The organism is Microbacterium paraoxydans (assembly GCF_018224615.1).
Classification (GTDB): domain Bacteria; phylum Actinomycetota; class Actinomycetes; order Actinomycetales; family Microbacteriaceae; genus Microbacterium; species Microbacterium paraoxydans_B.
On the sequence record NZ_JAGTUK010000005.1, the window covers coordinates 57672 to 164162 of the forward strand.

The window sequence follows — 106491 nt, forward strand, 5'->3', positions numbered from 1 at the left end:
CTTCGGGGAGAACTCGCCGGAGTACTCGATCGTCGGCGCCCCGGAGGGTTCGGAGCCGGCGGAGATCGACTACCCGCGCGGCAAGGACGGTTCGAGCGAGACCAAGACCACGTTCGACGGTGACGGCGGTCCGAAGATCGGCGACACGTTCACCAAGCTGCTGTACGCGCTGAAGTTCCAGTCGGAGCAGATCCTGTTCTCGAACCTGGTGAACGAGGAGTCGCAGATCCTCTACGACCGCGACCCGAAGACCCGCGTGCAGAAGGTCGCGCCGTACCTCGAGCTCGACAGCGACCCGTACCCGAGCGTCGTGGACGGCCGCATCGTCTGGATCGTCGACGGCTACACCACCAGCTCGACGTACCCGTACTCGACGAGCGTGAGCCTGTCCGACGCGATCGCCGACTCGAACGTCCCGTCGCCCTCGCTCGCGATCGACGACATCAACTACATCCGCAACTCGGTCAAGGCCACGGTCGACGCCTACGACGGCTCGGTCACGCTGTACGCGTGGGACGAGGAGGACCCCGTGCTGAAGACGTGGCAGAAGGTGTACCCGTCGACGCTCAAGCCGATCAGCGAGATGTCGGGCGAGCTGATGAGCCACGTGCGCTATCCGACCGACCTGTTCAAGGTGCAGCGCGACATCCTCGGCATCTACCACGTCGACAAGGCGGGATCGTTTGCGCAGCAGGACAACCGCTGGCAGACGCCGAACGACCCGCGCAGCGATGCGATGCTCCAGCCGCCGTACTACCTGACGATGCAGATGCCGGGTCAGGACCAGCCGCGGTTCTCGATGTTCTCGACGTTCATCCCGGCGTCTCAGGGGGCTGGCGGAAGTCGCGACGTGCTGATGGGCTACCTGGCGGTCGACTCCGACGCCGGTTCGGAGAAGGGCGTGAAGGCGGAGGGCTACGGTCAGCTGCGCATGCTGGAGATCGATACCGACACCACGGTGCCCGGCCCCGGTCAGGTGCAGAACACCTACAACTCGGACACGGCCGTGGTGCCGCAGCTGAACCTCCTCCAGCAGGGGGAGTCCGAGGTGATCTACGGCAACCTGCTCACGCTGCCCGTGGGTGGCGGTCTGCTGTACGTGCAGCCGGTGTATGTGCAGTCCTCGGAGGGGACGCAGCTGCCGCGTCTGCAGAAGGTGCTGGTGGCCTTCGGTGACCGTGTCGCCTTCGAGAACACGCTGACGGAGGCGCTGGACACCCTGTTCGGCGGTGACTCCGGCGCGACCGGTGGCGATGACGAGGTCGAGCCGACGGATCCCGGTACCGACGAGGGTACGACCGACCCGGACACGGGGGAGACCCCGACCGAGCCGACGGCGCCGACGGACGCACAGGCCTCCGCCCTGGCTGCAGCGCAGCAGGCTCTGCTGGATCGGCAGGCAGCGCTCGCGGAGGGCGACCTGGAGAAGTTCGGCGAGGCCGACAAGCGCCTCACGGCGGCGGTCGAGAAGCTGCTGGAGCTGGAGGCCTCCGCGGGGAACTGATCCCGCAGAGCAGAGGCTGAGTCGGATGGGCGTCCCCGAGGGGGCGCCCATCCGCGTATCCGGGTCGCGGTACGCGTGCGCGAGGCGTACCGGTGCTCGTCGGCGGCGACGCACGAGCGGCCCCGCTCGGTACGCAGTGAGGGAGGAAAGCGCCGCCACTCACGGCACCCTCGTGATGGAAAGCCGAAGGCCCCTGATCGGATTTCTCCTGATCAGGGGCCTTCTCTTGTTGCGGGGACAGGATTTGAACCTGCGACCTCCGGGTTATGAGCCCGGCGAGCTACCGAACTGCTCCACCCCGCGGCACAAGGAATAACCTATCACGGATTCTGGAGGCCGTCGAATCGAGCCCGGGACCGGCAAGGTGCGAGAGGATGAGGCCATGTCCGAGACCGCCGTCGCCGTCGCCGTGTGCCAGTTCGCCCCGACCGCTTCCCGCGAGGAGAACCGCGATGCTGTCGCGTCACTCACGGCGGACGCCGCGTCGCGCGGGGCGAAGCTCGTCGTCTTCCCGGAGTACGCGAGCTACTTCGTCGACCCGCTCGACGACACTCTGGCCGCGCAGGCGGAGGCGCTCGACGGCGACTTCGTGGCCACCCTCACCGCGCTCGCGGGGGAGTTCGCCGTGGTGATCGTGGCGGGACTGGTGGAACGCGCGTCGAGCGAGGGACGCGTGCGCAATGCGGTCGTGGCCGTCGACGCGGGCGGCGTGCTGGCGGTGTACCGCAAGCAGCACCTGTACGACGCGTTCGGGCAGACCGAGTCCGACTGGATCGAGCCGGGGGAGCTGGGCGAGCCCGCGCTGTTCGAGGTCGCGGGAGTGCGATTCGGATTGATGACGTGTTACGACCTGCGGTTCCCCGAGGTCGCCCGACTGCTGGCGGTCGCGGGCGTGGACGCCCTGGTCGTCCCCGCGGAGTGGGTGCGGGGGCCTCTCAAGGAGCACCACTGGACGACGCTGCTGGCGGCCAGGGCGATCGAGAACACGGTGTATGCGGTCGCTGCGGACCACCCCACCCCGATCGGCGTCGGTCACTCGCAGATCGTCGACCCGCAGGGGGTCGTCGTGGCCGGGGTGGGAACGGCACCCGGCATGGCCGTCGGAGTGGTGGAGCGTTCGGCGGTCGAGCGCGTCAGGGAGGTCAACCCCGCGTTGCGCCTCCGCCGCTACGACGTGATCCCGCGCTGAGAGGGCATCAGGCAGTCGCGAGGCGGCGGGCAGCCTCCTCGAGCACTTCGGTGCGCTTGCAGGCGGCGAAGCGCACGAGTCCGGCGTAGTCGCTCCGATGCTCGGCCGAGACGAAGGCGGTCAGCGGAATCGCCACGACTCCGGCGCGCTCCGGCAGGGCGCGGCAGAACGCCGCAGCGTCCTCACCACCGAGGGCACGGGCGTCGGCGACCGTGAAGTAGCCGCCCTGGGGTGCATGCACGACGAATCCCGCGGCGCGCAGACCCTCCGCGAGGATCGCGTGCTTCCTGGCCAACGTCGCGGCGGCGTTCCGGAAGAAGTCGTCGTCGAGGCGGAGGCCCAGGGCCACTGCGGGCTGGAAAGGGGAGCCGTTCACGTATGTGAGGTACTGCTTCACCGTCAGGACGGCCGTGATCAGGTCCGCCGGCCCGTGCACCCACCCGATCTTCCACCCGGTGGCGGAGAAGGTCTTGCCGGCAGACGAGATGGTGAGGGTGCGCTCGGCTGCGCCGGGCAGGGTGGCGATCGGGGTGTGGGGTCGGTCGAAGGTCAGGTGCTCGTACACCTCGTCGGTGACGATGACGGCGTCGTGGAGGTTCGCCAGCCGGACGATCTCGGTCAGAACGCCGCGGCCGAAGACGGCACCGGTCGGGTTGTGCGGATCGTTCACGAGGATGATGCGGGTGCGGTCGGTGACGGCTTCCGCGAGTCGAGCGAGATCGGGTTGGAAATCGGGTGCCCGCAGCGGGACGGTTCGCAGTCGCGCCCCGGCCAGAGCCACGGCGGCCGCGTAGGAGTCGTAGTACGGCTCGAACACGACCACCTCGTCGTCCGGTCCGTCGATCAGAGCCAGGAGTGTGGCGGTGAGCGCCTCCGTCGCGCCGGCGGTGACGATCACCTCGGTCCCCGGGTCGACGTCGAGGCCGTAGAACCGACGCTGGTGCTCCGAGATCGCGGCGAGCAGGTCGGGGGCCCCGCGGCCGGGCGGGTACTGGTTGGCGCCCGCAGCGATCGCCGCCCGTGCCGCTTCCAGTACCTCAGACGGCCCGTCTTCGTCGGGAAAGCCCTGACCCAGGTTGATCGCCCCTGTACGGGCCGCCGCTGCCGACATCTCTGCGAAGATGGTGGGCGCGACGGTCCCGTCTGCCGACAGCAGGCCCGCACCGGCCGCTGTGCGCCGCCACGCGCCGGGTATGACACTCATGAAGAACAGGCTAAGGCCATAGCCGAAACTCAAGCTCGACATACGAAACGCACAGGCACACACGCCATCCTGAAGGGGCGTCGAAGGAGCAGACACCATGAACGAAGACAACCCCCAGGACCACCAGGCATCCGCGTCGAACGACGCCGTGCCCACGCCGCCCGTGCCGCCGATCCCGGCCGCGCACGGCGAACCGTCGAGCAGCACCCCGGCCGACTCGGGCGTCGCTGCCCCCGCCGCCACCACGCAGGGGCATGAGGTGCCGTCGACGTTCGCGTCTCAGGCTCCCGCCGCGCCGGTGGTCGCCCCGGTTCCGCACGGCCTCGCCGCGCCCGGCCCGGCCACGAACGCTCCGGGAGCCGCTTTCGGTGTCTCGGCCGCCGCGCCGTATGCCGCACCGGCGGACGGATCAGCCCCGGAGGCGACGACGAAGGAGAAGTCCCGCGGAGGGACGCGCATCGCCGCGTTCATCGTCGCTGCAGCCCTGGTGGGCGGCGTCGCCGGCTTCGGTGGCGGCGCTCTGCTCACGGGCCTGCAGGATCGTCCGTCGTCCGGTACCGCGCAGGGACCGCAGACCGTCACGGTGAACAACCCCGGCTCCGTCAACGAGACCACGGCCGTCGCGACCGCGGCGCTCCCCTCGGTCGTCACGATCGAGGTCGCCGGTTCTCAGGAAGCCGGGAGCGGCTCGGGTGTGATCGTCAGCAAGGACGGCTACGTGCTCACCAACACGCACGTCGTGACGCTCGGTGGGGCCGTGGCCGATCCGACCATCCGGGTGACGACCTCGGACGGCCGCATCTACGACGCCACCGTCGTGGGTACGGACCCGATCTACGACCTCGCCGTCATCAAGCTCAAGGACGCGAAGGACCTCACGCCGATCGAGTTCGCCGACTCGTCGAAGCTCAACGTCGGCGACACGGCGGTGGCCCTGGGCGCCCCGCTCGGCCTGGCCAACTCCGTCACGACGGGCATCGTGAGCGCACTGAACCGCAGCATCCAGATCGCTTCGTCGGCCCTGCCCGACTCGTCGACGGAGGACGCACCGGAGCAGCAGGCACCGCAGGACGGCCAGGGCGGGCCGTTCCAGTTCGACATCCCGGGCAGCGGCGGACAGCAGACCACGGACTCGATCTCCGTCGCCGTGATCCAGACCGACGCCGCGATCAACCACGGCAACTCGGGTGGAGCGCTCGTCAACAGCAAGGGCGAGCTGATCGGCATCAATGTCGCGATCGCCAGCTCGGGCAACTCCGAGGACTCCGGCTCGATCGGCATCGGATTCGCGATCCCGTCGAACATCGCCAAGCGCGTGTCCGACGAGATCATCGCCGACGGTGCCGCCACGCACGGCCTGCTCGGCGCCTCCGTCCGCGACGCCTCGGGTGTCGAGGGAGCGACGGTCGCCGGTGCGTACATCGCCGACGTCACCTCCGGCGGTGCGGCCGCCGACGCCGGCCTGAAGGCGGGCGACGTGGTCACCGAGTTCAACGGGGTCCCGATCACAGGTGCCACCGACCTCACCGCGCAGGTGCGCGCGGCAGCCGCAGGCAGCAAGGCCACGCTCACGTACGTGCGCGGCGGCAAGGAGTACGACGTCGACCTGACGCTCGGCACGCTCGCCGGCTGAGGTCCTGCTCCGGACGGACGGACGCCACCCTCGCGATAGGCTCGCGGGGTGGCGTCCTTCTCTTTCGGCACCGGCAATGCGGCCAAACTGCTCCGCATCCCGCTGTATGCCCTCGGACGCATCGGCACCCTGCTGGTTCCGCGGGGGCGCCGCTGGGTGTTCGGCTGTGGTGCGGGCGTCGGGGATGGAGCCCTCGCGCTTCAGCGTCACGCCGCCGCCCTCGGCCACGACACGCTCTGGCTCACGGCGAACGACCGGGAGGCCGCAGATGCCGCCGCTCTGGGTATCCATGCCGTGCCCCGCGCGGGGCTGCGCGGATGGTGGGCGACCGCGAGGGCGGGCGTGCTCGTGGTCACCCACGGTCTGGGTGATGTGAACCGCTACGCGAACGGCGGTGCGTTCGTGGTGCAGCTGTGGCACGGCATCCCGCTCAAGCGCATCGGGCTCGATTCGCCCGCCACCACTCAGGTTCCTGCCGTACCCGGCGCCGCGCTGCTGCGGCGTCTCGTCGGCGTGCTGTACCGCGCCGCCGCGCAGCGCATCCGTGTGCTGCCCGCCGCGTCCGATCGGGCCCGTGGCCGCCTGGAGTCCGCGTTCGGGCTCGGGGACGAGCGGGTCGTGGTGACAGGTGAGCCGCGGGTCGACGTGCTGTCGCGCGGAACCGCGGACGAGCGCCGGGCAGCTGCCCGTACGGTGCTGATCGGCGCTGCGGGGGAGCTGCCCCAGGGCGCGCGCGTGCTGCTCTACGCGCCGACGTGGCGCGACGGCGCCCCCGACCCGTCCGTGCCGACCGCCCGGGAGTGGATCGAGGTCGTGAGGCTCCTGGAGCGCCACAACGCTGTGCTCTTCGTGCGGTCGCACCCGCTGGGCGCCGGCTCCTACACGCCGCCACTGCCCACGACCAGGGTGCGGCTTCTGTCGAGCGCAGTGCTGTCCGACGTGACGCCCGCGCTCGCCGCGGTCGACCTCCTGATCACGGACTACTCGTCGCTCGCGTACGACGTGGGGCTGCTGCGGATGCCGGTCGCGTTCCTCGCGCCCGACGCGGAGGAGTACGCCCGTACACGCGGGTTCTACGGGCGCTACGCGGAGGTCGCCTCCGCCGGGGTGGCCGGGGGGTGGGACGCGCTGCGTGCCGAGCTCGACGCGCTGCTGGGGGACCCTGCCGCTTTCGGCGCCGCCGCGACGCGGTCCGCTACGCTCAGCGCGGAGATGCACGCGTTCCGCGACGGCGAGAACACCCGTCGTGTGTACGAGACGATCCGCGCGCGGGGTGTGCCCGCACCGAAGGGAGCAGCATGACGACGGCCCGCATCGATGACGAGGCGGAGGCCCTGGTCATCGCCGGGGCCGGTCAGCGACCCGGCACGGCCGAGCTCTCGGGTCCCCGGGCGCGGGTGTCTGCGCGCGTGACCGGTGGAGGCAAGACCTGGAAGGCCACGTTCCCGCTTCGCGCGTCGCGCTGGGGAGGACCGGAGCTTCCGTTGCCCTCCGGTTCCTACACCCTGTCCATCGACGGCGCCGATCTGGACGCACTCCGCATCGCTCCCGTCGTGCTGCGCGGCGTCCGCATCGCGGTCGAGGGGTCCACCGTGCGCATCGCGGCACCGGTCGACCCCGTCTACGACACGCCGGAGGGGCGATCGACACTCGAGGAGCGCTACGTCTCGCAAGCGGGCGGGACGGAGAACGCCGTGTTCTTCGAGAGCTTCTACGGCCGCAGCGTCGGCTGCAACCCGCGCGCGATCGATCGAGAACTCGCGCAGCGTGCGCCGGAGGTGCGGCGCTACTGGAGCGTGGCGGACCTCTCGGTCGAGGTGCCGGAGGGAGCGATCGCGGTCGTTGAGGGCAGCCCCGAGTGGTGGCGCGCTCGCGCCGCCGCGCGTCTGCTGATCGTGAACGACTGGTTGCGTCGGCGGTTCGCGCGCAAGCCCGGGCAGAAGGTGCTGCAGACGTGGCACGGCACCCCGCTCAAGCGGCTCGCGCTGCACCGTCCCGGCTTCGACCCGCGGCGCATGGCGGCGGTGGTCAAGGAGTCACGGCGGTGGGATGTGCTGCTGGCGCAGAACACCTATGCCGAGCGCATCCTGCGCAAGGCCTACGCGTTCTTCGGTCGCCCGATCTGGGTCGACGGGTACCCGCGCAACGACGCGCTCCTGACCGGCGACTCCTCGGCGATCCGTGCCGCGCTGGGCATCGGTGACCACGAGCGCGTGCTGCTGTATGCGCCGACCTGGCGCGACGACCGCGCGGAGATGGTCGACTTCGTCGATCCGGAGCTGCTGGCCCGCCAGGCGAATGCGGTCGTGCTGGTGCGCGGACACTCGCGCACGCTCCAGGAGGGGAGCGACAGGTCGGGAGCCCGCGTGATCGACGTGACCGGGTACCCCGAGACGGCGCAGCTCCTGCTCGCCGCCGACGCCCTCATCACCGACTACTCGTCCGTGATGTTCGACTACAGCGTGACCGGCAAACCGATGTTCTTCCTCGTGCCCGACCTCGACCACTATCGCGGGCAGTTGCGCGGCTTCTACTTCGACCTCGCCGACCGGGCGCCCGGCCCGCTCGTGCGCAGCCAGGACGAGCTGGTCGCGGCGCTCGCCGACTCCGGGCACGAGCAGCGCTACGCCGAGCGCTATGCGGCGTGGCGCCGGCAGTTCAACACGCGCGACGACGGTCACGCGGCTCGACGTGTCGTCGACCGCATCCTGGATCTGGGGTTCGTGACCCGCTGATCCTGCCGCGGGTCAGGGCAGCGGCGTGTTGCGGGTTCCCAGTCGTGACGCGTCGACGGTGTCGCGCGCACCCCGGAGGACTCCGGTCAGGAAGCCCAGCCCCCAGGACAGGTGCATGGTGGGCAGCACCGCGAGGGTCCACAGTCGCTGACGCAGACTGCCTCCCCCGCGCCCGAACGCGACGGCCACCACGAGCAGCACGTACAGGAGAAGTGGCCCGTAGACCAGTACGGAGGCGACGATCGACGCCACTCCCGCGAGCAGCCCGGTGAGCTGCAGCACGCCGACCACGAGGGCCAGCACCACGAGCAGCACCAGGGCCGGCGGTGCGAAGTAGCGCAGTCCGTTGCTCCGGCCGAAGCGTCGGACCAGTTCGCCTCGCCAGGCCCCGGTGGCGCGGAACTGCCTGGCCAGACGCAACCAGCTCTCCCGTGGCCAGTAGGTCACCGACAGCTCGGGGTCGAACCACACCGCGTGACCCGCCTGACGGATGCGGAGGTTGAGCTCCCAGTCCTCGCCGCGGCGGATCGTCTCGTCGAACAGCCCGACCTCGTCGAGCACGGCGCGCCGCATCACCCCGAGGTACGCGGACTCGGCTTCCCCCTCGGTGCGGCCGCCGTGATAAGCGCCTCCGCCGAGGCCGACGGGCGAGTTGTACAGTCGAGCGACCGCTTTCTGGAACGGGGTGCGGCCCTCCGCGTGCATGACGCCGCCAACGTTCGCGGCTCCCGTGCGCTCGAGCGTGCGCAGCGCGTGGGCGGCGTAGCCGGGGGCCAGCTCCGAGTGCGCGTCGACCCGCACGATGGTCGGGTAGCGGCTGGCGCGGATGGCGGCGTTGAGTCCGACGGGGATGTGGGCCGCCGGGTTCTCGACCAGGCGGAGACGGTCGTCCGCGGCAGCGAGACGCTGTGCGAGCTCGGTGGTGCCGTCGGAGGACGGCCCGAGGGCGAGCACGAGCTCGGTGGGCCCGGCGATCTCCTGCGCGAGCACGGAATCGACCGCGTGCTGCAGATACGCCCGTTCGTTGAGCACCGGCATCACGAACGACACTCCGGTCGCGGGGTCGGCGGTTCTCTCGGGGGGCACACGACGATCATGTCACGGCGCATCGCCCGTTGGCTGAGGGCTGTCCACCGGTTCGGTCGCGGGGCGGGGGGGCCGGAGGCGACGAACTATCCTGGAGGGATGGGTGCACTGTCTGACGCGAAGAAGGCCTACCGTCTGCTGAGACGGGCACTCGAATCCCGCTCCGCCGTGCAGCGGGTGCGTCGCCGGCTCGCGGAGCGGGAGCCCTATCCGCCCGAGCATTTCCAGATCGCCGTGTACTTCGCCGACGGTGCGGTGAACATGTACCAGATGCGTCAGTGGTACCGGCCGCTCGCCGAGCTGTCGAAGCGGTGGCCCGTCGTGGTGTTGTCGCGGCACGCGACCGGGGCGGAGAAGCTGCTCGACGAGGACGCGCCTCCGGTCGCGTTCGTTCCGAAGGTGCGCGATCTGGAGCGGTTCATCACCACGCAGGACATCCGCATCGTCCTGTACGTCAACCAGAACACCCGCAACTTCCAGATGTTCCGCTACGGCCGTCGGTGGCATGTGTTCATCAACCACGGCGAGTCCGACAAGATGTACATGACCACGAACCAGTACAAGGCGTACGACTGGGCGTTTGTGGCTGGCCAGGCCGCCCGCGATCGGCTCTCCCGCACGCTGTGGGACTACGACGTCGACCGGCGCACGATCGAGATCGGCCGTCCTCAGGCCGACCACTACTCGGGCACGCTGCCCTATACCCCGGACGACCGCCTCGCGGTGCTGTATGCGCCGACGTGGGAGGGCGACCGCCCGAGCGCGCACTACGGGTCGATCGCATCGCACGGTGAGGCCCTCGTCTCCGCGCTGCTCGCGAGCGGCCGGCACCGTGTGATCTACCGACCGCATCCGCGCAGCGGTGTGGTGGACGAGGCGTACGGGGCCGCGCACCGACGGATCCTCGCGGCGATCGCCGCCGCCAACGCCGCCGACTCCGCGGCTCAGCACGTGTACGACGACGGCCCCGAGCTGGGGTGGCAGCTCGCGGCCGCCGACGTGGCGGTGGTCGACATCTCCGCGATGGTCTACGACCGACTCGCGGCGGGCAAGCCCCTCCTGATCACCCGCCCCGCCGATCCGGAGGCGGCGGTCGACACGACCGGCTACCTCTCCGATTGCGAATGGCTGACGGTCGAAGGCGCGGCGGACATCGTGTCCGAGGTCGACCGGGTGCGCGCCGATGAGGCTGCGGTCGCCCGGCTGCGCATGTGGGTGCAGCACTACTTCGGCGACACCACTCCGGGGGTCGCGACGGGCAAGTTCCACGCCGCGATCGAGCAGCTGATGCAGGAATGGGATCGCTGGCGGGCGCACGAAGTGGGAAGGGTGCGCGCGGATCAGGACGACGACGACGAGGAAGCCGAGGACGAGGACGCGTGAGCGCCGGCTTCCCGCGGTCATCCGCGATCGCTTCCCGTCTCGAGGTCGTCGAGGCGACCGGCTCGACGAACGCCGATCTGGTGGCCCACGGCTCCGACGCGCGGGCGTGGCCCCACCTGTCTGTGCTGGTGACGCGCGATCAGACCGCCGGGCGCGGACGCCTCGATCGCACGTGGGTCGCACCGGCCGGCTCGGCGTTGGCGGTCTCGGTGCTCCTCCGCCAACTGCCGCAGGACCCGGCCGCCCGCGGGTGGATTCCGCTCGTGGCGGGGCTGGCCATGACGGAGGCGGTGGCTGCGCAACTGCCGGAGGCGGATGTGGCGGTCAAATGGCCCAACGATGTCCTGGTCGACGGTGCGAAGATCTGCGGGATCCTGGCGGAGGCCACGGCGGACGCGGTCGTCGTGGGGTCCGGCGTCAACACCCGCATGACGCAGGAACAGCTTCCGGTGCCGACCGCGACCTCCTTCGCCGCGCACGAGACGACTGCTGACGAGGACCTCCTGATCTTCACGTATCTCTCGGCGCTGGGGGAGTGGATCGCGGCGCTCGCCGCAGGGCAGGACGCGGTGACCAGCGGCCTGCACGGTGCGGTCACGGCGCGTTGCGCGACCATCGGCAAGCCGGTACGGGTGTCGTTGCCCGACGGCAACGTCCTCGAGGGCATCGCCACGGCCCTGGATGAGGACGGGCGGCTGCTCGTGGTCGCCGACGGTGTCACGCACGCGGTCTCCGCGGGCGACGTGGTCCACGCGCGGCTGGCGTGACGCGGGGACACGCCGCCCGGCGACCGGTGTTGTCGGTGTCCCAGGGCACAATGGTGGGGTGACCCAGCCCGTGACGCTCGGCGGGCGGCCGCTCATGCCGCCGCCCGGGGCCCCCGCCGAAGAGCTGCTGATCGCGCGCTTCCGCAGCCATGCCCGCCGTCTGTTCTGGTCGGCTCTCGTGCTCATCGCGACCTTCGGTCTCACGGCGTATCTCTACGACAACCTGCCCGCCGGCTTCGAGAACTGGATGCTTCTCGCCGCGGCCGCAGCCGTGGTCGTACTGGCTGTCGTGGTTCCGTTCGTCGTCTGGTACTCGCGCAGCACCACCATCACGACGCGGCGGGTCATCGCGCACCAGGGGATCGGGTCACGTCAGCGCAGAGAGATGTCGCACGCGCGCGGGTACACGATCGGGGTGCGCCGTGGGCCGCTGCAGCGCCTGTGGGGGTGTGGCACCGTCACGCTGTCCAACGGCGTCGATGCGCCGCTGCGACTGCCGAACGTTCCGAATGTGACGCTGGTGCACGAGACCCTGGCCGATCAGATCGAGGTGGGACAGATCCTCGCGCACCGCGATGCGCAGGCCACCTCCGACGACACCGACGCGCTCTGAGTCACGCGTCCCTCGTCCGCCCGTGAGTGCGGAAGAATGGGTGCGGACGAATGGAGGCGGCACATGGCGTTGCGCGTTGGCGTGATCGGTGGAGGACAGCTGGCACGGATGATGATCGCTCCGGCGGTCGAGATCGGGATCGACCTGCGAGTGCTCGCGGAAGCCGAGGGCATGGCAGCCCAGCTCGCCGCCACAGCCGTCGGCGATTATCGCGATCTCGACACGGTCCGTGCGTTCGCGGAGGATGTCGACGTCATCACGTTCGATCATGAGCACGTGCCGCAGGACGTGTTGCGCGCGCTGGTGGCCGACGGCGTCGCCGTGCACCCCGGGCCCGATGCGCTCCAGTTCGCTCAGGACAAGCTCGCGATGCGTGCCCGTCTCGCCGAGCTCGGCGTACCGCAGCCGGAGTGGGCCGCGGTACACGACACGGCAGAGCTGCAGCGCTTCCTCGATGCGCAGGGCGGGGCGGCCGTGGTGAAGACCCCCCGCGGCGGCTACGACGGCAAGGGTGTCCGCGTGGTTCGCGCCGCGGGAGAGGCACAGGACTGGTTCGACGCCCTGGGCGACGGTGAGGCGCTGCTCGCCGAGGAGCTCGTGCCTTTCGTCCGCGAACTCGCGCAGCAGGTGGCGCGCCGCAGGGGAGGCGAGATGCTCGCCTACCCGGTGGTCGAGACGGTGCAGCGAGACGGCGTGTGCGCCGAGGTCATCGCTCCTGCCCCTGCGGCCGCAGAGCGGCTGGTCGAGGTGGCGGAGGGGATCGGCCGCACGATCGCCGAGGGGCTCGGCGTGACCGGGATGCTCGCGGTCGAGCTGTTCGAGACGGACGACGAGCGCATCCTGGTCAACGAGCTGGCGATGCGTCCGCACAACAGTGGGCACTGGAGCCAGGACGGCGCCGTGACGGGCCAGTTCGAACAGCACCTGCGGGCGGTCGCCGACCTGCCGCTGGGTGCCACTGCTCCTCGGGCGTCATGGTCGGTGATGGTGAACATCCTGGGTGGCCCGGTCGGCGGAACGCTCGACGAGCGGTTCGCGTCGGCGATGGCGGAACACCCCGACGCCAAGATCCACACCTACGGCAAGGAGCCGCGCCCCGGTCGCAAGGTCGGGCACGTCAACGTCGTCGGCGAGGATCTGGACGACGCGGTGTACGTCGCGCGCGCAGCCGCCGCGCACTTCGCGTGATCTGCCGCGGAGAGGACCTGTGCCAAGCCGCGTGCCGCTGGGGTGTTCTCCCAGCGCGAGCCCGTAGCCTGTTCTGGTGACAGAGCCACTTCACTCCTCCGCCGAGCCCCTGGTCGGCGTCGTCATGGGGTCAGACTCCGACTGGCGGGTCATGAGTGACGCCTCGCAGGCGCTCACGGACTTCGGTATCCCGCACGAGGTCGAGGTGGTCTCGGCGCATCGCACTCCGGACAAGCTCATGTCGTATGCGCGCGAGGCGCGCGGTCGCGGACTGCGCGTGATCATCGCGGGTGCCGGGGGAGCGGCGCATCTGCCCGGAATGCTCGCTTCGATGACGCCGCTGCCCGTGGTCGGGGTTCCGGTACCGCTGGCATACCTCGACGGCATGGACTCGCTGCTCTCGATCGTCCAGATGCCCGCCGGCATCCCCGTGGCGACGGTCTCGATCGGCGGGGCTCGCAACGCCGGGTTGCTCGCCGCCCGCATCCTCGGGGCAGCCGACGCGGAGCTGGCCGACCGGGTCGAGGCCTATGCCGCCGAACTCGAGGCGCAGGTCGCCACGAAGAACGAACGGCTGAAGGACTCGCTGTGACGCTTGCGCCTCCGCGCGCACCACAGCGCCCGATCATCGAGACCCGGCCGCTGCGGCACCCGGACTCCGCCGACGCCGGAATGATGGCGAAGCGGGGCTGGTGGCTGATCGTGCTGAACCTGCTCGTCCCGGGCTCGGCTCAGGTGCTGGCGGGCAACCGCCGCCTCGGTCGCTTCGGTCTCGGCGCCACGCTCGCCGCCTGGCTGATGGTCATCGTCGGCGCCGGTCTGGCGATGTTCGCGCGTCCCGTGCTGCTCTGGCTGACAGTGGGTGGCGGGTTCTTCTCGGCGGTCGTGCTGACGCTCGTGCAGGTGCTGCTGGTGGCCTACGTCGTGCTGTGGATCGTGCTGACACTCGACACGCTGCGCCTCGTGCGCCTGGTGAAGGTTCCCGGCGTCTCGCGCCTCGCGATCCCGGTGGTGGCGCTCGTGCTCCTGGGCCTGGTGGGCAGCGCGGCAGGGTATGCCGCGACCTCGGTGGGTTCGGTGCGGGGGACTGTCGGCGCGATCTTCGGGCAGAGCGGGCCGAGTCTTCCTCCGAGCGACGGCTACTACAACATCCTGTTGCTCGGCGCCGACAGCGGCGACGGCCGCGACTCGATGCGCTTCGACAGCATCTCGGTCGTGTCCGTGAACGCCGAGACCGGTGCGGTCACGATCACGGGCATTCCTCGGGAGCTCCCGAACGCGCCGTTCAGCGACGGCAGTCCCATGCAGGCGGAGTACCCGAACGGGTTCGAGGGGCACAGCTCGTCCACGTGCGGCTGGAACGGGTGGATGAATCACGTCCGCTACGCCGCAGAGGTCTGCCGCGACGACGAGGGCAAGGGCTTGTACCCGAAGGCGGTGGAACAGGGTTCCGAGCCCGGTATCGAAGCCACGAAGGAAGCGGCCGAGGGCGTTCTGGGTATCGAGATCCCCTACTACGTCTTCATCGACATGCACGGCTTCGCGGATCTGGTCGATGCGCTCGGCGGCGTCGACATCACCGTGACCGAGCGCCTCCCCAAGGGTGGCCCGCCCGAGGGGTGGACCGGGAACGACGTGAACGAGTGGGCCATCGGCTGGATCGAGCCGGGTCAACAGCACATGGACGGCGACACGGCCCAGTGGTATGCGCGCTCGCGCTACACGACGAGCGACTGGGACCGCATGAAGCGCCAGCGCCAGCTGCAGGAGGCGATTCTCGCTCAGTTCACGCCGCAGACCGTGCTGACTCGCTTCAACGAGGTGGCCGCGGCGGGCACTGCGCTGATCAGTACCGATCTGCCGCAGGACAAGCTGCCGGAGTTCTTCGACCTCATGCTCAAGGCGAAGGAACAGCCCGTGACGAGCATCGAGCTCACCCCGGATTCGGGAGTGGACGAGCACAATCCGGACTACGGCTACATCCACGAGATGATTCAGCAGGCACTGCACCCGCCGACCTCGACCCCCACTCCCGCCCCCTGACCCGCGGGCTGCGCGGTCGCGCGCGGAAGGCAGGCAGCCCACGGGCGGCGCTCCCGAGAGACGTCGCCCGTGGGCGTCCGGTGCAGCACCGGATTCGCCAGACGACGGTGATCGGAGGGGGAGGGATCACCGTCGTCCAGCCGACCACCGCACGAAGCGGCAGCCAGGCTCAGGCGCGCTTGCGGCGAACGATACCGGTGGTGACGAGTGCCCCTCCGGCGACCAGCGCGGCGGCACCTCCACCGAGGATCCAGGGCGATACGGAACCGCCCGTGAGCGCAAGCTCCATGCCACCGCTAGTCAGCGGCAGCTCGGTCCCCGCAGGTGCGACGGCCGGGTCGTGATCGCAGCTGGAGGCGGCGTCGTGCCCGTGAGAGACGGTGATGGTGGCCGTGTACGGACGCGAGCCGGCGAAGGCGACCGCGTAGGATCCGTCACCGTCCGTCGGCGGGCGGAACGTCAGCGTCATGCTGCCGTCGGCCGCGGCGGTGTTGCCCGAGACCGCGGCTTTGCCCGCGTTCTTGCCGGACACGGACACCCCGACGTTCTCGGACGGCAGGAAGTACCCCGGGCCGAAGACGATGGTGGAGACCTCGCACACGTCGATGATCGGGTCGCCCACCTTCGCGCCGGGAGGCGAGGGGTAGGAGTCGTACGAGGCGTCGGGAATCGTCGGCGCAGCGGTTGCGATGGTCGGCGCGACGAGTACCAGCGCGCCAGCGGTCAGGCTGATGGCAGCCAGTTTCTTCAGCATGATCTCTCCCCAGAAATGTCACGCGGAATCGCCCTCGGACACACCCCTGCGTCCGACTGCGTGAGGTCTCCTGCCCCCACGGCAGGTTCACAGACCCCAGTTATTCCCCAGTGAGACGACAGTACCCCATTCGAGGGAGATTGTCACGAACTGCAGTCGAGAGTGTCCTCCGTCAGCTCCGGCCCCGTGATCAGCGGCGTGTGCAGCACGTCGGTGAGCCGTTGGCCGGCCCCCGTTCCCTGGAAGGCGACGGTGATCGTGGTGGACTCTCCTGGCGCCAGCAGCACCTCGTGCTGCACCACGGAGCGATCTCCGAGCATGGCCGTCTGCACGGCGTCGTCCTTTCCGTCCCTGTCTACGCGGGAGGGCGTCGCGCCTTCCGGTCCGTACACCGCGATGAGCGTGCGCACGGTGCCGGGGGGCACGCCGTAGAACCCGTCGCCCGTCACATAGGGAGGCAGCGATGTCGCGGCATCCGCGGGTGCGGTGTTCGTCCAGGTGACGGTGACCTGCGTGGTCGGTTCCCCGTCGCACCGGCCGATGGCGGTCCCGATCGACGCGCGTGTGTAGTAGTCCATCTTCGCGCCGGTGCCGTCGTTGAACAGCACCCCCACGTGGCTGGTGTCGGCCGTGTCCTCAGGGATCGTGCCGCCCAACGCGGTTGCAGCCAGGAGCGTCTCCTCGTCCTCATGGGAGCTCCAGATGCGGATCCGTCCTTCGCCGGCGGCATCCGCCAGTGCGCCGATCAGTCCCTGCGGATCGCCGCCCGAGAGCGCTGCACTGAACAGGCCACCGGCAGCGAGGGCGAAGATGTCGTCTTGCGCGACCGGGTCGGGCACGGCGGCGTAGATCTCCGAGAGCAGGATGCTCGTGATCGTCTCGGGTGTGGCGGTGAACGGTCCGAAGGTGAGGTCGCCGGTGACCTCCATCAAGTGCTCGGCGACCAGGGCGTCGACCGCGATCACGCCGTCGACCTGGCCGCCGAATCGCCCCACCCAGCGGGCGGCGATCGTCTCACCGGCCTCCCGGAAGTCGGGGATGCTGGTGATGTTCTGCAGGAATCGGCCAGGCCGATCCTCGAAGAGCGCGGTGGTGGACTCGCTCACCGGCAGGGGAACATCGAGAGCGGGGAAATCGCGCGTTGATGCCTGGTTCTGCAGGGTCACACGGCCGTTCTCGGCATGCAGCAGGGCGATGCTGCCGATGATGCCCCCGGACGAGCGTAGCTCAGCGTTGTTCTGCATCGCGAGCACATACGTGCGCGGTCCCTCGCCGCCGAGCATCGTGGGCAGCAGGACCGAGGCGCCGTGCAGGGATCCCACCACCGTGGTGGCCTGCGTGACGGAGCCGCGCATCTGCCGGATGGCGTCGGCGAGGGGTGGCAGGGTCGCGTCGGCGTCGATGCGCTTCGCCCGGTCGTCGGCAGCGGTCAGAGAAGCGGAGGCGACAGCCAGGGGCGCTTCGACCTGAGCGAACGGCGCCAGGTTGATCGCGCCGTCCGTGAAACCGAGGCTGGAAAGGTCGAGCTCGTCGGCCACCTGCAGCAGTGGCCGGAGTGCCTCGGTCGAGACGTCGTCGGCGATCTCGGCGATCTCGCTGACGGCATGGAAGTTCGGTCCGATCCAGGGAAGGACGCCGAACGCGTGCCACACCGGGTCGGAGGTGAGTTCCCGTGCGGATGCCGCGTTGCGTGCGATGCTGCTCGCGATCGGCTCTGCGCCGTCGAGATCACCGTCCGCGATCGCCTGCTTCAGCTGCGTCGCGCCCCGCGCGACCTGCCGGAGGTCGTCCACGGCGCCGATGCCGCGTACCGTGACCCAGCCGAGGGCGACCACGAGGAGCGTCAGAAGGATCCCGATGGTCCATCCGATCCATCGGCGTCGGGCGGGAAGTCGGCCATCGCTCACTCGAGCATTCAAGCATGGCGGGTGCCGACACGGCCACGGTGGGGCGGGGCGCCCTCCGCGATGCTGTGGGAACGCTGAAACTCCGGACGGGCGGGCGCTGCGCTCCACGGCTCGCGGACGCACCACGGCTAGCCTGATCGCATGGGTGCTCGGCTGCGTGTGGTTCTGGATCAACTGGTGCACGTCGTGGACCAGGACCAGGCCACGGCAGCCAGGGAACTGACGGCGGGACTCGTCGCGACGGCTCCGGCCGGCTGCGCCGTCGACGCGATCGTGCCCGCCGGAGCCGACGTCGACATTCCGGGTGTGGACGAGGTCCGCACGCTCGGGCTCGCTCGCCGGGAGCTCGCGGCCTCGTGGCAGCTCGGCATCGCCCCGGGCGTCGGCGGCGGGCTCATCCACTCACCGACCCTGATGGCGCCGCTCGTGCGCCACGATCGAGTGCACGACCACGATCAGACCACCGTGACCGTGTGGGACCTGTTCGCCTGGGACGAGCCGGCTCGGCTCTCGAAGCCGGCCGTCGCCTGGCACCGCGGCATGCTCCGTCGCGCGGCGCGCCACGCCGACGCCGTGGTGGTTCCGACACACGCGGTGGGGGAGCGCCTGGCGGAGATCGCCCGGCTCGGCAACCGGATCCGGGTGATCGCCGGTGCTCCGCCGCACGACTTCGCTGTGCCGTCGGACGCCACCTCGCGCCGGGCTGCTCTGGCACTTCCCCCGCAATACGTCGTCCTGACCGGTTCTGCCGAGACGCTGACGGAGGGATTCCGCGGCGCGGTCGCCGCCGGTGTGGACGCCGTGGTGCTCGATGCGCCGGAGGGCTCAGAGCCACGGCTCGCCGAACTGGCCTCCGCGGCTGGGCTGCCCGAGCGTCGTACGCATGTGCGGGGCGCGCTCCCGGCGGCGGATCGCGCTGCGGTGCTCGGCGGTGCCGCGGCGTACGCGGCGACGAGCACGGTTGCCGGGTGGCCCTGGCGCGCCGTCGAGGCGCTGGCGGTCGGTGTGCCCGTCGTCGCCAGGGACACCGGATGCCATCGTGACGTGATCGCCGACGGCGGCCTGTTCGCCTCTCCGGACGACCTCCCCGATGCGCTCGCGGACGCTGCCGGTGGTGGTGCCGCGCGGCTCCGGGTGCTCGCTGTGGACCGCTCGCGGGCGTTCTCCTGGGCGGGCGCGGCGGAACGCGTGTGGGGGCTGCACGCCGATCTCTGATCGGCTGAGAAGACGCTGCACAATCGGGCGACACGCCGAATTCCCCTGGTGGAATCGGCGCAACAGTGGCATCATCCTGCAACTTCCGTCACACTGGTCACATGTCTCGACGTGCCCCACGCTCGCGAAACACCCTGAGGACCACCCGACTCCTCACCTGTTTCCTCGCCGTCTCCGCCCTCCTCGTCGGCACCGTCGTGCCGGCCACCGCCGCGACGGCCGCCGCTTCCGCCTCCGCGCCCGTCGCCCGCGCGGTCGGTTCACCGGCGCAATCGGGGATCGCGAAGAGCACGCTCGCCGGCTTCACGCCGGGCAACATCATCAGCGACGCCGTGTTCACCAACAAGGACACGATGACGGAAGCGCAGATCCAGGCCTTCTTCAACGCGAAGGTAACCCGCTGCCTCGGGGGCGTGGACGAGACCGGCCGACCGATCGTCTGCATCAAAGACTTCAAGATGAACACGGTCACCCGTGCTGCGGACCAGTACTGCGACGGTTACACGGGCGCGGCGAATGAGAGCGCCGCGCGCATCATCTACCGCGCCGCGCAGTCGTGCGGCATCAACCCGCAGGTCCTGATCGTCATGCTCCAGAAGGAGCAGAGCCTCGTGACGCACACGTGGCCGAGCGCGCGACGCTACGACATCGCCCTGGGGCAGGGCTGCCCGGACGACGCTCCGTGCGACCCGCAGTACATCGGCTTCTTCCACCAGATCTACGGCGCCGCGCGTCAGATGCAGATCTATATGGAGGGCAAGTGGTTCCAGTACTACGCGCCCGGTCGCACCTGGAACATCCTGTTCAACCCGAACCGCGCGTGCGGCTCCTCGCCGGTCTACATCGCGAACAAGGCGACGTCGGCGCTCTACTACTACACGCCCTACCAGCCGAACGCGGCTGCGCTGCGCGCCGGATACGGCGAGGGCGACGGCTGCTCCGCCTACGGCAACCGCAACTTCTACAACTACTTCACCGACTGGTTCGGCTCCACGCAGGCCCCGCAGGTCCCGACCCTCGCGTCGGTGAGCTCCTCGTCGTACATGGTCGGCGTCGACAGCGCCGGCGTGCTGTGGGGATACCCCTTCGCGAAGAACACGTGGGGCAACCGCAAGCAGCTCGCGAGCGGCCTGACCGGAGTGACCGCGGCCATGGTGGTCGGCGACCTCGACGGCAGCGGCACGCGCGACCTCGTCATCCGCCAGGGCAACGGCGTCTCCGTCATGCGCGGCAGCGGCGCCAGCTTCTCGGCACCGCAGTCGCTGAACCTCGACTGGAGCGGCGTGGTGCTCTCCACCGCGGCGGGCGACCTGGACGGCGACGGCATCCCCGACGTGCTCACGACCGCGAAGAACGGCGACCTGATGCTCTGGCGCGGCAACGACAAGGGCGGCCTCCTGCCCGGGATCCGCGTCGGCTGGGGCTGGGCGGGGATGAACATGCTCGTCGGCAACATCGACCTCAACGGAGACGGCAACCCCGACCTCATCGGCCGGGACAGCGCCGGTCGCCTCTTCGCCTACTACGGTGACGGCGGCGGTGGGTGGGCCGGATCCCGCCAGCTCGGCCAGGGCTGGGGCGGCATGACCGCGATCTTCGTCCCGGGCGACTTCACCGGAGACGGTGTCACCGACGTGGCCGGGCGCACCGCCAACGGCGACCTCTACATGTACCCGGGCGACGGCCGAGGGGCGATCACGTCGAGCGGCAAGATCGGCAACGGCTGGCAGATCTTCTCGTCGCTGACGGGCTCCGGCGACCTCGTCACCAAGCCCAGGGCCATGCCGTCGGGTGTCGGAGACGTGGACCGTGACGGCGGGCCCGACGTGCTCGGCCTCACCCCGGAGGGAAACCTCAACCTCTACCGCGGGAACGGTGCCGGAGCCTGGCGCGGCTCCAAGCAGATCGGCTCCGGCTGGACCGCGGGTGACCGCCTCATCCCCATGGGCGACTTCAACGGCGACGGCTACCGGGACCTCGGCCGGGTCACGCCGGACGGGCGGCTCTGGCTGATCCCCGGTGTCGCGGGTGGATACGGTCAGCCGGTCGTGATCGGCAACGGCTGGCAGGCGCACACCCTGCTCGTGGGCGGGATCGACTTCGACGGCGACCGCAACACCGACATGATCGCGCGGAACTCCGCCGGCCACCTCGTGTACTACCGCGGTGACGGCAAGGGCGGGTGGGCCAGCCAGGCCATCCAGATCGGCTACGGCTGGGGTGGCTTCGACATGGCGGTCAACGGCGGCGACTTCGACGGCGACGGCCGGTCGGACCTCATCATGCGCACGACGGACGCGCGCCTGTGGGTCTATCCGACCAACGGCACGGGCGGCTGGGGGACCCCGCGCCAGATCGGCGTCGGCTGGGGTGGCTTCAACGCCCTGTTCAGCCCCGGCGATTTCGACGGCGACGGCACGTCCGATCTTCTCGGGCGGCACACCAACGGCAACCTGTACCTGTTCCGCGGCGACGGGCGTGGGGGCTGGGGCGCCAGCGGCGTGATCGGGAACGGCTGGAACACGCTCACCGCACTCGGCTGAGCGCGTGCCGTGAAGGCTCTCGGACGGGTGCCATAGGATACTGAAGTGCGCCGCGGCGACCGCCGCCGCAGCTGAATGAGTGGGGCCGTGACAGATACCCGAGATCTTTTCGCCGTCGTCCCGCGTTCCTCCTTCGACACCCCCGGCACGAGTCGCGGTCTGATCGATGTGGTGCGCTGGCGGTATCTGCTGTACCTCCTGGTGCGTACCGGAGTGACCACCCGCTACCGCAACTCGGTGCTCGGCTGGACCTGGTCCTACGTGCGTCCCGGCGCGCAGTTTCTCGTGTTCTGGGTCGTGCTCGGCCTGTTCCTCAGCCTGAACCGCGACATCTCGAGCTATCCGGTCTACCTGTTCTCCGGCATCGTCGTGATCAATCTCTTCTCGGAGGCGTTCAAGAACGCGACCACGTCGATCGTGAACAACGCCCCGCTGGTGCGGAAGGTGTTCCTCCCGCGCCAGCTGTTCGCCGTGTCCGCGGTGCTCGTGGCGTTCATCCACTTCCTGCCGCAGCTGGCTCTGCTGCTGATCGTGTGCCTCTTCCTCGGCTGGATCCCCGGGATCACCGTGCTGTCGGTGCTGGCCGCGCTGGCCGGGATCGTGATCGTCACCCTGTTCGCCCTCGGTCTCGGTCTCTTCTTCGGGGCGATCAACGTGCGCTTCCGCGATGCCGAGAACATCGTCGAACTGCTGCTGCTGCTCGCGACCTGGGCTTCTCCCGTGCTGTACGCCTGGACCATGGTGCAGGAGGCCGTCCGCACACTGGGCTGGCCGGACTGGATGCTCGAGCTGTATCTGCTGAACCCGATCACTCAGGGCGTCGAGCTCTTCCATTACGCGTTCTGGCGTCCGGTCACCGACACCGCGATGGCGCTGCCACCGGATCTCGGGTGGAACACGCTGTGGACGTTCCTGATCGCCCTGGGCACGCTGCTGATCGGCCAGCTGGTGTTCCGTCGTCTCGAGGGAAGGTTCGCGCAGGACCTATGAGTACCGCCATCGCCCCCCGCCCGAGCATCGTCGTCGACGGTGTGCGCAAGAACTTCACGCTCAACCACGCGCTGTCGCTCAAAGACACCGTGGTCGCCTGGATCCGGCGTCGCAAGACCTCCAGCACCTTCGAGGCGCTCAAGGGCCTCGACCTGGTCATCAACGAGGGGGAGTCCGTCGCGATCCTCGGCCTGAACGGCTCCGGCAAGTCGACGCTCCTGAAGCTGATCTCCGGCGTGATGGAACCCGACGCGGGGGAGGTGCTGACCCGAGGACGGGTCGCGGGTCTCATCGAGGTGGGCGCGGGCTTCCACCCGGAGCTGTCCGGCCGCGAGAACGTGTTCCTCAACGCGGCGATCCTCGGCATGCAGCGCAAGGAGATCGAGGAGCGCTACGACGAGATCGTCGCGTTCAGCGAGATCGAGCAGTTCATCGACCAGGAGGTCAAGCACTACTCGTCCGGCATGTTCATGCGCCTCGCGTTCTCCGTGGCGATCCATGTGGAGCTCGACGTTCTGCTCGTCGACGAGATCCTCTCGGTCGGCGACGCCCCGTTCCGGGAGAAGTGCCGACAGAAGTTCGGCGAGCTGATCGCCCAGAAGAAGACCCTGGTCGTCGTGAGCCACGACATGGAGATGGTGCGTGAGCTCTGCACCCGAGGCGTGGTGATCAACAAGGGAGAGGTCGTGTACGACGGCGAGATCGAGGGCGCGATCGCGTTGGTCGACGAATGATCGGCGACTGGTTCGCGCAGTCGGGGCTGTTCGTCCTGGCGCTTCTCGTCTTCTTCGTTCCGGGACTCCTCCTCGGCGCGGCGCTCCGGCTGCGGGGGCTGACGCTCTGGGCTGCGGCACCGAGCATCTCTGTGGGTGTGCTCGCTCTCCTCGCCATCGTCTTCCCGTTCCTGGGCGTGCGGTGGGGGCTGCTCGCCGCCGGCGGGGGCGTCGTGGTCCTCGCGGCGGTCGCGTTCGCGGTGTCGTTGCTCGTGCGCCGAGGTCGCGGTCCGGTCGTAGCGCCGCGGCGCCACCCGCGTGAGCTCTGGCTCCTGGCCGCCGGACTCGTGGTCGGTGGAGGGCTCAACGCCGCCCGACTGATGACGTACATCGGCGTCCCCACCGCGATCTCCCAGACGAACGACGCCGTCTTCCACCTGAACGCGCTGCGCTGGGCCGCGGAGTCGGGGACGGTCTCGTCGCTCGATCTCTCCGGGCTCCTGGGGGGAACCACGTTCTATCCGGCGGCCTGGCACGCCATGACCTCTCTGGTCGTGTTCGACACCGGCTCCATCCCGATCGCCGCCAACATGGTGGCCCTCGTGATCGCGGCGGTGGTGTGGCCGCTCAGCGTGGCGTTGCTCGCGCACGTCGTCGGTCGCGGGGACGTGCTCGTCACGGCTCTGGCCGCCGGGCTGTCGGCCGGACTGATGGCGTTCCCTCAGCTCATGTTCGAGTGGGGCGTGCTGTACCCGTACGCTCTGTCGCTCGCCGTCGTGCCCGCAGCGGTCGCGCTCACGATCCTCGCCGTGCGGTCGTGGCGCGGTGCCCGCCGTGGCGACCGCCTGCTCCTGGCCTCGGGGCCGGGGGTGGCGGCCGTCTTCGCCGTGGTGGCCGCGACCCTGGCGCAGCCGTCGTCGGTGCTGACGTGGGGTGCGCTGGTGATGCTGTGGTTCTCGGGCAGCCTGCTGCTGGGTATCCGCAGTCCCGGCGCGCGCCCGCTGCTGCGGTGGAGCGTGATCGTGGTCGGCTGGGCCGCGGTCGCCGTCGTCTGGCTCCTCCTGGCCTACCTCGCCGGTCCTGTGCTGTGGCGGTCGTACCGCAGCGTGTTCGGCGCGGTCGCCGACGTGCTCGTCAACAGCCATTCGCTGCTGCCACCGGCGTGGGGGATGAGCGTGCTGCTGCTTGCCGGCCTGATCGCCGCCGTGCGCGACCGCCGACTGCGGTGGCTGGTGATCGGCTGGGCCGGTTTCTCGCTGCTCTACGTCATCAGCGTCGGCACCGACCTGCCGATCATCAAGCGCGCCCTCACCGGACCCTGGTACGGCGACTCCTTCCGTCTCGCAGCGATGGTGCCGATTGTCGTCGTGCCGCTCGCCGCGTTCGGGCTGGCCATGATCGTGCGCCTGGTGGCGGCGGCGCTGCCCCGGCTCACGCGGGGGAGCCGCGACCTGGTCGCTCTGGTCTCCCTCGTCATCGTCGCTCTCGTAGGCGTGGTCAACGTCGCTCTCTCGCCGGTCGTCCTGCTGCGGGTCGCGGACGAGACGGATGAGCAGTCGCGCTACGCGATGAACGGCGACAGCTACCTGTCCGACGACGAGTACCGTCTGCTGAACGAACTGCCGGACCTCATCTCGCGGGATTCCCTGATCATCGCGAACCCTTCGACCGGGGCAGGCTTCGCATACGTGCTGGGGGAACGCGACATCGTTCCGCGCACATGGGCGCCGCCGCAGTCGACCGCCTGGGATCTGATCGCGGCTCACCTGCGCGATGCGGCGGAGGACCCTGCGGTGTGCGAGGCCCTCGCCCTCTACGGCGATCCGGACTACGTGCTGGACTTCGGGATCGGCGGCACCGGTCCTGGCGAGTATCTGATGCCCGGGATGACGGACTTCGACGACCGCCCGGGCTTCGAGAAGATCGCGTCGGAGGGCGACGCGAGCCTCTGGCGGATCACCGCCTGCGACTAGTCGTCCGTGCTGCCGCCATCGGTGGTGGCGCGATGGGCGTCTTCCTGCGGATCCTGGGCAGCCTGCAGCAGCGCCAGTTTGCGCGCGAGCAGGGTGAGGCTGCGCTGCTGGGCGGCGTTCTTCCTGGACTGCGTGTAGACGAACACCATGAAGATGACGACGAGCGCGTACAGCAGGAGGTCGGTGCCTCGCCCGACGCCCACGAGGTTCGCGACCCAGGTGAGCCACTGCGGGAACAGGATCGACACGATCGCCACGAGCACGAAACCGCCGTACAGCAGGCGGCGGATCGCCAGGTGGCTGTCCGCGCCGGTGCGACGCATGAACACGGCGCCGATCGCGATGACGGCGGCGATGAGAAGGATCTGGATCCACATGGCGTTCACCGCACGATCAGGTCGACGAGGATGTTGACGGAGTTGAGCACCGATTGGCCCTTCGCTTTGGAGTAGTCGGTGTAGAGCAGCTCGACCGGGTGCTCGATCCACGGCAGGCCGGTGTCGCCGAGCTGCAGCACGATCTCGGTCGCGTGCGCCATCCGGTCCTGCTTGAGCTGGAGACGCGCGGCAGCGTCGGCACGGATCACGCGCAGGCCGTTGTGCGCGTCGGTGAGCTTGACGCTCGTGGTCATGTTGGTCACCCACACCGCGGTCTTCAGGATGACGCGCTTCATCCACCCCGGGTTCGTGCGGTCGTCGAGGAAGCGCGAGCCGAACACGATCGCCGCCCCGCTGGCACGCGCCGCAGCGACCATCGCTACCGCGTCGTCGATACGGTGCTGGCCGTCGGCGTCGAACGTCACGATGTACTCGCACCCCGGCTGGGCGAGCGCGTACTCGATCCCGGTCTGGAGTGCCGCGCCCTGTCCGAGGTTGATCGGGTGCTCGACGATGTGCGCGCCGGCGCGTCGCGCCACCTCGAGGGAGCCGTCGGTCGAGCCGTCGTCGATGCACACGATGTTCGGGAAGTGGGGGAGAACCCCTGCGATCACGCCGGCGATGACGCTTGCTTCGTTGTACAACGGGACGACAACCCAGGTATGCGGGTCGGGAGTGGCTGGGCTGGTCACACCCCTATCCTCTCAGGAATCGCCTGAGCGAGCAGATAGGATGACCGAGTCCCCTTCCCGAGCCGCGAGGAGAATCCCGCATGCCCTCACCGACCGACGTCAGAATCGTCGATTCGGCCGATGTGTCCCCCGAGGCGAAGATCGGAGCAGGGAGCTCGATCTGGCATCTGGCCCAGGTGAGGGAGGATGCGCAGCTCGGCGAGAACTGCATCGTGGGCCGCGGCGCCTACATCGGCACCGGGGTGGTCATGGGCGACAACTGCAAGGTGCAGAACTACGCCCTCGTGTACGAGCCCGCCCGCCTCGGCGACGGCGTGTTCATCGGACCGGCCGTGGTGCTCACGAACGACACGTACCCGCGGGCGATCAACGCCGACGGCACGCTCAAGAGTGCGCACGACTGGGAGCCGGTCGGCGTCACCATCGAGCGCGGCGCTTCGATCGGCGCGCGTGCGACCTGCGTCGCGCCCGTCACGATCGGGGCGTGGGCGACCGTGGCGGCCGGTGCCGTCGTGGTGAAGGACGTCCCCTCCTATGCGCTCGTGGCCGGCGTGCCGGCGCGACGCATCGGCTGGGTGGGTGAAGCGGGCGTGCCCCTCACGCGCGGCGACGACGACAAGACCTGGGTGTGCCCCGCGACCGGCGGACGCTACACCGAGACAGACGGAACACTGACCAAGGAGACCGTGTGAGCGAGTTCATTCCCCCCGCCAAGCCGATCATCGGCGACGAAGAGCGCGAGGCCGTCGACCGGGTGCTGCGCAGCGGCATGGTCGCGCAGGGCCCCGAGGTCGCGGCGTTCGAGCAGGAGTTCTCGGCGCACTTCGTGCCGGGACGGCCGTCTGTGGCCGTGAACTCCGGCACCGCCGGCCTGCACCTCGGGCTGCTGGCCGCCGGAGTCGGTCCCGGCGACGAGGTGATCGTGCCGTCCTTCACGTTCGCCGCGACGGGCAACTCGGTCGCGCTGACCGGCGGCACCCCCGTCTTCGTCGACATCGAGCCGGAGACCTTCACGCTCGACCCCGAGGCGGTCGCCGCCGCGATCACCCCCAAGACCAAGGGCATCCTTCCGGTGCACCTGTACGGCCACCCCGCCCGCATGCGGGAGCTCGAGGCGCTGGCCGCCGAGCGCGGGGTCGCGCTGTACGAGGACGCGGCGCAGGCCCACGGCGCCTCGCTCGACGGCCGCCCGGTGGGCTCGTTCGGCGAGTTCGCGATGTTCAGCCTCTACCCGACCAAGAACATGACCAGCGGCGAGGGCGGCATGGTCACCACGGCCACGGACGAGATCGCCCGCCAGGTCAAGCTCCTGCGCAACCAGGGTATGGAGCGGCAGTACGAGAACGAGATCATCGGCTTCAACGCCCGCATGACCGACATCCACGCTGCGATCGGCCGGGTGCAGCTGCACAAGGTCGACGCGTGGACGAAGACCCGCCAGCAGAACGCGGCCTTCCTCGACGCGAACCTCCGCGGCGTGGTCGTGCCCCCGGTCGCCGACGGCGCCGTGCACGTCTATCACCAGTACACGATCCGCGTGCCCGAGGACCGCGACGGCTTCGTGGCGGCGCTCAAGAGCGAGCACAACGTCGGCGCGGGCGTCTACTACCCGATCCCGAACCACCGGCTGCCGTCGCTCACGCGCTTCGCACCCGGCCTCGACCTTCCGGAGACGGAGCGCGCCGCACGCGAGGTCGCCTCGCTCCCGGTACACCCGTCGCTCAGCCAGGACGACCTCGAGCGCATCGTCACCGCGGTGAACGCTGTCGCAGGGGCGGGCGCCTGATGGCGGCCACTCTGCGCGCCGGGCTTCTCGGCGTCGGCATGATGGGCCGCAACCACGCCCGCGTGCTGCGGGACGTGGAGGGCATCGACCTTGTCGCGATCGCGGACCCAGGCGGTGACCCGCACAAGGTGGCGGGCGAGCTCGAGATCCTGCCCGACATCGAGGCGCTCATCGCCGCCGGCATCGACATCGCCGTGGTCGCGGTGCCGACCGCCTTCCACGAGGATGCCGCGCTCAAGCTCGCAGACGCGGGTGTACACACGCTCGTGGAGAAGCCGATTGCGCACTCCCTCGAGGCCGGGCGTCGCATGACGGACGCGTTCGCGGAGAAGGGGCTGGTCGGGGCCGTCGGCCACGTCGAGCGCTTCAATCCCGCTCTGCAGGAGATGCGCCGCCGCCTGGAGGCCGGCGAGCTCGGTGACGTCTATCAGATCGCGACGCGTCGCCAGAGCACGTTCCCCGCCCGGATCGCGGACGTCGGCGTGGCGAAGGACCTCGCGTCGCACGACATCGACCTCACGAGCTGGGTCGCGCAGAGCGAGTACACCACGGTGTTCGCGCAGACCGCGCACAAGAGCGGGCGCGACTACGAGGACATGATCACGGTGACCGGTCGGCTGGCCAACGGCGTGATCGTCAATCACCTCGTGAACTGGCTGTCGCCGATGAAGGAGCGCATCACGGTCGTCACGGGCGACCGCGGGACGTTCATCGCCGACACGGCCACCGGTGACCTCACCTTCTACGCCAACGGCACCATCCCGCTCGAGTGGGAGTCGATGCTGGCGTTCCGCGGCGTGTCCGAGGGGGACATCACCCGGTTCTCCTTCGCCAAGCGCGAGCCGCTGCGCGTCGAGCACGAAGCCTTCCGCGACGCGGTTCTCGGCAAGCCGAACGACGTCGTCACGATGGAGCAGGGCCTGCGCACGCTCGAGGTCGTCGAGGGCGCTCTCTCCTCCGCCGCCAGCGGCGTATCCGTCGCACTCTGAACGCGAGAACATGAAACGCATCTGGCCGGTCCTCAAGGACCTCCTTCCGCTGCTCCCGACTGGCGCGCAGCGGTACTTCGTCGGCTACATGATCGCCACGACACTCATCACCGCGCTCGACGTGGTGGCGATGTCGCTGCTGGCCGTGGTGATCGGACCGGCGCTGGCCGGGGGGACGCTGCGGCTCCCGCTGATCGGCGAGGTCTCGCCGGACATGACGCCACTGCTGGTGCTCGGTGCGTGCGCGCTCATCATCCTCAAGTCGGTGCTCTCGGTCACGCTGCACTGGTTCGCCACCCGCCGGTTCGCGCGCTATGAGCTCGAGATCGGCGACCGGATGTTCAAGGCGTACATCAACTCCAGCTGGGAGGAGCGCTCGAAGCGCACGGTCGCCGAGATCACCCGTATCGCGGACGGCGGCATCGCCAATACGATGTCCGGCTTCCTGCTGCCGCTGATGCGCGTGCCCAGCTCGATCTTCACGTTCGTGCTGATCATCGTGGTGCTGCTCGTGGTCGACCCGATCACGGCGCTCATCGCGATGGTGTACCTGATCCTGGTGGCGATCATCGTGCACCAGGTGGTGACGAAGCGGTCGCTGGAGGCGGCCACCGTCAACCGCAACTACAGCTACCGCGTCGCGATCCTGATGACGGAGATGATGGAGGCCCTGAAGGAGCTCAGCCTCCGCAACCGGCTCGCCGACGTCGCCCAGCTGGTGACGGACAGCCGCCACCACTCCGTGCGGGCCAGGGCCAACGCCTCGTTCCTCGGTGTCGTGCCGTCGTTCGCGTTCGAGTCCGCCCTCATCGGCGGCGTCGTCATCATCGGCGGCGTCTCGTACTGGCAGGGCGGCCTGGCGGCGGCGCTGTCCTCCGTGGCGCTCTTCACGGCCACCGGCTTCCGGCTGATCCCCGCGATCAGCGGGATCCAGGGCGGTATCGTGCAGGGTGTCGCGAGCATCCCCTCGGCGCAGGACGTCATCGGCGATCTCACCGCCGCGGAGCAGGACATGAAGGTCTCGCAGACGCCCGCCGACACGGCGGAGCTCGCGGAGAGCCCGCGGCTGCTGAGCCTGAAGGATGTGCACTTCCGGTACCCGGGCGCGGACGAGGACGTCATCCGCGGACTGTCGCTCGACATCCCGCTCGGCAGCTCCCTCGGCATCGTCGGTCCGTCCGGTGCGGGCAAGTCGACCCTGATCGACCTGCTGCTCGGCCTGAGCCAGGCGACCACCGGAGACATCGAGATCGACGGGCATCCGCTCACCAGCGTGCTGCGACAGTGGCGCGGACGCGTCGGCTACGTGCCGCAGCGGGTGGCGCTGTTCGACGCGTCCATCGCGCAGAACGTCGCGCTCACCTGGACCGACGAGATCGACCGGGACCGCGTGGAGTACGCGCTGGAGCGGGCGCAGCTGAGCTCGCTGGTGGCTTCACGGGCCAACGGCATCGACGAGCGCATCGGCGAGCGAGGCGTGTCTCTGTCCGGTGGGCAGCAGCAGCGCCTCGGCATCGCGAGAGCCCTGTACACGGACCCGCTGGTGCTGGTGCTCGACGAGGCGACGAGTTCCCTCGACACCAAGACCGAGGACGAGGTCACCAAGGCGATCCGGTCGCTGCAGGGTGAAGTCACGCTCATCTCGGTGGCGCACCGCCTGTCGACCATCAAGGACTACGACCGCATCTGCTACATGGACGAGGGCGTGATCGCCGCGCAGGGCACGTTCGTGGAGGTGGCCTCCTCGCTGCCCGCGTTCGCCGAGCAGGTGCTGCTGGCCGGACTCGCCGGAGAGCTCGAGCGCAAGGCGTGACCTGGGCCGTGCCGACCGGGTCAGTCGATCCGGTCGGTGCGGTTCGCGGCGAAGAACAGCCGGGCCATGGCCTGCGGGTGCAGGGAGTAGAGCGGGTTCGGCGTGAGCAGCGCCCCCAGGGACCGCTGGTTCCAGCGGTCGTTCGCGAGAACGCGGATCCGCTCCACGTCGGGTGATGCGGAGAACGCCTCGTCGATGATGCGGTGATCGACTCGCGACAGCAGCCGGAGAGCGCCGGGGGCGAGCGCCACGAGCCGGTCGAGGGTCTCCCGCAGCTCAGCCTGGTGCGTGACGAGCTCCTCCGTCGTGGTGGCCCGGACGCCGATCGCGCTGAGGAACTGGATGCGCAGGAGCTTGACGACCGCTGCCGTGCGGGCGCGGGTACCCAGGGCGCGGAACCAGGGTGCCGTCTCCAGCTCGGCGAGGAACGCGAAGTCCTCGCGCACGGGGCGTGCCGTGAACGTGACGCGGTCGCCCTCGTCTTCATGCCCCACATAGGAGGGGCCGTCGATGTCGATGGCGATGTGGCGCCCGCGGAACCAGAGCTCGCCGGTGAGGGCGATGTCCTCCCCGGAAGAGAGCCCCTCGGTGAAGCGCAGATGGCCGAAGCGCTCGCGGTCGATGAGGCCGAGCGGCGCGCTGCGGTAGAACAGGCGGTCCTTCGCGGCGTCGAGACGCCGCGAGCGCCGACCGTTCCGCACGGGTGGGAGGGGGTTGTTGTGACGACCCACGATCGTGATCTTCGGGATCACGGCGCTGGCCCCGGTCTGCTTCTGCACTCGCAGCCAGGAGTCGAGCGCGCCGGGGGCGAACTCGTCGTCCGAGCCGAGCAGCGCGACGAACGGAGCGGTCGAGGAGGCGAACCCCAGGTTCATGGGGCCCGCCGGGGAGCGCACACCGTCCTGCAGCTCGAGCAGGCGCACCCTCTCGTCGTCCGCGTACTCACCGAGGTTTCCGCGGATCACTTCCGGGTCGATGTTGTGCGCCACCACCAGCACGCGCACCGGCGACGCGGTGCCCTCGAGCACGGACGCCACGGCGCGACGGACGGGTCGGGTGGCGGAATGGACGGCGATCGTGACGTCGACCAGCGGGGCCGAGGTCACAGCTGCCCCTCTCGCTGCGACCGAGCTCCGGCGGCAAGGGTGCGGAACGGGGCGTGCCGATGCAGAGCCAGGAAGGGGTTGCGAGGAAGCTGCGCGGCGGGGGAGAGGTAGATCCATCGGCGTCCGAGCAAGCCGCGAGTGCGCTCGGGATCGGGGGTGTCGCGGCGCAGCTCGTCGATGACCCGGCGGTCGGCGATCGACAGCACGGACAGCACGCCGGGAGCCCACGCGCTGACCCGGTCGACCACGGCGAGGAGCTCGGCGGCGACTGCGGCGATGCCCGGGGTATCGAGGCGCGCGGCCACGGCGTCGAAGAAGTGGATGCGGAGCAGTTTGACCGCCAGGGAGCGGCGATCGGCTGCCGAGGCTTTCGCGAACCAGTCCGCTTCCTCGATCACGCGCAGGAACGCGAAGTCGGCCGCCACGTCACGCGGAGCGGAGGTGACGCGGTCTTCGGCATCGTCATGGACGATGTACGGCGGGCCGTACAGGTCGTAGGCGATGCTCTTCGCCGTCATCCACAGTTCGGAGCTGTAGGGCAGGTCCTCCCCGGAGATGAGGCCCTCCGTGAGGCGCAGCTTCCCGAAGCGCTCGCGGTCGACGAGGCCGAGGGGAGCGCTGCGATAGTGCAGGCGGTCGCGGTCGGCGCTCAGCCCGGTCGTTCGCCGGCCACCCCGCACCGGCGGGTACGGGTCGGGGCCGCCCGTGATCAGCCGGATGCGGCCGATCACGACCTCGGCGGACGTCGCACGCTGCAGCGCCAGCCAGGAGTCGATGGCGCCTGGCGCGAACTCGTCGTCGGAGCCGAGGAGGGCGTGAAACCTCGCAGTGGCCTCCGCCATGCCGAGGTTCATCGGGCCCGCGGGCGATGGGATGCCGTCGCGGAGGGAGAGGAGTCGGACCGCCGGGTGCTCCGCCCAGGTGCCGAGGTTGGCGCGGATGATCTCCTGGTCGATGTTGTGCGCCACGACGGTCACGCGCACCGGAGCGGTCGTGCCCTCGATGACGGAGGCGACGGCGCGCGCAACGGGACGGGTGGCGGAGTGGACGGCGATCGTGACGTCGACGAGTGGGGATTCCATACCGGATCGATGCTACCGCGGGGCCTACGCGACCATATCGCGCAGGGTCCGGTAGGGCGCCTGACGATGCAGGGAGAGGAACGGGTTGGCGGCAAGGCGGGCGTCGAGTCCGCGGCCCCAGCGCGCCGAGAAGTGGGCGCGGATCCGGTCGGCAGATGGCTCGGTCGACTCGAGCTCCCGTAGCACCTTCCGATCGGCACGACACAGCAGGGCGGTGGCTCCCGGGGACATCCGCTCGATCGCTGCGGCGATGTCGAGCAGCTCCTCCCGGTAGACGGCGATGCCCCCAGGAGCATCCAGGCGTGAGGCGACCGCGTCCATGAGGTTCACGCGGAGATTCTTGACCCCGAACGCCCGTCGGGCGGCGCGTGAAGCCTCCCGGTACCACGGTGTGGCCGCCACGATGTCGAGGAAGGCGAAGTCCGCCGACAGAGGACGCACGATGCGGGTCACACGGTCCACGGCATCGTCGTGGCCCACGTACGCCGGCCCCGTGCGGTCGTAGGCGATGTGCGTGCCGGTGAACCACAGCCGCGCGGTGAACTCGAGGTCTTCGCCGGACTCGAGCCCGGGGGTGAAGCGCAGGCCCGGGAAGTGCGACCGGTCGATGAGACCGAGCGGCATGCAGCGATAGCTCAGGCGGTCCTTGTCGACGTCGAGCTCTCTGACCCGCCCGCGGCGCCGCGGCGGGGTCGGCTCGGCCGCGTCGTCCACGCGCACGCGGGGGATGACGGTGGTCGCGCCGGTCGACCGCGCCACCGCGAGCCACGAGTCGATCGCCCCGGGTTCCAGCTCGTCGTCCGAGCCCATGACGGAGAAGTACGGCGCCTCGGCCAGCGCGATGCCGTGGTTCATCGGGCCCGCGGGGGAGGGGATGCCGTCCTGCAGCGTCACGACGCGCACGTCGGGCCGCGCGGCCAGCTCGCCGAGGTTGGCGGTGATCGCCCCGGGGTCGGTGTTGTGCGCGACCACGGTCACTCGTACGGCGGCCTCGGTGGCGAGCACGGAGGAAACGGCGCGGCGGATGGGACGAACGGGCGTGTGCACGGGGATGATCACGTCCACGTCGGGCGACGGCATGTCGTCGATCCTATCGCGGGCGTTGCGCGCAGACGCGGGGCGGCGTCGCGCCGGGTATCCTTTCCGGAGCCCTTTCCCCGATCAGAGAGTCTCGTCGCGTGCACTCCGCCTCCACCCTCGCTCAGCCGACGCAGCGGCTCGACTCCCTCACCGGTCTGCGCTGGTGGGCCGCCTTCGCGGTGTTCCTCTACCACATGAACGTGTTCGCACCCCTGCCGGGAGCGGTGCAGTCGGTGCTGCTGAACGGCTACCTGGGCGTGACATTCTTCTTCGTGCTCTCCGGTTTCGTGCTGACGTGGTCGGCACGGCCGAACGTGCCGACCTCGACCTTCTACTGGCGTCGCTTCGCACGCATCTGGCCGTCGCACATGGTGGCGCTGCTGATCGCGATCCCCGTCTTCTACACGTTCGCGCCGGTTCCAGAGGGGAGCTTCCTGAAGCCGTTCGACCTCGGCATCCTTCTGCTGTCGGTCGTGCTGATCCAGGCGTGGTGGTCCAACCCCGCCATCCTCTTCTCCGGTAACCCCGCCGCGTGGACGCTCACGTGCGAGGCCTTCTTCTATGCGCTGCACCCGTGGATCTCCCGGGTGCTGGTGCCGATGGCCAAGCGCGGGGCGCTGCTGCTCGCCGGCGGTGTCGTCGCATACGCGTTCGTTTACCGGGCGCTGGTCCTGTTCGCCCCCGACCTCGGGCTCGCCGCGCTTCCGGTGCCCGTGCAGCGGCTTCCAGAGTTCGTCCTGGGCATGGCGCTCGCGTGGGCCATCCGGTCCGGCTGGCGACCGCGCATCCACCCGCTGATCGGTGTCGCCGCTCCCGTGGCGGTGATCCTGGCGCACTACGCCTCCGCGCGCTTCATCCCGACCTGGAGCGTGACCCCGGCGATCAGCGGCATGCTCAACGAGCTGTTCACGGTCGCGTGCGGCATCGCGATCGTCTCGCTCGCGGTGCATGCACTGCGGGGCGGACGGCTGTGGTTCGCGTCGAAGTGGCAGGTGCGGCTGGGCGAGTGGTCGTTCGCCTTCTACCTCGTGCACGCGACCTTCATCTACGTGGCGTTGCGCGTCTTCGGCTACCAGCCCGCGTCGTGGAGCAACCTGCTCTGGTTCGCCGTGCTGTTCGTGATCGACCTGGTGGTCGCGTGGGCCCTGCACACCTTCGTCGAGCGCACGATGGAGAAGCGCATGCGCCGCTGGAAGGACGACAGGGACGCCCGCCGTCGCACGCGTGAGGCGGTCGCGTCAGCCTGAGGCGCGGATCCACCCGTCGAGCAGGACCGCGGCGCTGTGCCGCCCGGAGTGCACCGACGCCACGAACACCGGTCCGGCCGCGGCCGCGGCAGCCGCAGCCTCCCGGTCGGACACCAGTGCGGCGACGACCTCGCCAAGGGTGTCGGGCGTGGCCTCCACGATCGGCAGCGCAAGCCCCACCTCATCCTCGATCGCGCGACGGACCTCGGGCAGCACGTGGCCGACCACCACCCGCCCTGTGGCCATCGCCTCGCACGCCGCCACGCCGTAGGAGCCGAGACGGAACTGGTCGAGCACGATGTCGGCGTCGTTGAGCACCGCCGGCATGCGGTCGGCGCTGACGCCGGTGACGAGTTCGTAGTCGATGTCACCGCTCGCGATGAGCGACGCGAGCGCGGGCTCGATCAGGTGACTGCCCTTCTGCACGACCGAGGTGGAGGAGTGGATCACCCGCACCCGGTCCCGGTCCATGGCAGGGCGTTCTCCCCGGAAGCGGTCGGTGTCGACGACCACGGGGCACCAGGTGCCCCAGGGGACGTCGAGCAGCAGATCGGGAGTGGACACGAACGTCGGCCGGCGGAGCTCGGACAACAGCGCGAGATTGGCGTCGGCATCGGCCTGCAGCACCTCGGTGCGCGGATCGTCGGGGTAGGGCGACCACGGGGTACGCCGCGCGTGGTCGCGGGGGCTGCGGATGTCGGTGCCGTGACACAGGAACGCCACCGATGCCCCTGCGGCCTCCAACGCCGCCACCTCCGCGCGCACCTGCCGGTCGAACAGCCGGCCGAACAGCGGGCGCTCGGCCTCGATCAGCACGTGCGAGAACCGGCTCACGGACTCCCACTCGGCCTGTTGCCACTCCGGCGACGAGGTGGAGGCGAGGGGCACCGGGACGTCCGCGGGGAACGCGAGCCCGCCGGGCAGGACCTCTTCCATGTTCCGGGCGGCCAGCTCCGGCTCCGCCTGCTCCAGAGCGCGGGCCCAGCGGTAACCCTGGCCCGAGTAGTTCGTCGGTCCGATGAACACCCGCAGCGGCGCGTCCGGCACCACGGCCACGGGGGCCTCTCCACCGCCGAGCGCACGGTGCGCGAGCCGACCGATCAGGCCGTCGGGGTTGCGTGCCGCCGAGTCGAGGGCGCGGTTGACCCAGCGCGGAAGCCGCGAGCGATGCCGGATGATCCACCCCGCGATCGCGTTCAGCCGTGCGCGCATGTCAGCGCTCTTCCTTCGGGTCGTCCGCCGACTCGATCACATCGACCACGCGGCGGGCGACGGCGCTCAGGGAGTGCCGTTCCGCGGTCCACGCGGCGACGCTCCGCCGTTCCGCTGTCGTGAGCGGGTGCGTCGCGAGGGCGGCCATCGCCGCTGCCACGGACTCGGCGTCGTACCCGCTGACGATTCCACCGCGCACCTCGGTGTTCGCGTCGTCGAGGTACGCGCCCGTCGGACCTTCCGGTGGTCCCGCGAAGATGACGGGACAGCCGGCGGCCATAGACGAGTACGCCTTCGTGGCGAACGCGTACTCGTAGCCGGTGCCCGGCCGCTGCGTGGCGATGCTCGCGACCGCCCGGTGCAGGTGCGGGACCAGTTCGCTGCTCGGGATCGTCTCGACGAACTCGACGGCGTCGGCCACTCCGAGCTCTCGCGCGCGCTGCTCCAGGAAGTCGCGCTCGCTGCCGTTGCCGATGAAGCGCAGGGTGTAACCGGGAGTGCGGCGGTGGAACGCGGCGAAGCCGTCGACCGCGATATCGGCGCCGTGCCAGTGCGAGTAGGTGCCGGCGTAGAGGAACACGGGCTCTGTGGGCGCGTCCGCCTCGTCGTCGGCGGGCGGGAGGAATGCGTCCGTGTCGGCACCGAACCCGGTGACGACCGTCGGCCGGTCGACCCCGAGCGCCCTGATCCGATCCCGCACACCCTGCGAGATCGTGACGATGCGACGGGCACCGCGCAGGGCGAAGCGCTCGGTCGCCCGCAGCACCCGGATCACGAGGCCAGACGAGGTCACCTGTTCCGCCGCGTCCGACCAGACGTCGGCGGCGTCGTAGACGTAGGGGATGCGCCGCAGCGCGCACACGAGTCGCACGACGAACCCGGTGGTGGGCGGCGGCTCCATGAAGACGACGTCGGGACGCCGTAGGAACAGGAGCCGGAAGAACAGCGGCACATCGAAGCTGGCGTACGGGAGGTAGCCGCGCACGTAGCCACTGCGATCGCGCAGCACGGGGGCCATGCGCACATCTTCGGCGGGTGTCCCCGCGTCGAGGCCGCGCGGCGGGCGGACGGTGAGCACGGTGACCCGGTGCCCGCGGGCGACGGCCTCGTCGGCCACGGCACCCAGGAAGGACGACGCGGCCGCGGGCTCAGGGCGGTAGATGCGCGAGACGATCGTGAGGCGCATGGTCATGCCGACAGGAAGTGCGTCATCAGCTGCGCGCGGGAGAAGTCGCCGTTGTGCAGGCGACGGACGAACTCCCTCCCGTTCGCGGCGGTGGAGCGGTAGTGGTCGCGGCGGACGGTGATGTCGCGCAACACCTGCTCGAGCGTGTCCGGCGTGGTCTCCGGGATCGGCAGGGTCATGCCGGCGTGTCCCTCGACCTCGCGTCGCGCCTGGTCCGTGACGTGGGCGAGCACGACCCGTCCGGCGGTCATGCTCTCGCACGCGGCGACACCGTAGTCACCGACGCGGAACTGGTCGAGCACCACGTCGGCGGATGCCACGACGCCGGGCATCTCGTGGTTGGGCACGCGGTCGAGCTGGATGAACTCGATGAGGCCCTCGTCGTGCAGCTTCTGCGCGGTGGGCACGATGAGCGGGGTGCCCTTGACGTGGGGGTTGGTGGGTGCGTGGATGACGCGGATGCGTTCGCGCTGCAGGAGCGGTTCGTCGTTGATCCACTGCTCCTGGTCGATCACCACGCCGAGGAAGTGCGCGCGGGGAAGATCGACCAGGAGTCCGGCGGTCGACACGAACGTCGGCACGTCGAGGTCGGCGATCGCCGCGAGGTTGTCGGCCACGGCCTTTTCCGCCAGATCGAACGGAACCCAGTCCTCGCTGTCGACGAACAGCGACCACGGCGTCGACTCCAGGTGGGTGGAGGGCAGTCGCACGTCGGTGCCGTGGCCGACGATGCCCACGCGCACGCCCAGTTCCTGCAGCAGCGCGGTCTGGCGGCGAAGGTCGCCGGCGAACATCCCGCCCAGGATCGGGACGCAGGCCTCGATCAGCACATGCGTGTAGTTGGCCGCGATCGTGTCGAGCATGGAGCGCTGCCAGGCCCGCGAGTGCTCCGCGGTGCGCCAGGCGACGGTGTAGTCCGCCGGATAGTGGAGTGGGTTGTTGCCCTCGTGCACGTAGTTGACCGCCGACACCTCGCCGGTCGACTCGGCCGCGCGCGACCACCGATACCCCTGTCCGGCGTAGTTCACCGGCCCCACGAGCATCCTGAGGGGGCGCGAGAGGTCGGGCAGCGGCGGCGGGGGCGGTGTGACGCCCTTCGCCCGGTCGACGGTCGACGCGATCGCGTCCTGCACGGGCTTCGGAACGAGCTTCCAGGCGGCTTCAACGCGGGGATGCATCGGTGTCCTCCTCTTGCGGATCGGTGAGGGTGACGTGCAGCCACGCCTCGTCGAGCACGTCGGCGGAGCGCCGTCCGTCGTGAATGGCCCGGACGAAGGCATCGCCGGGTGCGCGGAGGGCGTCGAGATCGTCGTGCGCGGCGAGTCCGCGCAGCACGGCCTCGATCGTGTCCGGCGTGGCCTCGACGATCGGCGGCTCCATTCCGGTCTCGTCGCGGACCGTCGCCCGGACGCTTTCGTTCAGGTGCCCGACGACGATGCAGCCGGACGCGAGCGCCTCGCATGCGGCGACGCCGTACGAGCCGATCCGGAGCTGATCGATCACGACGTCGGCCTTCGCGAATCGGTCGGGCATCTCGGCCGTGGGAACACCCTGGATGAGGTCGAGGTCGATGACCCCCTCCGCCTGCAGGCGCTCGAGTGTGTCGCGGATGAGATGCGTGCCCTTGATGACGGACACGGAGGGGGCGTGGGCCACTCGCAGACGCGCGCCGGGTCGCCGGGGCGCGCGGGGGCGCTCCCAGCGGGCGATGTCGACCGTCACGGGAAGCCACCGGGCCGCCGGGAGGTCCTCCCGCAGATCCGGCGTCGATACGAAGACGGGGCGTCCGCAGCCCTCCAGGAACGCGATGTTGCGCGCAGCTACGGCTTCGTCGCGGGCGGCGTAGACCTCGGGGTCGCCGTAGTGCGACCACGGGTTGCTGCGCACGTGGCGAGACGGCAGTCGCACGTCGGTGCCATGGGCGAGGTAGGCCACGTTCACGCCGCGCGTGCCGAGCGCCGCTGCCTGGGCGGAGACGGAGCGACCGAGGAGTCTGCCGAAGGGGGGCTCTTCCGCCTCGATCAGGACGTGCGTGGCGGCGGCAGCGGCCGCGAACTGCTCCCTTTGCCAAGCGGTGTCGTTGTGGTAGGTCGGGATCGGCACGATCACGTCGGACGGGTAGTCGAACCCTCCGGGAACCTCGATCGCCATGGTGCGAGCCGAGATCTGGAGCGAGTGCCGCTCGAGAGCCCTGCTCCACGCGTACGCCTGACCCGAGTAGTTGACGGGCGCGATGAGCACGCGCACAGGGCGGTCGTCGAACACGGTGGTTCCGGCGGCTCCGGGGACCGGCTTCCCGTAGCGCCGGGCGGCGATCCGGCCGAGGGGGCTCATCGGGGCGTCGGCGATGTGGTCGATCGTGGCGTTCACCCAGCGAGGGAGTCTGTTCCGGTTCACGTCGTGCGTGCATTCTCCGGGGGACAGGAACTCATTCCGACAGTATACCGAGGGGCCCGAACGGCGGCCGGACGGCGGCCGACTATCATTGGCGAGGTTGCCCCGGCCCCGTTCGGGTGGGCCGGGACCAAGGGAAACGGTGGGATTGATGGCCTCGTCAGAGCCGGGCAAGAAGGGCTTCTCGCTCAAGGACTACGCGGAGACGCTTCATGCCTACCTCGACCACGGGTACGCCGTCACGAGCTTCGACAAGTACCTCGACGCTCCACAGGAGAAGCACCTCATCCTGCGGCACGACATCGACAACAGCATCGAGCAGGCCATGCGGGTCGCGCGGGTCGACGCGGAGGCGGGCTGCTCGTCGAGCATCTTCCTGCGCGTGCACGCTCGCGGCTACAGCCTGATGAGTCTGCCCTCCCTGATGATGATCCGTGAGATGGAGGAGCTCGGCCACGAGGTCCAGCTGCACGTCGAGGGCGGCATCAACGAGGTGCTCGGTGGCGACAACTTCGAGTGGGCCGAGCGTCAGCGCACGGTGTTCGAGACGGCGGTCGGGCGCCCGGTGGGCGGCTTCAGCCTGCATGAGCCCGCGCGTCTGGGCGGGTTCGACTTCGCGGCGGAGCTCCTCGAGCGCTGGTCCGACACCGTGCGCTACCACGCGTACGAGCCGCGGTTCATGATGCCGAACATGAAGTACCTGAGCGACAGCAGCGGGAACTGGCGCGAGGGTCATTTCGCCGAGTGGGTCGGCAAGGTGCCGGTGGTGCAGGTGCTCACCCACCCGTTCTGGTGGTTCGAGAAGGTTCCGGCCGAGAACTACTGAGTCGGCGCGACTCAGCGCTTGTTGTCGCCGAGCCGACGCGCGGGGTTCCCGATGCGGATCTCGTCGTCCGGCACGGACTTGACCGCGACGGCGCCGATGCCGAGCAGCGAGTTGCGTCCCAGCGTGACCCCCTGGATGACGGAGGCGTTGGGGCCGATCCAGGCGTCGTCGTCGATCACGACGCTGCCGGAGATCTCGGCGCACGCCGTGATGATCACGTTGCGCCCGATGCGGCAGTTGTGGGCGACATGAACGTGGTCATCGATCTTGGTGTGATCGCCGACGCGCGTGGGGGAGATCGTGCCGGAGCACACCGTGGTGAAGTTGCCGACCTCGACGTGCGCGTCGATGATGACCGAGCCGAGGTGGGGGATGCGGATGTTGTCGCCGTTCGCGTCGCGCTCCATCCCGAAGCCCTCCTCACCGATCACGGCGTGGCTCTTGATCAGGGCGTGTGCTCCGATGCGAACGTCGTGGCCGATCACCACGTGATCGCGGATCTCGGCGCCGTCGGCGATCACGGCCCCGGCCCGGATGATCGTGTACTCGCCGACGTGCGCTCCGGGGTGCACCTCGGCCGACGGGTCGACGCGGGCGGTCGCGGCGATGCCGGGAACGGGCTTGCGGGCGAAGTGCTCGGCGACGGCCAGAGCGAAAGCCGCTCGCGGGTTCTCCACCAGCACGGCGGTACCCGTGCGGGTGTGGTCCGGCAGAGTGGCAGGCGCGAGGACCACGGCTCCGGCCTCCAGCGCCGCCGCGGTGGCGGATGTGGCAGCAACGGGGTCGACCACGAACGTCAGGTCGCCGTCGCCGGCTTCACCGAGGGGCGCCAGGCCGGTGACGGCGCGATCCGGCCCGACGAGTTCGCCCGACAGCTGCTGGGCGAGGGTGGAGGCGGTGGGGTGTGGCGCGTTCATGCTCCGACCCTACTGCGACCGGCGAGGAGCCCCGGCGACGCGGAGGGCGGCGGATATGATCGACGCATGGATGAGAAGGCGCTCTTGGAGCTGGTGGCGGAGATTCTCGAGGTCGAGGTGGACGAGGTCGCACTGACCGATGAGCTGGACGCGGTGGGCTGGGACTCGCTCGCGAACATCAGCTTCATCGCGGAGGTGGACGAGGCCACCGGCGTGACGATCGACGCCGACGAGCTTGCGAACGCGAAGACCGTCGCCGATCTGCATGCCCTCACCCGTACCGGTGCCTGACACCGCCGAGTTCCTCGGCCTCGACGGCCGCGCGGTCGTCGTCACGGGCGCGACGTCGGGCATCGGTCGCCAGACGGCGATCGACCTCGCCCGGTACGGTGCGCGCGTCGCGCTGATCGGACGACGAGAGGCCGAACTGGAGGAGACGCGCGGGCTGCTCGCCGGCGACGGCCACCTGCTGGCTCCCTTCGACCTGACCGACCACGCCGGTATCGCTCCACTGCTGCGCGGGATCGCCGCGGAGCTCGGCCCGCTGCACGGACTCGTGCATGCGGCGGGGATCCATGTGACCGCTCCGTTGCGGATCGCGACCGCCGAGCAGACCTCGGCCGTGTTCGACATCAACGTCACGAGCGCTCTCATGCTGGCCAAGGCCTTCCGTCACCCGAAGGTGCGCGCCGAGTCGTCCAGCATCGTCCTGCTGTCGTCGGCGGTCGGCCTCGTCGGCGAAGCCGGTGTGAGCGCGTACGCGGCGAGCAAGGCCGCTGTCGCGTCGCTCGGCAAGTCGCTCGCGCTGGAACTCGCCAGGGAGGGCGTCCGTGTCAACAGCATCGCCGCGGGCATCGTCGAGACGGCGCTGACCGATCGGCTGCGCTCGTCCGTGGGCGCGGCGGCCTGGGGCGAGATCGAGACGGCGCATCCGCTCGGCCTCGGCACGGTCGAGGACGTGTCCGGTGCGGCGCTCTATCTGTTGTCGCCGGTGTCGCGCTGGGTCACGGGCTCGGTCATGGTGGTCGATGGCGGGTACACCGCGAGGTGACCGGGCCCGCCCGTAGACTTGAGCGCATGGGTGCCCGCATCGCTGCCGTCGATTACTACCTGCCCGAGACCGTCCTCAGCAACGAAGACCTCTCCCGAGAGTTCCCGGAGTGGAGCGTGGAGAAGATCTCCGGGAAGACCGGGATCGACCGTCGCCACATCTCCGGTCCCGACGAGTTCTCGTCCGACCTCGCCATCGCGGCCGCGCGGCGTCTGTTCGAGCGTGACGGCATCGACCCGCAGTCGATCGACTACGTGATCCTCTGCACGCAGAGCCCCGACTACTACCTCCCGTCGACCGCCTGCATCGTGCAAGACGCCCTGGGAATCCCCACCTCGGCCGGTGCCACTGACATCACGCTCGGCTGCTCGGGCTACATCTACGCCCTGGGGCTGGCGAAGGGTCTGATCGAGTCGGGCCAGGCCGCCAACGTCCTGGTGGTCACGGCCGACACGTACACGAAGTTCATCAATCCGGCGGACAAGTCCGTGCGCACGATCTTCGGTGACGGCGCGGCCGCGACGCTCGTCACGGCGGACGGCAGCGACACGGCACTCACCGCCATGACGTACGGCACCGACGGCTCCGGCGGCAAGAGCCTCATCGTGCCCAACGGTGGTCTGCGCGCGGGCGCGACGCTGCAGCCCAAGGCCGATACGGCGGTGCGCGAGCTCGTCGCGTCGGGCTACGACCTGTACATGGACGGTCCCGACATCTTCAACTTCACCCTGCGCGTCGTGCCGGAGACGGTCGAGCAGATCCTCACCAAGGCGCAGCTGGAGCAGGACGACATCGACCTGTTCGTGTTCCACCAGGCGAACGCGTTCATGCTCGAGCACCTGCGCAAGAAACTGAAAGTGCCGTCCGAGAAGTTTTTCGTCTCTCTCGCAGAGTCGGGCAACACGGTGTCGTCGACGATACCGATCGCGCTCGCCGACGCCGAGCGTCAGGGCGCGCTGAAGCCGGGCATGCGCGTGATGCTCCTCGGCTTCGGCGTCGGCCTCTCCTGGGGCGGGCTGGTCGCGACGTGGTGAGCCGATCCTCCGCGCGCCCCACGCTCCTGATCCTGTCGTTCGTGCCGATCGACGGCGATCCGCGCGTCATCAAGCAGGTTCGCCGCTTCGTCGACGAATACGACGTGACCACGTGCTCTCCCGGTCCGTCGCCGCACCCCGGGGTGACGCACGTGGAGATCCGTGGCGACCTCCCCCCGAAGCGGGACATCGTGACGAGGATCCGGGATGAGTTCGCGCTGCGCACGGAGGGCTTCCGGCGCATGTACTTCCAGACTCCCGGGGTGCTGGAGACCATCCACCTGCTCGAGGGCCGGCGGTTCGACGCCGTGATCGCGAATGACGCGGAGACGGTGGGCGTGGCGTGCCGCCTGTTCGGCGCCGACCGCGTGCACGCGGATCTGCACGAGTTCTTCCCCGACATGGGCTTCGACGACACCCGCCTCGGCCGGCGCCACCAGCGGTACTGGTCGTGGATGACGAAGCACCTCGTGTCGCAGGCGCACTCGTCGACCACGGTCGGCGGCGAGATCGCCAAGCGCTACCACGAGTACGGCATCTACCCCGGGGTGGTGACGAACTCGACGCACCTGCGCGACCTCCCGTACCGCCCGGTCGGCTCCTCGATCCGGCTCGTGCACAGCGGCAATCCCTTCCACGAGCGCAGCCTCGGCGAGATCATGCGCGCGGTCGCGGCCTCGCCGGTCGAGGTCACGTTCGACCTGTACCTGACGTGGCAGCCCGAGAAGATGCGTTCCGAGTTCGTGGCGCTCGCCGAGGAACTGGGACCGCGGATCACGGTGCACGATCCCGTGCCGCAGTCCGTGCTCATCGAGACCCTCAATCAGTATGACCTCGGCATCCATATCCTCCAGCCGGTGAGCACCAACAACGTGATGGCGCTGCCGAACAAGTTCTTCGACTACGTGCAGGCGCGCCTGGGCATCATCGTCGGGCCGTCGATCGAGATGGCGCGTATCGTCCGCGAGCACGACCTCGGCGTGGTCACCGAGGGCTTCGACGAGGCGTCGATCGCGGCGACCATCGACGCTCTCACGCCCGAGCGCGTCGACGAGTTCAAGCAGGCGGCGATGCGTGCCGCCGATCCGCTCTCCGCGGAGCGCCAGGTGGAGGTGTGGGCGCGGGCCGTGGAGGAGATCGTCGCACGTTCGGCGGGTCGTGTCTGACCTCGCGGCGCGGGTGTATCGCGTCGCGCAGACGCTCGTGCCCGCCTCGATCGCGGGGTACGTGCTCCCCGGGCATGTGCGCCAGTTCCGCGAGACGGGGGTCACCTCGGTGCGCGGTGCCGGACGCCGGCTGCTCATCGCGCCCGTGAACTCGGCGGGGCAGGGGTACGCGTGGGCGCGAGCGGCCGAGACGCTGCCCGATGTCGCGGCCGCCAGCGCGATGTTCCGCGGGGGAGACGACGTGTTCGGCTTCGCCGCCGATCATCTGATCCCCGCGACGGCGCTGATCGGCAACGACCGCTGGCGCCGCGCGCAGCGCCGTGCCATCCTTCACGGCTTCACTCACGTGATGATCGAGTCGGGGCGTCACCTGTTCGAACTCGACGGCGACCCGTTGGAGCTCGTGCGTGAGCTGCAGGCCGCGGGCGTCCGCGTGGCGCTGGTGTGGCACGGAAGCGACATCCGTCTTCCGAGTGCGCACGCGGCACGTGAACCCGACTCGCCCTTCCACGGCGACCGCTATGCCGGGACCGCCGTGCTCGAGGAGATCGCCGAGCGGCATGCGCGCCTCGCGCAGGCCGCCGGGGTGCCCGTGTTCGTCTCCACCCCGGATCTGCTGCCGTTCGCGCCGGGGGCCACGTGGCTGCCGGTCGTGGTGGACCCGCACCGCTGGGCGTCGGCGGCGCATCGCCCGGCGCTCAGCGGCGACAGGCCGCTCCAGGTCGTGCATGCCCCCTCGAGCGCGGGGCTGAAGGGCAGCGATCGCATCGCCGCGGCCGTCCAGCGGCTCCAGGCCGAGGGGCTCATCGAGTACACCGAGGTGCGGGGCATCCCCGCCGAGCGCATGCCGGAGCTCTACGGCGGCGCGGACATCGTGCTGGATCAGTTCCTCGCCGGTGCCTACGGAGTTGCGGTGTGCGAGGCGCTCGCGTCCGGACGACTCGTGGTGAGCCACGTGGCGGAGGAGACCAGGGCGGCGGTGCGCGCGGCCAGCGGTGCGGAGCTGCCGGTGGTGCAGGCCAGGGCAGCGGAGTTGGAGGACGTGCTGCGCGAGATCGCCGGGAACCGCGAGCACTACGCCAGGAGGGCCGCGGAGGGGCCGGCGTTCGTGCGAGCCGTGCACGACGGGACGATGTCGGCCCAGGTGCTGCGGCCGTTCCTCGACGCGTGAGCCGGCGGGCTCCGTAGAGTAGATGCTCGTGAAGATCGTCAGCGTCGTCGGCGCGCGCCCCCAGTTCGTCAAGCTCGCCCCGATCCATCATGCCGCGCGTGCGGCCGGTGTGGAGCACGTGATCGTGCACACCGGGCAGCACTACGACCCGCTCCTGTCCGACGTGTTCTTCGAGGATCTCGGTATCGGCGCGCCGGACGTGCACCTCGGAGTCGGCAGCGGCTCGCACGGCGTGCAGACCGGTGCGATGCTGGGCGCCCTGGATGCGGTGTTCGACGAGCACCGCCCCGACTGGGTGCTGGTGTACGGCGACACCAACTCGACGGTGGCAGCGGCGCTGAGCGCGGTCAAGCTGCACATCCCCGTGGCGCACCTGGAGGCCGGGCTCCGCAGCTTCAACCGTCGCATGCCCGAGGAGCACAACCGGGTCCTGACCGACCACGCGGCCGACCTGCTGCTCGCCCCGACCCAGGTCGCGGTCGACCATCTCACGCGCGAGGGTCTGGCCGAGCGCACAGTGCTGGTGGGCGACGTGATGACCGACGTGCTGTTCGACGTGCGCGACCGTGTGGCCCGGCGTGGGGCGGACGAGGGGGAGCGGCTGGACGCGGCGCCCGGTGAGTACTACCTCGCCACGATCCACCGCGCGGAGAACACCGACGACCCTGCCCGACTGCGGCAGGTGGTCGAGGCGCTGGCCGGGCTCGACCGTCCCGTGGTGCTGCTTGCGCACCCGCGTGTCGTGGCGAAGGCTGCGGCGCACGGCATCGACCTCAACAGCGGCTCCCTCGCCGCGCGGGCGCCGCTCGCCTACCCCGACCTGATCGCGGCGGCGGCCGCGAGCGCGGGCGTCGTGACGGATTCGGGCGGTCTCCAGAAGGAGGCGTTCCTGCTGCGGGTGCCCTGCACGACCGTGCGCACCGAGACGGAGTGGGTGGAGACGGTGGAGCTGGGCTGGAACGTGCTCGCGAACACGCGCGAGGAGATCGCCGCGGCCGTGACCCGTCCGCGTCCGGTGCCGACGGACGCCGCGCCGTACGGTGACGGGAACGCCGCCGAGCGCGTGATCGCGGTGCTGTCCGAGCGCCGCTGAGCCCTCCGCGCGCGGAGCCGGTCACCCGCGCCGGAATATACTCGAACCCATGCGTATTGCCGTCGTGGCCCTCGGAAAGATCGGCCTCCCCCTCGCCGTCCAGTTCGCCAGCAAGGGGCACGACGTGGTCGGGGTCGACGTCAACGCGGCCCTCGTGGACAGCGTCAACCGGGGCATCGAGCCGTTCCCGGGCGAGGCGCAGCTGCAGGAGAAGCTGACCGAGGCGCTGGATGCCGGGCGGCTGCGTGCGACGACGGACTACGCCGACGCGATCCCCGGAGCCGACGCCGTGGTGGTGGTCGTCCCGCTGTTCGTGAACGAGGAGACCGCCGAGCCGGAGTTCGGGTGGATGGACGCCGCCACTCGCTCGCTCGCGGAGCACCTGACCCCGGGAACGCTCGTGTCGTATGAGACGACGCTCCCGGTCGGAGTGACGCGCGGCCGTTGGAAGCCGCTGCTTGAAGAGGTCTCCGGGCTGCGTGAGGGGGAGGACTTCCACGTCGTGTTCTCGCCGGAGCGGGTGTTCTCCGGGCGCATCTTCGCGGATCTGCGCAAGTACCCCAAGCTGATCGGTGCCCTCTCCGACCAGGGCGCCCGGCGCGCCGTAGAGTTCTACGAGTCGGTGCTCGACTTCGACGACCGTCCCGACCTGCCGCGCGCCAACGGGGTGTGGGACCTGCAGAGCGCCGAGGCGGCCGAGATGGCCAAGCTCGCCGAGACCACGTATCGCGATGTGAACATCGGCTTGGCGAACCAGTTCGCGCTGTTCGCCGGCGCCAACGGCATCGACGTCTACCAGGTGATCGAGGCCTGCAACTCCCAGGTGTTCAGCCACATCCACCGCCCCGGTATCGCGGTGGGCGGGCACTGCATCCCGGTGTACCCGAAGCTGTACCTGTCGACCGACCCCGACGCCGACATCGTGCGCACGGCGCGGGAGTTCAACGAGTCGATGCCCGAGCGCCTGGTCGCCCAGGCCGAGGGGATGCTGGGCGATCTGTCGGGGCTGCGTGCGGTCGTGCTGGGCGCGGCCTACCGGGGCGGCGTGAAGGAGACGGCGTTCTCCGGTGTGTTCCCCACGGTCGAGGCCCTGCGTCGCCGGGGCGCCGAGGTGCGCGTGCACGACCCGCTGTACACGGATGACGAACTGCGCGCGCTCGGGCTCGAGCCGTACGCGCTGGGCGACGGCGTCGATCTTGCGATCGTGCAGACCGACCACGCCGAGTACCGCACGCTTCGCCCGGTGCAACTGCCGGAGATCCGTCTCCTGGTCGACGGGCGCGCCGTGACCGATGCCGCCGTCTGGGCCGGCACGCCCCGCATGGTCGTCGGAGCCGGGCGCACCTCCGCCGCGGTCTGACCATCGGCAGGGGAGCGCCGCGGCTCAAGCTCCCAGGCGCGCGCCGATACGATTGAGGCATGGATCTTCTCGTCGTCGGGTCGGGTTTCTTCGGCCTCACCATCGCCGAGCGCGCCGCGGAAGCGGGACGCACGGTGACCGTCATCGATCGCCGCCCCCACATCGGCGGTAACGCCTACAGCGAGGCGGAGCCGGAGACCGGAATCGAGGTGCACCGCTACGGCGCGCACCTCTTCCACACGTCGAACGCGACCGTGTGGGAGTACGTCAACCGTTTCACCACGTTCACGAACTACGTGCACCGCGTGTACACCACCCACAAGGGCACGGTGTTTCCGATGCCGGTGAACCTGGGCACGATCAACCAGTTCTTCCAGGCCGCCTACACGCCCGATCAGGCGCGTGCGCTGGTGAAGGAGCAGGCCGGCGAGTTCGACGTGAAGTCGGCGACGAACTTCGAGGAGAAGGGCATCGCCCTCGTCGGGCGCCCGCTCTTCGAGGCGTTCTTCCGCGACTACACCGCCAAGCAGTGGCAGACCGACCCGCAGAAGCTGTCCGGCGACATCATCAGCCGCCTGCCCGTGCGCTACACCTACGACAACCGCTACTTCAACGACACGTGGGAGGGTCTGCCCACGGACGGCTACACGGCGTGGCTGGAGCGCATGGCCGACCACCCCAACATCGAGGTCAAGCTCGGCGTCGACTACTTCGACGAGTCCCAGCCGCTGAACAAGACGGCCACCGTCGGCCAGGTGCCTGTGGTCTATACGGGACCGGTTGATCGCTACTTCGACTACGCGGAGGGCGCGCTGAGCTGGCGCACGCTGGACTTCGAGCAGGAAGTGCTGAACGTCCGCGACTTCCAGGGCACGAGCGTCATGAACTACCCGGACATGGACGTGCCGTACACGCGCATCCACGAGTTCAAGCACTTCCACCCCGAGCGCAAGGACGTGTACGACTCCGACAAGACGGTCATCATGCGCGAGTTCTCGCGCTTCGCCGAGCGCGGGGACGAGCCGTACTACCCGGTGAACACGCCGACCGACCGCGAGGGGCTGCTGGCGTACCGCGAACTGGCGAAGGGCGAGAAGGACGTGCACTTCGGTGGCCGTCTGGGCACGTACCAGTACCTCGACATGCACATGGCCATCGGGTCGGCGCTGTCGCTCTGGAACAACACTCTCTCCTAGACTCGGAACCGTGAGTCACGCTGCTGTCGGGGCGCCCGGGACGCCCCGGCGCTATCTGCATTCGCTGTGGCTGCTCTCCGCCCGTGACCTGAAGGTGCGGTACGCGACGAGCGCCCTCGGCTACCTGTGGTCGGTGCTCGATCCGCTGGTGATGAGCGCGATCTACTGGTTCGTGTTCACGCAGGTGTTCCACCGGAGCGTGGGCGAAGACCCGTACATCGTGTTCCTCATCGTGGCTCTGCTGCCGTGGGTGTGGTTCAACACGTCGGTATCGGACTTCACGCGGGCGTTCAAGAAGGACTCGCGCCTCGTGCGCTCGACCGCGATCCCGAGGTCGATCTGGGTCAATCGCATCGTGCTCAGCAAGGGCATCGAGTTCCTGTTCTCGATTCCGGTGCTCGTGCTGTTCGCGGTGTTCAGCGGCGCCACGGTCAACGTGATGCTGCTGTGGTTCCCGGTCGCGATCCTCCTGCAGATCATGCTGCTGGTCGGTCTCGGGCTGCTCGTGGCACCGCTGTGCGTGCTGTACGCCGATCTGGAGCGCACGACCGCCCTGATCCTGCGCGCGCTGTTCTACGCCTCGCCGGTGATCTACTCCTTCGAGGACCTGCCGGCGCCGTTCGACGTGATCGGTGCGTTCAACCCGCTCGCCGGGATCTTCACGCTCTACCGCGTGGGGTTCTTCCCCGAGCTGTGGGATCCGATGCCGGTGATCGTGAGCGTCGTGATGTGCGTGGTCATCCTCGCCCTCGGCGTGTGGACGTTCCGGAGCCTCGAGCGTCCGGTGCTGAAGGAGCTGTGATGTCCGCGGCTGCACGCGTGCTCATCGCGGAGCTCGACTCGCCCGCGCAGGCGGCGCTCTTCGATGGTGCTTCCGACGTGCGCGAGGCGATCACCGAGCTGACGGGCATGCTCCGGATCGGCATGCTCGTCTCCAGCGAGATCCTGGTGACCGACGCCATGCTGCTCGACGGGGCGTACTTCATGGCGCTGGGCCCCGACGGCGTCATGAGCGAGCTGGGCGCGACGCCGGGGCGCTACCCGCTCACGATCACCGGCGTGCACCCGACCCTCAGGGAGGGGCTCGAGGTGCGGCTCGCGAACGACGGCTTCCGGTGGTCGCTTCCCGCTCTGCGCGGTGTCTCCGAGGCACCGCCGCAGATCCGGCACGTCTGGGAGGAGTGGCTGCGCTTCGTCGAGTCCGGGATCATCCGGTACGAGCAGCAGGCCGGTGGTGATGCTCCGCTGCGCACGGGCTCGCCGCCGGCTCCCTCACCGGAGGCGCTGTCCGTGATCGCCGAGGCGCGTCTCGATGAGGTGCGGTACCGCAGCATCGCATGGCAGCGGATCGATGCCCTCCCCCTGGGCGAGGCTGATCGCGCCGCGGTGCGTCGCTGGTGGGGCGATGCCTATCTCCGCATGATCGCCGAGAACGCCGGGGCGGATTGGGTGACTTTCGGTGCCGACAGCGACGGTCATCTGGCGCGTGCCGCGCATGACGTGGAGCTCCCCCTGTCGACGGCGTTGGTCGACTGGGCCAGGGATTCCACGCCCGCCACGATCGCGGTCGCCTGGGATGCGTCGCGTCGCCAGCGGCACCGACTGCGCGAGCGCCCGTCCTGGTCTCGGATGCGCGGGCTCGCGTTCGCGGCCACTCAGGTGACGGCCGCGCCGTCACGGGGCTCCGTGTTGTTGACGTCGATCGCGAAACTCGTCATCGCCCTCTGCGTGGTCGCCCTCGCCGTTCCTGGACTGGGGATCGGCTCCGTGGACAACGTCTGGACGTGGGTCGCCTTCGTGGGCGCGATCGCCACGACCGTTCCCTTCGAGTCTCTCGGCGCCCTGCGGGAGCTTCTCGCGAAAGACCCGCGGGCGCGATTCGTCCTCCACCGGGGGGCGGCGTCATGAGCGACGGCTTCACCACCGTGTACGACAGCTCCGACGGGCTGCCCGTGCGACTCGAAGCCGCGCGCCGACACACGGCCGACGGCGCGGTCTACACTCATCACCGCCTCGTCGTCTCGGACGGGCGGACGGGGGCGGTGATCGTGGCGCGGGACGGGGACCGACTGCTGCTCGTGTTGAGCGCGCGCGACGCCGTGGGAGCAGACCTCTGGGAGTTCCCGCGCGGAGCCGGTGAGGCCGAGGAGACGGCCGTCGAGACCGCCCTGCGAGAGCTGCAGGAGGAGACCGGTCTGCGCGGTGTCGATCCGTGCCTCCTGGGAGACTACGTGACCGATTCGTCGATCTTTCCGCAGCGGGTCGCCGTCGTGGAGTGCCGCATCGACGCGGACGCACCCCGGACGATCCCGGACGGCGAGGTCAGCGACCGTCGCTGGATCACGGTGGAGGACCTCGCGGACGCTGTGCGGGACGGAACGGTCCGGGACGCCCATACGCTCGCGGCCATCACGGTGCTCTCGTCGAGGAAGGAGCTGTGATGTCCGCGGCGATCGAAGTGCAGGGACTGGGTGTCCATTTCCGTCGAAACCGGCGGGGTCGGCGCAGCTTCAAGGACCTCTTCAGCGGGGCTTCGCGTCGCTCTCGCCCGGGGGAGTTCTGGGCGCTCCGAGACGTCTCGTTCACGGTGCAGCCGGGGGAGTCGATCGGAGTGGTCGGCCGCAACGGCCAGGGGAAGTCCACACTGCTGCGGCTCGTGGCCGGCGTGCTGCTGCCCGACGAGGGCTCGGTGCGGGTGAACGGCGGTGTCGCGCCGCTCATCGAGATCACGGGAGGCTTCGTCGGCGATCTGACCGTGCGGGAGAACGTGCGGCTCACGGCGGGGCTCCACGGCATGTCGCGCGACGAGGTGTCGCGCCGATACGACGACATCATCGCGTTCGCGGAGCTCGCGGGCTTCGAGGAGACGCCCTACAAGCACCTCTCCAACGGGATGAAGGTGCGGTTGGCGTTCTCGGTCGTGTCGCAGCTGGACGAGCCGATCCTGCTCGTCGACGAGGTCCTCGCGGTGGGCGACAAAGCGTTCAGGGACAAGTGCTACAAGCGCATCGACGAGCTGCTGGCCGACGGGCGCACGCTGTTCTTCGTGAGCCACAACGAACGCGATCTGCGTCGGTTCTGCACCCGCGGACTCTACCTCGACAAGGGAGCGCTCGCCCTCGACGCCCCGATCGGCGAGGTGCTCGACCGCTACAACGCCGACTACGCGGCCTGAGACCCCCGTCGTGACACCGGGTCGCGACGGGGCTGGCCTCAGAGCCCGACGAGGGTGCGCAGGTTCTGCGCCGCGGTGCGCGCTGCGTCGACGGCCCCCGCGGTGTTTCCGCCGTCGGTGATCGCCGTGCGGAGTTCGGCGAGTCGCTGCGCGTAGGCGGCGGTGCCGTCGCGCCACCCGTCCGCGATCGACGAGGGTGGGGGCACGTCGGACAGCCGCTGCGCATCCTCCTGCAGGGTGTCCACCACGGGCAGGGCGTCCTGACCGGTCGCGCCTGCGACGATGTCGAGTCCGCGGAGCGCATCGGCGAGCGTGCCGGATACCTGCCCGCGGAAGGTCTCCAGGGTCGGATCGACCACCGGCGGCTGCGTCACGATCGGCGTCTGGGTCGGTTGCGGGCCCCCGGTCGGCGTCGCGGTGGGGGTCGGCGTGGGAGTCGGCGTCGGCGTCGCGGTGCGTGACGGGGACGGGCTCGGGTCGGGGTCGGGGCCGTCACCCCGGGGGAGCAGGAAGAACAGCAGGGCGCCGATGATCGCGAGTGCGGCCACCGACAGGCCCACGATCAGCCACACCCGTCCCGTGCGCTGGGGCGTGGGCGGAAGCGGTGCCCAGCGCAGTTCCGGCTGCGGTTCCTGCTGATCCGACACGTCATGCCTCCAGAGGGGTCATCGGCTGCCACGACCGGTCGCGGCCCACCCGGCCGCCGTCGCGCAGTCCGCGGAACAGGTTGCTCGTTCCCCGCACCGTGCGCTCGACGAACGCCAGGCGGATGAGCTCCTTCGCGAAGGTCGCCGTGGTGCCGAGCCCGAACAGGATCGGGTTGTACACCCCGTGCACGCGGTAGTACTGCTTGATGTAGCCGCGGTTTCGCATGATGTAGTAGCGGTACGCGTTGCTCGACGCGTTCATGTGCCGGATGCCCATGTCCCACTGCTTGATCTCGCGCGTGCGCCGCAGCACGAACTCGTCCACGATGACCGCGGTGGTCAGGCGGGAGGCGAGCCAGCCGTACATCTGGTCGTCCCAGTAGATGAAGAACCGCGGGTCGGGGAGGCCGATCTGCTGCACGATCGAGCGGTGGATGAACATGCCCTCGAAGCACCCGCTGTTCATGTGCTTGTAGCCGGACTCGTCGAACCCGGCCGGGGCGAACGGGATCGGGATGCCCATGCGCTCGGCGACGCGGTACTGCCAGTAGAACTCGCTGCCGTCGTAGTCGTACCGGCGGCCCTGGATGCTCTTGAAGCGCGGGGCCCAGCGACCCATCTTCGCGAGGCCGTCCGGCAGCACCTCCACGTCGTCGTCCATCATCCAGATCCACTCGGACCCGAGCTCGTACGCGGTGCGCATACCCTCGCTGAAGCCGCCGGAACCACCCGTGTTGGTCTCCAGTCGTCGATAGACGATCTCGGTGCCGATGTCATCGCGGAACGACTCGACCACGTCGGTGGTGTCGTCCACCGAGGCGTTGTCGATGATGACCACGCGGCCCGGCTTCGGGTCCATCGCGGTGATGCTGGTCAGCAGTCCCGACAGGAGGTGCGAACGGTTGAAGGTGACGATCACGATCGTCGCTGCGGTGGGGTCGAATGCAGCGGGGGCCGCGGTCATGCCTTCTCCTCGAAGATCTGCTGCCAGGACTGGGGGGAGACGAGGTCGGGCATCGCCTCGCGGTAGCGCGCGCGCAGCTCCGGCCACCGGCGGCGCAGCTCGGCGTGGAGCCGGACGCTCTCGCGCAGCATGCGCCGGTACTGGCGACGGTCGCGCGTGTAGATGTTCTTGCCGGAGCCGTCGGCGGTGCTCACCAGCACACTGTCGAACGCGGGGACGCGCCACCACTGCGCGTCCTCCTTGCCGAACTCGGCCTCGGGCTGCACGACGTTCGCGGGGTGCGGGCGATGCACCCAGTGCGACAGCAGGGTGGTCAGGGTGAACCACCGCAGGCGCAGGCCGGTGGGGTTGTCGAGGTCGTTCTTCGACACCAGCTTGTACACCTGGCGGCCGCGGCGCGAGTGGAGCACGCGCGACGGGTCGCGGTGCACCACGGTCTCCGGGAACTCGGCTGCGAGCGCCCGGGCAGCGGGCATCGCGGTGCGGATGTTCCTGCGCATGTGCTCGGGGCCCTCCAGCACGTCGCGCAGAGCCCTGGCCCGGAGGGCGACGGGGTAGTACTGCATCATCATGAGGTGCTTCAGATCGACGCGCCTGCTGTGCCGCAGGAGGCGGCCTCCGCGGGGCACCTCCGAATGCAGGAGCCCGGCGACGATGCGGTTCCTGGCGTGGAAGTAGGCCTGCCAGTCGATCGTGTCGTCCTTGTTGACCCACGAGACGTGCCACAGCGCCACGCCCGGCATGGAGACGGTGGGGAAGCCGGCCGCTCCGGCGCGAAGGCAGAACTCGGCATCGTCCCACTTGATGAACGCGGGCAGTGCGAGACCGACCTTGCGGATCGCCTCGACAGGGATGAGGCACATCCACCAGCCGTTGTAGTCGGCGTCCATGCGCATGTGCAGCAGCGACGACTGGCGCAGGTTGGAGACGCCGAAGTCGTGCGGCATCTGCTCCTGGTAGAGGTTGCGCCACATGAACGGCGCTTCGTCGACGACCTCGGCCCAGCCGTGCAGCTTCGGGCGGTCGAGCAGGTCGAACATGTGCCCGCCGACCAGCACGGGCGTGGTGGCGTACTGCCCGAACACGATCGAGCGGCGCAGCGACTCGGGCTCCAGCCGCACGTCGTCGTCGAGCAACTGCACGAAGTCGCTGTCTGGCCGCTGCAGTGTCTCCTGCATCGCCCTGGCGAAGCCGCCCGACCCGCCGAGGTTCGGCTGCCGGATCAGCTGAAGGGTGTCGCCGAGACGTTCCGCGACGTCGTCGTAGCCGTCCTGCTCCTCGACCAGCTGCGTGCCCTGATCGACCAGGAAGATGCGGTCGACGAACTCGAGCGCATCGGGCGACGCGGCCAGCGCCCGCAGCGTCTCGACGCAGTAGTCGGGCTTGTTGAAGGTGGTGATCCCGAGTGAGGCCTTGCCGACGCGGGCGGGCTCCTGCTCCGTGGTCCACTCGGCACCCTCCAGCACCGCGGGCTTCTCGTCTGCGACCACGTCGAACCAGATCCATCCGCCGTCGCTGTACTGCGTGAGAGCCAGGTCGAACGACGTCGTGGCCTCCCCGGTGACCTCGCGGGTGGCCACGCGCTGGCGGATCCCGGTGCCGTTCGAGCGGTAGACGAGGATCGTCGCGGGGCCCGTCGTGCGCACGGTGAGCTGCACCTCGCGGACGCTCGTCCAGTGCTGCCAGTAGGAGGCGGGGAACGCGTTGAAGTAGGTGCCGAGCGACACGCGGCGGCCAGCGACGATACGTGCCCGGTGGCGACCGAGGATGTTGCCCAGGTGCGCCCGGTTGGAGACTCGGACCGGCTCGTTCTCGATCACGGACCAGGTCTCGGGGTCGGCGTAGAGCGGAAGCAGGTCGGGGTCGCGATCGAGCGGGAAGACGACATTCTGAAGGACGTGGGCCACAGGGAGGTTCTCCGATGTTGGTGTCGCGGGACGCCGCCGGTGGGCAGCGTGCGACTCGACGAGCAGTGAGTAGCCTACCGTTCGTCACCTCGGGATCCGCGGAGAGCCTCTCCGGTCCCGCCCAGTCCGGCTGGTTAGACTGGCCGCGATGAAGGTACTGATCACCGGCGGCGCCGGCTACATCGGATCGACCGTGGCGACGGCATGCATCGAGGCCGGGATCGAGGTCGTCGTGCTCGACGATCTCTCCAAGGGACTCGAGGCCTTCGGTGACGGCCGCAACCTGTACGTGGGCGACATCGCCGACCAGGGCGTGCTGGACCGGCTGCTGACCGACCATCCCGACATCGACGCGGTCGTGCACTGCGCGGCGCGCGTGGTCGTGCCGGAGTCGGTCGCCGACCCGCTCGGCTACTACGACAGCAACGTGGGCAAGACCATCGTGCTGCTGCAGCGCCTGCGCGACGCCGGCATCCCGCGCGTCGTGTTCAGCTCCTCCGCCTCGGTCTACGCGGGCGAATCCGGTGAGGGCGTCGACGAGAGCGGTGCCCTGGCGCCCGCCAGCCCCTACGCGACGACCAAGGCCATGGTCGAGCAGATCCTGGCCGACGCAGCGGCCTCCGGAGACTTCCGTGCGATCGCGCTCCGCTACTTCAACCCCATCGGTGCCGACCCCCGCCTTCGCACCGGGTTGCAGAACCCGACGCCCTCGCACGCCCTGGGCAAGATCATGCAGGCGCACGCCTCGGGCGAACCGTTCACGATCACGGGCACCGACTGGGCCACGCGCGACGGCTCGGGCCTGCGTGACTACGTGCACGTCTGGGACCTCGCTCTCGCGCACGTGGCCGCGGTGCAGCGCTTCGACGACGTGGCGACGCCCGACGAGCCCTACCAGGTGATCAATCTGGGCACGGGTGACGGCGTCACCGTGCGCGAGCTCGTCCAGGCCTTCGAGCGGGTCACGGGCGCGACGCTGCCGGTCGTGGAGACGGGGCGGCGGCCGGGCGACCAGGCCGGCGCGTACGCCATCGTGGACCGCGCGGCGAAGGTGCTGGACTGGCGCGCCGAACGCTCGGTCGACGACGGCGTGCGCGACGCGCTCGCGTGGTCGGAGAAGCTGCGCTCGCTGCGCTGACGGCGCGCCGGGGTATCACTCCTGCGGCCGCAGGGTGGGGATGGCGCCCGTGTGGGCCGCGTCGATGTTCTCGCGCCACGAGCGCGACTGCCCGGCGCGGAGCGCGCACAGCACGAGCAGGAACCAGCCGGCGCCGATGAGCGTGAAGCTCTCGAACATGGAGTCGACGGCCAGCGTCACCAGCGTGATCGGCGTCCAGGCGTAGACGACGGAGCGGCGAACGCTCGCCACCAGCCAGGAGCGGATCAGGGCGACCCCGCCCAACAGGAGGAACAGCACCAGACCCGCGGCGCCGAGCTGCAGCAGCACGTCGAAGAAGGCGTTCAGCGCGCTCTGGTGGTGCTCGCCGAGCTGGAAGTTGATGAAGGTGAAGGGATACTCGCCGCGGGCCCAGTCGCCGAACCACCCCCAGCCGGTGATCGGTTTGACGGACACGAAGTCGAGGATCATGTTCCACAGGCTCGCCCGCATCGAGAAGTCGGAGCCGGCGTCGAGCAGCGCGATGATCTGGTGCCGCAGCGCGAACGCCACGGCGAGGGCCAGCGCGACCAGCGCCCCGAGGCCCCACTGCACGATGTTGCGCCGCGCGGGGGAGGTGTGACGGACGATCGTCAGCGCGACGGTGACGATGCCGACCGCGACGGCGAGCACGAGCACGGTGGGTGACGACGACAGGAACGCCAGGCCCCCGGCGAGGGCGATCGACACGACCGCGAGCGGCGGGTCGACGGACTGCGTGCGCCACTCGATCACGAACGTGATCAGCGCGATCACGGCGATGAAGCCGAGCATGTTGCGGCTGCCGAAGATGCCCTGCACCGGACCGCCCGCCGCGAGGTCGCCCTGGACGCCGAGGAACGTGAACGGGATGTCGAGCAGCACTCCGGACAGGATCTCCACGCCCAGCGACAGGCCGAGGAGCACACGCAGCGCGTCGCCGAGCGCCCGCACGGTCTGCAGCGTGTCGCGGATGTGGCCGACGGTGATGGCGAGGAACGCGAAGCCCAGCAGGGACAGCCAGCCGAAGAAGGTGTCCGAGCGATCCGTCGTCCACACCAGGCTCACCAGGGCCCATGCCAGGAACGCGATCAGTGACGAGGGCGCGAGTCGCAGCAGCGACAGCTCCTCGCGACGCACCCAGAGGATCGCGGCGCCCAGCACGCAGAGCAGCGTGATGATCGTCGCCGTCGTGACGGGCGAGGTCATCCGCTCGATCAGGAACGAGCCGAACACGGCGAGCAGCACCGCGAGCGTGAACGCCCTGGCGAACTCCGCCGACCCGAGGAGGCGGGCGATCGTGCGACCCGGCGTCACGGCACCCGCCGCTGCGTCATGCCGCGCTCGAACACGAGGTCACGCTCGCCCACGCCCACCAGCGGCACGGACTTCAGCTTGAACGACAGCATCACCAGCAGCAGCCAGCCCCACAGCATGATCGGAGTGGACTCCGTCAGGCCCTGCACCAGCAGCACGATCGTGTAGAGGCTCGGCAGGAGCGTGATCGGCGAGAACGGCCGGTGCGCGTCGAGGTCCCACCGTGGCCGGTCGACCGCGAAGAACCAGGACCGCCACAGCAGGCTGCCGTAGGCGACGGCCATCAGCACGACCCCGACCACGCCCAGCTGCATCAGCACGTCGAGCCACATGTTGTGCGCGTGGAACACGGTGATGCCGTGGTCGACGATCCAGTGATCGAACGCCGGGTCGCTGGGCACCCACGGGCTCGAGAAGCCGTTGCCGAACAGCGGATGATCGCCGGCGCGCTCCAGCACCTTCGTCCAGATCTTCTCCGAGCGCCCGGTCAGATCGGAGCTGCGTCCGAGGAGCGCCAGCAGGGGCTCGCGCAGGAGCCACACGGCGGTGCCGACGATCACGGTCGACCCGATCGCGACCACGTACACGCGCGTGCGGGCGCTCGGGGTGGCTGCGCGGCGCATGACCAGCGCCACCACCAGGACAAGCGCCGCGGCTCCCGCGCAGACGAGCGCGGTGGCGGAGGATGTGCGCAGCAGGAAGTAGGCCGCGAGGATCATCCAGAGGGCGAGGGTGGTGCGCCACCGGGCCCGCGCCGCGAACAGCACGCCGAACGTGATCAGCGCGAAGAGCGACACGATGGCGAGGAGATTGGCGTTGCCGACGATCCCCTGGATGCGGCCGCCGTCGAACAGGTTGTCACGCACCCAGTACCACTGCGGGTCGATCTTGCCGTCGGGGAGGTCGACGAAGTTCGGCAGCAGTGGTCCGTGCAGCACGAGCGAGACCCACAGCTCGAGGGCGAGCGACAGCCCGAGGATCCACTTGAACGCGGAGGACAGCGCGCGCACGATCTCGTGCCACGTGAGGACGTGCGCGATGAACAGGCCGTTCACGGTGACGGCCGCCAGCAGCAGACCGGTCGCGATCGTCGGTCCCCGCCACTGCGACCAGGCCACCGACACCAGGGCGAGGGCCGTGTAGCCGAGTGCTGCCCACGGCAGACGGCGCCAGCGGAAGGGCTGCGGGCGACGACGAGCCAGCATCGGGATGCCGATCGCGAGGGTCGCGATGGTGAACAGAGCGAGCACGGCCGCGGCCCCGACCACGCCGAGCAGGTTGTACACGGCCGAGTGCGCGAAGGCCACGAAGAGCACGAGGATCACGTACCCGCGCAGCAGCAGATGCCCCGTCGACTCGCGCTCCGGCGCGGTGGGAAGGGGGGCCACCGGGTGCTTGGTGTACTGGGCCATCGCGTTCAGGCTACCGCGACGGGCGTGCACCGATCCTGAGCGCCGCAGCGGGGCCCTACGCTGGGGGGCATGCTGCTCGCGCTCACGAACACGCCCCGCGACTACGCCTGGGGATCCCAGACCCTGCTGGCCGACCTGGAGGGGCGCACGCCGACGGGTGTCCCGGAGGCCGAGGTGTGGTTCGGCGACCACCCCGGTGATCCCGCGGAGGTCGTGGGCGACGGCACACTCGACCGGGTCACGGGAGGGACGCTGCCGTATCTGCTGAAGCTGCTCGCGGCGGGGAGTCCGCTGTCGATCCAGGTGCACCCGACGATCGAGCAGGCGAGGGCCGGATGGGCGAAGGAGGCCGAGCTGCCGCTCGACCACCCCGAGCGCAACTACCGCGACGACAACCACAAGCCCGAGCTCATCGTCGCGCTGAGCGATCGCTTCGAGTCGCTGAGCGGACTCCGCCGGGTCGCGCAGACCCTCCGGTTGCTGGATGCGCTGGAGCAGGGGCCGGGGGTGGCGACGTTGCGCACGTTGCTGGAGGGCCAGGAGGACCCGCTGGGGGCGGCGATCGGCTGGCTGCTCGGCGGGGATGCGCAGCAGGAGGTCGACGAGATCATCGCCGCGGTGCACGCCGCGGCGGAGGGCGACGCGGGGGAGTGGAGCGTGACCCTTCGCGCCGTCGCGGGCATCGCGCGGCACTACCCCGGCGACCCCGGGGTCGTGGTGGCGTTGCTGATGAACCACGTGGTGCTGCAGCGCGGCGAGGGCGTGTTCCTGCGCGCCGGGCTGTTGCACGCCTACCTCTCCGGCCTCGGCGTGGAGATCATGGCGGCGAGCGACAACGTGCTCCGCGGCGGTCTGACACCCAAGCGCATCGACGTCGCCGAACTGCTGCGTATCCTCGACACCGCAACGGGGGAGGTGCCGGTGCTGCGCCCGGAGGAGGGGCAGGCGATCACGGAGTATCCGGTGCCGGTACCCGACTTCGCCCTTCGTCGCGTGATGCTCGACGGGCAGCCGGTGACGGTCGATGTCGAGGGGCCGACGATGGTGCTCGCCACCTCCGGTGTCGTGCGGGTGGGCTCGGCTGCGGGCGACGAGCTTGCGGTCGCGGTCGGCACGGCCGTGTTCGCGGATGCGGCGGAGCGCACGCTCACCCTCCGCGGCGCGGGCGAGGCGTTCGTCGCGACGCCGGGGCACTGACCCGTCGCAGCGGGAGGCGACACGCCGATGGGCGTCCATGAACCTTCAAGAATCCGTTGAGGGTTTACGATCCGCGACTTGACCCGAGCGAATGACACCGGTGTAATTAGGTGAGCACGGCCCGCCAGGGGGGCGGTTTTTGAAGGGTTGGAGGTCGAGATGACGGGTTACCGTTCCGATGTGCCGGAGAACTGGTTCGTCGATCCAGTCAACCTCGGTGTCCCCGGGGTCCGCCGGTCCGACCCGGACGACGACAACGCCCTCGCCTGGCAGAGCGATGCGCTGTGCTCCCAGACCGACCCGGAGGCGTTCTTCCCCGAGAAGGGCGGCTCCACGCGCGACGCCAAGCGCATCTGCACCGCATGCGACGTGCGCGGCGAATGCCTCGAGTACGCCCTCAACAACGACGAGCGTTTCGGCATCTGGGGCGGTCTGTCCGAGCGCGAGCGCCGCAAGCTCAAGCGTCGCGCCAGCTGAAGCGATCCCGCCGACAGCTTCGCGGGCGCGCCGGAGCCCCTGACCGTGCCGTGGTCATCGCGCGCTTAGGCTGACCACGTCATGCCAGCCCGAGTTCACGCCATCATCGTCGCGCGCCCCGGTCCCTCGGCCCGCGCGCAACTGCTCCGCACACTCGACGCCGTGCGATCCCAGACGCTCGCCCCCGACGCCGTCACGCTCGTCTTGTGCGGAGACGCGGCGACCGCGCGCGAGAGCGAAGCGGTCGCGAGCACGGTCGAGGGCATCATCGAGGCCCGCTCCTCGACCTCCTTCGCAGAGGCCATCGACCTCGCCCGTCCGCGGGTGCCCGAGGGGTCGGCCATCTGGCTCCTCGCCCAGGACACCGCCCCGCACCCGCGCGCGCTCGAGCGACTCGTCGGCACGCTGGAGCGCTCTCCGTCGGCCGCGATCGTCGCGCCCAAGGTGGTGGCGACCGACAACGACCGCGAGATCGTGTCGCTGGGCGTGAGCATGACCGCGCTCGGGCGCTCGGTGGAACTCGCCGCCGGGGAACTCGACCAGGGGCAGCACGACCGCATGGACGATGCGCTCGGCGCCGACATCCGCGGGCTCCTGATCCGCGGGGAGGTGCGCGACGCACTCCGGCCGGACACCGCACTCGCGGGAGCCGACGAGGGACTCGACCTCGGGGTGCGCGCACGCCTCGGCGGCGGTCGCGTGGTGCTGGCACCGAGTGCCCGCGTGTCCGCCGCGCCGGATGGGCCCGCCGCGCTTCCCGCCGGCCGCTCGCGCCGCGCCTACGTCACCCGGCTCGCGCAGCTGCACCGACGCCTGGCCTATGCGCCCCTCGCCGCGGTGCCCCTCCACTGGCTCTCCCTTCTGCCCCTCGCGCTGTGGCGCTCGATCACGCACCTGATCGGCAAGCGACCAGAGGCCGTGCTGCCCGAGTGGGGCGCCGCGCTCGCCGCGATGCTGCGCGTCGGTGCCGTCGCCCGCTCACGCGCCCGCATCCGCGCGTTCCGCACCTCCTCGTGGGCGAGCATCGCACCGCTCCGGGTGACCTCCGCGCAACTGCGCCGCCGCCTCGACGACGGACACGGCAGCGAGCACGGAGCGGTCAGCGAGCTGCGCTTCTTCTCCGGAGGCGGGGCCTGGGTCGTGCTCGCCGCGCTCGTGGTCGGCATCGCCTCGTTCACGACGCTCCTCGCCTGGCCGACGATCGGCGGTGGCGCCCTTCTGCCGCTGCGACAGACGGTCGCGGCGCTGTGGGGCGACGCGGCCTGGGGCGTGCGCGGTCTCGGCGTGGACGTGGTCGGTCCCGCCGATCCGTTCGCCGCGGTCGTCGCGGTGCTCGGCTCCCTCTGGCCGGCCGGCCCGTCCTTCGCGCTGGTCCTGCTGTGGATCCTGGCGCTCCCGCTGGCCGTGCTCGGCGGCTGGTTCGCCGCGACCCGGGTGACCGATCGCGCAGGACTGCGTATCTTCGCCGGCGTCGCCTGGGCGCTGGCCCCCACGTTCCTCACCGCGCTCGTCGAGGGCCGCCCTGCCGCGGTGCTCGCCCACCTGCTGCTGCCGTGGCTGTTCCACTCCGCGGTCGTGGCGCATCGCTCGTGGGGTGCGGCGGGCAGCGCCTCGCTCCTGTTGGCGGCGGTGTTGGCGTGCGCACCCTCGCTCGCCCCCGCTCTCGCCCTGCTGTGGCTCGTGACCCTGGGCATCGTGATCGGCACCGCGCAGTTCCGCGGGGCAGGACGCCTGCTGTGGCTCCCCCTGCCCACCGCGGCCCTGTTCGGACCGCTGATCTCCTGGCAGCTCCTGCACGGCACGCCCCTCGCGCTGCTCGCCGACCCGGGACTCGCCTGGGCGGGACCGCAGGCGGGAGCCGATGCGGCGGGACGCCTCGCGATCGCCCTGGGGTTCCCCACGACCGACCTCTCCGGCTGGGCCACCGTCGCTCCCGGTTTCGGGACCTGGGCCGCCGTCCTGTGCGCACCTCTCGCGCTGCTCGCTCTCGCCTCTGCCGTATCGCCGCGCTGGCGCGCGGGAATCACCCTGCTCGTGGTGGCGGTCGCGGGCGTCGCCACGGCCTTCCTCGCAGTCGGGGTCAGCGTGTCCTTCGCGCAGGGCGCGCCCGTGCCCATCTGGCCGGGAGCGGGGCTCAGCCTCGCGTGGATCGGGGTGCTCGGTGCGGCGACCGTCACGCTCGACACGGCGCTTCCGCTCCCGCGGCTGCGCACCGTCGCGACGACCGTCACCGCGGCGGCCCTCCTGGTGTGCGCCGTGCCCGCCCTCACCGCCTTCCATACCGATCGGTCCGTGCTGACCAACGGGCCGGAGTCGACGCTGCCGGCCTACGTGGCCGCGCAGGCCGCGGGCGACCGGGAGATCTCGACCCTCATCCTCACGCCTCAGAACGACGGCGGCCTGGCGGTCGAGGTCGTGCGGGGTGCCAGCGAGACTCTCGGCGCGCAGACCACCATGCTCTCGACGGCGGTCGAACCGCAGGGCACCGATACCGGCACCCTGGCGGTCGACCTGATCTCCGCCCGCGACTTCGACGCGCCGGCCGAGCTGGCGGCTCAGGGCATCAGCTACGTGCTGATCGCCCAAGTCGCGGGGGAGGGGGACAGGGCGCGCACGCTGCGCACGGCCTCGATCGCCGCGATCGACCAGCGTCCAGGGCTCGTGCACGCGGGCACCACCGACCGCGGTGTGCTGTGGCGGCTCGAAGGCGAAGCGGCCGCACCCGCGGGGCTCACCGCGGCACAGGAGGGCACCGCGCGGCTGGTGGTGACGCTGCAGCTGCTCGTGGTGCTCGCCGCCCTGCTGCTGTCGATCCCGACCCGGGCGTCGCGCCGTGCCGCCCGCGCGCAGTCGCGCATCGTGGGACGAGCGCCGGAGGAGCCCCTGGTCCTGCCGCGTCATGCCGACGAACTCCCCGCCGCGATCGCGGAGGACCCGCCGGTCGGCGCCGTGGAAGACCCGCAGGACGAACCCGCCCTGACCGATGAGGCCCTCGCGCCCATCGCCGAGCCGGTGCCGGAGGCCGAGGTCGAGCGCGAGGGTGCGGCAGCGACCGACGCCCGTGTCCCGGCATCGAACACCGAGGAGGAGCGCCGATGAGCGGCAACCGCGCATTCCGGGTGGCCGCGACCAGCGCCCGCGTCGTGACGGGAGTCGCGGTGGCCGCCGCCTGTGTGGTCGGCGTGGCAGCGGCCGTGCACGCACCGTGGCCCACGATCGCCCATGAGCCGGCCCAGGAGCAGGTGACCCCGCTCCCCGGCGACAGCGTGCTGGTGTGCAACGGCGACTTCCGGGCTCTCGGGCGCGATTCGTCCGCACCGCTCGACATGACCGCGGCCGCAGCTCCGACCCTCACGGTGGGCGGCACGTCCGGAGCTCCGAGCTCCGCGGGACTGGCCACCCCGGACCTCGCCGACGGAGACGAGGTCTCCGTGCTCACCGGCGCCGTGGAGGGGCGCACCGCGCCGCTGATCGCGGGAGCCGAGTCGTTCACGCTCGCCGCGGACGACCTCGCGGGCTACGCGGCCACCCCGTGCACGGTGCCCCGCCTGGAGTCGTGGCTCGTCGGCGGTGCGGTGGGCACCGGCACGGAGGACATCGTGATCCTCACGAACGCCGCGGAGGTGCCGTCGACCGTCACCCTCACCGTCTACGGCGAGACGCGCGGCGGACGCACGATCATCGTCCCGGCCCGCAGCCAGACGGCCCTCCCGCTGACCTCCATCGCCGCCGGCAACGAGGCACCCGTCGTGAAGGTGAGCGCCGTGGGTGCTCCGGTGCGCGCGGTGCTGCAGTCGTCGCTCGTGCGCGTGCTCGACCCCGCGGGCATCGACCTGCAGGAGGCGGTCGCCGGGGCTCAGCAGAGCGTCGTCATCACGGGTGTCCAGACGTTCGCGTCCGACGGCGACGACGCCGACATGACCGTGCTGCGGCTGCTCGCGCCGGGGGCGGACGCGATGGCGAAGGTCACCGTACGCAGCGAAGGCCCCTCGCCGACCACCGACGAGTTCTCCGTCCCGCTCGACCCCGACGTGCCCGCACAGGTCGCGCTCAGCGGACTCGAGCCGGGTCGTTACACGGTGGAGATCGAGGCCGAGGCCCCGGTCGTCGCCGCCGTCCGCCAGCAGGACGGTTTCGGTCGCGACACGGACTTCGCGTGGGTGACGCCCGCCGCGCAGCTCGACGACCAGGCGGCGGTGGCCGTACCCGCGGGGCCCGCACCGCGACTCCAGCTCGCCAACACCGGCGACGAGGACGTGACGGTGACCGCGGAGCCGATCGAGGGCGGCCAGCCGCAGGAGATCACGGTACCGGCGGGCCAGACGCTCGGCATCGACGTGACGGCTCGGACGACCTACGTGCTGCGCACGACGGGCCCCGTGCATGCCGCGGTGACGCTGACCGCGGCCGGTGCGCTCGGGGTGCTCCCGGTGCCGCCGTCGCCCGGGGTGGAGAAGTCGATCACGGTGTACCCCTGATCACCCGCCAGGCGACCTCAGTGGTCGTGGCCGAGGTCCCAGGGCTCCCGGCCCACGTACTCCGCTGCGGCGCGGAACACCGCGCTCTCGATCGCCATCCGGCGGTGGGCGGCGTCGTCGTGGCCCGGGGGCAGCAGCCGTTCGATCGGGATGCGGAACAGCACGATCCGGCGCCCCTCGCGGTCGAGGTGCCAGCGGGGGACCTCGCCGTCGCTCTCGGCGGTCGGCAACGCCCCGATCTCGAACCGCACCTCCTGCAGCTCGGGCCAGGTGCCGCGGAGGAATTCCACCGCCGTGCCCACCGTGAGATCGAACCGGTCGAGACGCCCGTCGAGCGGGGCGAGCGGCGGGCGGACGACCTCGCTGCGTCCCAGTCTTCCGTGGCGTCCGTGCCTGGCGCCGCGTCGGGCAGTGGTGGCGTGGGCGCGGCGACGGGGCATGCCGAAAGTCTAGGCGCTGCGCTCGTGCTCGGCGCGGCATCCCGTGCGGTCGCGACCGGGGTCGTAGCGTGAAGGGGATGGACGGACGACTGTGCTCGAAGGTCGGCTGCGCGCGTGAGGCCGTGGCGACCCTCACCTATGACTACGGCGACCAGATGGCCGCGCTCGGACCGCTCGGCGCGGCGAACGACCCGCAGGCGCACGACCTGTGCGCCCCGCATGCTGATCGCCTCTCGGTGCCGGCGGGCTGGCTTGTGATCCGCCACGAGGCCCTGCGCGCCTGACCGCGACACGCCGGGGCGAGGCACCCCGCCACCTCGGCGTTCCTGGGTAGCCTGACGGCGGCGGTGTCACGGCGGCGCGGCCGGAAAGGCTCTCGTGCTCGTCTGGCGTCGCTGGGTTCTGCCCCTCCTGCTCGTGATCATCTTCGGCGCGTGCGCTGCCGCTCTCGTCAAGATCGCGTTCTTCCCGGATCGCTCCGAGGCGATCGTGAGCCCGGAGGCGAGCATCACCGACCCGGTGGTCGCGGTCGAGCGCGGGTCGGTCGTGAATGCGCTCAGCCTGAACGGCACCGTGGCACGCGACGAGAGCTACGCCGTGCGCAGCGAGCTCAACGGCACCGTCACGGCCGTGCACGTCGCCAACGGTGCGACTGTCGCGGCCGGTCAGAAGCTGTTCACGGTGCGCCAGGACGACCCGCGCAAGGACATCGACGTGGTCGCGCCCGAGGCGGGCGACGTGTCGGAGCTCGCGATCGTGAAGGGGCAGGCGACCACCGTGGGGACCGAGACCTACACCCTGACCCCGGCGCGCTACCACCTGCAGGCGACGGTCGAGCCGGTCCAGCTGTACCGGCTCGTGAACGCGCCGACGGAGGCGACCGTCACCATCACGGGCGGCCCTGCACCCTTCCCGTGCACAGGCGTGCGGGTGCAGGTGAGTGAGGAGGGGACCGCGAGCGTGCGCTGTGCGATCCCCGCCGACCAGACCGTGTTCGCCGGCCTTCCTGCCACGATGGATCTCGCGCTCGGCCAGGTCGACGATGCGCTGGTCATCCCGGTGACGGCCGTACAGGGCGGCGCCGGCACCGGGAAGGTGTGGGTCGACGCGGGTGACGGCAGTGAGCCGGAGGAGCGCGAGGTCGCGCTCGGCGTGAACGACGGCTCGATGGTCGAGGTGACCGACGGGCTGGCGGAGGGCGACAGCATCCGCCAGTTCGTCCCGGGCTTCGTCGCCCCCGTGGAGGAGTTCTGCTACGAGGTGTCCCCGGGCGTCGAGCAGTGCGACAGCGGGATGAGCTGGTGACGCTCGTCGCGCTGGAGGGCGTCGCCAAGAGCGTCCTCCTGCCCGACGACTCGCGCCTGGAGATCCTGCGCAGCGTCGACCTCGAGGTGGGCGCCGGCGACCATGTCTCGATCGTGGGCCGGTCGGGCTCCGGCAAGTCGACTCTGCTCAACATCCTGGGCATGCTCGACGCACCCACCGCGGGGACCGTCTCGTTCGAGGGGCGCGAGGTGCGCCGGATGCGCTCCGGCCGACTCGATCGGCTGCGGGGGGAGAACGTGGGCTTCGTGTTCCAGCAGTTCAATCTGCTTCCGGGACGCACGGCGCTCGACAACGTGATGATGCCGCTCGGTCATGCGCGCGGACGGCTGTTCTGGGACCGCCGGCGCATCGCCGCGGACATGCTGGAGCGCGTCGGGCTGGGGCACCGCGTGGATCAGGTCGCGGATCGGCTGTCCGGTGGTGAGCAGCAGCGCGTCGCGATCGCCCGTGCGCTCGTGCGGCGGCCGGTGCTGATCCTCGCCGACGAGCCCACCGGTGCTCTCGACATCGACACGGGCGCCACGGTGATGGCGCTGCTCGATGAGGTCGCGACCGAGACGGATGCCGCGCTCGTCACGATCACCCACGATCTGCACGTCGCGGCGCGAGCTCGCCGGCACTACCGCCTGGACGCCGGACGGCTGGAGCCCGCGGATCTGGCGAAGGCGTTCGAGGCGTCCACGCTCTCCGCCTCCGTGCCCAGTGCGGGGGAGGCGTCATGACCGGGTTCCTCGGTGCGCTCTCCGATGCCTGGGCCGAGATCCGGGTGCACAAGCTGCGCGTGCTGCTGAGTCTCATCGGCATCGCGGTGTCGGTGGGCGCGCTCACCGCCGTGGTCGCGATCTCCGAGTACCAGCGGCAGTATCAGGCCGAGCAGTCCGACCGCTGGGGCGGCCGAGCGGCGACCGTGGCCGTGGCGGTCTCCGCCGACGACGGGACCTCGGTCGACACGGACGAGGTGGACGAGCGCTTCGCCAGGGCCGCGGAGCGCTTCGGCTTCAGTCACACCGCCAGGATCGCGCAGGGTCTCACGCTCGGCGTCGCGCTGCCCGATGGCGTGACCCAGGTGAACACGCGGCTGGTCGACCCCGCCTACTCGCAGATCCACCGGGAGAAGCTGCTCGAGGGGCGATGGCTGCGCGACGGCGATCTCGAGGCTCTCGCGCCCGCGGTCGTGATCAGCGAACCGCTGTGGGAGCGGATCGGACGCGTTCCGGTCGCGCAGCACCCCACGATCACGATCACCGGAGACGCCGGCGGCACCTATCAGGTGATCGGCGTCGTGCCGCGGCAGGGCTTCGGTGACGAGGAGCTGCGGATGGACCTGCTGTACGACGCGTACCGCGACCGCGTCGACGCGCTGCCGGAGGGGACGTTCACGCAGTACGAGGTGTGGGTCGGCCCCGACCAGGTGGATGCGATCGCCCCGGTGCTCGCGATGGACCTGCGCGCCGGACTTCCCGAGGGGCAGACGGTGAGCGTGAGCCGGTCCGACTGGGCGGCGCAACCCGGCAGCGCCGACGCGCAGGCCACGTTCGAGATGGTCACGGCCGGTATCGCGTCGCTGATCCTCGCGCTCGGCGCGCTCAGCCTGATCAACATCCAGCTCGTGGCGATGCGCCAGCGGGTGCGGGAGATCGGGGTGCGCCGGGCGTTCGGAGCGAGCTCGGGACGGGTGTTCTTCGCGGTGTTCCTCGAGAGCCTGGTGGCCACGACCGTCGCCGGCGCGATCGGTATCGCGATCGTCGTGGCGGTGCTGCGCTCGGAGTGGCTGATCGGCTCGATGTTCCCGGGGATCCAGGACATCCCGCCGTTCCCGATGCGGGCGGCGCTCGTGGGCCTCGTCGCCTCGGTCGTGGTCGGTGCCGTGTCGGGCTTCATCCCCGCACTGGTGGCGCTGCGGGTCAAGGTGATCGATGCCATCCGGTTCTGACACACGGGCGGCGGGGCGACGGCGTGATGGAACAATGGGGCCATGCCTGAGCTCGAGTATCGCATCGCCGATCTGTCCCTCGCCGACGCCGGACGGCATCAGCTGCGGCTCGCCGAGAACGAGATGCCGGGTCTCATGGCCCTGCGCGAGGAGTTCGCAGCCGCGCAGCCGTTGAAGGGCGCGCGCATCGCGGGGTCGCTGCACATGACCGTGCAGACGGCGGTGCTGATCGAGACGCTGGTGGCGCTCGGGGCCGAGGTGCGCTGGGCGAGCTGCAACATCTTCTCCACGCAGGACGAGGCGGCCGCTGCGGTCGTGGTCGGTCCGCACGGCACGGTGGACGCGCCCGCGGGTGTCCCCGTGTTCGCGTGGAAGGGCGAGACGCTCGAGGAGTACTGGGCGTGCACCGAGCGCATCTTCGACTGGTCGGCCTCGGGCATCGACGGCCCGAACCTGATCCTCGACGACGGCGGCGACGCCACGCTGCTGGTGCACAAGGGCGTGGAGTTCGAGCGGGCGGGTGCCGTGCCGGCGGCCTCCGACAGCGACGCGCACGAGTACCGCGTGATCCTCGATCTGCTGCGCGGATCCCTCGCGTCCGCGAGCGACCGCTGGACCCGGGTGGCCGAGGGGCTGATCGGCGTCACGGAGGAGACCACCACGGGGGTGCACCGGCTGTACGAGCTCGCGGCGTCCGGTGAGCTGTTGTTCCCCGCGATCAACGTGAACGACGCGGTCACCAAGAGCAAGTTCGACAACAAGTACGGCATCCGGCACTCCCTCCCGGACGGCCTGAACCGGGCCACGGACGTGCTGATCGGCGGCAAGGTCGCGTTCGTGTGCGGCTACGGCGACGTGGGCAAGGGCGCAGCGGAGGCGTTGCGTGGCCAGGGCGCCAGGGTCATCGTGAGTGAGGTCGATCCGATCTGCGCCCTCCAGGCCGCGATGGACGGGTTCCAGGTGGCGCGTCTGATCGACGTAGCGGGAGAGGTCGACATCGTCGTGACCGGTACCGGCAACCGCGACGTGGTGACGGTGGAGCATCTTCAGGCGCTCAAGCATCTCGCGATCGTCGCCAACGTCGGGCACTTCGACAACGAGATCGACATGGCCGGTCTGGAGGCTCTCGACGGCGCCGAGAAGATCGAGATCAAGCCGCAGGTGCACGAGTGGCGTCTGCCGAACGGTCGCAGCGTGCTCGTGCTCAGCGAGGGGCGTCTGATGAACCTCGGCAACGCCACGGGACACCCGTCGTTCGTCATGAGTGCGTCGTTCACGAACCAGGTCCTCGCGCAGCTCGAGCTGTTCACCAACGCGGCGGCGTACCCGACCGGCGTGCACGTGCTGCCGAAGGCGCTCGACGAGAAGGTGGCCCGACTGCACCTGGATGCGCTGGGCGTGCGGCTGACGACCCTCACCGAGAGCCAGGCGGCGTACATCGGGGTGCCGGTCGAGGGGCCGTACAAGCTCGACCACTACCGCTACTGAGTGCGGAGCGCGTGGCCCTCAGAGACCGACGCGGCGTCCCGTCAGGCGCTCCGCCCGGCGGTCGGCGTTCTCCAGTGCGCGGCGTTCCCGCTCGCGCCGCAACACCGTGATGCCCACGAGCACGAGCTCGGCGGGTGCGGCGGGCACGGGGGAGACGAACGGTGTCGCCTCCGCGAGCAGTTCCTGGGCCACGCGCTCCCGGGCGGCGGGCATCATGCGCGGCGCGCTCACCAGGAACTGGGAAATGCGGCGGGCGAGGCGGTCGGGCATCCGCGCGACGTCGGCGATCTGCGCCCATCCCGCCAGCTGCGGTGGTAGAACCGGCGTGTGCCCCGCCAGTCGTGGGGTGCGCACGCGCTGGCTGTAGGTGCCGGCGACGAGATCGCCCAGGCGCTGCGAGCGGGCGGTGAACGCGCCGACCAGCACCGCGACGCCGCCGAAGGTGAGGTAGATCTCGAGCACGCCGAGGAGCGCGCGGATGAAGGCGTGACGGAACCCCGCGGCACCGCCGTCCATGCGCACGATGCGACCGCCCACCGCGAGCTTGCCGAGGCTGCGGCCCTTCAGCGCGACCTCCATCGTGATGGGCAGGACCACGAAGCTCACCACGAGCGCGGCGACGGTGGCGATGCGGTCGGTCGCCTCGTCGAGCACACCGGCGTCGAGCAGCCAGATGCGCAGGAAGATCCACAGCACGAAGACGCCGTAGCCCACGAGCATGTCGATGATCGCTCCCGCGGCCCGCAGCACGAAGCCGACGGGCTGCACGTCGATCGCGACCGCCTCGCCGGAGAGCACCTCGTCGGAGACGTCGATCTGCGCGGACATGAGTACAGTAAATCAGGTGGATGCCGACGCCCTGACCGACGTCCGCCGGTCCGAGTGGGAGCGGCTGGATCAGCTCAGCCGCGCTCGCCTCGACGGTGCAGGGGTCGACGAGCTCATCGTGCGATATCGTGCCGCGTCGGCCGACCTCGCCGAGCTGAAGACCTCGATCGGCGACTCGCCGCAGGGCGCCTACCTCTCGACGATCCTGGTGCGTGCGCGGTTGCGGCTCACGGGTGCGTCCGACAGCATCCTGACGCAGGTGTCGCGCTTCTTCGGGCTCCAGCTTCCCGCCGCGCTCTACCGGCTGCGCTGGACCACGCTGATCATCGCGGTCGCGTTCATCGCGGTGGCCGTGGGGGTCGCGGCCTGGATCGCGAGCGACCCGGCACTGGTCGCGACCCTCGGCGCCCCCGCCGATCTGGAACAGTACGCCGACGAGAGCTTCACCGGCTATTACACCGAGAACCCCGCTGCCGTCTTCATGGGCATGGTGTGGACGAACAATGCCTGGATCGCGATGCAGTGCGTGCTGTTCGGCGTCACGGGCATCTGGCCGATCTACATGCTGCTGCAGAACGCGATCGGCCTCGGCGCGTCCGGGGCGATCATGGCGGCGCACGACAAGGCCGACCTCATGGTGCTGTACATCCTCCCGCACGGCATGCTCGAGATGACCTGCATCTTCGTGGCGGCGGCCGCGGGGCTGCACGTGTTCTGGGCGTGGGTGGCACCGGGGCGCAGGTCCCGCGGCGAGGCACTCGCGGAAGAGGGACGGGCTCTGGCCACGGTCGCGATCGGCCTCGTGTTCGCCCTGTTCCTGTCGGGGCTGGTGGAGGGCTTCGTCACGGGGTGGTCGCTGCCGTGGCCGGTCAAGATCGGCATCGGGGCTGCGGCGCTCGCCGTGTTCCTCGTGTACATGCTCGCGATCGGCAGGCGAGCGTACCGCCGCGGCGAGAGCGGCGACCTCGTGGAGTACGAGGCCGGCACGCCGCGGCTCGTCGCCGGATGAGGACTGCGCCGACTACAGCCGTCCGGCGGCCTTGAGCTCCAGATAGCGGTCGGCGATGCGCGGCGGGAGCGCCTCCGGGTCGGCCGCGATGGCCTCGCCGCCCGCGCGGCGGATCGCGTCGGCGACGTTCTCCGCGTCCCGCAGTGTGCGCTCGGCCGCGGCAGCCACATAGACCTCCTCGCGCGACCCCCGGGCTCGGGCCAGTGCGGCGATCCCGTCGTCGGTGACCGAGCCGACCAGCACCGTCGTCGCGCGGGAGGCGGTCGGGAACGCGCCGAGGAAACCTCGTGCGGACTCGGCCGCATCCTGCGCGGTGAGCGCGACGATCAGCGAGGGGCGCGTGGTCAGGGTACGTACGGCGGCGAAAGCGCTCTGCCAGTCGGTGTCGACGAGGCGCGCGTGCACCGGGGCCATGGCGTCGGTGAGGGCCGGCAGAAGGGCCGCGCCGTCGACGCCGGTGACCCGGGCCCGCACCACGCGGTCGAACATCAGCAGGTGCACGTGGTCGCCCGCCCGCGCGGCGAGAGCCGCGAGCAGGAGAGCGGCCTCGAGGCTCGCGTCGAGGCGGGTGCCGTCGCCCACGCGCGCGGCGGCCGTCCGGCCGGTGTCGACGAGGATGACGACGTGGCGGTCGCGCTCCGGACGCCACGTGCGCAGCATGGTCGTGCCGGCCCTGGCGGTCGCGCGCCAGTCGATCGAGCGCACGTCGTCGCCGCGCACGTACTCGCGCAGCGAGTCGAACTCGGTGCCCTGGCCGCGCACCTGGATGCTCGTGTTGCCGTCGAGTTCGCGCAACCGGGCGAGCCGAGACGGCAGGTGCTTGCGCGAGGCGAACGCAGGGAGCACGCGGATCGCGCCGCGCACGGGGTGGCGTGCCTGTCGCCCCGCGATGCCGAGGGGCCCGCGCGAGCGGATCACCACGAATTCGCTCACGAGCTCGCCGCGCCGCCGAGGGCGCAGCGGGAGCTCCACGCGCCCGCGCTCGCCCGAGGGGACGCGCAGGCGCTGCCGCTCCGGTGGCGCGCCGGCGGTCGGCTGCCAGGCGTCGCGGAGGAGGGCGTCGAGCGTGCGTGATCCGTGGTTGTGCAGAGCGACGCTGACGGGCACCTGCTCTCCCAGTCGCGTTCGTGCGGGCAGTCGCCGGGTGACGGTGACGGTGCGCGGACTCGCCGCCAGCGTCACGTCGAGCGCGACGAGCAGGATGCACAGCCCGAGCCAGCCGCCGAGCACGGCGTACGGCGGCATCCCCGCCAGCCCGGTGAGGACCAGCGGGACGATGCCGACCGCGAGCGCGAGGCCGAGGCGTCCGGTGACGAACACCTAGATCGGCACCCTGGTCTGCTGCACCACGGAGGTGAGCACCGCGTCGGCCGATACCCCCTCCATCTGCGCGTCCGGGCGAAGCTGGAGCCGGTGGCGCCACACGGGCACGAGCATGGTCTGCACGTGGTCCGGGGTCACGGCGGTCGAGGCGTTGAGCCAGGCCCAGGCCTTGGCGGCCGCGAGGAGCCCGGTGGAGGCGCGGGGGCTCGCACCGAGCTCGACGGACGGCGACTGACGCGTGGCCCGTGCGAGGTCGACCACGTAGCCCAGCACGTCGTCCGTCACCTCGACCAGGGCAGCCGCGTGCTGGGCGGCGCGGATCTCGTCGGCCGACACGACGGCCTCGACGCCCGTGAGCTCGCGCGGCGAGAAGCCCTGGGCGTGACGCCGCAGCACCGACACCTCGGCGTCTCGCTCGGGCATGCCGACGACCAGCTTCATCAGGAATCGGTCGAGCTGTGCCTCGGGCAGCGAGTACGTGCCCTCGTGTTCGATCGGGTTCTGGGTCGCGGCGACCAGGAACGGGTCGGGCAGTGTGCGGCTCACACCGTCGGCCGACACCTGGCGTTCTTCCATGGCCTCCAGGAGGGCCGCCTGGGTCTTCGGGGGAGTGCGGTTGATCTCGTCCGCGAGCAGGATGTGCGTGAACACAGGGCCCGCGCGGAAGTCGAACTCGCCGGTTCGCGCGTCGTACACGAGCGAGCCGGTCACGTCGCCCGGCATGAGGTCGGGTGTGAACTGCACGCGCTTGGTGTCCAGGCCCAGCGCCCTGGCGAACGAGCGCACGACCAGGGTCTTGGCGACGCCGGGCACGCCCTCGAGCAGCACGTGGCCGCGCGCGAGCAGCGACACCAGCAGCCCGGTGACGGTGCCCGCCTGGCCGACCACGGCCTTGTCGACCTCGGTGCGGACGCGGTGCATGGCCTGGCGCAGCGCGGCGTCGTCGGTGGGACGGTTGTCGTCGGTCACGGGGTCTCCTCGGCTTCCGGGGTGAGCGGGGGGCGGTCTGGTCGGTGGTGGTGCATCATCCGTCGTCGCTCCGCGGGGTGCGGGTCGTATCCTCGACGGCGGTCTCGAGTTCGTCGAGCTGCCGGGCGAGGGCGATCAGGGCGGCGTCGTCGGTGGGCGGTGCACCGGCGAGCAGCGACTGCAGGGTGCCGCGGGGGATGCGGAGCCGGTCGGCCGCGGCATCGGCGACCTCATCGGGTCCGGCCTGTACGGCGAGTCCGAGGCGCACGGCGAGGCGCCGCCGGGTCCCCTCGCGCAGTGCCTCGGCGGCGTGCGGCGCGTCGGCGGCCTTGGCGGCCAGCCGTGCGCGGCCCAGCATGGTCTCGGAGGCGCGCACGGTCACCGGCAGGGTCTCGGCGACGAGGGGGCCGAAGCGCTGCCCGCGCGCCACGGCCACCGCGAGTCCGGCGGCGAGGAGCAGAAGGATCGCCGGGGTCACCCAGTCGGGCGTGAGGCTGCCGAGGGTATCCGGGGTTGCGGTGCCCTCGAGGTCGGTGTCCTGGAAGGAGGGCACGTACCAGACCACGCGGTCGGTCTGGCCGAGCAGCGCGAGCCCGAGGGCGGCGTTGCCGTTCTCGGCGAGGAAGGCATTGCTGAACAGTTTGGTGCCGTCCACGACCGTGCGGTGGCCGCCGTCGCTGTCGTCCACGAGCACGGCCGCGCCGGTGTCGTCGCCAAAGCACGCCTCCACGCCGCTCGCGGGCGAGAAGAGGCGGTCGGGGCGGATCGTGCCCACTTCGGCGAACTCGGGCGCAGCGCAGTCGGCGGACGTGGCAGCGAGAGAGCTCTGAGCGATCTCGCCCATCTCCAGCTCGCCGAGCAGGTGCGTGCTGGTCGAGAGGAAGACCACGCGCGCGGCGGGGGCGATGAGCTCGGCGACCGCGTCGTCGCTGAGGGTGTACGGGTCGGTCATGACCAGGGTGGTGTCGTCGTCGAGCGCCCCGCGGACGTCGGCACGCGTCCGCGCCACCTCCACCTCGACGCCCCGGTCGCGCAGGATCTCCGCGAGGGCGAGGGCTCCGGTGTCACTGCGGCTCTCCGGGTCGAGGGCTCCGCGGGCACCCGGGCCGCTGGCGGCGAACTGCGAGGCGGCGTAGGCCACGACCACCACGAGGATCCCGATGAGTGCCCAGCCCACGATCGCTCCGGTGCGGCGAGGGCGCCGCTCGGCCGTCGGGGTGCTCGGCGGGATGACGACGGTCATGCCGGCACCGCCTCCGGGCGACGCGCGCGCAGGCGGTCGTCGGTCGCCGCGAGCTCGCGATACCCCTGTTCGGTCGCGGGGTGGCGCAGATACCGCACATCGTCGAAGGCGGCGGCGGCGCGCCGCATCGCGTCGGCCTCGTCGGGGAACACGAGGGTCGCGGACCGTGCGATGGCCTGCGCGGTCGCGCCGGGAGCGGGGTCGATGAGGTCGCGTTCGAGGAGGCTGCGCGCGACAGCTCGATAGCGCAGCACCACGGCCGTGTCCCAGTCGCAGTCGCGCGCGCTGCGTTCTGCGTCCGCCCGCAGCTGTGCCGCGGTGCGGTCGTCGTCGGCGCCGAGCAGATGGGCGTGCCCGCGACGGACGGCGCGCGAGCGGCGGGGGCGTCCCCACACCAGCAGTGCGGTGATCAGGGCGGCCACGATGAGCAGGGTCACGGCGATCAGCGCCACGGGGCCGACGCTCTGCCCGTTGCCGGAGCTGAACAGGTCGGCCAGAAACCGCCCGATGTCGCGCGCGAGCAGATCGAACCAGGTCGGCTTGGCGTCGGCGTAGCGCGGGTTGGAGAGCTCCTCCTCTGCCCAGCGGCGTGCCTCATCGCCGTCGGGGACGAACACGTCGTCGATCCGCCGCATCATGCGGTGCGGTCACCGCCGCCGGGCGCGGTCCAGTCGTCCTCCGGTGCAGGGGCGGGCGCGGGGGCGGGGGCGGGGGGCGGAGCGGGAGCGAAGGCGGGAGGTGCGGCCGGCGTCGCTCCGTACACCGGGGGAGTCGCGGGGGGCGCGGCCGGGTACGGATACGGCTGCGGTGGCGCGCCGTACGCCGGGGGAGTCGCGGGGGACGCGGACGGATACGGATACGGCTGCGGTGCGGCCGGCGGGTACCCGTAGCCCTGCGTCATCATCACGTGCTCCGGCGTCTGGCGCGGCGGTGGGGCGGAGGTGACAGCCCGTGCCGCGTCGACCACGTACGGGTCACCCAGCTGCTCCTCCGTCGCACCGAGGTCGCGGCGCTCGACATAGGAGAGCAGTGTCTGGTCGAGGCCCTCGTAGCGCATGCGGCAGTCGAGGTAGACGAGCACACCGCCCGTGCTCTGCACCACGATCGTGATCGCCTGCAGGATCAGCAGGAGCACCTGCGGGGCCAGGAGTGCGAAGACGAAGCCGATCACGGCGCTGGGCTCGCTGGCACCCGTCGGTGCGATCACGGTGCCGAGCAAGGATGACACCAGGCCCGTCGGAATGCTCACGACCTGCATCGCCAGTCCCATGATGAGGCTGATCAGGAAGGTCACGCCGAACGCCACCCAGAAGCGCCCACGGGTGAGCCGCCACGACCGCACGAACGCGTCGCGGAAGCGTGCGCGCTCCAGCACCAGGATCGAGGGGACGAGCAGCAGCTTGGTGGTCAGCCAGATGGTCAGCGGGATCGCGGCGAGCACGATCAGGATCACCACGAGGACGACGATGCCGACCAGTTCGGGTGTGCCGCCAAGGCCCCCCGCGACGAGGGCAGCGATGATCGCGACCACGATCGCGATACCGCCGAACATCGCGAGCACCGAGAGCGACGCGAATCCGGCCAGCCGCCAGAACGCGGGGAGCATGCGCCGCCAGAGCATGCCGAGTGTGGCCTTCCGCCCGATCGCGGCGTATCCGATGTCGGCCGCCACCACGCCCTGCATCATGGCGGTGAAGGCGATCGACGCGAGCCCGACGACCAGTCCGACGATCACGTTGATGGCGATCGTGCCGGCGAGCACGGCCTCGAAATCGGGCGACGAGGGCGAGACGGTCTCGAGGCGGGAGAACGTGGTGAACAGCACGACGCCCATGACACCCGCGGTCGCGATGACCACCATGAACTGGATGAGGACGGCGAACCCGAACAGAACCTTCGGGTTGTGGCGCAGGGCGGCGAAGGCCTTGCCGAGCAGCATGCCGAACGTCAGCGGATGAAGGGGGATGATCCCCTTCTTCGGGGCTGGGGTCCACGTCTGGCCGCTCACGGGCCTCCCTCCGTCGTGCGCTCCCATCGTGTCATATCCTCGCGGTGAGGCGCAGACCTGCGGACGGCGGTACTCGGTGCCATAAGGTAACAGTTATGACCTCACGCATCCTTGTGGTCGACGACGACACCGCGCTCGCCGAGATGATCGGCATCGTGCTGCGCACGGAGGGCTTCGAGCCGGTGTTCTGCGCGGACGGGGCGCGCGCGGTCGACGAGTGGCGTGCACAGCGTCCCGACCTGGTGCTGCTCGACCTCATGCTGCCCGGCATGGACGGCATCGAGATCTGCACGCGGATCCGGGCGGAGTCGGGCGTGCCGATCATCATGCTCACGGCGCGCAGCGACACTGCCGACGTGGTGCGCGGACTCGAGGTCGGCGCCGACGACTACATGGTGAAGCCCTTCAACCCGAAGGAGCTGGTCGCCCGCATCCGCACCCGGCTGCGTCCGACCCCGCAGGCCACCAGCGAGCAGTTGCGCATCGGCGACCTCACGGTCGACGTCGACGCCCACGAGGTGCGCCGTGGCACCACGCCGATCGCGCTCACGCCGCTGGAGTTCCAACTGCTCGTGGCCCTCGCCTCCAAGCCGCAGCAGGTGTTCTCGCGGGAGATGCTGCTCGAGCAGGTGTGGGGCTACCACTACAAGGCCGATACGCGACTCGTGAACGTGCACGTGCAGCGGCTGCGGGCGAAGGTGGAGCTGGACCCCGACAACCCGAAGATCGTGATGACCGTGCGCGGGGTGGGTTACCGCGCCGGCAGCGTCGTCTAGGCGCACGATGGCCGCCACGACAGCCACCACGGCCGTCGCCGTGCTGCGCGACTGGCGTGGCTGGCCCACCGTGCTCGCGGCACTGTGGCGCCGGTCGCTGCGGTTCCGCACCCTCGCGATCACCCTGGTCGCGACGTCGCTCGCGATCTTCATCACGTGCGTCACGATGGCGCTCGTGATCCAGAACGACCTGTTCCTCTCGCGCAAGAACGTCGCGCTGGAAGACGCCCGCCGCGCTGTCGATCAGGCGCAGAGCATTCTCGATGTGGCCGAGGTGGGCGACGACCCGGCGGCGCTCACCGATCTGTGGAACAGCATCCCCGACACCCTGGCCCGCACCTCCAGCGCCGACCAGCTCGCCGGGTTCAAGATCGAGGACGGATCGGGCGGCGTGCGGTTGAACGGCTTCACCGCGGGTCTCACCGCGAACCTGCTGAGCCCCGAGATCCAGACGCGCGTCGAGGAGATCGACGACCGTCAGGCCTGGCAGTCGGTGGCGCTGCCCGTGGAGGATGGGCGCGAGGTTCCCGGCATCATCGTGGGGCAGCAGCTGCAGGTGCCCGAGGCCGGGCCGTTCGCCATCTACTTCGCCTACGACCTGGGCGACGCCGACCAGACGCTCGTGTTCGTGCAGCGCACGCTCTGGATCGCGGGGATCGGCCTGGTCGCCATCGTCGCGGCGATCTCGTGGATCGTGCTGCGGACCGTGTCCACGCCGATCGTGCAGGCCGCGGAGACCAGCGCACGCCTCGCGGCCGGCGATCTCGGTGTGCGGCTGGAGGTGCACGGCGAGGACGAGCTGGCCACGCTCGGCCGGTCGTTCAACGCCATGGCCGACAGCATCGAGGCGCAGATCAAGGAGCTCGGGGAGTTGTCGATGGTGCAGCAGCGCTTCGTGTCCGACGTGTCGCACGAGCTCCGCACCCCGCTGACGACGATCCGTCTCGCGGCCGACATGCTCAACGATCACCGCGACGAGTTCGACGCCACCACCGCCAGGGCCACCGAGCTGCTGCACGCGCAGGTGCAGCGCTTCGAGACCCTGCTCTCCGATCTGCTGGAGATCAGCCGGTACGACGCCGGTTCGGTGCAGCTCGAATTGGAGGCGACGAGTCTCGCGCATCTGGCGGAGGACGTCATCGAGCAGATGCGGCCGCTCGCCGACGGGCACGGCTCGGAGCTGCGGCTGGTGGCGCCGGGCGGCTATTCGCCGGTGGACATGGACCCGCGCCGGGTGCGTCGGGTACTGCGCAACCTGATCGGCAATGCGATCGAGCACGGCGAGGGCCGGCCGATCGTGGTCACGGTCGACAGCAACCAGCACGCGGTGGCGGCGGGCGTGCGCGACTTCGGCCTCGGGATGGACCCGGCCGACGCGGAGCGCGTGTTCGACCGCTTCTGGCGCGCCGACCCCTCACGGCAGCGCACGATCGGAGGCACGGGCCTCGGGCTCTCGATCGCGCTGGGCGACGCGACCCTCCACGGCGGTACGCTCGCGGTGTGGTCCGAGCTGGGTGTCGGGTCGAACTTCGTGCTCACGATCCCGCGGCACGACGGCGTGCTCGACGGTCCGAGCCCGGTCCCGGTGGAGCCCCAGGAGCCGCTTGCGGAGTTGGGTGACGCCACGCAGCCGATCTCGATCACGGAGATGTACTCGGAGCTGCTCGAGGGGAGGGAGGAATCGTGAGCGCACGCACCTCCCGCCGCGTCGCGCTCGCCGCGGGCCTGAGCGTTCTGGCCATGCTGCTTCCCGCGTGCGCCGGCCTGCCCACCAGCGGCGACGTCGCCGTGGGGCTCGTGCTCGGCGAGTCTCCGCAAGACGTGGATGTGCTGCCCGTCGCGTCGGGTCCGATCGCGGGCGCGGGGCCGGAGGAGATCGTCGAGGGCTTCCTGGAGGCGGGCATCACCACCTCCGACAACTGGGAGACCGCGCGGGAGTTCCTCGCGCCGTCGCTGAAGCGCAGCTGGGCGCCCTCGGCGGGCGTCTCGATCGACGCGGGACCGGAGGCGCGCACGCTGTCGTCCACGGTGCCCGAGGACGAGGTCGAGGAGGCGGACACCGCCGAGGTGCAGGTGCAGCTCGACCTGGTCGCGAGCGTCGACGGAGCCGGCGCCTACAGCAACGCGCCCGGCGACTCCCGCGTCCCGTTCACGCTCGAGCGCATGGACGACGGAGAGTGGCGCATCACCCAGGCCCCGGACGGCGTGGTGATCGACGAGACGCGGTTCCCGCGGGTGTTCGAGGGGTATCCGTTGCAGTGGTTCGACGCCTCGTGGTCGCGTCTGGTCCCGGACATGCGGTGGTTCCCCCGGCGGCAGAGCCCTGCGACGACGGTGACGCAGGCGCTCGTGAGCGGGACGCCGTCGGAGTGGCTCGATCCTGCGGTGCAGACCGCGTTCCCCGCCGATGTGCAACTCGCGCAGGACGCGGTGGTGATCACGGGGCAGGTCGCCGAGGTCGCCTTGACCCGGTCGGCATCCGGGCTCGACCAGACCACCCTCGCCCGGATGCGCACGCAGCTCCAGTCGACGCTCAAGGCCGCGGGGGTCAACGTCACGCAGGTGCGGTTCAACGTCGACGGCAGAGCCCTCGACGCGGGGGTCGTGGAGCTCGCCGGAACCCCGGCCGACGTCGGCACGCTCGTGCTGCAGAACGGTGCGTTCGGCCGGATCGTGGGTGACGAGATCTCGCCGATCCCGGACATCAGCGAGCAGATCCTGGCGATCGATCAGCCGATCCGTGCGATCGACGTCGGCGTCGACGATTCCGCCGCGGTGGTGCAACTCGACGACGGCCACGTGTACCGGGTGGCGAAGTCCGGCCGAGACGAGCTGGACGCCCGCCCCGGTCTGGTGGAACCGTCGCTCGACCCCTATGGCTACGCGTGGTCGGTGCCGGAGAGCGCCCCCCAGGCGGTGCAGGCGTCCGGCAGCGACGCCGCGCCGCACGGCGTGGCGAACGCGTGGCCCACTGCCTCGTCGATCTCCGACATTCGCGTGGCGGCGGACGGAGCGAGAGTTGCGGCCGTGATCGTGGTCGGCGGGCAGCGCTGGGTCGTGGTGGCCGCGATCGTGCGGGACTCGGCGGGCGTGCCGACCGAGCTGGGCGACGTCATGCCGCTGTTCCAGCTGCCCGAGCCGTCGACCGGCCTCGTGTGGCTCGGACCGGACCGGCTCGCGGTGCTCGCCTCGCCGAGCAGCCCGCGGCTGGTGACGCAGGTGGTCGGCGGTCCCGGGGCGTCGGAGACGGCACCCGTGGACGCGATCTCCGTCTCGGGCGCGCGCACACCGGCGGGAGTGCGCATCCTCGGATCCTCCGGACAGCTGTACGCCCACGCGGGCTCGGCGTGGCGCGAGGTGACGGAGGGCATCACCGTCCTCGCGACCCGCGCGGGGGAGTGACTGCTCCTGCACGATGACGAGTCGCGCGCGCACGTGCACGTGTCGCGCGGTCGCGGCGCCCGCTCGCAGGTGCCTCCGGACACGATGGACGCATGCCTGCTCCCGCGTTCCTCCGTGCCGTCGCTCGCGAAGCGGCGGCCCTGCTGTTGGCCGCGGTCTGCGCGGGGTGCGGCCTCACCGGCACGCTGCTGTGCGACGCGTGCCGGTCGGAGCTGACGCCCGTTCCGCGACGGCTGCGCACGCCGGAAGGGCGCAGCTGCCACGTGGCTCTGCGCTACGAGGGGGTGGCGGCGCGATGCCTCCGTCGACTCAAGGACGACGGCGAGACGTGGCTCGCGCGTCCCTTCGGCGTCGCACTGGCGCCCGTCCTCGGGCGGTTGGCGACACGTGGCGTCGTGGTGGTCCCGGTTCCGACCTCGCGACGTTCCTTCCGTCGTCGCGGGTACCGCGTGCCCGAGCTGCTCGTCCGATACGCCGGTGCGACGCCGGTGCGCGTGCTGAGGTGGGCGCGGGCGCCGGGGGATCAGCGTGGTCTGGGGGCGGCGCAGCGGCGGGCGAACGTCAGCGGCGCGATGCGCGCCGTGGCGCCGGGTCACGGTGTGCGCGCGGTCGTGGTCGACGACGTGGTCACGACCGGGGCGACCGCCGATGAGGCCGTGCGGGCGCTCCGGGCGGCCGGATTCGACGTGATCGCGGTCGTCGCGCTCGCCGCCACGCCGGTGCACACCGGATACGGATGAGGTTCATCGCAGACTCACCGGAGACACAGGGACTCCACCCGTGACATCCGCTCCCGACCGGACTACGGTGGGGTGTCACAAGGCGACCACGGTCCGCCCTTGGCCGGGAGGACCGGGACAAGGAGGCAGCAATGGAAACGAGTATCGTCGGCGTCGGGGTGGGTATCACCGATCGCTTCCGCACCGTCGTCGAAGAGAAGATCGCCAAGATCGAGACTCTCGCAGCCAAGGCGCAACGCCTGGACGTCAAGGTCACCCACCGCGTGTATCGCAACGGCCGCGTTCCCGATGAGACGGTCGAGCTCACGCTGATCGGAAAGGGGCCCGTCGTCCGCGCCGAGGCCGTCGACGGAGACAAGTTCGTGGCGCTCGACCTCGCGGTCGACAAGATGACAGAGCAGCTGCGCCGGGCGAAGGAGAAGCGCGTCGATGGGCGTCAGCATCCGCGCGGCCCGCACTTCGAGAAGGGGAGTGGATCCCTCGAGGGCATCGATGTCCAGCCGGCATCCGTCGAGGTGCTGCACGCCGTCGCGACCGGCAGCATCCCTGTGCAGAACGACGAGGAGGAGAACTACTCGCCCGTCGTCATCCGCACCAAGAGCTTCGACGCGGAGTGGATGACGGTGGAGGAGGCGGTCGACCGGATGGAGCTCGTCGGGCACGACTTCTTCCTCTTCGTCGATGCCCGCACCGACCACCCGAGCGTCGTGTACCGCCGCAAGGGCTGGGACTACGGCGTCATCGCCCTGAGCACGCAGGCTCCGCCCGCGGAGGCACTCGCTTCCTGACACTGGATACGCAAACGGCCCGATCCTTTCCGGATCGGGCCGTTTCGCATGGTGGGTCGAGGCGTCAGTCGAAGATGCCGTCGAGGATGCTGCCGATCACCAGGCCGCCGAGGATGCCGGAGGCGAGGTCGCCGCCACCCATGCCGCCGCGTCGCGGACCGCCGCCCCAGCCACCGCCCCAGTCCTGATCCTGCGGGCGGGACGAGTCGATGTCCCGCTGCGCGAGCTGCAGCGCTTCGGCCGCGAGGTGCGCCACACGTCGGGCCTGCAGGAGCGCGGCCTCCCTGGTGTCCTCGGCGGGAAGGAGGTCGCTCAGGTCGACGCGCAGCCTCTCCGCCTCGGCGAGGCGCGTGCGCGCATCGGCACCGATCCATCCGCGGTGGCCGGCGATCAGGCCGCGGGCGACGCCGAGCTGGCGGTCGGCGTCGTCGATCGCGTGCTGCACCTGAGCGATCGAGGGGAGCGGGTTCTCGGCGCGGTGCCTGGCCTTGGCGATCGCTTCGTCGAGCGCGGAATTGGCGTCCCGCAGACGCGACAGCTCCGCGAACGGGTCGTTGGGCTGGCCGGACGGGGTCAGGGAGGCGAGCGCTGCCTGCAACGCGGACACCGCTTCGGCGACCGCGGGCACGGCCGGTGCATTACGGGCGGCGATCAGGTCGCTGCGGGAGTCGGCGATCACTTCGGCGAGCGTGGACTCGGCCCGAAGCGCCTCGATCTCGAAGTCCTCGACCGCGTCGAGAAGCGCGGCGGCGCGGCGGGTGGCCTCCGTCGCGGTTTCCAGAGCGAGGTTGGCCTCCTCGTTCTGCTTCGCCTCGCGGCGGCGCTCCGAGATGTCCGCGCTGTGGGTGGCGAAGCGGATCAGCTGCTGCGCCTCGGCGGCGCTCGCAGTGATCTGGTGCATCGCGGAGTCGGCGTACCGCGCGGACAGTCGGGCGACCGTCTCATCGGTCTGGGGGATGCGCGCGGAGAGGGCATCGGCGTCCGCGCGCACCTGGGCGATGATCTGCGGTGCGCGGCGCACCTTCGCCACCGACTCCGCGAGAACGGCGGTCTTCTCGTCGAGGAGGTCTTCGGCCCACTCGCAGAGCTGGAGGATGCGCGCGTTGCGGGTGCGGAGCTCCTCGGCCGTGTCGGGGATCTCGTCGTGGTTGAGCTGGTGGAGCTGGAAGGCCTCCCGCAGGTGCGTGCGCACGGAGGTGAGAGCGGCTTTGAGGTCGGCCGTCAGGGATTCGCCCAGTTCGGCCTCGGCGAAGACGAGCTCGTCGGCGGTCGTGCGGATGCGCTCGTCGGCTCCGACGAGGGCCTGCTCCGCTCGCCGGGCGAGATCGGCGTCCTGAGCGGCGAGCTCTTCCTGTTCGCGTTTGCGCTTACCCCAAAATCCAGCCATGAGGCGATCCTAGTTTCCCCGGTGGTCGCGCGGGCTGAGCATCCGCTCCGGGCGAACGGGATCCGCTCAGGCGACGGGTTCCGGCTGACGCGGCTCGGTGGCTCGGGCGGGGCGACCGCGCTTGGGTCTCTCGGTAGCCAGACCGAGTGCGAGCTGGGGGTGGGGATGGGCGGCGAGGCGTCGTTCGGTGTGCTCCAGCCAGCGCACCTCGGCCTCGGCGGCGAAGATCATGGAGTCGGTCACGAGCGACCAGGCGAGGGCCTCGGCGCCGTCGGGGTCGCCGTGAGCGAAGGCGGCGTCGCGCAGGGTCTCGAGCCTCCGCGCCGAGGCTTCGCGCTGCGCGCGGATGACGTCGGCGGCGTCGATCCCGGGCAAGGTCGCGGCCACCGCGACCTTCACGGCGAGCTCTTCGCGCGTCGGCTGGGCGCGTTCCACGGGCGATGCCAGCCACCGAGCCGCCTCCGCGGAGCCGTCGGCGGTGATCCGCCAGTACACGTGCCCGTGTTCGTCTGCCTCTCCGCGCTGCACCAGGCCGTCGCGCTCGAGTCGTTCCAGCGTGTTGTAGATCTGGCCGACGTTGAGCGTCCACGTCGACCCCGTCCGCCGGGCGAACTCGTGGCGCAGCTGATATCCGTAGCAGGGCCCCTGGTCGAGGATGGCGAGCAGGCTGTGACGGACGGACATCGCCCGGCTCCTCTCTGTGGCGGACGGAAGGCATGCCGAGTATATGCATGCCCGGCAACACTCCGGCGGTGCGCCGCGTTATCCCGTGCAGGCGACGCGCAGGTCACAGACCGGTAACATGGCAAAGTATGCCTGGCGATCGCCTCTCGGCGGCCGGCAAGGACCCAATGACAGGGAGAGACATCCGTGGCCAATCCTCTTGAGAAGCTGCTGCGCGCCGGTGAAGGACGAATCATCCGTCGCCTCAATCAGGTGGTCAAGGCCGTCAATGCCCTCGAAGACGACATCTCGAAGCTCACCGACGACGAGCTCCGCAACGAGACCGCAGAGCTTCGCGCCCGCTACGAGAAGGGTGAGACCCTCGACCAGCTCATGCCGGAGGCGTTCGCGGCGGTGCGCGAAGCGGCCAAGCGGACCCTCGGCATGCGTGCGTATGACGTGCAGATCATGGGTGGCGCGGCGCTTCATCTCGGCAACATCGCCGAGATGAAGACCGGTGAGGGCAAGACACTGGTCGCCACCTTCCCCGCCTACCTCAACGCCATCGCCGGCAAGGGCGTGCACGTCATCACCGTGAACGACTTCCTCGCGAACTACCAGGCCGAGCTGATGGGGCGCGTGTACCGTGCCCTCGGCATGACCACGGGCATCATCGTCTCCGGGCAGACTCCGGCGGTGCGGCGCGAGCAGTACGCCGCCGACATCACCTACGGCACGAACAACGAGTTCGGCTTCGACTACCTGCGCGACAACATGGCGTGGCGCAAGGAGGACCTCGTCCAGCGCGAGCACTTCTTCGCGATCGTCGACGAGGTCGACTCGATCCTGATCGACGAGGCGAGGACGCCGCTCATCATCTCCGGCCCCTCGTCGGGGGAGGCCAACCGCTGGTTCGCGGAGTTCGCGAAGATCGCCCGCACCCTCGAAGCCGGGGTCGACTACGAGGTCGACGAGAAGAAGCGCACTGTGGGCGTGCTCGAGCCCGGTATCGAGAAGGTCGAGGACTACCTCGGCATCGACAACCTCTACGAGTCGGCGAACACGCCACTCATCTCGTTCCTCAACAACTCGATCAAGGCGCTCGCGCTGTTCAAGCGCGACACCGATTACGTCGTCATGAACGACGAGGTCATGATCGTCGACGAGCACACCGGGCGCATCCTGGTCGGCCGCCGCTACAACGAGGGCATCCACCAGGCCATCGAGGCCAAGGAGGGCGTGCCAGTCAAGGCGGAGAACCAGACGCTGGCGACGGTCACGCTGCAGAACTACTTCCGCCTGTACGAGAAGCTCGCGGGCATGACCGGTACGGCCGAGACCGAGGCCGCGGAGTTCATGTCCACCTACAAGCTCGGCGTCATCCCGATCCCGACGAACAAGCCGATGATCCGCAAGGACCAGGCCGACCTGGTCTATAAGAACGAGACGGCCAAGTTCGCGCAGGTCGTCGAGGACATCGCGGAGCGTCACGCCGCGGGGCAGCCGGTGCTGGTCGGTACCGTCAGCGTGGAGAAGAGCGAGTATCTGTCGCGTCTGCTCGCAAAGAAGGGCATCAAGCACGAGGTCCTGAACGCGAAGAACCACGCGCGCGAGGCCGAGATCGTGGCGCGTGCCGGTCGCCTCGGTGCCGTCACGGTCGCCACCAACATGGCCGGTCGCGGTACCGACATCATGCTCGGCGGCAACGCGGAGTTCCTGGCGGTGCAGGAGCTCAAGGGGAAGGGCCTGGACCCGGTCGAGACCCCCGAGGAGTACGAGGTCGCGTGGGATGAGACCTACGAGGCCATGAAGGCCGTGGTGGCCGAGGAGGCTGCCAAGGTCATCGAGGCCGGGGGACTGTATGTCCTGGGTACCGAGCGGCACGAGTCCCGTCGCATCGACAACCAGCTGCGCGGTCGTTCCGGCCGTCAGGGCGACCCCGGTGAGAGCCGGTTCTACCTGAGCCTCACGGACGACCTGATGCGGCTGTTCCAGTCCGGTGCGGCCGAAGCGATCCTGGCGCGCACGAACTTCCCCGACGATGTGCCGATCGAGTCCGGGCTGGTGTCTCGGGCGATCCGTAGCGCCCAGTCCCAGGTCGAGGCGCGCAACGCCGAGATGCGCAAGAACGTCCTCAAGTACGACGACGTGCTGAACCGCCAGCGCGAGGCGATCTACGCCGACCGTCGGCACATCCTGCAGGGCGATGACATCGCCGACCGCGTGCAGCACTTCATCGAGGACGCCATCAGCGGCGTCGTGCGCGACCACACCGGCGAGGGCCACAACGAGAGCTGGGACTTCGACGCGCTGTGGACCGAGCTGAAGACGCTCTACCCCGTCGGGGTCACCATCGACGAGGTCGTCTCCGAGGCGGCGGGCCGAAAGGGCGGCATCACGGCGGAGGGCCTCACGCGTGAGCTGCTGTCCGACGCGAAGATCGCCTACGAGAAGCGTGAGGAATCGCTCGGCGAGGCGGCCACGCGAGAGCTCGAACGCCGCGTGGTGCTGCAGGTGCTCGACCGTCGCTGGCGCGACCACCTCTACGAGATGGACTACTTGAAGGACGGCATCGGCCTGCGCGCGATGGCGCAGCGCGACCCGCTGATCGAGTACCAGCGCGAGGGCTACGCCATGTTCCAGTCGATGATGGGACAGATCAAGGAGGAGTCGGTCGGCTACCTCTACAACCTCGAGGTCGAGGTGCGTCGTGTCGGGGATGCACAGACTGCCGAGGTCGAGGCGAAGGGGCTCGCCACCGATGGGGGAGAGCAGCGCCTCGAGTACTCCGCCGCGAACGACGCCGGTGAGGTCGAGGTGCGCAACGACCGGGGGCAGGTGCAGCAGGCGGCAACCGATCGGCTGCGTCAGGCGGCTGCCCAGGCTCAGGCTTCGCAGGCCGCGCCTGAAGCAGAGGCGCCGCGTGGCGCGTTCGGTCAGCGGACCGAGGCTCCCGCTCCCGCCGCGGGCAACCGCGAGCAGCGCAGGGCGCAGAGCAAGAAGAAGAAGTAGCCCTTCGAGGGCAAAGGGAGGGCCAGTCCGTGCGGATTGGCCCTCCTTTCGTCCCTGTAGGCTTGATCGATGACACCATCGCGCACCTTCGACCAGTCGTCGAAGCTCAAGAACGTCCTGTACGAGATTCGCGGAAACGCCCTCGTCGAGGCGGCGCGGCTGGAGGCAGAGGGCCACCGGATCCTCAAGCTCAACACGGGCAACCCTGCGATCTTCGGCTTTGATGCGCCCCATCAGATCGTGCACGACATGCTGGCCGCGCTTCCCACCGCGCACGGCTACAGCGACAGCAAGGGGATCATCTCGGCACGACGGGCCGTGGTGAGCCGGTACGAGCAGGTCGAAGGCTTCCCGCGGTTCGACCCCGACGATGTGTACCTCGGCAACGGCGTGTCCGAGCTGATCACGATGACCATGCAGGCGCTGCTCGACGAGGGAGACGAGGTGCTGATCCCGGCTCCCGACTACCCGCTGTGGACGGCCATGACGAGCCTCGCAGGGGGCACGCCCGTGCACTACGTCTGCGACGAGGACGACGGGTGGCAGCCCGACCTGGAGGACATCCGGTCGAAGATCACTCCGCGCACCAAGGCGATGGTCATCATCAACCCCAACAACCCCACGGGTGTGGTCTACTCTCGCGCGGTGCTCGAGGGGTTGGTGCAGATCGCCAGGGAGAACCAGCTGCTTCTTCTGTCGGACGAGATCTACGACCGCATCCTGTTCGACGACGCCGTGCACATCCCCACAGCGACCCTGGCGCCCGACCTTCTGTGCCTCACGTTCAACGGCCTGTCGAAGACGTACCGCGTCGCGGGCTACCGCTCCGGGTGGATGGTCATCACGGGGCCGCAGGATCACGCCAAGGGGTTCATCGAGGGCATCACGCTGCTGGCCTCGACCCGTCTGTGCCCGAACGTGCCGGCGCAGCACGCCGTGCAGGCTGCGCTCTCCGGCGTGCAGTCGATCGATGCGCTGATCGCACCGACCGGCCGGCTGCACGAGCAGCGCGACATCGCCTGGGAGGGTCTGGAGGCGATCCCCGGTGTGTCGTGCGTGAAGCCACAGGGGGCGCTCTACGCCTTCCCGCGTCTCGACCCGAACGTGCACGAGATCCGTGACGACGCGAAGCTGGTGTACGACCTGCTGGTGTCGGAACACATCCTGCTTGTGCAGGGCACAGGGTTCAACTGGCAGAGCCCCGATCACCTGCGCCTGGTGACCCTGCCAGAGCCGCGAGTGCTGAGCGAAGCCGTCGAGCGACTGGGGAACTTCCTTTCGAGCTACCGCCAGTAGCCGGGGCGACGGCAGGAGCCGGCGACAGGGAGACCGCGAATCGACGGACGGCCGCCACCAGCGCCGAACGTGGGGTGAGGTCGGCCATGGGTCGCGCGTGGAGCAAGGCCGAATCCGCGGCACGCTGATCGAACGGCAGGAACGCGACGTCGGTGATTCCGGCGAATCGTTCCAGGGTGCGCCGCACCTGCCCGCGCGCGTCGATGCCGAGAGGGCCCGGCCGCACGGCGTTCACCACCACCTTGATGGGCGTCGGGCCGACGAGGCGTCGCACCTCCGCGTGGTCGCGGAGGAAGCGGCTGATGCCCACCGGATCCGCTCCCGCGACGGCGACGATCAGATCGGACTCGCTGAGCACCGCGGCGGTCGCGGCGTGCCGGCGGGGACCGACCAGGTCGTAGGTGGCTTCGTCGTCAGCGTCGATCGCGGCGGCGACGTCGACCACGGTCTCTTCCGACCACTCGCGGCATGCTCGCAGCGCCGCGTCCAGCCGGGGGGCGGCGAGCTCCGGCCATCGACTCGGACGATTGATGCCGCCGAGCACGTCGAACTCCACGCCTCCGGCACGGACGCGTGTCGCCAGCCGGGACAGTTCCGCACCATCGAGGACACCGGACTCCGCGCGTCGGCAGGCGGCCGCGATCCCGGGGGCATCGTCGCCGAGGCCGAGCAGAAGCGCGAGTGAGGGCGCGACCGTGTCGGCGTCGACGAGAGCCGTGCGCCGCCCCGTGCGCGCGAGCTCCACCGCCAGCTGGATCGCGACCGTGGAGCGGCCTGGTGCGCCGTGCGGCCCCCACACGGCGGTGATGCGGTGCGGCGAGACCGAGCCGGGAACGGCGGTAGCCCGAGAAGCATCGGTCGACAACGCTGCTACCACCTCCCAGGCCGGCGCGTCGGTGCGCAGTGCCGTGGGGAGGCCGAGGCGGGTGAGAAGTCTGCTGTCGGAGTCGCCCAGAGTGACGATTCGAACCCCGCCGCGATCGCACGCGGCGATCAGCTCGGGGGTCAGAGCATCACGCGTGGCCGGGACGATCACCGCCTCGACGCCCGGGTGAAGGTGAGCCAGCGCGTCGGAGGCAGTTCCGACCGCGACGGCATCCACCCCCTCCAGGAGTAGTTCGGCTGTCAGTTGATCCGCCCGAGGTTCCGGGATCGCGACCAGAACGGTCACGAGCCCGCACCGACGGGGATCACGGACAGCGCCGCCCCGCTTGTGACCGCGGCAAGGACGTCGGCGACGTCGGCGCGGTCGACGACCAACTCCACCCTCGTGCCGCTCTCCGCCAACATGCCGTCCTTCTCAAGCACCGCGCGGACGACGGCGTCCTCGACCAGGATGCGAGGAGCCTCGAAGGATCTCCCGTCGTCGCGAGCGGCGGCCTGCCACACCTCGATGCTCGTCCCCGCTCCGACGGTCTGAGGGATCGTGGGCGTCGTCTCGATCACCACCGTCGTCGTGCTGCTCTCCTCAGCGTCTGCCACTGCCGAGCGGGGGAGCAACTCGCCCTTCTCGAGCGTGCGCGTCGAGACCTGTCCTGGCCGAAGGCGGGCGGGGCTCACGTAGCGGTCGGCGAGCATGCCCAGGCCGACCTGCGCCACCTCGAAGTCGTCAGGCGTGAGGGTCTCTCCGCGGGCGATGGTGCGTCGCGCCTCAAGCAACGGCTCGGCGCGATCCGACGCCGTGACGAGCAGCCAGACACCGGTGATGGAGACGAGGACGAGGGCGATGCCGACCAGGAAGCGCAGGTCGGCGCGGAATGCCCGCCGGGGACGGGAGTGGGATGCCATGGCGATATCGTCACAGAACGGGCCCGACGGTCCGGCGAGTTATCCACATGCGAGCGACCGTGGTCGCCGCCACCGATTGCTCGACCAGACTGTGGACATGACACCCGCGCGCACACCCGCACCGCAGTACCTCGCCCCCGCTCAGGTCGCGGAACTCTTGAGCATCGACGTCCGTGAGGTGATCGCCCTCATCCAGGAGGGACGGCTGCGGGGGGCGCAACTGGGTTCGCCCGCTCGCTGGCGTGTGGAGGAAGCGAGCATCGAGGGCTACCTGGCCGAGCAGTCGGAGGAGGCGCGCCGGATGGCGTTGTGGCGCCAATCGCAGACCGCGAGCTTTCCCGAGGTATGGGGGACGGCCGCCGCTCACATCCGCTGATCGGCGGGGAGCCGCACGACCACCAGGGCCGCGTAGGGGACGATGCGGAAGCCACGCACGGCTGCGGCGCGGCGCGACTCGCCCGTGTCGTGCAGTGCGAGATCGAGGTGGTCGGCGGCCGCGCGGTCGATGGTGCCGTGCGCGTCGTCGCCGAAGCATGTGGTGAGGTGGACGGGGATGCGCCGGCGCGCCAGGTCGCGGAGCACGAACCCGAGCGGCATGCGTTCGCGAAGAGTACGCGCGGGGAGGCGTTCGTCCTCGAGGCTCGCGAGCATCGATCCGTGATCGACGGAGAGTCCCGTCACGGCGTGGAGCGGCACGAGCAGCGCGGACGCCGCCACTCTCGCTTCCTGCGGTACGCGCGAGACCGCAGCGATCCAGTCCACACCGAGCGACTGCAGCCTCACGGGAAGGCGACTGCCGTCTGTGAGATCGATGGTCGTGTCGGTGTTCCGGGCGCACAGTGATCGAAGGCGTGAGCGCAGATCGAGCCGGGCGATGCGCAGGCGCTCGGACTCCGCATCGAGGGCCGCGCGCTCCGCTTCCCACTCCGAGGCCAGCTGTCCCTCGAGGTCGTCGAACAAGCGGTCCCAGTGCACCCGACAGAGCGTAGGGGGAGCACGGTCCGGATGTACGAGTTATCCACATTGTTCTGTCGATCACCCCCGCGGGGGCTGTGCTGCGTGCTCGACTGTCGCCGTTCGTCCGCCGTCACGAGAGTTCGCCATGATGCTTCACGAGTACTTCGCCCCGCAGCCGACCCCGACCCATCAGCTTCCCGATCCGGCCCCGCTGTTGCGCCGCCTCACCCATGGCGTGCTGGAAGTCCTCGCGGGCGTCCGGGAGATCGACCAGCTGGCGCGCTGGTTCAGTGAGGATGCGTACCGCAGCCTGGTCGTGCGATCGAACCTCGCCGCGCGAGCGCGGAGCGCGCGCGGAGTGCCGCCCGCGCGTCCGACCTTCGTGGTCCGCTCGCTGCGGGTCACGCAGCCGGTGGACGGCGTCGTCGAAGCGGTGGTCGTGGTCGACGGGCCGGGACGCACCAGAGCCGTCGCGGTCCGCCTGGAGGGGCTGGACCGGCGCTGGCGCGCGACATCGCTCGCGATCCTCTGAGGTCGTGCGCCCTAGGCTGGAGTGGTGTCTACCCTCAGCGATCTCGCCCAGACCCAGGGCCTTCTGACCGACGACGATATCGAGTGGCTGCACCGCCTCGCCGGTGACGGTCAGCTTCTGGCCGACCTGGCCTCCGCCGACATCGTGCTGTGGATCCAGACGGAGGACGGGTCGTTCATCGCCGTCGCCCATGCCCGCCCCAGCGGCGCAGCCACGCTGTTCTACCGCGACATCGTGGGGGAACGCGTTCGTCCGCAGTGGCGGACACAGGTGCAGGGCGCCTTCGAGTCCGCGGAGATCGTGGACTCCTCATCACCGGACTGGTTCGAAGAGACGCCCACGCGCGTGCGTGCCGTGCCGATCGTGGTCAACCGTCGCGGCGACGACGCGGCGCCCTCCGTGATCGGCGTGGTGACCCGGCACACGAATCTGGGGGAGGTGCGCACCCCTTCGCGCCAGCAGATCACGTTCGACGAGTGCGCGAACGACCTGTTCCGCATGATCGCGGACGGCAGCTTCCCCGACCCCGCCGCCCCGACGTCGCCGCGCCGCGGTGCGCCGCGCGCGTCGGACGGACTGATCCGCATCGACGTGGACGGGATCACGACCTTCGCCAGTCCGAACGCCCTCTCCGCGTTCAATCGCATGGGGTTCGACGACGAGCTCGAGGGCGAATCGCTCGCCGAGGTCACGACCCGACTCGTGCCGCCGTCCCGGCAGGTCGACGAGTCGCTGCCCGTCGTGGTCACGGGGCGTGCGCCGTGGCGCACCGACATCGAGGCGCGCGGGGTCACCGTCTCGCTGCGAGCGATCCCCCTCAAGGACCACGGCACCCGCATCGGCGCGATCGTGCTCTGTCGCGATGTCTCCGAGCTGCGGCACCAGGAGCAGGAGCTCATCACCAAGGACGCGACCATCCGGGAGATCCACCACCGGGTGAAGAACAACCTGCAGACCGTGGCATCGCTGCTGCGGATCCAGGCCCGCCGCACGCACTCCGACGAGGCGCGCGATGCGCTCACGCAGGCCATGCGCCGGGTCGATGCGATCGCGGTGGTGCATGACACGCTCGCTCAGGGTCTCACGCAGAAGGTCGACTTCGACGAGGTCTTCGATCGCGTGCTGAAGCTGGTCGCCGAGGTGGCGTCCGCTCCGAACACGCGCGCCCGTACGCAGTCGACGGGACGCTTCGGCGTGCTGCCCAGTGAGTACGCCACGCCCCTCGCGTTGGCGCTGACCGAGGTCGTCACCAATGCGGTCGAGCACGGCCTCGCAGGTCAGGAGGGCTCCGTGACCATCGACGCTCAGCGCACGGAGGATCACCTCCGCGTCACCGTGCGGGACACCGGACACGGGCTTCCCGAGGGGCGGGTCGGTCAGGGTCTCGGCACGCAGATCATCCGCACGCTCATCCAGGGAGAGCTCGGCGGCACGATCGAATGGCGCGGCCGTGAGGGGGAAGGGACCGAAGTGGTCATCGACATCCCGCTGCGGTGGCTGGAACGCTGAGCGCAGGGGCTCGGCATACGGAAGCGGCCTGAGAGCGAGTCTCGGGCCGCTTCGTCAGTTCGACGTCGTCAGGAAGCGCGGCGTGCGCGCGCGGCACGACGCTTGAGGGCGCGGCGCTCGTCCTCGGAGAGGCCGCCCCACACGCCGGAGTCCTGGCTGGTCTCGAGGGCGTACTGCAGGCAGATCTCGGTCACCGTGCACGTCGCGCAGACGGTCTTGGCCTTCTCGATCTGGTCGACGGCCGGTCCGGTGTTGCCGACGGGGAAGAAAAGCTCGGGGTCGACGGTCAGGCAGGCGGCTTTGTCGCGCCAGTCCATGGGGGCTCCTCGGTGTGGATTTCATGAGATGTCGCGACGCGACCTCTCGATTCGGGGGACGGTTCGGGTTCCGCTACCCTGTTGAGATGCGGGCGGATGCCCGCCGATTGTGACGCGAACGCGAACGTTCGCCCCACGCCGCTGTGGGAGCACATGACTTTCTCTATTCTGTTACATGGACACCCTGAAATCAAGGGTTTTCTCTGCTTTGCACCCCCAGGAGGACCGCGTGCGCGCACCGGGAATCGCCCTCGCCGCATCGGCGGTGCTCGCCATCGAAGCGGCCGCGCTCGTCGTCTTCGCCGCGATCGAACTGGTGGGATTGGGCGCGGGGGACGCCGCGTCCTCGACGACCGCGATCGCGCTCATCGTGCTCACCGTGATCGGCGCGGCCGCGCTGGTCGCCTTCGCCGTCGGCACGCGGACCGGACGGTCGTGGGCGCGCTCGGGTGGCGTCGTGTTCCAGGTGCTCGCCGTCGCGCTCGCGCTGGGCTCGCTGACGTTGCAGCCCGTGCCGTGGGCATTCGTCCTCGGACTCGCCATCCCCGGGGTCGCAGGCTTCGCGCTGCTGATCTCGAGCGCGCGGCGCGAAGGGGAGCGCCGCGAGGCGGAGTGACGTCGCGGGGCGAGGCTCTCAGGCGTCGATGCCGAGCTGCTTGCGCAGTCGGGCGACGTGACCGGTGGCCTTCACGTTGTACTGCGCGAGGGTGATGACGCCCTCCTCGTCGAGCACGAAGGTCGAGCGGATCACGCCCTCGACCTTCTTGCCGTAGTTCATCTTCTCGCCCCAGGCGCCGTATGCTTCGTGCACCGCGTGGTCGGGGTCGCTGAGCAGCGGGAAGGTGAGTCCATCGCGCTCGCGGAACTTCGTCAGGGTGGCGGGATCGTCGCGCGACACCCCGACCACCTGATAGCCCGCACCCTGGAGCGAGGAGATGCTGTCGCGGAAGTCGCAGGCCTCGGTGGTGCAGCCGGGGGTCATCGCGGCGGGGTAGAAGTACAGGACCGTCTTGCGGCCACGCAGGTCGGCCAGCGAGACGGGTGTGCCGTCCTGGTCGAGGAGAGAGAAGTCGGGGGCGGCGGTACCGGATTCCAGGCGCTCAGTCACCCGTTCAGCCTAGCGGCCCGGGGTCTGCTCCGCCTTGTCGGCGAACGTCTGCAGGAGGCGCTGCAGCGAGTCCAGCCGCGCGCGACCCGTCTCGCTCAACTCGCCGCGCTCCGCTGCCTCGATCAGGGCGCAGTCCGGGGCATCGGGAAGGTGCGTGCACCCGCGGGGGCAGTTCTCCGCGATCACGGCGAGCTCCGTGAAGGCCGCGAGGATGTTGGCGGGATCGACGTGTCCCAGCCCGAACGACCGAACGCCCGGGGTATCGATCACCCACCCGGTACCGCCGGGCCCCTCGTAGCGCAGCGACACCGTGGACGAGGAGGTGTGGCGCCCCCGACCGGTGACCTGATTGACGTGGCCCGTCGCCCTTCCGGCGGACGGCACCAGGGCGTTCACGAGCGTCGACTTCCCCACCCCCGAGTGGCCGACGAAGACCGTCGAGTGGCCGATCAGCGCCTCGCCGATCTCGTCGACGGGCATCTCCTCGCGGGCGCTGGTGAAGACGCGCAGATCGAGGCCGTCGAAGTGGGCGAGGAACTCGGATGGGTCGGCGAGGTCGGTCTTGGTCACCACCAGCAGAGGGCGGATGCCGGCGTCCAGGGCGGCGACGAGGTAGCGATCGACGAGCCGTGCCCGCGGCTCAGGATCGGCGGCGGCGACCACGACGAGCATCTGATCCGCGTTGGCCACGATCACGCGCTCGACCTGGTCGGTGTCGTCGGCGCTGCGGCGCAGCAGCGAGGTGCGATCGAGGATGCCGACGATCCGCCCGAGCGTGCCTTCGGCACCTGAGGTGTCGCCCACCACGCGCGCCTGATCGCCGGTCACGATCGGCGTTCGTCGGAGTTCGCGGGCACGGGCGGCCGTGATGGCGTGCTCGTCCGGGGTGCCCTCGCCGAGGAGCACGGAGTAGCGACCGCGGTCGACGCCCAGCACGCGGCCCACCTGCGCGTCCTCGTGCGCCGGCCGACGCTTGGTGCGCGGACGGTTCGCCTTGGGATTGGGGCGCGTGCGGATCGCGCTCTCGTCGTACTCCTCGAAGTCGTCGTCGAGGTCGGTGTCGTCGAGCCAGCTCACCGGTCAGCCCCGCAGCATCCGCTCCCAGAGCATCGTGAACTCCGGGAGGGTCTTCGCGGTCGTGCCGATGTCGTCGATCTCGACCCCCGGGACGCGCAGTCCGATGAGGGCGCCCGTGGTTGCCATGCGGTGGTCGTGGTGTGCCGCCCAGGTCCCGCCGTGCAAGGGGGCGGGGATGACCCTCAGGCCGTCCGGCAGCTCCTCGGCGGTGCCGCCCAGTGCGCGCAGGTTGCCGATGAGCGCGGCGATGCGGTCCGTCTCGTGCAGGCGGATGTGGCCGATGCCGCGGATCGTGGTCGGCGTCTCGGCGAACGCCGCGAGGCCGACCAGGGTGGGGGTGAGCTCGCTCGCGGCGGAGAGGTCGATGTCGAGGCCGCGGATGCTCGAGCCCGCCCGAACCGTGAGCGCGCCCCCGTGACGGGACACATGAGCGCCGGTGCTCTGGAGGATTTCGGGCAGCAGCGCGCCGGGCTGGGTCGAGTGCGCCGGCCATCCGGTGATCGATACGGTGCCACCCGTCACGAGCGCAGCGGCGAGGAAGGGTGCGGCGTTGGAGAGGTCGGGCTCGATCGCGATCTCCTTCGCGCGCGGCACACCGGCCTCGACCAGCCACTCGCCGACGGCCGGTCGCTCGATCCGGATGCCGCGCCGGCTCAGCGCCTCGATCGTCATGTCGATGTGCGGCAGGCTCGGCAGCCGCTCGCCGGTGTGCACGAGGTGCAGGCCGACGTCGAACCGCGGAGCGGCGAGCAGCAGTCCCGACACGAACTGGCTCGACGCGGAGGCGTCGATCTCCACGCGGCCGCCGCGGATCCTGCCGTGGCCGCGGATCGTGAACGGCAGCGCCCAGGTGCCCTCGTCGTCGATGTCGACGCCGAGATCGCGGAGCGCGCTGATCAAGCCGCCCATCGGGCGATGCAGGGCGGTCTCGTGCGCCGTCAGGTGCACGTCGTTCGCGGCGAGGCCCGCAAGAGGGGAGATGAAGCGCATGACCGTCCCGGCCTGACCGCAGTCGATCGTGACGCCGCCGTGCAACTTCGCGGGTGTGACGACGAGGTCGGGGCCGAACTCGTGCCCGCCGTCGACCTCCTCCACCCCGACGCCCAGAGCGCGCAGGGCGTCGATCATCCGCCGGGAGTCGTCGCTGTGGAGCGGCGCGATCAGGCGACCCGGTCCGTCGGCGATCGCGGCGATGATCAGCTCGCGGTTCGTCAGCGACTTCGATCCGGGGATCGTGAGCTCGGCGCGAACGGGCTCGTCGGTGGTGGGCGCGGGGTAGGCGCCCTGCACACGGGACGGGGAATACCTTTTGGCGCTCATCGGTTCTCACCTTAGTAAACACGACGCCGTCACCGTGAGAGGCGGCACCCGCAGAGGCACGAAGGGATGAGGATGCCTGCGACGTTGGAGCGCGAGGTGATCGACCTGCGCGGCCTAGACTGGCCGGTGATGGATGACACCACGACCGCAGACACCGTCGGCGACCCTCGGCGCGAGTTCGAAGAGCAGGCGCTCCCCTTCATGGACCAGCTGTATGCGGCGGCCATGCGGATGACGAGGAACCCGGCGGACGCCGCCGACCTCGTGCAGGAGACCTTCGTCAAGGCCTATGGGTCGTGGTCGACGTTCTCCCAGGGGACCAACCTCAAGGCCTGGCTGTACCGCATCCTCACGAACACGTACATCAACATCTACCGCAAACGTCAGCGCGAGCCGTTCCAGGGCACGATCGACGAGCTCGAGGACTGGCAGCTCGGTGGCGCGGAGTCGACGACGGCCTCGCACAGTCGCTCGGCGGAGGCGGAGGCGATCGACCGCATGCCGGCGTCGGTCGTGAAGGACGCGCTGCAGGCCGTGCCGGAGGACTTCCGGCTCGCGGTCTATCTGGCAGATGTCGAGGGCTTCGCGTATCAGGAGATCGCCGACATCATGAAGACCCCCATCGGCACCGTGATGAGCCGTCTGCACCGTGGCAGGCGGATGCTGCGGGAGCTGCTGGCCGACTATGCCGCCGAGCGAGGCATCGCCGCGGCTGAACCGAGGAGCACGAAATGAGCGACTGCGGCTGCGACAAGGCCCGTCAGGATCTAGAGGAGTACCTTCGCAACGAGGTGTGCAAGACCGAGCACGCCGAGATCCGCGAGCATCTGGAGAACTGCCCGTCCTGCCGAGACGAGGCGCTCGTGGCCACCACTCTCACCGAGGTCGTGGCTCGTGCCTGCAAGGAGACCGCGCCCGAGGAGCTTCGCGACCAGGTGTTCGCGCGTCTGCGTGAGGTGCAGGCCGCCCAGCACTGACCGGCCCGACCGCACCGTCGGTGGCGGCCAATAGGCTGGTCGCATGGCCCTCATCGATGCGCGCGGGATCCCCGCCGACCAGAGCTCCGTCGACCGGCTGGCAGGGGAGGGGCTCGACTATCGAGTGCTCGACCTCGACGACCCGGCGGCGGTCGAATCCTTCCAGCGCGCTCTCGCCCGTGGCTTCCTGGGGGCCGAGCCCAGCGCCGAGACCCTGGCGGACGGCCTTCCCACGGTGCTCAGCCGCCGCAACATCGGCGTGTACGAGCGTGACGCGACACCCGCGCAACGTCCCGTCGCCACGATCGACTCCTGGGTGACGCCGATGACGGTGCCCGGAGGCGAGATCGGCCTGTGGGCGATCAGCGGCGTCACGGTCTCCGGCACGCATCGCCGCCGCGGCATCGCCCGTGCCCTGCTCGAGGGGGAATTGCGCGCGGCCGCGAACGCGGGTGTGTCGATCGCCGGTCTCACGGCCTCGGAAGCGACGATCTACGGTCGCTACGGCTTCGGCTCGGCGGTGCCGGTCGCGCGGTTCACGGTCGACACGCGGCGCGCGGGCTGGGACGGTCCCGCGCCGCAGGGGCGGATCGAGTACCTCGACCGCGAGCAGCTGGCAGACGAGCTCGGCGCCGTGCACGAGCGCTCTCGCGGCGCGCGGTCGGGCCAGGTTCCGGGGTGGCGGGCCCGCTGGACGGGTCTTGCCGGTCTGCAGTCGTCGGACACGGATCGCGACCGCGTGCGCGGCGTGCGGCACGTCGACGCGGACGGGGTGGTCCGCGGCGTCATGGCGTATGCGGTCAGCGAGAAGGGGGAGTCCTTCCGGTTCGCGTTGCACGTGCGGCTGCTGGTCGCCGAGACCCCGGAGTCGACGGCGATGCTGTGGCGCTTCGCGCTGCAGCACGACCTCGTGGACGAGGTGACCGCCGACCTGCGTCCGCTCGATGAGGCGCTGCCGTGGCTGGTCGCCGATCCCCGCGGCGTCACGCAGGTGGTGCACGACCATGGCTGGCTGCGCATCCTCGACGTGCCGGCCGCTCTGACGGCGCGGCGGTACTCGGCCCCTCTGGACGCCGTGATCCGGGTGGAGGACTCCCTGGGCTTCGCCGAGGGGGTGTGGCGCGTGCGCGTGGACGCGTCCGGGCGCGCGGAGGTGGAGTCCGTGTCGGCGGATGCGGCGGACCTCACGCTTTCGGTGTCGGCGCTGTCGTCGCTCTACGCGGGGGGCGTCCGCGCGGCCTCGCTCGCTGCGGCCGGTCGGGTCAGCGGTTCCCCGCAGGCGGTGGAGGCGTTCGATCGCGCTCTGGTCGCCTTCCCCTCCCCGTCACTCGACATTTGGTACTGACCGGGGCGACCGTGTTCCGTCCGCGGGGCGCAACGCGGCAGCGTCGTCTCATTAACTAGAAACCTCTTTACTGGAAAGAGCCTTTACTATAACCTCGCCTCAGAGCGGATGCCCGTCCGTTCTGCTCGACTTCCGCAACGAAGCTCTTGAGACGAGGTTTCCATGCACGTCAACCGCTGGAGGAAGACCCTTCCTCTCGTCGCCGGTGCCGCCGCCCTCGCGCTGGCACTGGCCGGCTGCACGCCCGCTGGCAGCTCATCGGGCGGCGATCGCCCGCTGCGCATGTGGTCGGGGTCGATGACGCCGATCACCAACAACTTCAACCCGTTCGCCGTCGACACCGCCACGCACATGACGTTCGGCGCCATCTACGAACCGCTGTTCTTCTTCAACCAGCTCTCCGACGACCCGCCCGTCGGCCTCATCGGCGACTCGTACGAGTTCAGCGACGACGGTACCCAGCTGACCATCGTGATCAAGCCCGACCTGAAGTGGAGCGACGGGGAAGACCTCACCGCCGAGGACGTCGCCTTCAGCCTCGGGTACGGCTCGAACCTCGACCCCGACATGGTGTCCGCCGAGGCCACCGACGACACCACCGTGGTCGTGACGTACTCCTCCGCCAAGTTCACCGCGACGCCGCTCATCCTGGGTTCGACCTGGATCATCCCGAAGCACATCTGGTCGGAGATCGACGACTACATGACCGAGACGAACCCCGAGCCCGTCGGCTCCGGGCCCTACGTGCTCAAGTCGTTCACGGACGCCGCCTACACGCTGGAGGCGAACCCGCTCTTCCGCGACGGGCCGCCCGCGATCGCCGAGGTGCAGGACATCGGCATCGACTCCAACCAGTCCTCGGAGGACCTGCTCAAGACGGGCAAGCTCGACTGGGTCGGCCAGTTCATCGCGAACCCCGACGGCGTGACCTCCAACGGCCGCATCAGGACCATGAACCAGCAGCAGGACCCGACCGTGATCGTCACCTGCGCGGACACCTCGATGGGATGCACGGGGGCGCAGACCGACCCGGCCGTCCGCCAGGCTCTCAACCTCGCGATCGACCGTGCCGCCATCAGTAGCAAGGCGTTCGCCGGACTCTCCGGCGAGGCCTCGCCCAGCTTCGCACTGCTGCCGCGCGACGAGAGGTGGCTGAGCGACCCGTCGCTGGCGGTCAGTCCGCAAGAGCCGGACGCCGCGACCGCCGAGAGCATCCTCGAGGAGGCCGGCTACACGAAGGGCAGCGACGGCTTCTACGGCAAGGACGGCACCGCGATCGAGCTGGACCTCTTCTCGCCCGACGGCTGGACCGACTACAACGACGCCGCCAAGCTCATCAGCGCCCAGGCCGCGGAGGCCGGTATCCGCGTGAACGCGCGCACGGTGTCGGAGGCCGAGTACTGGACTCCCATCTCGACGGGCGACTTCCAGCTCGCGCTGTACGGCATCACGCAGTCGCTGGTCGCCGACCCCTACTCCAACTACGACCAGTACTTCACCACGAACGCCAGCGCGAAGGTCGGCGAGGAGCCCACGAAGGGGCAGAACTACTCCCGCTACACCAACCCTGTGGTCGACGCCGCGGTGAAGCAGGCAGGGGCCACGCAGGACGAGGCGATCAAGAAGGAGGCCTACGCCGCGGTGCAGGCCGAGATCGCGCGCGACCTGCCGTACATCCCGGTGGTGCTGAACGCCTCGCAGTCGTTCTTCAACACGGCCGACTTCACCGGCTGGCCCAGCGAGAGCGACATGTACGCGGCACCGCTGCCGTACCTGTCCACGGCGTCCGCGGTCATCCTGACCCACCTGCGTCCCGCGAAGAAGTAGGGCGCCGCACCCATGGTCCGATCCGACGAGAGGAGAGGCTCGTGAAGTTCTGGATGCGCCGCATCGCCTTCTACATCATCACGCTCTGGGCCGCGATCTCCCTCAACTTCCTGCTGCCGCGGCTCCTGCCCGGCGACCCCGCCGCCATCATGCTGGGCAAGCTCCGGCGTGCGAACGGAGGACGACCGCTGTCCGAGGAGACGATCAAGGCGATCACCTCGATCCTCGGCGCGGAGAAGGGATCGACGCTGTGGGATCAATACCTCGCCTACTGGGGCCGGCTGCTGCACGGTGATCTCGGGATCTCCTCGACCCGATACCCGGCCCCGGTAGGCGAGCTCATCGCCGCGGCACTGCCGTGGACGGTGACGCTCGTCGGCGCAGCCACCATCATCTCGTTCGTCCTCGGCATCGTGGCCGGCGCGTGGGTGGGCTGGCTCCGCGGCACGTGGATCGACCAGCTGGTGCCGGTCACCACGTTCCTGCAGTCCATCCCGTACTTCTGGCTCGCGCTCGTGCTCGTCGCGGTGTTCTCGGTGCAGCTCGGGCTGTTGCCCATCATCGGGGGCTATGACGTGTTCGAGTTCCCCGCGGGACCCGAGTGGACACCCGCGTTCTTCGCGAGTGCGTTCGTGCACGCCCTGCTCCCCGCGGCGACCATCGTGATCTCCTCGGTCGGGGGCTGGCTGCTCGGGATGCGGAACATGATGGTGCAGACGATGGCGGAGGACTACGTGCTCACGGCAGAGGCGAAGGGGCTGCGGCCCTCCCGCATCCGCCGGGCCTATGCGGCGCGCAACGCCTCGATCCCGAGCCTCGCCGGCTTCGGCATCGCCCTGGGGTTCGTGGTCGCGGGCTCGATCGTGACCGAGCAGGTGTTCAGCTACCCGGGTCTCGGAAAACTCATGATCCAGTCCGTCCAAGGGCTCGACTACGCCCTGATGCAGGGGGTGTTCCTCGTCATCACGCTGACCGTGCTGGCGGCCAACTTCCTCATCGACCTCCTGTACGGCTTCATCGACCCGAGGGTGCGCCGCGATGGCTGATCTGATCGTCTCTCCGTCCGAATCCACGCACGCCGTGGCCGTCGCGCGATCCGCCCGCGTGCGCCGTGGGCTTCCGCGGCTGTCGGGCAAGCTCCTCGTCGGCGTGGTCGTGCTCACGGCGATCATGCTGTTCGGGCTGATCGGCCCGCTGCTGCTCGGCGACCCGCGCGACGCGAGCTTCGAGCCGCTGCTCCCGCCGAGCGCGGAGCACCCCTTCGGCACGACCAAGCTGGGGTTCGACGTGCTCGCGCAGGTCGCGACCGGCACGCAGGGCTCGCTTTTCGTCGGCGCGGTCGCCGGCGTCGTCGCCCTGTTCCTCGCGCTCGTGTTCGGGGTGCTCGCGGGATACTTCGGCGGGGCGCTCGACGAGACCCTGATGCTCGCGACCAACATCATGCTCGTGATCCCCGGGCTCCCGCTCGTGATGGTGATCGCGGCGTACGTGCAGCACACGGAGGGTCTGGGCGACCTGGCCCGCAGCTCGCTGCTGGTGGCTCTCGTGCTCGGCATCACCGGGTGGGCCGGGTCGGCCGTGGTGCTGCGCGGCACCGCTCGGTCGCTGCGCACGCGGGACTACGTGGCGGCCGCGGTCGTCGCGGGTGAGCGCCCGCTGCGGGTGATCTTCGTGGAGATCCTGCCGAACCTGGTGCCGCTGCTCGCGGCGCAGCTGATCTTCGGCGTGATCTTCGCGGTGCTGGGAGAGGCCGGACTGTCGTACCTGGGGCTCGGTCCGACCGGGTCGATCACGCTGGGCACCGTGCTGAACGACGCACAGACCGGCCAGGCCGTGGGCAGTGGCGCGTGGTGGTGGTTCGTGCCGCCCGGGCTGATCATCGCCCTGATCGGCACGGCCCTGTCACTGATCAACTTCGCGATCGACGAGATCGTGAACCCGAAGCTGCGCCTCGCGCCGGTGGCTGCGCGCCGTCAGCGCCGGGCACGTCGTGCCGGTCGGGGCGTCGGCGGGGAAGGAGCGGTCGCGTGAGTGAGGCGGTGTTGTCGGCGCGGAATGTGTCGATTGAGTATGAGGTGGATCCGCCGGTGCGGGCGGTGCGGGATGTGTCGTTGACTCTGCATCGGGGGGAGATTTTGGGGTTGGCGGGGGAGTCGGGGTGTGGGAAGACGACTCT

The 106491-nt window shown here is 70.2% G+C and carries 98 protein-coding genes and 1 tRNA gene (1 of these 99 cut by a window edge); 63 read left to right on the forward strand and 36 right to left on the reverse strand.

Going from position 1 to position 106491, the window contains the following annotated elements; translation table 11 throughout:
• On the forward strand, window positions 1-1504 hold the 3' portion of the coding sequence (locus KE274_RS15825) for a UPF0182 family membrane protein (RefSeq protein WP_211545487.1). Its footprint begins 1418 nt before the window's first position; the window shows 1504 of its 2922 coding nt (coding positions 1419-2922); its start codon lies off the left edge, out of view; its stop codon occupies window positions 1502-1504.
• Between the two features lie 229 nt (window positions 1505-1733).
• Here KE274_RS15825 and KE274_RS15830 read toward each other — a convergent pair.
• Window positions 1734-1807: transfer RNA gene (locus KE274_RS15830), tRNA-Met, on the reverse strand.
• A gap of 79 nt (window positions 1808-1886) precedes the next feature.
• Between KE274_RS15830 and KE274_RS15835 the strand changes: the two genes are divergently transcribed.
• A complete protein-coding gene (locus KE274_RS15835; protein ID WP_211545489.1) occupies window positions 1887-2693 on the forward strand; it encodes a carbon-nitrogen hydrolase family protein in 807 nt (268 codons plus the stop codon).
• A 7-nt stretch (window positions 2694-2700) separates the two neighbouring features.
• Here the strand turns inward: KE274_RS15835 and KE274_RS15840 are convergent, their stop codons facing one another.
• Window positions 2701-3897 (reverse strand): aminotransferase class I/II-fold pyridoxal phosphate-dependent enzyme, encoded by a 1197-nt coding sequence (locus KE274_RS15840; RefSeq protein WP_211545491.1) that lies wholly within the window; start codon window positions 3895-3897, stop codon window positions 2701-2703.
• A gap of 97 nt (window positions 3898-3994) precedes the next feature.
• Here KE274_RS15840 and KE274_RS15845 point away from each other — a divergent pair, with 97 nt between their 5' ends.
• Genes KE274_RS15845 through KE274_RS15855 form a run of 3 tightly spaced genes read left to right on the forward strand, consistent with a single transcriptional unit; the run spans window position 3995 to window position 8265 of the window.
• On the forward strand, window positions 3995-5530 hold the full coding sequence (locus tag KE274_RS15845) for a S1C family serine protease (protein ID WP_211545493.1): 1536 nt from the start codon (window positions 3995-3997) through the stop codon (window positions 5528-5530).
• Between the two features lie 48 nt (window positions 5531-5578).
• The gene (locus KE274_RS15850) at window positions 5579-6832 is read left to right on the forward strand and encodes a CDP-glycerol glycerophosphotransferase family protein (RefSeq protein ID WP_211545495.1); all 1254 of its coding nucleotides are present in this window, start codon (window positions 5579-5581) and stop codon (window positions 6830-6832) included.
• A complete protein-coding gene (locus KE274_RS15855; protein ID WP_211545497.1) occupies window positions 6829-8265 on the forward strand; it encodes a CDP-glycerol glycerophosphotransferase family protein in 1437 nt (478 codons plus the stop codon). The genes KE274_RS15850 and KE274_RS15855 overlap by 4 nt, the downstream gene beginning before the upstream one ends.
• A 12-nt stretch (window positions 8266-8277) precedes the next feature.
• Here the strand turns inward: KE274_RS15855 and KE274_RS15860 are convergent, their stop codons facing one another.
• Window positions 8278-9303, reverse strand: a complete 1026-nt coding sequence (locus KE274_RS15860; protein WP_211545598.1) for a glycosyltransferase family 2 protein — start codon at window positions 9301-9303, stop codon at window positions 8278-8280.
• A gap of 147 nt (window positions 9304-9450) precedes the next feature.
• Between KE274_RS15860 and KE274_RS15865 the strand changes: the two genes are divergently transcribed.
• The 6 genes from KE274_RS15865 to KE274_RS15890 all read left to right on the forward strand — a co-directional run bounded on the left by KE274_RS15865 (window position 9451) and on the right by KE274_RS15890 (window position 15345).
• The gene (locus KE274_RS15865) at window positions 9451-10734 is read left to right on the forward strand and encodes a CDP-glycerol glycerophosphotransferase family protein (protein WP_211545499.1); all 1284 of its coding nucleotides are present in this window, start codon (window positions 9451-9453) and stop codon (window positions 10732-10734) included.
• Window positions 10731-11501, forward strand: a complete 771-nt coding sequence (locus KE274_RS15870) for a biotin--[acetyl-CoA-carboxylase] ligase (protein ID WP_307872233.1) — start codon at window positions 10731-10733, stop codon at window positions 11499-11501. The genes KE274_RS15865 and KE274_RS15870 overlap by 4 nt, the downstream gene beginning before the upstream one ends.
• Before the next feature lie 58 nt (window positions 11502-11559).
• Window positions 11560-12114, forward strand: coding sequence for a PH domain-containing protein (locus KE274_RS15875; protein WP_307872234.1), 555 nt, complete (start codon window positions 11560-11562; stop codon window positions 12112-12114).
• A 63-nt stretch (window positions 12115-12177) separates the two neighbouring features.
• Entirely contained in the window at window positions 12178-13302 is a 1125-nt protein-coding gene (locus tag KE274_RS15880; protein WP_211545504.1) for a 5-(carboxyamino)imidazole ribonucleotide synthase, read from the forward strand.
• 124 nt (window positions 13303-13426) lie between these two features.
• On the forward strand, window positions 13427-13894 hold the full coding sequence (purE, locus tag KE274_RS15885; RefSeq protein ID WP_211545600.1) for a 5-(carboxyamino)imidazole ribonucleotide mutase: 468 nt from the start codon (window positions 13427-13429) through the stop codon (window positions 13892-13894).
• Complete coding sequence (locus KE274_RS15890) at window positions 13891-15345, forward strand: LCP family protein (RefSeq protein WP_211545506.1); 1455 nt, start codon at window positions 13891-13893, stop codon at window positions 15343-15345. Before purE ends, KE274_RS15890 begins: the two co-directional genes overlap by 4 nt.
• 169 nt (window positions 15346-15514) lie before the next feature.
• Here KE274_RS15890 and KE274_RS15895 read toward each other — a convergent pair whose 3' ends face one another.
• A complete protein-coding gene (locus KE274_RS15895) occupies window positions 15515-16099 on the reverse strand; it encodes a hypothetical protein (RefSeq protein WP_211545508.1) in 585 nt (194 codons plus the stop codon).
• A 143-nt stretch (window positions 16100-16242) separates the two neighbouring features.
• A complete protein-coding gene (locus KE274_RS15900) occupies window positions 16243-18006 on the reverse strand; it encodes a DUF4012 domain-containing protein (protein ID WP_211545510.1) in 1764 nt (587 codons plus the stop codon).
• A 141-nt stretch (window positions 18007-18147) separates the two neighbouring features.
• Here KE274_RS15900 and KE274_RS15905 point away from each other — a divergent pair, with 141 nt between their 5' ends.
• The 5 genes from KE274_RS15905 to KE274_RS15925 all read left to right on the forward strand — a co-directional run bounded on the left by KE274_RS15905 (window position 18148) and on the right by KE274_RS15925 (window position 25440).
• Entirely contained in the window at window positions 18148-19221 is a 1074-nt protein-coding gene (locus KE274_RS15905) for a glycosyltransferase (RefSeq protein ID WP_211545512.1), read from the forward strand.
• A 101-nt stretch (window positions 19222-19322) separates the two neighbouring features.
• The gene (locus KE274_RS15910) at window positions 19323-21764 is read left to right on the forward strand and encodes an FG-GAP repeat domain-containing protein (protein WP_211545514.1); all 2442 of its coding nucleotides are present in this window, start codon (window positions 19323-19325) and stop codon (window positions 21762-21764) included.
• A gap of 75 nt (window positions 21765-21839) precedes the next feature.
• Window positions 21840-22754 carry an ABC transporter permease gene (locus KE274_RS15915; protein ID WP_211545516.1) on the forward strand — a complete coding sequence of 305 codons (915 nt, stop codon included), beginning with the start codon at window positions 21840-21842 and terminating at the stop codon, window positions 22752-22754.
• On the forward strand, window positions 22751-23488 hold the full coding sequence (locus KE274_RS15920; protein ID WP_136029927.1) for an ABC transporter ATP-binding protein: 738 nt from the start codon (window positions 22751-22753) through the stop codon (window positions 23486-23488). Before KE274_RS15915 ends, KE274_RS15920 begins: the two co-directional genes overlap by 4 nt.
• Complete coding sequence (locus tag KE274_RS15925; RefSeq protein WP_211545518.1) at window positions 23485-25440, forward strand: DUF6541 family protein; 1956 nt, start codon at window positions 23485-23487, stop codon at window positions 25438-25440. The genes KE274_RS15920 and KE274_RS15925 overlap by 4 nt, the downstream gene beginning before the upstream one ends.
• On the opposite strand, the gene KE274_RS15930 is transcribed toward KE274_RS15925, so the two are convergent.
• Window positions 25437-25817, reverse strand: coding sequence for a DUF2304 domain-containing protein (locus KE274_RS15930; RefSeq protein ID WP_211545520.1), 381 nt, complete (start codon window positions 25815-25817; stop codon window positions 25437-25439). The genes KE274_RS15925 and KE274_RS15930 overlap by 4 nt on opposite strands.
• Before the next feature lie 5 nt (window positions 25818-25822).
• Window positions 25823-26509 (reverse strand): glycosyltransferase family 2 protein, encoded by a 687-nt coding sequence (locus KE274_RS15935; RefSeq protein ID WP_211545522.1) that lies wholly within the window; start codon window positions 26507-26509, stop codon window positions 25823-25825.
• An 80-nt stretch (window positions 26510-26589) separates the two neighbouring features.
• On the opposite strand from KE274_RS15935, the gene KE274_RS15940 reads away from it, so the two are divergent.
• The 4 genes from KE274_RS15940 to KE274_RS15955 are packed head-to-tail and all read left to right on the forward strand — an operon-like array spanning window position 26590 to window position 31097.
• Window positions 26590-27201 (forward strand): acyltransferase, encoded by a 612-nt coding sequence (locus KE274_RS15940; RefSeq protein WP_211545524.1) that lies wholly within the window; start codon window positions 26590-26592, stop codon window positions 27199-27201.
• A complete protein-coding gene (locus KE274_RS15945; protein WP_211545526.1) occupies window positions 27198-28295 on the forward strand; it encodes a DegT/DnrJ/EryC1/StrS family aminotransferase in 1098 nt (365 codons plus the stop codon). The genes KE274_RS15940 and KE274_RS15945 overlap by 4 nt, the downstream gene beginning before the upstream one ends.
• Complete coding sequence (locus KE274_RS15950; protein ID WP_211545527.1) at window positions 28295-29284, forward strand: Gfo/Idh/MocA family protein; 990 nt, start codon at window positions 28295-28297, stop codon at window positions 29282-29284. Before KE274_RS15945 ends, KE274_RS15950 begins: the two co-directional genes overlap by 1 nt.
• 10 nt (window positions 29285-29294) lie before the next feature.
• Complete coding sequence (locus KE274_RS15955) at window positions 29295-31097, forward strand: ABC transporter ATP-binding protein (protein WP_211545530.1); 1803 nt, start codon at window positions 29295-29297, stop codon at window positions 31095-31097.
• Between the two features lie 20 nt (window positions 31098-31117).
• Here KE274_RS15955 and KE274_RS15960 read toward each other — a convergent pair whose 3' ends face one another.
• The 3 genes from KE274_RS15960 to KE274_RS15970 are packed head-to-tail and all read right to left on the reverse strand — an operon-like array spanning window position 31118 to window position 34365.
• Entirely contained in the window at window positions 31118-32203 is a 1086-nt protein-coding gene (locus KE274_RS15960; protein WP_211545604.1) for a glycosyltransferase, read from the reverse strand.
• Window positions 32200-33285 (reverse strand): glycosyltransferase family A protein, encoded by a 1086-nt coding sequence (locus KE274_RS15965; RefSeq protein WP_211545531.1) that lies wholly within the window; start codon window positions 33283-33285, stop codon window positions 32200-32202. The genes KE274_RS15960 and KE274_RS15965 overlap by 4 nt, the downstream gene beginning before the upstream one ends.
• Before the next feature lie 24 nt (window positions 33286-33309).
• Window positions 33310-34365: a glycosyltransferase family 2 protein gene (locus tag KE274_RS15970; protein ID WP_211545532.1), complete on the reverse strand. Its 1056-nt coding sequence runs from the start codon at window positions 34363-34365 to the stop codon at window positions 33310-33312.
• A 98-nt stretch (window positions 34366-34463) separates the two neighbouring features.
• On the opposite strand from KE274_RS15970, the gene KE274_RS15975 reads away from it, so the two are divergent.
• Window positions 34464-35612, forward strand: coding sequence for an acyltransferase family protein (locus KE274_RS15975; RefSeq protein WP_211545533.1), 1149 nt, complete (start codon window positions 34464-34466; stop codon window positions 35610-35612).
• Here the strand turns inward: KE274_RS15975 and KE274_RS15980 are convergent.
• Genes KE274_RS15980 through KE274_RS15995 form a run of 4 tightly spaced genes read right to left on the reverse strand, consistent with a single transcriptional unit; the run spans window position 35604 to window position 40380 of the window.
• On the reverse strand, window positions 35604-36824 hold the full coding sequence (locus KE274_RS15980; protein ID WP_211545534.1) for a hypothetical protein: 1221 nt from the start codon (window positions 36822-36824) through the stop codon (window positions 35604-35606). The two genes, KE274_RS15975 and KE274_RS15980, sit on opposite strands and share 9 nt — an antisense overlap.
• 1 nt (window position 36825) lies before the next feature.
• On the reverse strand, window positions 36826-38016 hold the full coding sequence (locus KE274_RS15985; RefSeq protein ID WP_211545535.1) for a glycosyltransferase: 1191 nt from the start codon (window positions 38014-38016) through the stop codon (window positions 36826-36828).
• Window positions 38013-39188 (reverse strand): glycosyltransferase, encoded by a 1176-nt coding sequence (locus KE274_RS15990; RefSeq protein ID WP_211545536.1) that lies wholly within the window; start codon window positions 39186-39188, stop codon window positions 38013-38015. The genes KE274_RS15985 and KE274_RS15990 overlap by 4 nt, the downstream gene beginning before the upstream one ends.
• A complete protein-coding gene (locus KE274_RS15995; RefSeq protein WP_211545537.1) occupies window positions 39172-40380 on the reverse strand; it encodes a glycosyltransferase in 1209 nt (402 codons plus the stop codon). Before KE274_RS15995 ends, KE274_RS15990 begins: the two co-directional genes overlap by 17 nt.
• Window positions 40381-40555: 175 nt before the next feature.
• Here KE274_RS15995 and KE274_RS16000 point away from each other — a divergent pair, with 175 nt between their 5' ends.
• Window positions 40556-41230: a GCN5 family acetyltransferase gene (locus tag KE274_RS16000; RefSeq protein WP_211545538.1), complete on the forward strand. Its 675-nt coding sequence runs from the start codon at window positions 40556-40558 to the stop codon at window positions 41228-41230.
• Window positions 41231-41241: 11 nt separating this feature from the next.
• On the opposite strand, the gene KE274_RS16005 is transcribed toward KE274_RS16000, so the two are convergent.
• On the reverse strand, window positions 41242-42147 hold the full coding sequence (locus KE274_RS16005) for an LpxD N-terminal domain-containing protein (protein WP_211545539.1): 906 nt from the start codon (window positions 42145-42147) through the stop codon (window positions 41242-41244).
• Window positions 42148-42213: 66 nt separating this feature from the next.
• Between KE274_RS16005 and KE274_RS16010 the strand changes: the two genes are divergently transcribed.
• From KE274_RS16010 to KE274_RS16065, 12 genes are read left to right on the forward strand one after another with little or no spacing between them, the layout of a single operon-like run.
• Window positions 42214-42438 carry an acyl carrier protein gene (locus KE274_RS16010; RefSeq protein WP_211545540.1) on the forward strand — a complete coding sequence of 75 codons (225 nt, stop codon included), beginning with the start codon at window positions 42214-42216 and terminating at the stop codon, window positions 42436-42438.
• A complete protein-coding gene (locus KE274_RS16015; RefSeq protein ID WP_307872236.1) occupies window positions 42431-43198 on the forward strand; it encodes an SDR family NAD(P)-dependent oxidoreductase in 768 nt (255 codons plus the stop codon). The genes KE274_RS16010 and KE274_RS16015 overlap by 8 nt, the downstream gene beginning before the upstream one ends.
• Before the next feature lie 26 nt (window positions 43199-43224).
• Complete coding sequence (locus tag KE274_RS16020) at window positions 43225-44232, forward strand: 3-oxoacyl-ACP synthase III family protein (RefSeq protein WP_211545542.1); 1008 nt, start codon at window positions 43225-43227, stop codon at window positions 44230-44232.
• Window positions 44229-45398 carry a glycosyltransferase family 1 protein gene (locus KE274_RS16025; protein ID WP_211545543.1) on the forward strand — a complete coding sequence of 390 codons (1170 nt, stop codon included), beginning with the start codon at window positions 44229-44231 and terminating at the stop codon, window positions 45396-45398. Before KE274_RS16020 ends, KE274_RS16025 begins: the two co-directional genes overlap by 4 nt.
• Entirely contained in the window at window positions 45391-46569 is a 1179-nt protein-coding gene (locus tag KE274_RS16030) for a hypothetical protein (RefSeq protein ID WP_211545544.1), read from the forward strand. Before KE274_RS16025 ends, KE274_RS16030 begins: the two co-directional genes overlap by 8 nt.
• Window positions 46570-46597: 28 nt before the next feature.
• Window positions 46598-47662, forward strand: coding sequence for a non-hydrolyzing UDP-N-acetylglucosamine 2-epimerase (wecB, locus tag KE274_RS16035; RefSeq protein WP_307872237.1), 1065 nt, complete (start codon window positions 46598-46600; stop codon window positions 47660-47662).
• Window positions 47663-47711: 49 nt separating this feature from the next.
• The gene (locus KE274_RS16040) at window positions 47712-49022 is read left to right on the forward strand and encodes a nucleotide sugar dehydrogenase (RefSeq protein WP_211545546.1); all 1311 of its coding nucleotides are present in this window, start codon (window positions 47712-47714) and stop codon (window positions 49020-49022) included.
• Between the two features lie 59 nt (window positions 49023-49081).
• Window positions 49082-50218, forward strand: coding sequence for a UDP-galactopyranose mutase (gene glf / locus KE274_RS16045; RefSeq protein WP_211545547.1), 1137 nt, complete (start codon window positions 49082-49084; stop codon window positions 50216-50218).
• Between the two features lie 10 nt (window positions 50219-50228).
• Window positions 50229-51020: an ABC transporter permease gene (locus KE274_RS16050; protein WP_211545548.1), complete on the forward strand. Its 792-nt coding sequence runs from the start codon at window positions 50229-50231 to the stop codon at window positions 51018-51020.
• Window positions 51020-52126 carry a hypothetical protein gene (locus KE274_RS16055; RefSeq protein WP_211545549.1) on the forward strand — a complete coding sequence of 369 codons (1107 nt, stop codon included), beginning with the start codon at window positions 51020-51022 and terminating at the stop codon, window positions 52124-52126. The genes KE274_RS16050 and KE274_RS16055 overlap by 1 nt, the downstream gene beginning before the upstream one ends.
• Window positions 52123-52659 carry an NUDIX hydrolase gene (locus tag KE274_RS16060; protein ID WP_211545550.1) on the forward strand — a complete coding sequence of 179 codons (537 nt, stop codon included), beginning with the start codon at window positions 52123-52125 and terminating at the stop codon, window positions 52657-52659. The genes KE274_RS16055 and KE274_RS16060 overlap by 4 nt, the downstream gene beginning before the upstream one ends.
• On the forward strand, window positions 52659-53393 hold the full coding sequence (locus tag KE274_RS16065) for an ABC transporter ATP-binding protein (RefSeq protein ID WP_211545551.1): 735 nt from the start codon (window positions 52659-52661) through the stop codon (window positions 53391-53393). Before KE274_RS16060 ends, KE274_RS16065 begins: the two co-directional genes overlap by 1 nt.
• A 38-nt stretch (window positions 53394-53431) precedes the next feature.
• On the opposite strand, the gene KE274_RS16070 is transcribed toward KE274_RS16065, so the two are convergent.
• Genes KE274_RS16070 through KE274_RS16080 form a run of 3 tightly spaced genes read right to left on the reverse strand, consistent with a single transcriptional unit; the run spans window position 53432 to window position 56911 of the window.
• Window positions 53432-54040: a hypothetical protein gene (locus tag KE274_RS16070; RefSeq protein ID WP_211545552.1), complete on the reverse strand. Its 609-nt coding sequence runs from the start codon at window positions 54038-54040 to the stop codon at window positions 53432-53434.
• Window position 54041: 1 nt separating this feature from the next.
• Window positions 54042-55004, reverse strand: a complete 963-nt coding sequence (locus tag KE274_RS16075; RefSeq protein WP_211545553.1) for a glycosyltransferase family 2 protein — start codon at window positions 55002-55004, stop codon at window positions 54042-54044.
• A complete protein-coding gene (locus tag KE274_RS16080; protein ID WP_211545554.1) occupies window positions 55001-56911 on the reverse strand; it encodes a glycosyltransferase in 1911 nt (636 codons plus the stop codon). The genes KE274_RS16075 and KE274_RS16080 overlap by 4 nt, the downstream gene beginning before the upstream one ends.
• Before the next feature lie 148 nt (window positions 56912-57059).
• On the opposite strand from KE274_RS16080, the gene galE reads away from it, so the two are divergent.
• Complete coding sequence (gene galE / locus KE274_RS16085) at window positions 57060-58049, forward strand: UDP-glucose 4-epimerase GalE (RefSeq protein WP_249186540.1); 990 nt, start codon at window positions 57060-57062, stop codon at window positions 58047-58049.
• A 15-nt stretch (window positions 58050-58064) separates the two neighbouring features.
• Here galE and KE274_RS16090 read toward each other — a convergent pair whose 3' ends face one another.
• Together KE274_RS16090 and KE274_RS16095 are read right to left on the reverse strand one after the other, a co-directional pair.
• A complete protein-coding gene (locus KE274_RS16090; protein ID WP_211545555.1) occupies window positions 58065-59363 on the reverse strand; it encodes an O-antigen ligase family protein in 1299 nt (432 codons plus the stop codon).
• On the reverse strand, window positions 59360-60775 hold the full coding sequence (locus KE274_RS16095) for an O-antigen ligase family protein (RefSeq protein ID WP_211545556.1): 1416 nt from the start codon (window positions 60773-60775) through the stop codon (window positions 59360-59362). Before KE274_RS16095 ends, KE274_RS16090 begins: the two co-directional genes overlap by 4 nt.
• Window positions 60776-60844: 69 nt before the next feature.
• Between KE274_RS16095 and manA the strand changes: the two genes are divergently transcribed.
• From manA to KE274_RS16115, 4 genes are all read left to right on the forward strand, one after another.
• Window positions 60845-61972, forward strand: a complete 1128-nt coding sequence (manA, locus tag KE274_RS16100) for a mannose-6-phosphate isomerase, class I (RefSeq protein WP_211545557.1) — start codon at window positions 60845-60847, stop codon at window positions 61970-61972.
• Between the two features lie 159 nt (window positions 61973-62131).
• Complete coding sequence (locus KE274_RS16105) at window positions 62132-62449, forward strand: WhiB family transcriptional regulator (RefSeq protein ID WP_211545558.1); 318 nt, start codon at window positions 62132-62134, stop codon at window positions 62447-62449.
• A gap of 81 nt (window positions 62450-62530) precedes the next feature.
• Window positions 62531-65548: a glycosyltransferase gene (locus tag KE274_RS16110; RefSeq protein WP_211545559.1), complete on the forward strand. Its 3018-nt coding sequence runs from the start codon at window positions 62531-62533 to the stop codon at window positions 65546-65548.
• A complete protein-coding gene (locus KE274_RS16115) occupies window positions 65545-66927 on the forward strand; it encodes a DUF5719 family protein (protein WP_211545560.1) in 1383 nt (460 codons plus the stop codon). The genes KE274_RS16110 and KE274_RS16115 overlap by 4 nt, the downstream gene beginning before the upstream one ends.
• Window positions 66928-66944: 17 nt before the next feature.
• Here KE274_RS16115 and KE274_RS16120 read toward each other — a convergent pair whose 3' ends face one another.
• Window positions 66945-67367 (reverse strand): hypothetical protein, encoded by a 423-nt coding sequence (locus tag KE274_RS16120; protein ID WP_249186541.1) that lies wholly within the window; start codon window positions 67365-67367, stop codon window positions 66945-66947.
• 77 nt (window positions 67368-67444) lie between these two features.
• Here KE274_RS16120 and KE274_RS16125 point away from each other — a divergent pair, with 77 nt between their 5' ends.
• From KE274_RS16125 to ahcY, 5 genes are all read left to right on the forward strand, one after another.
• Complete coding sequence (locus KE274_RS16125) at window positions 67445-67651, forward strand: DUF3499 family protein (RefSeq protein ID WP_211545561.1); 207 nt, start codon at window positions 67445-67447, stop codon at window positions 67649-67651.
• Between the two features lie 94 nt (window positions 67652-67745).
• Entirely contained in the window at window positions 67746-68672 is a 927-nt protein-coding gene (locus KE274_RS16130) for an efflux RND transporter periplasmic adaptor subunit (RefSeq protein ID WP_211545562.1), read from the forward strand.
• Window positions 68669-69415, forward strand: coding sequence for an ABC transporter ATP-binding protein (locus tag KE274_RS16135; protein WP_307872238.1), 747 nt, complete (start codon window positions 68669-68671; stop codon window positions 69413-69415). Before KE274_RS16130 ends, KE274_RS16135 begins: the two co-directional genes overlap by 4 nt.
• Window positions 69412-70626 carry an ABC transporter permease gene (locus KE274_RS16140; protein WP_211545564.1) on the forward strand — a complete coding sequence of 405 codons (1215 nt, stop codon included), beginning with the start codon at window positions 69412-69414 and terminating at the stop codon, window positions 70624-70626. The genes KE274_RS16135 and KE274_RS16140 overlap by 4 nt, the downstream gene beginning before the upstream one ends.
• A gap of 42 nt (window positions 70627-70668) precedes the next feature.
• A complete protein-coding gene (gene ahcY, locus KE274_RS16145) occupies window positions 70669-72114 on the forward strand; it encodes an adenosylhomocysteinase (protein WP_211545565.1) in 1446 nt (481 codons plus the stop codon).
• An 18-nt stretch (window positions 72115-72132) separates the two neighbouring features.
• Here ahcY and KE274_RS16150 read toward each other — a convergent pair whose 3' ends face one another.
• On the reverse strand, window positions 72133-72942 hold the full coding sequence (locus tag KE274_RS16150; RefSeq protein ID WP_211545566.1) for an RDD family protein: 810 nt from the start codon (window positions 72940-72942) through the stop codon (window positions 72133-72135).
• Between the two features lie 16 nt (window positions 72943-72958).
• On the opposite strand from KE274_RS16150, the gene KE274_RS16155 reads away from it, so the two are divergent.
• Window positions 72959-73951 (forward strand): stage II sporulation protein M, encoded by a 993-nt coding sequence (locus KE274_RS16155; protein ID WP_211545567.1) that lies wholly within the window; start codon window positions 72959-72961, stop codon window positions 73949-73951.
• Window positions 73952-73963: 12 nt separating this feature from the next.
• On the opposite strand, the gene KE274_RS16160 is transcribed toward KE274_RS16155, so the two are convergent.
• From KE274_RS16160 to KE274_RS16180, 5 genes are all read right to left on the reverse strand, one after another.
• Entirely contained in the window at window positions 73964-75271 is a 1308-nt protein-coding gene (locus KE274_RS16160; RefSeq protein WP_211545568.1) for a DUF58 domain-containing protein, read from the reverse strand.
• Entirely contained in the window at window positions 75272-76195 is a 924-nt protein-coding gene (locus KE274_RS16165) for an AAA family ATPase (protein WP_249186570.1), read from the reverse strand.
• Between the two features lie 103 nt (window positions 76196-76298).
• Window positions 76299-77486, reverse strand: coding sequence for a DUF4350 domain-containing protein (locus KE274_RS16170; protein WP_211545570.1), 1188 nt, complete (start codon window positions 77484-77486; stop codon window positions 76299-76301).
• Window positions 77483-78124 (reverse strand): DUF4129 domain-containing protein, encoded by a 642-nt coding sequence (locus tag KE274_RS16175; protein ID WP_211545571.1) that lies wholly within the window; start codon window positions 78122-78124, stop codon window positions 77483-77485. Before KE274_RS16175 ends, KE274_RS16170 begins: the two co-directional genes overlap by 4 nt.
• Window positions 78121-79494 carry a hypothetical protein gene (locus KE274_RS16180; protein WP_211545572.1) on the reverse strand — a complete coding sequence of 458 codons (1374 nt, stop codon included), beginning with the start codon at window positions 79492-79494 and terminating at the stop codon, window positions 78121-78123. The genes KE274_RS16175 and KE274_RS16180 overlap by 4 nt, the downstream gene beginning before the upstream one ends.
• Before the next feature lie 95 nt (window positions 79495-79589).
• Here KE274_RS16180 and mtrA point away from each other — a divergent pair, with 95 nt between their 5' ends.
• From mtrA to hpf, 5 genes are all read left to right on the forward strand, one after another.
• The gene (gene mtrA, locus KE274_RS16185) at window positions 79590-80270 is read left to right on the forward strand and encodes an MtrAB system response regulator MtrA (protein WP_211545573.1); all 681 of its coding nucleotides are present in this window, start codon (window positions 79590-79592) and stop codon (window positions 80268-80270) included.
• 7 nt (window positions 80271-80277) lie between these two features.
• Entirely contained in the window at window positions 80278-81957 is a 1680-nt protein-coding gene (mtrB, locus tag KE274_RS16190) for an MtrAB system histidine kinase MtrB (protein WP_211545574.1), read from the forward strand.
• Window positions 81954-83672, forward strand: coding sequence for a GerMN domain-containing protein (locus KE274_RS16195; protein WP_307872239.1), 1719 nt, complete (start codon window positions 81954-81956; stop codon window positions 83670-83672). Before mtrB ends, KE274_RS16195 begins: the two co-directional genes overlap by 4 nt.
• 92 nt (window positions 83673-83764) lie before the next feature.
• Entirely contained in the window at window positions 83765-84412 is a 648-nt protein-coding gene (locus KE274_RS16200) for a ComF family protein (protein WP_211545575.1), read from the forward strand.
• Window positions 84413-84543: 131 nt separating this feature from the next.
• A complete protein-coding gene (gene hpf / locus KE274_RS16205) occupies window positions 84544-85200 on the forward strand; it encodes a ribosome hibernation-promoting factor, HPF/YfiA family (protein WP_211545576.1) in 657 nt (218 codons plus the stop codon).
• Window positions 85201-85264: 64 nt separating this feature from the next.
• On the opposite strand, the gene KE274_RS16210 is transcribed toward hpf, so the two are convergent.
• Window positions 85265-86587 (reverse strand): hypothetical protein, encoded by a 1323-nt coding sequence (locus KE274_RS16210; RefSeq protein WP_211545577.1) that lies wholly within the window; start codon window positions 86585-86587, stop codon window positions 85265-85267.
• 66 nt (window positions 86588-86653) lie between these two features.
• A complete protein-coding gene (locus KE274_RS16215) occupies window positions 86654-87271 on the reverse strand; it encodes a PadR family transcriptional regulator (RefSeq protein ID WP_211545578.1) in 618 nt (205 codons plus the stop codon).
• Window positions 87272-87457: 186 nt separating this feature from the next.
• On the opposite strand from KE274_RS16215, the gene secA reads away from it, so the two are divergent.
• Both secA and KE274_RS16225 read left to right on the forward strand, forming a co-directional pair.
• Window positions 87458-90262, forward strand: coding sequence for a preprotein translocase subunit SecA (gene secA / locus KE274_RS16220; protein ID WP_211545579.1), 2805 nt, complete (start codon window positions 87458-87460; stop codon window positions 90260-90262).
• 69 nt (window positions 90263-90331) lie between these two features.
• Window positions 90332-91558: a pyridoxal phosphate-dependent aminotransferase gene (locus KE274_RS16225; RefSeq protein WP_211545580.1), complete on the forward strand. Its 1227-nt coding sequence runs from the start codon at window positions 90332-90334 to the stop codon at window positions 91556-91558.
• On the opposite strand, the gene KE274_RS16230 is transcribed toward KE274_RS16225, so the two are convergent.
• Window positions 91449-92729: an AAA family ATPase gene (locus tag KE274_RS16230; protein ID WP_211545581.1), complete on the reverse strand. Its 1281-nt coding sequence runs from the start codon at window positions 92727-92729 to the stop codon at window positions 91449-91451. The two genes, KE274_RS16225 and KE274_RS16230, sit on opposite strands and share 110 nt — an antisense overlap.
• Entirely contained in the window at window positions 92726-93346 is a 621-nt protein-coding gene (locus KE274_RS16235; protein WP_211545582.1) for an SAF domain-containing protein, read from the reverse strand. Before KE274_RS16235 ends, KE274_RS16230 begins: the two co-directional genes overlap by 4 nt.
• 97 nt (window positions 93347-93443) lie before the next feature.
• Here KE274_RS16235 and KE274_RS16240 point away from each other — a divergent pair, with 97 nt between their 5' ends.
• Complete coding sequence (locus KE274_RS16240; protein ID WP_211545583.1) at window positions 93444-93722, forward strand: helix-turn-helix domain-containing protein; 279 nt, start codon at window positions 93444-93446, stop codon at window positions 93720-93722.
• Here KE274_RS16240 and KE274_RS16245 read toward each other — a convergent pair.
• On the reverse strand, window positions 93710-94321 hold the full coding sequence (locus tag KE274_RS16245; RefSeq protein WP_211545584.1) for a hypothetical protein: 612 nt from the start codon (window positions 94319-94321) through the stop codon (window positions 93710-93712). The two genes, KE274_RS16240 and KE274_RS16245, sit on opposite strands and share 13 nt — an antisense overlap.
• A gap of 127 nt (window positions 94322-94448) precedes the next feature.
• On the opposite strand from KE274_RS16245, the gene KE274_RS16800 reads away from it, so the two are divergent.
• Together KE274_RS16800 and KE274_RS16255 are read left to right on the forward strand one after the other, a co-directional pair.
• The gene (locus tag KE274_RS16800) at window positions 94449-94835 is read left to right on the forward strand and encodes an Rv3235 family protein (RefSeq protein WP_211545585.1); all 387 of its coding nucleotides are present in this window, start codon (window positions 94449-94451) and stop codon (window positions 94833-94835) included.
• A 24-nt stretch (window positions 94836-94859) separates the two neighbouring features.
• Window positions 94860-96344 (forward strand): sensor histidine kinase, encoded by a 1485-nt coding sequence (locus KE274_RS16255; RefSeq protein WP_211545586.1) that lies wholly within the window; start codon window positions 94860-94862, stop codon window positions 96342-96344.
• 68 nt (window positions 96345-96412) lie between these two features.
• Here KE274_RS16255 and KE274_RS16260 read toward each other — a convergent pair whose 3' ends face one another.
• Entirely contained in the window at window positions 96413-96661 is a 249-nt protein-coding gene (locus KE274_RS16260) for a WhiB family transcriptional regulator (protein WP_017203224.1), read from the reverse strand.
• A 229-nt stretch (window positions 96662-96890) separates the two neighbouring features.
• Here KE274_RS16260 and KE274_RS16265 point away from each other — a divergent pair, with 229 nt between their 5' ends.
• Complete coding sequence (locus KE274_RS16265; RefSeq protein ID WP_211545587.1) at window positions 96891-97277, forward strand: hypothetical protein; 387 nt, start codon at window positions 96891-96893, stop codon at window positions 97275-97277.
• 18 nt (window positions 97278-97295) lie between these two features.
• Here KE274_RS16265 and bcp read toward each other — a convergent pair whose 3' ends face one another.
• Genes bcp through aroA form a run of 3 tightly spaced genes read right to left on the reverse strand, consistent with a single transcriptional unit; the run spans window position 97296 to window position 100166 of the window.
• Window positions 97296-97769 carry a thioredoxin-dependent thiol peroxidase gene (bcp, locus tag KE274_RS16270; protein WP_211545588.1) on the reverse strand — a complete coding sequence of 158 codons (474 nt, stop codon included), beginning with the start codon at window positions 97767-97769 and terminating at the stop codon, window positions 97296-97298.
• A 9-nt stretch (window positions 97770-97778) separates the two neighbouring features.
• Window positions 97779-98846 carry a ribosome small subunit-dependent GTPase A gene (gene rsgA / locus KE274_RS16275; protein ID WP_211545589.1) on the reverse strand — a complete coding sequence of 356 codons (1068 nt, stop codon included), beginning with the start codon at window positions 98844-98846 and terminating at the stop codon, window positions 97779-97781.
• Window positions 98847-98849: 3 nt separating this feature from the next.
• Complete coding sequence (aroA, locus tag KE274_RS16280; RefSeq protein WP_211545590.1) at window positions 98850-100166, reverse strand: 3-phosphoshikimate 1-carboxyvinyltransferase; 1317 nt, start codon at window positions 100164-100166, stop codon at window positions 98850-98852.
• A gap of 72 nt (window positions 100167-100238) precedes the next feature.
• Here aroA and KE274_RS16285 point away from each other — a divergent pair, with 72 nt between their 5' ends.
• The 7 genes from KE274_RS16285 to KE274_RS16615 all read left to right on the forward strand — a co-directional run.
• Window positions 100239-100901, forward strand: coding sequence for a sigma-70 family RNA polymerase sigma factor (locus tag KE274_RS16285; protein WP_211545591.1), 663 nt, complete (start codon window positions 100239-100241; stop codon window positions 100899-100901).
• Window positions 100898-101143, forward strand: a complete 246-nt coding sequence (locus tag KE274_RS16290) for a zf-HC2 domain-containing protein (RefSeq protein ID WP_136032923.1) — start codon at window positions 100898-100900, stop codon at window positions 101141-101143. The genes KE274_RS16285 and KE274_RS16290 overlap by 4 nt, the downstream gene beginning before the upstream one ends.
• 43 nt (window positions 101144-101186) lie before the next feature.
• Window positions 101187-102488, forward strand: a complete 1302-nt coding sequence (locus KE274_RS16295) for a GNAT family N-acetyltransferase (protein WP_211545592.1) — start codon at window positions 101187-101189, stop codon at window positions 102486-102488.
• A 162-nt stretch (window positions 102489-102650) separates the two neighbouring features.
• Window positions 102651-104315: an ABC transporter substrate-binding protein gene (locus KE274_RS16300; RefSeq protein ID WP_211545593.1), complete on the forward strand. Its 1665-nt coding sequence runs from the start codon at window positions 102651-102653 to the stop codon at window positions 104313-104315.
• A 41-nt stretch (window positions 104316-104356) separates the two neighbouring features.
• Window positions 104357-105361 (forward strand): ABC transporter permease, encoded by a 1005-nt coding sequence (locus KE274_RS16305; RefSeq protein ID WP_211545594.1) that lies wholly within the window; start codon window positions 104357-104359, stop codon window positions 105359-105361.
• A complete protein-coding gene (locus KE274_RS16310) occupies window positions 105354-106346 on the forward strand; it encodes an ABC transporter permease (RefSeq protein ID WP_211545595.1) in 993 nt (330 codons plus the stop codon). Before KE274_RS16305 ends, KE274_RS16310 begins: the two co-directional genes overlap by 8 nt.
• Window positions 106343-106491, forward strand: a 149-nt coding sequence (locus tag KE274_RS16615) for an ATP-binding cassette domain-containing protein (protein ID WP_249186107.1), incomplete at its 3' end; no start/stop codon positions are given. The genes KE274_RS16310 and KE274_RS16615, both read left to right, overlap by 4 nt.

What these genes read in the sequence shown, in the direction of transcription:
- KE274_RS15835 (WP_211545489.1), top strand. Translation starts at nt 1,887, where the DNA reads ATGTCCGAGACCGCCGTCGCCGTCGCCGTGTGCCAGTTCGCCCCGACC.
- KE274_RS15840 (WP_211545491.1), bottom strand. Translation starts at nt 3,897, where the DNA reads ATGAGTGTCATACCCGGCGCGTGGCGGCGCACAGCGGCCGGTGCGGGC.
- KE274_RS15845 (WP_211545493.1), top strand. Translation starts at nt 3,995, where the DNA reads ATGAACGAAGACAACCCCCAGGACCACCAGGCATCCGCGTCGAACGAC.
- KE274_RS15855 (WP_211545497.1), top strand. Translation starts at nt 6,829, where the DNA reads ATGACGACGGCCCGCATCGATGACGAGGCGGAGGCCCTGGTCATCGCC.
- KE274_RS15860 (WP_211545598.1), bottom strand. Translation starts at nt 9,303, where the DNA reads ATGCCGGTGCTCAACGAACGGGCGTATCTGCAGCACGCGGTCGATTCC.
- KE274_RS15865 (WP_211545499.1), top strand. Translation starts at nt 9,451, where the DNA reads ATGGGTGCACTGTCTGACGCGAAGAAGGCCTACCGTCTGCTGAGACGG.
- KE274_RS15880 (WP_211545504.1), top strand. Translation starts at nt 12,178, where the DNA reads ATGGCGTTGCGCGTTGGCGTGATCGGTGGAGGACAGCTGGCACGGATG.
- purE (WP_211545600.1), top strand. Translation starts at nt 13,427, where the DNA reads ATGGGGTCAGACTCCGACTGGCGGGTCATGAGTGACGCCTCGCAGGCG.
- KE274_RS15895 (WP_211545508.1), bottom strand. Translation starts at nt 16,099, where the DNA reads ATGCTGAAGAAACTGGCTGCCATCAGCCTGACCGCTGGCGCGCTGGTA.
- KE274_RS15905 (WP_211545512.1), top strand. Translation starts at nt 18,148, where the DNA reads ATGGGTGCTCGGCTGCGTGTGGTTCTGGATCAACTGGTGCACGTCGTG.
- KE274_RS15910 (WP_211545514.1), top strand. Translation starts at nt 19,323, where the DNA reads ATGTCTCGACGTGCCCCACGCTCGCGAAACACCCTGAGGACCACCCGA.
- KE274_RS15915 (WP_211545516.1), top strand. Translation starts at nt 21,840, where the DNA reads ATGAGTGGGGCCGTGACAGATACCCGAGATCTTTTCGCCGTCGTCCCG.
- KE274_RS15920 (WP_136029927.1), top strand. Translation starts at nt 22,751, where the DNA reads ATGAGTACCGCCATCGCCCCCCGCCCGAGCATCGTCGTCGACGGTGTG.
- KE274_RS15925 (WP_211545518.1), top strand. Translation starts at nt 23,485, where the DNA reads ATGATCGGCGACTGGTTCGCGCAGTCGGGGCTGTTCGTCCTGGCGCTT.
- KE274_RS15930 (WP_211545520.1), bottom strand. Translation starts at nt 25,817, where the DNA reads ATGTGGATCCAGATCCTTCTCATCGCCGCCGTCATCGCGATCGGCGCC.
- KE274_RS15940 (WP_211545524.1), top strand. Translation starts at nt 26,590, where the DNA reads ATGCCCTCACCGACCGACGTCAGAATCGTCGATTCGGCCGATGTGTCC.
- KE274_RS15950 (WP_211545527.1), top strand. Translation starts at nt 28,295, where the DNA reads ATGGCGGCCACTCTGCGCGCCGGGCTTCTCGGCGTCGGCATGATGGGC.
- KE274_RS15955 (WP_211545530.1), top strand. Translation starts at nt 29,295, where the DNA reads ATGAAACGCATCTGGCCGGTCCTCAAGGACCTCCTTCCGCTGCTCCCG.
- KE274_RS15965 (WP_211545531.1), bottom strand. Translation starts at nt 33,285, where the DNA reads ATGGAATCCCCACTCGTCGACGTCACGATCGCCGTCCACTCCGCCACC.
- KE274_RS15970 (WP_211545532.1), bottom strand. Translation starts at nt 34,365, where the DNA reads ATGCCGTCGCCCGACGTGGACGTGATCATCCCCGTGCACACGCCCGTT.
- KE274_RS15980 (WP_211545534.1), bottom strand. Translation starts at nt 36,824, where the DNA reads ATGCGCGCACGGCTGAACGCGATCGCGGGGTGGATCATCCGGCATCGC.
- KE274_RS15985 (WP_211545535.1), bottom strand. Translation starts at nt 38,016, where the DNA reads ATGACCATGCGCCTCACGATCGTCTCGCGCATCTACCGCCCTGAGCCC.
- KE274_RS15990 (WP_211545536.1), bottom strand. Translation starts at nt 39,188, where the DNA reads ATGCATCCCCGCGTTGAAGCCGCCTGGAAGCTCGTTCCGAAGCCCGTG.
- KE274_RS16000 (WP_211545538.1), top strand. Translation starts at nt 40,556, where the DNA reads ATGGCCTCGTCAGAGCCGGGCAAGAAGGGCTTCTCGCTCAAGGACTAC.
- KE274_RS16005 (WP_211545539.1), bottom strand. Translation starts at nt 42,147, where the DNA reads ATGAACGCGCCACACCCCACCGCCTCCACCCTCGCCCAGCAGCTGTCG.
- KE274_RS16010 (WP_211545540.1), top strand. Translation starts at nt 42,214, where the DNA reads ATGGATGAGAAGGCGCTCTTGGAGCTGGTGGCGGAGATTCTCGAGGTC.
- KE274_RS16020 (WP_211545542.1), top strand. Translation starts at nt 43,225, where the DNA reads ATGGGTGCCCGCATCGCTGCCGTCGATTACTACCTGCCCGAGACCGTC.
- KE274_RS16040 (WP_211545546.1), top strand. Translation starts at nt 47,712, where the DNA reads ATGCGTATTGCCGTCGTGGCCCTCGGAAAGATCGGCCTCCCCCTCGCC.
- glf (WP_211545547.1), top strand. Translation starts at nt 49,082, where the DNA reads ATGGATCTTCTCGTCGTCGGGTCGGGTTTCTTCGGCCTCACCATCGCC.
- KE274_RS16055 (WP_211545549.1), top strand. Translation starts at nt 51,020, where the DNA reads ATGTCCGCGGCTGCACGCGTGCTCATCGCGGAGCTCGACTCGCCCGCG.
- KE274_RS16060 (WP_211545550.1), top strand. Translation starts at nt 52,123, where the DNA reads ATGAGCGACGGCTTCACCACCGTGTACGACAGCTCCGACGGGCTGCCC.
- KE274_RS16065 (WP_211545551.1), top strand. Translation starts at nt 52,659, where the DNA reads ATGTCCGCGGCGATCGAAGTGCAGGGACTGGGTGTCCATTTCCGTCGA.
- KE274_RS16075 (WP_211545553.1), bottom strand. Translation starts at nt 55,004, where the DNA reads ATGACCGCGGCCCCCGCTGCATTCGACCCCACCGCAGCGACGATCGTG.
- galE (WP_249186540.1), top strand. Translation starts at nt 57,060, where the DNA reads ATGAAGGTACTGATCACCGGCGGCGCCGGCTACATCGGATCGACCGTG.
- KE274_RS16095 (WP_211545556.1), bottom strand. Translation starts at nt 60,775, where the DNA reads ATGGCCCAGTACACCAAGCACCCGGTGGCCCCCCTTCCCACCGCGCCG.
- manA (WP_211545557.1), top strand. Translation starts at nt 60,845, where the DNA reads ATGCTGCTCGCGCTCACGAACACGCCCCGCGACTACGCCTGGGGATCC.
- KE274_RS16105 (WP_211545558.1), top strand. Translation starts at nt 62,132, where the DNA reads ATGACGGGTTACCGTTCCGATGTGCCGGAGAACTGGTTCGTCGATCCA.
- KE274_RS16110 (WP_211545559.1), top strand. Translation starts at nt 62,531, where the DNA reads ATGCCAGCCCGAGTTCACGCCATCATCGTCGCGCGCCCCGGTCCCTCG.
- KE274_RS16115 (WP_211545560.1), top strand. Translation starts at nt 65,545, where the DNA reads ATGAGCGGCAACCGCGCATTCCGGGTGGCCGCGACCAGCGCCCGCGTC.
- KE274_RS16120 (WP_249186541.1), bottom strand. Translation starts at nt 67,367, where the DNA reads ATGCCCCGTCGCCGCGCCCACGCCACCACTGCCCGACGCGGCGCCAGG.
- KE274_RS16125 (WP_211545561.1), top strand. Translation starts at nt 67,445, where the DNA reads ATGGACGGACGACTGTGCTCGAAGGTCGGCTGCGCGCGTGAGGCCGTG.
- KE274_RS16140 (WP_211545564.1), top strand. Translation starts at nt 69,412, where the DNA reads ATGACCGGGTTCCTCGGTGCGCTCTCCGATGCCTGGGCCGAGATCCGG.
- ahcY (WP_211545565.1), top strand. Translation starts at nt 70,669, where the DNA reads ATGCCTGAGCTCGAGTATCGCATCGCCGATCTGTCCCTCGCCGACGCC.
- KE274_RS16150 (WP_211545566.1), bottom strand. Translation starts at nt 72,942, where the DNA reads ATGTCCGCGCAGATCGACGTCTCCGACGAGGTGCTCTCCGGCGAGGCG.
- KE274_RS16165 (WP_249186570.1), bottom strand. Translation starts at nt 76,195, where the DNA reads ATGCACCGCGTCCGCACCGAGGTCGACAAGGCCGTGGTCGGCCAGGCG.
- KE274_RS16170 (WP_211545570.1), bottom strand. Translation starts at nt 77,486, where the DNA reads ATGACCGTCGTCATCCCGCCGAGCACCCCGACGGCCGAGCGGCGCCCT.
- KE274_RS16175 (WP_211545571.1), bottom strand. Translation starts at nt 78,124, where the DNA reads ATGATGCGGCGGATCGACGACGTGTTCGTCCCCGACGGCGATGAGGCA.
- mtrA (WP_211545573.1), top strand. Translation starts at nt 79,590, where the DNA reads ATGACCTCACGCATCCTTGTGGTCGACGACGACACCGCGCTCGCCGAG.
- mtrB (WP_211545574.1), top strand. Translation starts at nt 80,278, where the DNA reads ATGGCCGCCACGACAGCCACCACGGCCGTCGCCGTGCTGCGCGACTGG.
- KE274_RS16200 (WP_211545575.1), top strand. Translation starts at nt 83,765, where the DNA reads ATGCCTGCTCCCGCGTTCCTCCGTGCCGTCGCTCGCGAAGCGGCGGCC.
- hpf (WP_211545576.1), top strand. Translation starts at nt 84,544, where the DNA reads ATGGAAACGAGTATCGTCGGCGTCGGGGTGGGTATCACCGATCGCTTC.
- KE274_RS16210 (WP_211545577.1), bottom strand. Translation starts at nt 86,587, where the DNA reads ATGGCTGGATTTTGGGGTAAGCGCAAACGCGAACAGGAAGAGCTCGCC.
- KE274_RS16215 (WP_211545578.1), bottom strand. Translation starts at nt 87,271, where the DNA reads ATGTCCGTCCGTCACAGCCTGCTCGCCATCCTCGACCAGGGGCCCTGC.
- KE274_RS16225 (WP_211545580.1), top strand. Translation starts at nt 90,332, where the DNA reads ATGACACCATCGCGCACCTTCGACCAGTCGTCGAAGCTCAAGAACGTC.
- KE274_RS16235 (WP_211545582.1), bottom strand. Translation starts at nt 93,346, where the DNA reads ATGGCATCCCACTCCCGTCCCCGGCGGGCATTCCGCGCCGACCTGCGC.
- KE274_RS16240 (WP_211545583.1), top strand. Translation starts at nt 93,444, where the DNA reads ATGACACCCGCGCGCACACCCGCACCGCAGTACCTCGCCCCCGCTCAG.
- KE274_RS16800 (WP_211545585.1), top strand. Translation starts at nt 94,449, where the DNA reads ATGATGCTTCACGAGTACTTCGCCCCGCAGCCGACCCCGACCCATCAG.
- KE274_RS16260 (WP_017203224.1), bottom strand. Translation starts at nt 96,661, where the DNA reads ATGGACTGGCGCGACAAAGCCGCCTGCCTGACCGTCGACCCCGAGCTT.
- aroA (WP_211545590.1), bottom strand. Translation starts at nt 100,166, where the DNA reads ATGAGCGCCAAAAGGTATTCCCCGTCCCGTGTGCAGGGCGCCTACCCC.
- KE274_RS16285 (WP_211545591.1), top strand. Translation starts at nt 100,239, where the DNA reads ATGCCTGCGACGTTGGAGCGCGAGGTGATCGACCTGCGCGGCCTAGAC.
- KE274_RS16290 (WP_136032923.1), top strand. Translation starts at nt 100,898, where the DNA reads ATGAGCGACTGCGGCTGCGACAAGGCCCGTCAGGATCTAGAGGAGTAC.
- KE274_RS16295 (WP_211545592.1), top strand. Translation starts at nt 101,187, where the DNA reads ATGGCCCTCATCGATGCGCGCGGGATCCCCGCCGACCAGAGCTCCGTC.
- KE274_RS16300 (WP_211545593.1), top strand. Translation starts at nt 102,651, where the DNA reads ATGCACGTCAACCGCTGGAGGAAGACCCTTCCTCTCGTCGCCGGTGCC.
- KE274_RS16310 (WP_211545595.1), top strand. Translation starts at nt 105,354, where the DNA reads ATGGCTGATCTGATCGTCTCTCCGTCCGAATCCACGCACGCCGTGGCC.